The organism is Stenotrophomonas sp. 2YAF26 (genome assembly GCF_052114625.1).
GTDB lineage: Bacteria > Pseudomonadota > Gammaproteobacteria > Xanthomonadales > Xanthomonadaceae > Stenotrophomonas > Stenotrophomonas indicatrix.
Genome location: NZ_JBFRFC010000001.1, coordinates 397,975 through 512,497, shown reverse-complemented (window position 1 = coordinate 512,497; position 114,523 = coordinate 397,975). Strand labels below are relative to the sequence as shown.

General features: G+C 67.3%; 96 protein-coding genes and 2 pseudogenes (1 of these 98 cut by a window edge). 65 read left to right on the top strand and 33 right to left on the bottom strand.

The annotated features are described in order from the left end of the window. Positions 1 to 293, top strand: a pseudogene (locus AB4Y98_RS02265) (hypothetical protein); the annotation flags it as partial. On the opposite strand, the pseudogene AB4Y98_RS02260 reads toward AB4Y98_RS02265, so the two are convergent. The 5 genes and pseudogenes from AB4Y98_RS02260 to AB4Y98_RS02240 form a co-directional block, all read right to left on the bottom strand. Then, positions 284 to 1,663: pseudogene (locus AB4Y98_RS02260) on the bottom strand (flavodoxin domain-containing protein); the annotation flags it as partial. The pseudogenes AB4Y98_RS02265 and AB4Y98_RS02260 overlap by 10 nt on opposite strands. A 38-nt stretch (positions 1,664 to 1,701) precedes the next feature. Next, positions 1,702 to 2,130, bottom strand: a complete 429-nt coding sequence (locus AB4Y98_RS02255; RefSeq protein ID WP_005409905.1) for a PAS domain-containing protein — start codon at positions 2,128 to 2,130, stop codon at positions 1,702 to 1,704. 140 nt (positions 2,131 to 2,270) lie between these two features. After that, positions 2,271 to 3,098, bottom strand: coding sequence for a hypothetical protein (locus AB4Y98_RS02250; protein WP_442243687.1), 828 nt, complete (start codon positions 3,096 to 3,098; stop codon positions 2,271 to 2,273). Positions 3,099 to 3,215: 117 nt separating this feature from the next. Continuing rightward, the gene (locus AB4Y98_RS02245; protein WP_033831264.1) at positions 3,216 to 3,530 is read right to left on the bottom strand and encodes an AzlD family protein; all 315 of its coding nucleotides are present in this window, start codon (positions 3,528 to 3,530) and stop codon (positions 3,216 to 3,218) included. Beyond that, the gene (locus AB4Y98_RS02240; protein ID WP_442243686.1) at positions 3,527 to 4,261 is read right to left on the bottom strand and encodes an AzlC family ABC transporter permease; all 735 of its coding nucleotides are present in this window, start codon (positions 4,259 to 4,261) and stop codon (positions 3,527 to 3,529) included. Before AB4Y98_RS02240 ends, AB4Y98_RS02245 begins: the two co-directional genes overlap by 4 nt. Before the next feature lie 124 nt (positions 4,262 to 4,385). Here AB4Y98_RS02240 and AB4Y98_RS02235 point away from each other — a divergent pair, with 124 nt between their 5' ends. The 15 genes from AB4Y98_RS02235 (at position 4,386) to AB4Y98_RS02165 (ending at position 30,708) form a co-directional block, all read left to right on the top strand. Beyond that, a complete protein-coding gene (locus tag AB4Y98_RS02235; protein WP_025874361.1) occupies positions 4,386 to 4,850 on the top strand; it encodes an Lrp/AsnC family transcriptional regulator in 465 nt (154 codons plus the stop codon). 148 nt (positions 4,851 to 4,998) lie between these two features. After that, the gene (locus AB4Y98_RS02230) at positions 4,999 to 5,679 is read left to right on the top strand and encodes a TonB-dependent receptor (protein WP_442243692.1); all 681 of its coding nucleotides are present in this window, start codon (positions 4,999 to 5,001) and stop codon (positions 5,677 to 5,679) included. Between the two features lie 16 nt (positions 5,680 to 5,695). Next, complete coding sequence (locus tag AB4Y98_RS02225; RefSeq protein ID WP_025874363.1) at positions 5,696 to 6,226, top strand: RNA polymerase sigma factor; 531 nt, start codon at positions 5,696 to 5,698, stop codon at positions 6,224 to 6,226. Between the two features lie 69 nt (positions 6,227 to 6,295). Continuing rightward, a complete protein-coding gene (locus AB4Y98_RS02220; RefSeq protein ID WP_442243685.1) occupies positions 6,296 to 7,276 on the top strand; it encodes a FecR family protein in 981 nt (326 codons plus the stop codon). A gap of 53 nt (positions 7,277 to 7,329) precedes the next feature. Next, on the top strand, positions 7,330 to 7,881 hold the full coding sequence (locus AB4Y98_RS02215) for a hypothetical protein (protein ID WP_336028892.1): 552 nt from the start codon (positions 7,330 to 7,332) through the stop codon (positions 7,879 to 7,881). Between the two features lie 119 nt (positions 7,882 to 8,000). Then, complete coding sequence (locus AB4Y98_RS02210; protein ID WP_363733486.1) at positions 8,001 to 8,585, top strand: hypothetical protein; 585 nt, start codon at positions 8,001 to 8,003, stop codon at positions 8,583 to 8,585. A gap of 57 nt (positions 8,586 to 8,642) precedes the next feature. Next, positions 8,643 to 9,080 carry a type II secretion system major pseudopilin GspG gene (gspG, locus tag AB4Y98_RS02205; RefSeq protein ID WP_313248187.1) on the top strand — a complete coding sequence of 146 codons (438 nt, stop codon included), beginning with the start codon at positions 8,643 to 8,645 and terminating at the stop codon, positions 9,078 to 9,080. A 9-nt stretch (positions 9,081 to 9,089) separates the two neighbouring features. Continuing rightward, entirely contained in the window at positions 9,090 to 9,995 is a 906-nt protein-coding gene (gene gspK, locus AB4Y98_RS02200; RefSeq protein WP_428704722.1) for a type II secretion system minor pseudopilin GspK, read from the top strand. Continuing rightward, positions 9,992 to 11,158, top strand: a complete 1,167-nt coding sequence (gene gspL, locus AB4Y98_RS02195; protein WP_442243684.1) for a type II secretion system protein GspL — start codon at positions 9,992 to 9,994, stop codon at positions 11,156 to 11,158. The genes gspK and gspL overlap by 4 nt, the downstream gene beginning before the upstream one ends. Then, on the top strand, positions 11,155 to 11,682 hold the full coding sequence (gene gspM / locus AB4Y98_RS02190; RefSeq protein ID WP_442243683.1) for a type II secretion system protein GspM: 528 nt from the start codon (positions 11,155 to 11,157) through the stop codon (positions 11,680 to 11,682). Before gspL ends, gspM begins: the two co-directional genes overlap by 4 nt. Further along, positions 11,679 to 14,054, top strand: coding sequence for a type II secretion system secretin GspD (gene gspD / locus AB4Y98_RS02185; RefSeq protein ID WP_442243682.1), 2,376 nt, complete (start codon positions 11,679 to 11,681; stop codon positions 14,052 to 14,054). The genes gspM and gspD overlap by 4 nt, the downstream gene beginning before the upstream one ends. After that, positions 14,051 to 15,493, top strand: a complete 1,443-nt coding sequence (gspE, locus tag AB4Y98_RS02180) for a type II secretion system ATPase GspE (RefSeq protein ID WP_442243681.1) — start codon at positions 14,051 to 14,053, stop codon at positions 15,491 to 15,493. Before gspD ends, gspE begins: the two co-directional genes overlap by 4 nt. A 7-nt stretch (positions 15,494 to 15,500) precedes the next feature. After that, positions 15,501 to 16,700, top strand: coding sequence for a type II secretion system inner membrane protein GspF (gene gspF / locus AB4Y98_RS02175; RefSeq protein ID WP_442243680.1), 1,200 nt, complete (start codon positions 15,501 to 15,503; stop codon positions 16,698 to 16,700). 227 nt (positions 16,701 to 16,927) lie between these two features. Next, positions 16,928 to 18,118 carry a substrate-binding domain-containing protein gene (locus tag AB4Y98_RS02170; RefSeq protein WP_442243679.1) on the top strand — a complete coding sequence of 397 codons (1,191 nt, stop codon included), beginning with the start codon at positions 16,928 to 16,930 and terminating at the stop codon, positions 18,116 to 18,118. A 200-nt stretch (positions 18,119 to 18,318) separates the two neighbouring features. Next, complete coding sequence (locus AB4Y98_RS02165; RefSeq protein ID WP_442243678.1) at positions 18,319 to 30,708, top strand: filamentous haemagglutinin family protein; 12,390 nt, start codon at positions 18,319 to 18,321, stop codon at positions 30,706 to 30,708. Between the two features lie 422 nt (positions 30,709 to 31,130). On the opposite strand, the gene AB4Y98_RS02160 is transcribed toward AB4Y98_RS02165, so the two are convergent. Genes AB4Y98_RS02160 through gspH form a run of 3 tightly spaced genes read right to left on the bottom strand, consistent with a single transcriptional unit; the run spans position 31,131 to position 32,547 of the window. Further along, positions 31,131 to 31,745 carry a PulJ/GspJ family protein gene (locus AB4Y98_RS02160; protein WP_442243677.1) on the bottom strand — a complete coding sequence of 205 codons (615 nt, stop codon included), beginning with the start codon at positions 31,743 to 31,745 and terminating at the stop codon, positions 31,131 to 31,133. After that, the gene (gspI, locus tag AB4Y98_RS02155; RefSeq protein WP_313248210.1) at positions 31,742 to 32,104 is read right to left on the bottom strand and encodes a type II secretion system minor pseudopilin GspI; all 363 of its coding nucleotides are present in this window, start codon (positions 32,102 to 32,104) and stop codon (positions 31,742 to 31,744) included. Before gspI ends, AB4Y98_RS02160 begins: the two co-directional genes overlap by 4 nt. Then, complete coding sequence (gspH, locus tag AB4Y98_RS02150; protein ID WP_313248213.1) at positions 32,101 to 32,547, bottom strand: type II secretion system minor pseudopilin GspH; 447 nt, start codon at positions 32,545 to 32,547, stop codon at positions 32,101 to 32,103. The genes gspI and gspH overlap by 4 nt, the downstream gene beginning before the upstream one ends. A gap of 116 nt (positions 32,548 to 32,663) precedes the next feature. Between gspH and AB4Y98_RS02145 the strand changes: the two genes are divergently transcribed. After that, on the top strand, positions 32,664 to 33,122 hold the full coding sequence (locus AB4Y98_RS02145) for a hypothetical protein (RefSeq protein WP_442243676.1): 459 nt from the start codon (positions 32,664 to 32,666) through the stop codon (positions 33,120 to 33,122). 7 nt (positions 33,123 to 33,129) lie between these two features. Here AB4Y98_RS02145 and AB4Y98_RS02140 read toward each other — a convergent pair whose 3' ends face one another. Continuing rightward, positions 33,130 to 33,471: a hypothetical protein gene (locus AB4Y98_RS02140; RefSeq protein ID WP_313248537.1), complete on the bottom strand. Its 342-nt coding sequence runs from the start codon at positions 33,469 to 33,471 to the stop codon at positions 33,130 to 33,132. A 201-nt stretch (positions 33,472 to 33,672) separates the two neighbouring features. Here AB4Y98_RS02140 and AB4Y98_RS02135 point away from each other — a divergent pair, with 201 nt between their 5' ends. The 6 genes from AB4Y98_RS02135 (at position 33,673) to AB4Y98_RS02110 (ending at position 40,455) form a co-directional block, all read left to right on the top strand. Further along, entirely contained in the window at positions 33,673 to 35,295 is a 1,623-nt protein-coding gene (locus AB4Y98_RS02135) for a ShlB/FhaC/HecB family hemolysin secretion/activation protein (RefSeq protein WP_218787606.1), read from the top strand. A 37-nt stretch (positions 35,296 to 35,332) separates the two neighbouring features. Then, a complete protein-coding gene (locus tag AB4Y98_RS02130; RefSeq protein ID WP_442243675.1) occupies positions 35,333 to 37,117 on the top strand; it encodes a DUF2341 domain-containing protein in 1,785 nt (594 codons plus the stop codon). Positions 37,118 to 37,127: 10 nt separating this feature from the next. Continuing rightward, complete coding sequence (locus AB4Y98_RS02125) at positions 37,128 to 37,541, top strand: ExbD/TolR family protein (protein ID WP_442243674.1); 414 nt, start codon at positions 37,128 to 37,130, stop codon at positions 37,539 to 37,541. Between the two features lie 3 nt (positions 37,542 to 37,544). Next, complete coding sequence (locus AB4Y98_RS02120) at positions 37,545 to 38,246, top strand: cell envelope integrity protein TolA (RefSeq protein WP_051501606.1); 702 nt, start codon at positions 37,545 to 37,547, stop codon at positions 38,244 to 38,246. Between the two features lie 42 nt (positions 38,247 to 38,288). After that, on the top strand, positions 38,289 to 40,028 hold the full coding sequence (locus tag AB4Y98_RS02115) for a putative porin (protein WP_442243673.1): 1,740 nt from the start codon (positions 38,289 to 38,291) through the stop codon (positions 40,026 to 40,028). A gap of 97 nt (positions 40,029 to 40,125) precedes the next feature. Further along, entirely contained in the window at positions 40,126 to 40,455 is a 330-nt protein-coding gene (locus AB4Y98_RS02110; RefSeq protein WP_442243672.1) for a hypothetical protein, read from the top strand. A 78-nt stretch (positions 40,456 to 40,533) separates the two neighbouring features. Here AB4Y98_RS02110 and AB4Y98_RS02105 read toward each other — a convergent pair whose 3' ends face one another. The 4 genes from AB4Y98_RS02105 to AB4Y98_RS02090 form a co-directional block, all read right to left on the bottom strand. Continuing rightward, on the bottom strand, positions 40,534 to 40,932 hold the full coding sequence (locus tag AB4Y98_RS02105) for an OsmC family protein (RefSeq protein ID WP_025874386.1): 399 nt from the start codon (positions 40,930 to 40,932) through the stop codon (positions 40,534 to 40,536). A gap of 80 nt (positions 40,933 to 41,012) precedes the next feature. Further along, positions 41,013 to 41,654 carry a hydrolase gene (locus tag AB4Y98_RS02100; protein WP_442243671.1) on the bottom strand — a complete coding sequence of 214 codons (642 nt, stop codon included), beginning with the start codon at positions 41,652 to 41,654 and terminating at the stop codon, positions 41,013 to 41,015. Positions 41,655 to 41,734: 80 nt separating this feature from the next. Continuing rightward, the gene (locus AB4Y98_RS02095; protein ID WP_394195546.1) at positions 41,735 to 42,415 is read right to left on the bottom strand and encodes a hydrolase; all 681 of its coding nucleotides are present in this window, start codon (positions 42,413 to 42,415) and stop codon (positions 41,735 to 41,737) included. A gap of 68 nt (positions 42,416 to 42,483) precedes the next feature. Then, on the bottom strand, positions 42,484 to 43,350 hold the full coding sequence (locus AB4Y98_RS02090) for a pirin family protein (protein ID WP_134832649.1): 867 nt from the start codon (positions 43,348 to 43,350) through the stop codon (positions 42,484 to 42,486). Positions 43,351 to 43,500: 150 nt separating this feature from the next. Here AB4Y98_RS02090 and AB4Y98_RS02085 point away from each other — a divergent pair, with 150 nt between their 5' ends. From AB4Y98_RS02085 to AB4Y98_RS02040, 10 genes are all read left to right on the top strand, one after another. Next, a complete protein-coding gene (locus AB4Y98_RS02085) occupies positions 43,501 to 44,427 on the top strand; it encodes a LysR family transcriptional regulator (RefSeq protein ID WP_442243670.1) in 927 nt (308 codons plus the stop codon). Between the two features lie 128 nt (positions 44,428 to 44,555). Beyond that, entirely contained in the window at positions 44,556 to 45,059 is a 504-nt protein-coding gene (locus AB4Y98_RS02080) for an RNA polymerase sigma factor (protein WP_394195549.1), read from the top strand. Between the two features lie 82 nt (positions 45,060 to 45,141). After that, positions 45,142 to 46,095, top strand: a complete 954-nt coding sequence (locus tag AB4Y98_RS02075; RefSeq protein ID WP_442243669.1) for a FecR family protein — start codon at positions 45,142 to 45,144, stop codon at positions 46,093 to 46,095. 233 nt (positions 46,096 to 46,328) lie between these two features. Further along, positions 46,329 to 49,439 carry a TonB-dependent receptor gene (locus AB4Y98_RS02070; protein ID WP_363733457.1) on the top strand — a complete coding sequence of 1,037 codons (3,111 nt, stop codon included), beginning with the start codon at positions 46,329 to 46,331 and terminating at the stop codon, positions 49,437 to 49,439. Between the two features lie 56 nt (positions 49,440 to 49,495). Further along, a complete protein-coding gene (locus AB4Y98_RS02065; protein WP_442243668.1) occupies positions 49,496 to 50,260 on the top strand; it encodes a Slam-dependent surface lipoprotein in 765 nt (254 codons plus the stop codon). Positions 50,261 to 50,350: 90 nt separating this feature from the next. Further along, entirely contained in the window at positions 50,351 to 51,817 is a 1,467-nt protein-coding gene (locus tag AB4Y98_RS02060; RefSeq protein WP_442243667.1) for a surface lipoprotein assembly modifier, read from the top strand. Positions 51,818 to 51,912: 95 nt separating this feature from the next. Further along, entirely contained in the window at positions 51,913 to 52,254 is a 342-nt protein-coding gene (locus AB4Y98_RS02055) for a type II toxin-antitoxin system prevent-host-death family antitoxin (RefSeq protein WP_180167226.1), read from the top strand. A gap of 3 nt (positions 52,255 to 52,257) precedes the next feature. Further along, positions 52,258 to 52,911 carry a hypothetical protein gene (locus AB4Y98_RS02050; protein ID WP_312107896.1) on the top strand — a complete coding sequence of 218 codons (654 nt, stop codon included), beginning with the start codon at positions 52,258 to 52,260 and terminating at the stop codon, positions 52,909 to 52,911. A gap of 35 nt (positions 52,912 to 52,946) precedes the next feature. Further along, the gene (locus AB4Y98_RS02045) at positions 52,947 to 53,567 is read left to right on the top strand and encodes a hypothetical protein (protein WP_442243666.1); all 621 of its coding nucleotides are present in this window, start codon (positions 52,947 to 52,949) and stop codon (positions 53,565 to 53,567) included. A 67-nt stretch (positions 53,568 to 53,634) separates the two neighbouring features. Beyond that, positions 53,635 to 54,234, top strand: a complete 600-nt coding sequence (locus AB4Y98_RS02040; RefSeq protein WP_312107894.1) for a hypothetical protein — start codon at positions 53,635 to 53,637, stop codon at positions 54,232 to 54,234. A gap of 49 nt (positions 54,235 to 54,283) precedes the next feature. On the opposite strand, the gene proP is transcribed toward AB4Y98_RS02040, so the two are convergent. After that, positions 54,284 to 55,771: a glycine betaine/L-proline transporter ProP gene (proP, locus tag AB4Y98_RS02035; RefSeq protein WP_033831231.1), complete on the bottom strand. Its 1,488-nt coding sequence runs from the start codon at positions 55,769 to 55,771 to the stop codon at positions 54,284 to 54,286. A 587-nt stretch (positions 55,772 to 56,358) separates the two neighbouring features. On the opposite strand from proP, the gene AB4Y98_RS02030 reads away from it, so the two are divergent. Next, positions 56,359 to 56,775: a baeRF12 domain-containing protein gene (locus AB4Y98_RS02030; RefSeq protein ID WP_025874400.1), complete on the top strand. Its 417-nt coding sequence runs from the start codon at positions 56,359 to 56,361 to the stop codon at positions 56,773 to 56,775. 5 nt (positions 56,776 to 56,780) lie between these two features. Then, a complete protein-coding gene (locus tag AB4Y98_RS02025) occupies positions 56,781 to 57,104 on the top strand; it encodes a thioredoxin family protein (protein ID WP_025874401.1) in 324 nt (107 codons plus the stop codon). A gap of 98 nt (positions 57,105 to 57,202) precedes the next feature. Here AB4Y98_RS02025 and AB4Y98_RS02020 read toward each other — a convergent pair whose 3' ends face one another. Further along, positions 57,203 to 57,418: a hypothetical protein gene (locus AB4Y98_RS02020; protein WP_442243665.1), complete on the bottom strand. Its 216-nt coding sequence runs from the start codon at positions 57,416 to 57,418 to the stop codon at positions 57,203 to 57,205. A 494-nt stretch (positions 57,419 to 57,912) separates the two neighbouring features. Between AB4Y98_RS02020 and AB4Y98_RS02015 the strand changes: the two genes are divergently transcribed. After that, a complete protein-coding gene (locus tag AB4Y98_RS02015; protein WP_442243664.1) occupies positions 57,913 to 60,264 on the top strand; it encodes a GH92 family glycosyl hydrolase in 2,352 nt (783 codons plus the stop codon). Between the two features lie 198 nt (positions 60,265 to 60,462). Here the strand turns inward: AB4Y98_RS02015 and AB4Y98_RS02010 are convergent, their stop codons facing one another. After that, entirely contained in the window at positions 60,463 to 61,206 is a 744-nt protein-coding gene (locus AB4Y98_RS02010) for an SDR family oxidoreductase (protein WP_105164167.1), read from the bottom strand. Positions 61,207 to 61,312: 106 nt separating this feature from the next. Between AB4Y98_RS02010 and AB4Y98_RS02005 the strand changes: the two genes are divergently transcribed. Next, positions 61,313 to 62,248, top strand: a complete 936-nt coding sequence (locus tag AB4Y98_RS02005; RefSeq protein WP_442243663.1) for a LysR family transcriptional regulator — start codon at positions 61,313 to 61,315, stop codon at positions 62,246 to 62,248. Here AB4Y98_RS02005 and AB4Y98_RS02000 read toward each other — a convergent pair. Continuing rightward, entirely contained in the window at positions 62,237 to 63,022 is a 786-nt protein-coding gene (locus AB4Y98_RS02000; protein WP_230109264.1) for a helix-turn-helix transcriptional regulator, read from the bottom strand. The two genes, AB4Y98_RS02005 and AB4Y98_RS02000, sit on opposite strands and share 12 nt — an antisense overlap. A gap of 180 nt (positions 63,023 to 63,202) precedes the next feature. Here AB4Y98_RS02000 and AB4Y98_RS01995 point away from each other — a divergent pair, with 180 nt between their 5' ends. Further along, a complete protein-coding gene (locus AB4Y98_RS01995) occupies positions 63,203 to 65,392 on the top strand; it encodes a TonB-dependent receptor (protein ID WP_442243662.1) in 2,190 nt (729 codons plus the stop codon). 7 nt (positions 65,393 to 65,399) lie between these two features. On the opposite strand, the gene AB4Y98_RS01990 is transcribed toward AB4Y98_RS01995, so the two are convergent. Further along, positions 65,400 to 65,876: a MerC domain-containing protein gene (locus AB4Y98_RS01990; protein ID WP_312107888.1), complete on the bottom strand. Its 477-nt coding sequence runs from the start codon at positions 65,874 to 65,876 to the stop codon at positions 65,400 to 65,402. A gap of 32 nt (positions 65,877 to 65,908) precedes the next feature. Between AB4Y98_RS01990 and AB4Y98_RS01985 the strand changes: the two genes are divergently transcribed. The 8 genes from AB4Y98_RS01985 (at position 65,909) to AB4Y98_RS01950 (ending at position 72,539) form a co-directional block, all read left to right on the top strand. After that, positions 65,909 to 66,442 (top strand): ZrgA family zinc uptake protein, encoded by a 534-nt coding sequence (locus AB4Y98_RS01985; RefSeq protein ID WP_442243661.1) that lies wholly within the window; start codon positions 65,909 to 65,911, stop codon positions 66,440 to 66,442. Next, positions 66,439 to 67,134 carry an ATP-binding cassette domain-containing protein gene (locus AB4Y98_RS01980; RefSeq protein ID WP_442243660.1) on the top strand — a complete coding sequence of 232 codons (696 nt, stop codon included), beginning with the start codon at positions 66,439 to 66,441 and terminating at the stop codon, positions 67,132 to 67,134. The genes AB4Y98_RS01985 and AB4Y98_RS01980 overlap by 4 nt, the downstream gene beginning before the upstream one ends. Beyond that, positions 67,127 to 68,380, top strand: coding sequence for an ABC transporter permease (locus tag AB4Y98_RS01975; RefSeq protein WP_442243659.1), 1,254 nt, complete (start codon positions 67,127 to 67,129; stop codon positions 68,378 to 68,380). Before AB4Y98_RS01980 ends, AB4Y98_RS01975 begins: the two co-directional genes overlap by 8 nt. A gap of 8 nt (positions 68,381 to 68,388) precedes the next feature. Next, positions 68,389 to 68,931, top strand: coding sequence for a DUF3299 domain-containing protein (locus tag AB4Y98_RS01970; RefSeq protein ID WP_088100342.1), 543 nt, complete (start codon positions 68,389 to 68,391; stop codon positions 68,929 to 68,931). After that, positions 68,921 to 69,550 carry a DUF3299 domain-containing protein gene (locus tag AB4Y98_RS01965; RefSeq protein WP_442243658.1) on the top strand — a complete coding sequence of 210 codons (630 nt, stop codon included), beginning with the start codon at positions 68,921 to 68,923 and terminating at the stop codon, positions 69,548 to 69,550. The genes AB4Y98_RS01970 and AB4Y98_RS01965 overlap by 11 nt, the downstream gene beginning before the upstream one ends. Positions 69,551 to 69,560: 10 nt before the next feature. Continuing rightward, positions 69,561 to 70,316, top strand: coding sequence for a hypothetical protein (locus AB4Y98_RS01960; protein ID WP_442243657.1), 756 nt, complete (start codon positions 69,561 to 69,563; stop codon positions 70,314 to 70,316). Positions 70,317 to 70,441: 125 nt separating this feature from the next. Beyond that, positions 70,442 to 71,974, top strand: a complete 1,533-nt coding sequence (locus tag AB4Y98_RS01955) for an MFS transporter (protein WP_442243656.1) — start codon at positions 70,442 to 70,444, stop codon at positions 71,972 to 71,974. 4 nt (positions 71,975 to 71,978) lie between these two features. Continuing rightward, positions 71,979 to 72,539, top strand: coding sequence for a TetR/AcrR family transcriptional regulator (locus AB4Y98_RS01950; RefSeq protein WP_394195566.1), 561 nt, complete (start codon positions 71,979 to 71,981; stop codon positions 72,537 to 72,539). Positions 72,540 to 72,567: 28 nt separating this feature from the next. Here AB4Y98_RS01950 and fdhD read toward each other — a convergent pair whose 3' ends face one another. Then, complete coding sequence (fdhD, locus tag AB4Y98_RS01945; RefSeq protein WP_442243655.1) at positions 72,568 to 73,425, bottom strand: formate dehydrogenase accessory sulfurtransferase FdhD; 858 nt, start codon at positions 73,423 to 73,425, stop codon at positions 72,568 to 72,570. A 212-nt stretch (positions 73,426 to 73,637) separates the two neighbouring features. On the opposite strand from fdhD, the gene AB4Y98_RS01940 reads away from it, so the two are divergent. Next, entirely contained in the window at positions 73,638 to 75,923 is a 2,286-nt protein-coding gene (locus AB4Y98_RS01940) for an FdhF/YdeP family oxidoreductase (RefSeq protein ID WP_442243654.1), read from the top strand. Positions 75,924 to 75,933: 10 nt separating this feature from the next. Here AB4Y98_RS01940 and AB4Y98_RS01935 read toward each other — a convergent pair whose 3' ends face one another. Next, positions 75,934 to 76,368, bottom strand: a complete 435-nt coding sequence (locus tag AB4Y98_RS01935) for a hypothetical protein (RefSeq protein ID WP_442243653.1) — start codon at positions 76,366 to 76,368, stop codon at positions 75,934 to 75,936. A 53-nt stretch (positions 76,369 to 76,421) separates the two neighbouring features. Between AB4Y98_RS01935 and AB4Y98_RS01930 the strand changes: the two genes are divergently transcribed. After that, positions 76,422 to 76,802: a CopL family metal-binding regulatory protein gene (locus AB4Y98_RS01930; RefSeq protein WP_442243652.1), complete on the top strand. Its 381-nt coding sequence runs from the start codon at positions 76,422 to 76,424 to the stop codon at positions 76,800 to 76,802. Between the two features lie 120 nt (positions 76,803 to 76,922). Then, a complete protein-coding gene (locus AB4Y98_RS01925; RefSeq protein WP_442243651.1) occupies positions 76,923 to 77,489 on the top strand; it encodes a DUF411 domain-containing protein in 567 nt (188 codons plus the stop codon). A 116-nt stretch (positions 77,490 to 77,605) separates the two neighbouring features. Here AB4Y98_RS01925 and blaL1 read toward each other — a convergent pair whose 3' ends face one another. Further along, positions 77,606 to 78,475: a L1 family subclass B3 metallo-beta-lactamase gene (gene blaL1 / locus AB4Y98_RS01920; RefSeq protein WP_312785579.1), complete on the bottom strand. Its 870-nt coding sequence runs from the start codon at positions 78,473 to 78,475 to the stop codon at positions 77,606 to 77,608. Positions 78,476 to 78,724: 249 nt separating this feature from the next. On the opposite strand from blaL1, the gene AB4Y98_RS01915 reads away from it, so the two are divergent. The 4 genes from AB4Y98_RS01915 (at position 78,725) to AB4Y98_RS01900 (ending at position 86,404) form a co-directional block, all read left to right on the top strand. Then, positions 78,725 to 78,991 carry a hypothetical protein gene (locus tag AB4Y98_RS01915; RefSeq protein ID WP_312785578.1) on the top strand — a complete coding sequence of 89 codons (267 nt, stop codon included), beginning with the start codon at positions 78,725 to 78,727 and terminating at the stop codon, positions 78,989 to 78,991. Positions 78,992 to 79,005: 14 nt separating this feature from the next. Then, positions 79,006 to 80,181, top strand: coding sequence for a low temperature requirement protein A (locus AB4Y98_RS01910; RefSeq protein ID WP_442243650.1), 1,176 nt, complete (start codon positions 79,006 to 79,008; stop codon positions 80,179 to 80,181). Between the two features lie 159 nt (positions 80,182 to 80,340). Next, the gene (locus AB4Y98_RS01905; protein ID WP_442243649.1) at positions 80,341 to 83,004 is read left to right on the top strand and encodes an ATP-binding protein; all 2,664 of its coding nucleotides are present in this window, start codon (positions 80,341 to 80,343) and stop codon (positions 83,002 to 83,004) included. Positions 83,005 to 83,050: 46 nt separating this feature from the next. Further along, on the top strand, positions 83,051 to 86,404 hold the full coding sequence (locus AB4Y98_RS01900; protein ID WP_442243648.1) for an ATP-binding protein: 3,354 nt from the start codon (positions 83,051 to 83,053) through the stop codon (positions 86,402 to 86,404). 11 nt (positions 86,405 to 86,415) lie between these two features. Here AB4Y98_RS01900 and AB4Y98_RS01895 read toward each other — a convergent pair whose 3' ends face one another. Next, entirely contained in the window at positions 86,416 to 87,075 is a 660-nt protein-coding gene (locus tag AB4Y98_RS01895; RefSeq protein ID WP_230109314.1) for a response regulator, read from the bottom strand. A 116-nt stretch (positions 87,076 to 87,191) separates the two neighbouring features. On the opposite strand from AB4Y98_RS01895, the gene AB4Y98_RS01890 reads away from it, so the two are divergent. The 11 genes from AB4Y98_RS01890 (at position 87,192) to AB4Y98_RS01840 (ending at position 101,904) form a co-directional block, all read left to right on the top strand. Beyond that, positions 87,192 to 87,881 (top strand): response regulator, encoded by a 690-nt coding sequence (locus AB4Y98_RS01890; RefSeq protein WP_442243647.1) that lies wholly within the window; start codon positions 87,192 to 87,194, stop codon positions 87,879 to 87,881. A 98-nt stretch (positions 87,882 to 87,979) separates the two neighbouring features. Beyond that, the gene (locus tag AB4Y98_RS01885; protein ID WP_230109316.1) at positions 87,980 to 88,144 is read left to right on the top strand and encodes a hypothetical protein; all 165 of its coding nucleotides are present in this window, start codon (positions 87,980 to 87,982) and stop codon (positions 88,142 to 88,144) included. Between the two features lie 229 nt (positions 88,145 to 88,373). Continuing rightward, positions 88,374 to 88,937 carry a fimbrial protein gene (locus AB4Y98_RS01880; protein ID WP_230109317.1) on the top strand — a complete coding sequence of 188 codons (564 nt, stop codon included), beginning with the start codon at positions 88,374 to 88,376 and terminating at the stop codon, positions 88,935 to 88,937. A gap of 64 nt (positions 88,938 to 89,001) precedes the next feature. Beyond that, on the top strand, positions 89,002 to 89,742 hold the full coding sequence (locus tag AB4Y98_RS01875) for a fimbrial biogenesis chaperone (protein ID WP_442243646.1): 741 nt from the start codon (positions 89,002 to 89,004) through the stop codon (positions 89,740 to 89,742). 52 nt (positions 89,743 to 89,794) lie between these two features. Next, positions 89,795 to 92,473 carry a fimbria/pilus outer membrane usher protein gene (locus AB4Y98_RS01870; RefSeq protein WP_442243645.1) on the top strand — a complete coding sequence of 893 codons (2,679 nt, stop codon included), beginning with the start codon at positions 89,795 to 89,797 and terminating at the stop codon, positions 92,471 to 92,473. After that, positions 92,470 to 93,537: a fimbrial protein gene (locus tag AB4Y98_RS01865; RefSeq protein WP_442243644.1), complete on the top strand. Its 1,068-nt coding sequence runs from the start codon at positions 92,470 to 92,472 to the stop codon at positions 93,535 to 93,537. The genes AB4Y98_RS01870 and AB4Y98_RS01865 overlap by 4 nt, the downstream gene beginning before the upstream one ends. A 1-nt stretch (position 93,538) precedes the next feature. Further along, positions 93,539 to 94,033: a fimbrial protein gene (locus AB4Y98_RS01860; protein WP_363733414.1), complete on the top strand. Its 495-nt coding sequence runs from the start codon at positions 93,539 to 93,541 to the stop codon at positions 94,031 to 94,033. Between the two features lie 7 nt (positions 94,034 to 94,040). After that, complete coding sequence (locus AB4Y98_RS01855; RefSeq protein ID WP_442243643.1) at positions 94,041 to 94,520, top strand: fimbrial protein; 480 nt, start codon at positions 94,041 to 94,043, stop codon at positions 94,518 to 94,520. 8 nt (positions 94,521 to 94,528) lie between these two features. Continuing rightward, on the top strand, positions 94,529 to 95,017 hold the full coding sequence (locus AB4Y98_RS01850; protein ID WP_442243642.1) for a fimbrial protein: 489 nt from the start codon (positions 94,529 to 94,531) through the stop codon (positions 95,015 to 95,017). 167 nt (positions 95,018 to 95,184) lie between these two features. Continuing rightward, positions 95,185 to 98,478, top strand: coding sequence for an ESPR-type extended signal peptide-containing protein (locus AB4Y98_RS01845; protein ID WP_442243641.1), 3,294 nt, complete (start codon positions 95,185 to 95,187; stop codon positions 98,476 to 98,478). A 195-nt stretch (positions 98,479 to 98,673) separates the two neighbouring features. Further along, the gene (locus AB4Y98_RS01840; RefSeq protein ID WP_442243640.1) at positions 98,674 to 101,904 is read left to right on the top strand and encodes a YadA-like family protein; all 3,231 of its coding nucleotides are present in this window, start codon (positions 98,674 to 98,676) and stop codon (positions 101,902 to 101,904) included. Positions 101,905 to 101,945: 41 nt separating this feature from the next. Here AB4Y98_RS01840 and AB4Y98_RS01835 read toward each other — a convergent pair whose 3' ends face one another. The 7 genes from AB4Y98_RS01835 to pip form a co-directional block, all read right to left on the bottom strand. Further along, positions 101,946 to 102,461 (bottom strand): DUF1697 domain-containing protein, encoded by a 516-nt coding sequence (locus AB4Y98_RS01835; protein ID WP_442243639.1) that lies wholly within the window; start codon positions 102,459 to 102,461, stop codon positions 101,946 to 101,948. After that, the gene (locus AB4Y98_RS01830; RefSeq protein WP_033831197.1) at positions 102,458 to 103,099 is read right to left on the bottom strand and encodes a response regulator transcription factor; all 642 of its coding nucleotides are present in this window, start codon (positions 103,097 to 103,099) and stop codon (positions 102,458 to 102,460) included. The genes AB4Y98_RS01835 and AB4Y98_RS01830 overlap by 4 nt, the downstream gene beginning before the upstream one ends. Then, positions 103,092 to 104,150, bottom strand: coding sequence for a sensor histidine kinase (locus AB4Y98_RS01825; protein ID WP_442243638.1), 1,059 nt, complete (start codon positions 104,148 to 104,150; stop codon positions 103,092 to 103,094). The genes AB4Y98_RS01830 and AB4Y98_RS01825 overlap by 8 nt, the downstream gene beginning before the upstream one ends. Positions 104,151 to 104,456: 306 nt before the next feature. Further along, the gene (locus AB4Y98_RS01820) at positions 104,457 to 105,194 is read right to left on the bottom strand and encodes an MgtC/SapB family protein (protein WP_442243637.1); all 738 of its coding nucleotides are present in this window, start codon (positions 105,192 to 105,194) and stop codon (positions 104,457 to 104,459) included. 26 nt (positions 105,195 to 105,220) lie between these two features. Further along, a complete protein-coding gene (gene mgtA, locus AB4Y98_RS01815) occupies positions 105,221 to 107,980 on the bottom strand; it encodes a magnesium-translocating P-type ATPase (RefSeq protein WP_442243636.1) in 2,760 nt (919 codons plus the stop codon). Positions 107,981 to 108,041: 61 nt separating this feature from the next. After that, the gene (locus tag AB4Y98_RS01810; RefSeq protein WP_032974628.1) at positions 108,042 to 108,341 is read right to left on the bottom strand and encodes a hypothetical protein; all 300 of its coding nucleotides are present in this window, start codon (positions 108,339 to 108,341) and stop codon (positions 108,042 to 108,044) included. 265 nt (positions 108,342 to 108,606) lie between these two features. Next, complete coding sequence (gene pip / locus AB4Y98_RS01805) at positions 108,607 to 109,554, bottom strand: prolyl aminopeptidase (protein WP_442243635.1); 948 nt, start codon at positions 109,552 to 109,554, stop codon at positions 108,607 to 108,609. 148 nt (positions 109,555 to 109,702) lie between these two features. On the opposite strand from pip, the gene AB4Y98_RS01800 reads away from it, so the two are divergent. Next, a complete protein-coding gene (locus tag AB4Y98_RS01800) occupies positions 109,703 to 110,374 on the top strand; it encodes a TraX family protein (RefSeq protein WP_312785570.1) in 672 nt (223 codons plus the stop codon). Positions 110,375 to 110,384: 10 nt separating this feature from the next. On the opposite strand, the gene AB4Y98_RS01795 is transcribed toward AB4Y98_RS01800, so the two are convergent. The 4 genes from AB4Y98_RS01795 to AB4Y98_RS01780 all read right to left on the bottom strand — a co-directional run. Continuing rightward, positions 110,385 to 111,740, bottom strand: coding sequence for an AMP-binding protein (locus AB4Y98_RS01795; protein WP_442243634.1), 1,356 nt, complete (start codon positions 111,738 to 111,740; stop codon positions 110,385 to 110,387). Further along, the gene (locus AB4Y98_RS01790) at positions 111,737 to 112,318 is read right to left on the bottom strand and encodes a hypothetical protein (RefSeq protein WP_394195580.1); all 582 of its coding nucleotides are present in this window, start codon (positions 112,316 to 112,318) and stop codon (positions 111,737 to 111,739) included. Before AB4Y98_RS01790 ends, AB4Y98_RS01795 begins: the two co-directional genes overlap by 4 nt. Positions 112,319 to 112,396: 78 nt before the next feature. Continuing rightward, entirely contained in the window at positions 112,397 to 114,196 is a 1,800-nt protein-coding gene (locus tag AB4Y98_RS01785; RefSeq protein WP_442243633.1) for a hypothetical protein, read from the bottom strand. Beyond that, positions 114,193 to 114,523, bottom strand: partial view of a hypothetical protein gene (locus AB4Y98_RS01780; RefSeq protein ID WP_363733400.1) — the 3' end only. 647 nt of this gene lie beyond the right edge of the window; 331 of the gene's 978 nt are visible here — the last part of the coding sequence; its start codon lies off the right edge, out of view — the gene reads right to left on this strand; it ends in the stop codon at positions 114,193 to 114,195. Before AB4Y98_RS01780 ends, AB4Y98_RS01785 begins: the two co-directional genes overlap by 4 nt.

The window sequence follows — 114,523 nt, the reverse complement described above, 5'->3', positions numbered from 1 at the left end:
ACCACGACCTGCGCCAGCACCTTCGCCAGGAGCTGGAAGCCGTGCTGGATGAAACCGGTATTCCACTGCTGCTGATCAGCCACGACCCGCAGGTAGTGCCGGCCGCTGGCCGGCAGCGTCGTAGCGCCAACAGCAGCCGGCCAGCGGCCGGCTCTACCCGAGGGACGGTTCAATACAGCTCGCAGTGGGTGCGACCCTCACTGCGCAGGGCATCCCAATGGCCTTCGCCGCCGATCGCGTCGATGGCTTCGCGCATCGCACCTTCCAGGTGGCTCTTGTTGCCACACAGGTAGATGTGGCCGCCACGGGCCAGCACATCCCGCATCTGCGTGGCCTGCTGCTTCAGCACATGCTGCACATAGACCTTCTGCGCAGCATCGCGCGAGAACGCTGTGTGCAGGCTGGCCAGTACGCCACGCGCCTGCCAGTCCTGCAGCTGCTCGCGGTACAGGAAGTCGTGCTCGCGATGCTTCTCGCCGAACACCAGATGGACCTGCCGTGCGTCGCCGGTGGCCTGCAGTTCCTGCATCAGGCCCATCAGCGGCGCGATGCCGGTACCGGTGCCCACCAGCAGCAGGGGCGCGTCGCCGCCTTCGGGCAGGTGGAAGCCCGGATTGGAGCGGCAGTACACACGCGCCGTGTCGCCGCCGTGCAGCAGGCTGCCAGTGGCGGTGCCGAAGCGTTCGCGGCCACGCAGGGTGTAGCGCACTTCGCGCACGCACAGGCTCAGCTGGTCGTCGCGCGGATGCGAGGCAATCGAGTAGGCGCGCGGCAGGCAGGGTGAGAGCAGCTCGCGCAGCCGCGCCAGCGGAACCGACTGCGGGGTGGCGTGGTCCTGCAGCACGTCCAGCAGGTCCAGGCCATGCAGGTAGGCGTCCAGTTCGCGTTTCTGGCTGATCTTCAGCAGGCTTTTCAGTACGTCGCTACCCCCCAGCCTGGCCAGTTCGCGCAGTACGCCCTTGCTGAGCAGGCGCAGTTCGCGGTCGCGCAGCGCGTCGACGGCGCTGGAATCGCCATACCAGCTGGCCAGGGCCTGCAGCAGCGCAGGATCGTTTTCCGGAACCAGATGCAGGGTGTCGCCGGCCCGGTAGGCCATGCCGCTGCCCGCGATGTCCAGCTGCAGGTGCCAGGCGGCGGGGGTGCTGTGATTCAGTCGGCGCCGTTCGACAATGCCGGCGGCGAACGCGTTGTCTTCGCCGTAGGCCGTCACTTGTAGGCGCAGGTCCTGGCCGGCGGTCGCATCACCGTCCAGTACCTGGCCCAGCACCGGCCGCCACTGCTGGAAGAACTGTTCGTAGCCGAGGTCGGCGTCGACACGGTGCAGCAGTGGCTGCGCCTGACGATCACTCAACGCTGCATCCAGCGCCTTGGTGAAACCGCAGAAGCTGGGGTAGCCGGTATCCCCCAGGCCGAACACCGCGTAGCGCAGTCCGGGCAGGGCGGGCGCCTGTCGCAGCGACTCGAAGAAGCGCTCGCCATTGGCCGGTGGCTCGCCGTCGCCGAACGAGCTGGAGATGGCCAGCAGCACATCGCCGTGGCCGAGGCTGGCCACATCGATGTCATTGAACGGCAGGACCTGCGGTCCATGCGGCTGCAGGTCCGGATCCGCACCCAGGCGCTGGGCCAGGGCGCGGGCGTTGCCCGACTCGGAGGCGAAACCCACCAGCAGCCGGCTGATGGGCCTGCGTGTGGGGATGGCGTTCACGCAGCCTCGTAGAAGTCGTCGAACTTTTCCTTGCTGAACTCGACCAGGTCGTAGTTCTGCATCAGGTCGTTCACCACGCGGCGGATGCTGATGTAAGAGGTGATGTTGCCGTCGGCGTCGAACAGCGGCTGCACGGTGGTGTCGACCACGTAGAGCACGCCGCCCTTGCCAAGGTTGGGCACGATGCCGGTCCAGGTCTTGCCGGCCTTGATGGTGTCCCACATGTCCTTGTAGACGGCCTTGGGTACGTCCGGATGGCGGACGATGCTGTGCGGCTGTCCGATCAGTTCCTCGCGCGCGAACCCGGTGAGCGTGCAGAACAGGTCGTTGGCATAGGTGATGTTGCCCTGCAGGTCGGTGGTGGAGATCACCATCACGTTCTGCATGGCGTTGAGCAGCTGGGCGTTGTCGGGGGTGTAGCTCATCGCAGGTCCTTTGGATGCCGGTGACGCCGGCGTATTGGGTTCCTGCATAGAGATACGCGCCCGTGGCGTGGGGCGGATTGATATAGGTCAAGCGTGTGCCCGGAGGGGGCTGCGACCGGCTGTCGCAGGGAGGGGCGGCGTTAGTGGGCGATGGCGGGGAATCCGATGGTGTGGTGGCAGTGTCGTAGCAGTGCGCGCCCTTCTTCGTCATCGCGTTGGATACGATCCCCGCTGAAGAATGCCTGCAACAACTGGCCCATCGCGTTGCCGGCATTTCCAGACCGCCGTGCTGCCGCCGGCAGCAGGCTGTCAGCGCGGGGATCATGGCGGCCGGGTAGCTGCTCGCGCCGAAGCTCACCTTCAATCGCCAGCAGCGCGCATGCCCCGGCGAGGTATGCCTCCGGTTCCCGGTGCGCTCCCCATCGGCGCTGGCCTGCCATCGCGGTGGCGATATGGTGGAACTCGTGTGCGGTGGTGGAGATTACGCGCGCACGCAGTGCAGCAGCGTCGTCGCCGGCGGGAAACCAGAGCGCCACCACCAGTTCTGGTCGGACTGGCCTGGCAGGTTGTTGCCAGATGCCGCCGCCGTCGCTGACGATCGTGACCTGGTAGCGGACCGGTGTATCGTTCAGGCCTGCGGCTTGGAGTGGCTGTCTCGCCGCGTGCGCGGCTGCAGTGCATAGATTCACTGCCTGGTCAGTGGACAGGCTGGGTTCGACCCAGCGCACCATCACTTCGGTTGATTCCCGTTGGCAAGTGTGCGAGCGCGTCGTCTGCTCCGAACTCTCCTGGCCGGGCAGTACCGATGCGGTGCCAACGCTCAGCTGCGAGGGCGCTCCGCGCAGGCTCGTGGCAAACGCTCCGTCCGCGCCGACACTATCGCGCGGGGGAATGTCGAGGGTATTGCACGCACTGGCGCAGAGCAGCAGCGCTGCTGTGCCCGTGGCGTGCCGCAACCAGGATTCCATCTGCAGGAGATCACCCTTCCAAGGCCGTGGATGCATCCTTGCAGGCGCCCCGGCGCACGCACAATCAGACGTGTTGCATATGGAAGCCGACGGTCGGCGCCGGTTGTCCTCTGGCGCTCACCCCATCACATACCGCAGCACACCCGCCGATACCACACCGATCAGCACCGTCGGCAGCATCGACAGCCGTGTGGCCGCAAGCAACGTGATCGCCAGTGCGGCCAGATCGGCCGGCTTGTCGGCCACGAAATCCGGAGCGATCACCGAGATCAGCACGCAGCCCGGGGCGGCTTCCATCACCGTCACCGCGCGCTTGCTCAGGGTGCGGTTGCGCAGCGCGAGAAAACCGATGATGCGGGTGAGATAGGTGGCGGCGGCCATCAGGATGATGGTCAGCACCGAGGTCCAGTGGATCAGGCCGTTGAAGATCATGCGGCGTCCTCGGCCAGCAGCCACGCAGCGGCCAGACCGGCCAGCGCGCCGCTGGCGACGTACCAGGCGCCGGGCACCAGCAGGTATGTGCCCGCAGCCACCACCAGGCTGACCAGCCATGGCCGGGCGGCGCGCATGCCTTGCCACATGCCGCGCAGCAGCACCAGGAACACGGCGGGGAAGGCCATGTCGAAGCCATAGGCGTGGATGTCACCGAGCAGTGGGCCGACGATCGCGCCCAGCGCGGTGCACAGCACCCACACGGTGTACAGGCCGGCCGACACGCCTAGGTAGTAGGACAGGCTGAAGCCCAGTGCGCGACGGCGCGCATCGGCCACGCCCAGTGCCCAGCTTTCATCGCACATGAAGAACAGCGCCGGCAGCACGCGACGGCGCGGCAGGTGCTGCAGCAACGGCGCCAGGCTGGCGCCCATCAGCAGGTGGCGGCTGTTGACCAGTGCGGTGATCGCTACGATCAGCGCGATGTGTGGCGGCGAAGTCCACAGTTCGACCGCGGCGAATTCAGACCCACCGGCAAAGTTGAGGCCGGTCATCAGTGGCACTTCCAGCGCCGACAGGCCCTTCTGGGCGGCCTGGGCACCGAGCACCAGGGCGAAAGGAATGAAGCCGATCATCACCGGCACGGCGGCGCGCAGGCCGCGCAGGAATTCGGCGCGCGGTGCGGTGTCGCACACGGGATCAGACAGGGGCAGGGTGGTTCGGGCGTCCATGGATCAACAACGGGTGGGGGTGGCCCATGCTAACGGTCCGATCACGAAATCGGGTTGCGTTGATGCCATTGAGCCGACGGAATGTGGAATATCATGCGGCCATCAGCCTGATGGGTGAAATTTCATGCAGTACCAGCTCGACAACCTGGATCGCCGCATCCTCGACGCCCTGCAGCGCGATGGTCGCCTGCAGAACCTGGAGCTTTCGCGACAGGTGGGGCTGTCGCCGTCCGCCTGCCTGCGCCGGGTCCGCCTGCTGGAAGAGGGCGGCTACATCGATCGCTACGTGGCCCTGCTCAACGCGGCGAGGATCGGGCGTGGGTTCACGGTGTTCGTCCGCGTGTGGCTGCGTGGCCAGGACGAAGACACCACCAACCACTTCATCAACAGCATCAAGTCCTTCCCGGAAGTGCTTGAATGCCATCTGATGGCGGGCGACTGCGACTTCCTGCTGCGGGTGGCCGTGGCCGACCTTGATGCGTACCGGCAGTTCCAGATACAGCACCTCAACCGGATCGCCGGGGTGCAGAACACCAAGACCGAAATCCCCATGCAGCGGATCAAGCAGACCACTGAACTGCCTGTCTGAACGGCCCGGCGCGTCCCCTGCGCGCCGCCGTCATCGCAATGACACGTGACGCCGCTACGGTTTGACCCGCTTGCCGGCCGTGCGCAGGTCGACCCGCCTGGTCGCACCGCGCTTCGCCGCTGCAGCTGATGTCGCTGCCGAGGGTCATGTGTTCTACGTCAGGGGGCTGAATGGACAGCATGCGATCAGACGTTGGAGGGTGGCGGCCGCCGCCGGGTTGCTGTTCGCCTTCGCTGCCGCCGCACAGGACGACATCCGCGCCTATGACATTCCCGCGCAGCCGCTGGAACAGGCGGTCGAGCGCTTCAGTGTCGTCAGCGGGTGGTCGGTGATGTATCCCGGCGACCTCGGCACGGGCCGCAGCAGCCATCCGCTGCAGGCCAGCCTGCCGCCACTGCAGGCGCTGCAGGTGGTGCTGCAGGATACGGGTGTCGAGGCCGAGCTGATCGGTGCGCAGCGCGTGGTACTGCGCCGCGGCGCACACGCGGGCACCGATGCCTCCCCGACCGATGTGACCACCGACCTCGGGCAGCGTCGCCGCTTCGGCGACCTGCAGCAGCGGCTGCGCACTGCATTCTGTGGCGACCCTGACCTTGCACCGGGCGCCTATGCGGCGACGCTGCGCTTCCGCATTGCCAACGACGGCCAGGTGCAGGAACCCGAACTGCTTGCCGGCAGCGGCAGCCCCCGCCGCGATGCGCGTCTTCTGCAGGCGATGCAGGTGCTGCGGCTGGACGCCGATGCTGCCGCGCTGCCGCAGCCGGTGACCCTGCAGATCCGTCCTTCCAGCGCGGGCCACGACTGTGGCCGGCGCCCGCCCCAACCATGACGTCAAGGAATCGAACATGAGCAACAGCACGGCTGGGGCGGTAGACCTGATGGACCATCTGCTGGGCGCGTACGACGAACTGAAGCGCCGCCTGGTGCGCAAGCTGGGCTCGGAAGAGCTGGCCGGCGACGCGCTGCAGGACACCTGGATGCGCCTGAGCACGCGTCGCGATCGCCTGGACCCGGTACAGAACCCAGCGGCGTACCTGCTGCGCATGGCGATGAACACCGTGATCGACCGCCAGCGCGCCGACCATCGCCTGCTGAGCCTGGAAGAAGTGGATACGTTGATGGACATGGCCGATCCCGGCCCGGGGCCGGCACAGGCGGCCGAGCAGGAGATGGCGCTGGAAGACATGGTCGGCCTGCTGCAGCGGATGCCCGAGCGCCGCCGCCGGATACTGCTGGCGATCCGCGTGGACGGCCTGCAGCAGCGCGATGTGGCCGAGCACCTGGGCGTGTCGTTGCGGCTGGTGCAGCGTGAGCTGAAAGCCGCACAGGATTACCTGGCCGAACGCAGCGGGCAGGGACGGCAGGTGCGGTTCTGAGGCACGGCATCCGTCTACACTTTGACGCCGAGCAGAACCCCGCAGCGTGCGGGGACGGCAAGAGCCCTCATGGACGCTGACGATCAACCGCACCGCCCGCTCGACGCCGTGGAGCGCCAGGCCCACGCGTGGGTGGTACGGTTGACCTCGGGCGAAGCCACTGCGGCCGATGCCAGGAAATTCCGCCAATGGTGCGAGGCCGATCCCGGCCATCGGCACGCCTTTGCGCGCGCGAAACGGCAATGGGAACAGGTACGCCTGGCCGGTGAGCAGCTGTCTGCCGCTGCGCGCCAGCCGCAGCCTGCAACCCCGGCACAACGCTGGAGCCGGCGCGCATTCCTGGGTGCGGCCGTGGCGGCACCTGCGAGCCTGGCCGTGGTGGCTGCGCTGCACCCGCCACTGGGCCTGTGGCCTTCGGTGACGGCGATGACCGCCGATTTCCATACCGGTACCGGCGAGCGGCTGCAGATTGCGCCGACGCCGCACCTAAAGATCGAACTGGATACGCAGAGCAGCCTGCGCCGGCGCAGTGATGCCCAGGGTGAAGGCTTCGAGCTGGTGCAGGGACAGGCGGCGATCGAGGCCGCTGCGGGAGCGCGCCTGGCGCTGTTCGCCGGGCCGGGTTGCCTGGTGGCCGACGAGGGCGCAGCACGCCTGGATGTGCGCAATACCGATGGCCAGGTGCGCGTGACCTGCCTGCGCGGCAGCGTGCGCATCGAGCATCCGCAAGGTCGCCTGCAGCTGCAGGCCGGCCAGCAGACGGTGTATGACGAGCGCCTCAGTGGTGTGGTGGCCGAAGCCGTGGCGGCCGAAGTCAGCGCCTGGACCGAAGGCATGCTGGTGTTCCGCCGCGCGCCACTGCGTGAGGTGGTGGCCGAGATCAACCGCTACCGGCGCGGCAAGGTGCTGCTGGGCGAATCCGCATTGGCGCGGGCGCCGGTCAGTGGTCGCTTCCGCATTGATGATCCGGATGCCGCACTGGAGCAGCTCGGGCAGACGCTGTCACTCGGCCTGCGTCGCTTTCCCGGTGGAATTGCCGTCTTGGGGTAAGACCCTGGCTGCGCGCGACGCGCACGCCCGCTGCATGCATGGAGAGGCCAAGGATGCGCAACGAGACCATCGGTGTGTTGGATCTGCGCCGCAATCTGTCGGCGCTGCTGGAAACCACCCAGCGGCGGCCGCTGATGGTGCACCGCTATGGCGCGCCGTGGGTATGCGTGGTGTCCGACCCGCAGTGGCGGCAGCAGGCGGTGCTGCTGGAGTTCGAGCCACAGGACCATCCGTTGGCGATGCTGCTGCGGTTGCAGCGGCAGGCGCTGCCACTTTCGGAATCGGGAACGCTGCCTGCCGCTGCACTGGCACGTGCCTTGTTGCTGATGGCCATGCACGGCATCGAGGGTCTGGCGGCACTTCACGATCACGTGCGCTACCACCGGTTGTGGCACTGGTTCGTGGCCGCCAGCGATGCACAGATGGAGGGATGGCAGCTGCCACTGCTGCAGGCGACGACGGCGGCGCTGCTGGATGACGCGGACGCGATGCACGCGTTGGCGGCATTCGCGCAGCGCAGCGACGTTGCCGTGCTGGCCCGGCGGTGTGGCGGAGAGGCGCCGCGCCTGGACCTGCAAGCCTGCAGGCGGATGACGTTGCGGTGACATTCCCGCGATGCTGCCACGCACTGCTCAACATCGCATTCGTGCTGTCGCTTCGGTTGCCTTGCTGACGTCTTCTGCAGAGTACGACGCTCCCGCGTCGCGGAGCGCAGGCGACGCCGATGAACGACAGTCGCAGGATCAGCATGCTGGAGCTGGACCGCCACCTGAGCCAGTCGCTGGAGCAGGCACGGCATGCGCCAGTGAATGTGCAGCGCTATGGGCAGCCGTGGGTGTGGATGATGTCCAGCGATGCCTGGGCCGATGCGGCAAGGTGGTCAGCGCTGGATGTCAGCGGCCATCCATTGATGCTGCTGCGGCAGGCGCTGGACGCATGCCTGCAGCCGTGGCCTGAAGCGGCCTTGGCCACGCTTGCGCAGGAGAGCGCGGAGGTGCGCATGGTGCAGCGTGCGGTACTGCTGATCGCGCTGTGCGCCCCTGGCAGCGTGCAGCGCCTGCACGACGATCTGCGCTATCACCAGGTGTACCGGCAATTCATCGGCTTCGACCATGGCATGGCCTGGTCGCCCCCGCAGTGCATGCGCCTCCTGCAGGCGTGTGCCGCGCCACTGCTGCAGCACTGCGTGGAGGAAACGCTGGCGCGCGTTCCGTCTTCGCTGCTGGACGCTGCCTCCGTAGCGAACGCGCGCCGTGTGGGTGATCGGCTGCAGGAACGGCCGATTTCCGCAGGATGTTTATCGTACTGACACATGCGCCGCTGACCATGGGGCGGCGGTCTCTTCCAGGATGATGAGGGCGGAACAATGGCAACGCAGATGGGTGGTCGCAGGGCTCGGCAGCAAGGCTTCAGCCTGATCGAGATCATGGTGGTGGTGGTCATCATCGGCATTCTGGCTGCACTGATCGTGCCGCGGCTGATGGATCGCCCCGACCAGGCCCGCGTGGTGGCGGCACGCCAGGACATCGCCGCGCTGATGCAGGCCATGAAGCTGTACCGGTTGGACAATGGCCGTTATCCCAGCGCCGAGCAGGGCTTGCAGGGGTTGGTGAAGCCGCCGCAGGGCAGCGGCGCGATGCCGGTCACACCATACCTCGACCGCCTGCCGGATGACCCGTGGGGGCATCCCTACCAGTACCAGAACCCCGGCACGCACGGTGATATCGACGTGTTCTCGCTGGGGGCCGACAGCAAGCCCGGCGGTGAGGCTGGCAATGCGGACATCGGCTCCTGGCAGTTGTGAGGCCGAACAATGGCACGCCGGAAAAATCCAGGTACGTTTGCCCGCCAGCAGGGCATGGCGGTGATCGTGGCGATGCTGGTGGTGGCACTGGTGGCGGTGATCGCCACTGCACTGCTGACCCGTCAGGCAGCACAGTTGCGTGCGGTACGCAGCGATCAGCTGCGCATGCAGGTGCGCATGGCGGTAGATGCAACGCTGGAGCGCGCGGCGCAGCAGTTGCGTGACGACGCACGCGAGCAGTTGACCACCGTCGGCAACGGGCGCTGGGCACGGCCACTGCAGCTGCAGGCGCCACTGCCGGTGCACCTGCAGCTGGTGGACGCGCAGTCGAGGTTCAACCTGCGCACGCTGCTGGCTGACGGCCAACCTGCCGCAGAGGCACTGCGTGCGTTCACTTCGCTGTGTGTGGGGCAGGGGCTGCCCCGCGCGGCCTGTGCCAGCGCCGCAACGCAGGTCCAGTCGCGCCTGCGCGATGGCGATCGGCAGGCGCGTGCACCGTTGCCGCGTGAGTCGCTGATCGAGCAGGTGCTGGCAGGCGCCGATCCGGTGGCGATACAGGCACTGGCGCGGCGTACGGTGGTGCTGCCAGCGCAGACCCTGGTCAACGCCAATACAGGTGACATCGCCGTACTGCAGGCGGTTGCACCGGGGGTGGATGCCGGGCGCCTGCAGGCGCTGCTGGGCGAGCGCGATCGTGGCCACTGGCTGCTCAACCGCGGTGACATCGCCAACCGGCTGCAGCTGAGCAACGAACAGATGGCGCTGATGCCGCTGGGTATCCACAGCGAGTGGTTCCTGGCGGTAGGGCAGGTACAGGCAGACGGCGCATCCGTGGATTTCCGCGCATTGATCTGGCGCGAGTACCGTGACGACAGCGTGCGTGTGCAACGGGTATGGACAAGGATCGGTGCATGAGCCTGCAGCTGAGAGTGCGCCTGCCGGCGCTGGAACGATTGGATGGGGACAGCGCGGTTGAGTGGGCGCAGCTGCACAAGGACCGCGTGCTGGCCGCGGGCAGCGACCCTCTGTCGACGCTGGGCCAGCGCTTTCCGCAGGCGAGGGTGCATGCGAGCCTTGATCCGCAGGACCTGATCCTGCTTGAGCTGCAGCTGCCGCCGCTGCCCGGGCGACGCCTGCAGGCGGCCCTGCAGGGTGAAGTGGAAGCGATGCTGCTGGATGATCTGCAGGAGGTGGCGCTGAGCCATGGCACCCAGGCGGCCGATGGCACGGTGGCGGTGGCGTGGCTTGGCCTGCAGGCGATTGCGCGCGTACAGCAGCAGTTGCAGGAGTGCGGGCTGCAGTTGCAGGCGTTGCACCCGACGCCCTTGCTGCTGCCGTGGGCGGTCGGGCAGGCCACCCTGCAGCTGTGTGGTGAGCAGGTGCTGGTCCGCTGTGGCCGTGATCGTGGCTTCGTGCAGTGGTGCGGTGGGCGTGACCTGGCCTCGGTGATGCAGGTGCTGGCCGTGCGCTTGCAGCAGGCCGGGGTGCAGGCAGTGCAGTGGATCGATGCCGTGCCGCCCGCTTGGGCCGAGCGTCTGCCGGCGAGCGTGCTGACGCAGGCGGTGCAGTGCAGCGGTCCGCTGCCTGGCTGGTCACTGCCGTTGCCGGCCTCGCGTGCGGGTGCGCCACGCGTGGCCATCGGTCTTGCGCTGGCGGCGGCAGTGCTGGCTGCGCTGGGCCTGCAACTGCAGGTGTCGCGCTGGCACAGCGAGGGTGAAGCCCTGCAGCATGACATGGCGCGGCAGTTCAGCACGCACTTCCCCGAGATCGACGATGTGGTCGATCCGGTGGTGCAGGCGCGGCGGGCACTGGCGGTGCCGGCAGTGCCACGGGCACTTCCCGCCGTGCAGCAGCAGGTTGCCAGCGTGCTGCAGGCCATCCCCGAGTTGGCTGGCCAGGTCCGCAGCCTGCGTTATCAGCCGGGCCAGCTGGAGATGGAGCTTGATGCCGACGCGCAGGCCTTGGCCGAGGACGCGCAACGGCTGGAGCGCTGGCAGCAGGCGATGCAGGCACAGGGGTTGCAGCTTGCGCACGAAGCCGGTGGCCGCTTGCGGATCAGCAGCGGGACTGCTCCGTGACCACAGCGGAACTACGGCCGGCGGGCTTCGTGCGCGGACTGTCGCAGCGTTGGCAGCGGCTGGCGGCGCGCGAGCGCGCGATGCTGCTGTTGATGTCTGCAGCGATAGCGGCGGCCGCACTGTGGCTGGGCTGGCTGCAGCCGCTGCTGAAACAGCGCAGCCATTGGCAGGCTGAGCTTCCACGGCTGCAGGCGCAGGCGGCAGCACTTGCACCGCTGCTGCGCGCCCGTGAACAACAGCAGCAGGCGCAAGGCCGGCGGCCGACACTTGCAGGCCTGCGCCAACAGATCACCGCTGCCGGCCTGGCGGGCGGCCTGCATATCGAAACGCGCGACGGGCGCTGGCACCTGCAGGTACGCAGTGTGCCCGCCGATGCGCTCTGGAACTGGCTGCTGCCTCTGCTGGCCGACCCGGCCATCGAACTGCAGCAACTGCAACTGCAACGGACAGGGGACGCGAACATGCCGGCGGCACGGATTTCCGGAAACATCGTGATGGCCGCCCAGGGCGGTGGCCATCCATGAAGGCGATGCGCAGCCTGGGCTGCAGCGCGGCATTGGCACTGGTGGTGGGCCTGGCCCATCTTCCGGCGCCGGCGCAGGCGCAGGACGCCAATGGCGAACCGGTGCAGCTGAACCTGGTGGACACCGATATCGGTGGGGTGCTGCGCATGGCGGCACGCTTCACCGGCCGCCAGTTCCTGGTCGACCCCCGGGTGAGCGGCAAGATGACCGTGGTCTCCGATGGGCCGGTCAGCCGCGTGCAGGCTTACCAGCTGCTGCTGGGTGCATTGCGCATGCGCGGTTTTGCCGTGGTTGAAAGCGGGGGCGTCAGCCGGGTGGTGCCGCAGGCCGATGCCAAGCTGCTGGGCGGCCGCGTTGGTGCCGGTGGCGCGGGCGGCGAAATAGCCACGCGCACGTTTTCCCTGCGCTACGAGAGTGCCGCGGCGCTGGTGGCGGTGCTGCGGCCGATGATCACCGCGGACAATCCGATCACCGCGAACCCCGGCAACAACACGCTGGTCATCACCGACTACGCCGACAACCTGGAGCGCATCGCGCGGGTCATCGCCAGCGTGGATACACCGGCCGGCATGGACACCGACGTGGTGAAGCTGCAGCAGGGCATTGCCGTGGACGTGGCGGCGATGGTGGCACCGCTGCTGGATGCGCAGGGCGCGGAGCCGGCGCAGAAGGTGGTGGTGATGGCCGACCCGCGCAGCAACAGCGTGCTGCTGCGTTCCAGCAGCCCGGGCCGCACGCGCCTGGCGCGGCAGCTGGTGGAGAAGCTGGACAAGGCCCAGGATGAGTCCGGCAACCTGCATGTGGTGTACCTGCGCAATGCGCAGGCCACTCAGCTGGCCGGGGTGCTGCGTGGCGTGGTGGCAGGGCAGAGCGATGCGCCGGCAATGGGCAGCAGCGCCGGCATCACTGCATTGCCGGGCGAGACCAGCCGCAATGCCAGCCCGCCGGCGCAGCCTGCACAGGGCAAGAACAAAGGGAATGCGCTGGAATCGCCGCGGCTTGATCCCGGCCGTCGCGAACCGACCGATGCCGGCAGCACCGGCTTCAGCCAGAACGGCATTTCGGTGCAGGCCGACATCGCCACCAACACCTTGCTGATCTCTGCCCCGGAGCCGGTGTACCGCAACCTGCGGCGGGTGATCGACCAGCTGGACCAGCGTCGGGCGCAGGTGCTGGTGGAGAGCCTGATCGTGGAGGTCAACCAGACCGACGCCGCCGAGCTGGGCGTGCAATGGATGCTGGGCAACGGCCGCACCTTCGGTGGCACCCATTTCGGCGGCACCACCGGTGGTAGTGGGCTGAACACCACCGCGCGCACCACGCTCGACGTGCTGCCGAAGGACGGGCTGAACATCGGCGTGATCGACGGCACGATCAACCTGCCGGGCGTGGGCCAGATCCTCAACATGAAGGCACTGGCCAACGCACTGCAGAGCAAAGGCGGCGCCAACATCCTCTCCACGCCGAACCTGATGACGCTGGACAACGAGGCGGCCAGCATCATGGTCGGGCAGACCGTGCCCTTCGTCAGTGGCCGCTATGTGACCGATGGTGGTGGTGGCAGCAACAACCCGTTCCAGACCATCGAACGCGAGGACGTGGGCCTGAAGCTGCGGGTGCGCCCGCAGATTTCCGAGGGCGGCACGGTGAAGCTGGACATCTACCAGGAAGTCAGCAGCATCGATGCGCAGAGCACGGGCAGCGCCGGCATCATCACCAACAAGCGGGCGCTGGACACCAGCGTGCTGCTTGATGACGGCCAGATCATGGTGCTGGGCGGCCTGCTGGAAGACAGCGTCAGCCATGGCCGCGATGCCGTGCCGGGGCTGGGGAAGATCCCGGTGCTGGGCGCGCTGTTCCGCAGCGATACGCGCAAGCGGGCCAAGACCAACCTGATGGTGTTCCTGCGCCCGCACGTGGTGCGTGACCCGGCTGCCGGCCAGCGCCTGACCCGCGACCGCTACGACTACATGCGCAATGCACAGGCAGGCGCGCAGCCGGTGCAGAGCTGGGCATTGCCGGCGCTGTCGGCGCCGCAGCTGCCACCGCAGGACCTGTCGGTGCTGGGCCAGGGCAATGCACGCGATGGCCAGGGCCAGCCGCCGCAGAACGGCAGCCTTGCGGCGTTGTATCCGGCCAGCGAGGGCACTGTGCAGGTGGTGCAGTTCGCGCAGGGGCTGGATGCAGCGCGTGCCACGCAGGCCGTGGCACAGGTGCGCGCGCTTGGCCTGCAGGCCTATGCCGAAACCACGCCGGGCGAAACCGGACAGCGACTGCGGGTGCGGGTGGCACGCGACCCGGCCACGCTCGACCCGGCGCTGCAGCAGCTGCGCGGGCTGGGCTACACCCCGGAACTGGTCATCGGCCCATGAGCATGGCCACGCCGCCGCCAGCGCTGCCGTATGCCTGGGTGCGCAGCCACGGCGTGATGCTGGCCGAAGCAGGCGGCGCGCCGGTCCTGCTGGGAACTGCCGAGACCGCCGCCTGGGCGGTGGCCGAGCTGCGCCGCCGGCACGGGCCGCTGCCGTTCCACGTGCTGGATGCGGCGGCCTGGCAGCAGCGGTTGGGCGAGCAGTATCGTGACGGTGGCGATGCCGCTGCGGTGGTGGGCGCGGCCGAAAGTGAAGTCGATCTTGACCGGCTGATGCAGGACATGCCCGAGGTGACCGATCTGCTGGATGCACAGGACGACGCGCCGGTGATCCGCATGATCAACGCCCTGCTGGCACAGGCCGCGCGTGACGGTGCAAGCGATCTGCACATCGAACCTTTCGAAACCCATTCGGTGGTGCGCTACCGCGTCGATGGCACCCTGCGTGACATGGTGCAGCCACGACGTGCGTTGCACGCGGCGCTGGTCTCGCGCATCAAGATCATGGCCCACCTGGATATCGCCGAGAAGCGCCTGCCGCAGGATGGGCGCATTGCGATCCGCGTGGGGGGCCGGCCGCTGGATATCCGCGTCTCCACCGTGCCCACCGGGCACGGCGAACGGGCGGTGCTGCGCCTGCTGGAAAAGGATGCCGGGCGGTTGCAGCTGCAACGCCTCGGCATGGCCGACGATACGCTGGCCACCTTCACCGGATTGATCCGCCAGCCGCATGGCATCGTGCTGGTGACCGGGCCGACCGGCAGCGGCAAGACCACATCGCTGTATGCGGCACTGGGGCAGCTCGACAGCAGCACCAGCAACATCCTCACGGTGGAAGACCCGGTGGAGTACGACTTCGCCGGCATCGGCCAGATCCAGGTCAACGCGCGCATCGGCATGAGTTTCGGCACGGCGTTGCGCGCGATCCTGCGCCAGGATCCGGACACCATCATGATCGGTGAGATCCGTGACCTGGAAACGGCGCAGATCGCGGTGCAGTCGTCGCTGACCGGCCACGGCGTGCTGGCATCGCTGCATACCAATGATGCGATTTCGGCGGTGACCCGACTGGCGGACATGGGCGTGGAACCTTTCCTGCTGGCCTCATCGTTGCGTGGCGTGCTGGCGCAGCGGCTGGTGCGCAGGCTGTGCCTGCAGTGCCGGTGTGCCGAAGTGGATGCCGAGGGCCGCACCGTGTGGCGGGCCGTAGGCTGCCCCGCCTGTGCGAACAGCGGCTACCGCGGGCGCACCGGTATCCACGAACTGTTCGTGGTGGATGAGCGCGTGCGGGCACTGATCCATGAAGGGCAGGGCGAACCCGCGCTGCGCGAGGCCGCGCGGCGCGCCGGCATGCGCACCCTGCGCCAGGACGGGCAGCGCTGGGTCGACAGCGGGGTGACCACGCTGGAGGAGATCCTGCGCGTGACCGGCGACGATTGAGGCGCGCATGGCACTGTTCGACTACCAGGCCGCCAACGCACAGGGGCGCATCGAGAAGGGGCAGCTGGACGCGGACAGCGCGCGCGGCGTGCGCCAGCAACTGCGCGGGCGTGGGCTGACACCGGTACAGGTATCAGCCGCACGCAATGCCGGCAGTGGCTGGGGCACGCGCAGGCTGTCGGCCAGCGAACTGGCCTGGGCCACACGGCAACTGGCCAGTCTGCTGGCCGCCAGCCTGCCGCTGGAAAGCGCGCTGAGCGCGGTGATCGAGCAGGCCGAACGCCCGCACGTTGCGCAGGCGCTCACCGCAGTGCGTGCCGACGTGCGCGCCGGTCAGCGGCTGACCGTGGCGCTGTCGGCGCGGCCGCGCGATTTCCCTGGGATCTATCGTGCCCTGGTGGGCGCCGGTGAGGATTCCGGCGATCTGGCACGGGTGATGGAGCGCCTGGCCGACTACATCGAAGAGCGCAACGCGCTGCAGGCGAAGGTGCTGACGGCGTTCATCTACCCGGCAGCGATCAGCCTGGTATCAGTGGCGATCGTGATCTTCCTGCTCAGCTACGTGGTGCCCCAGGTGGTGACTGCATTCGTGCAGGCGCGGCAGACGCTGCCGATGCTGACCCAGGTGATGCTGGCGGCCAGTGCTTTCGTACGCGCGTGGGGCGTATGGACGGGGATAGGCGTCGGCGCACTCGTGGTGGGCTGGCGGCTGGCCCTGCGGCGGCCGAATCTTCGCCTGCGCTGGGACACCCTGCTGCTGCGCGTACCGATGGTGGGTCGCTTCGTGCTGGGCGTGAACAGCGCACGCTTCGCATCGACACTGGCGATCCTGCTTGATGCCGGTGTGCCCTTGCTGCGCGCACTGGACGCCGCACGGCAGACACTGGGCAATGCGCTGCTGGCGCGCTGTGCCGCTGATGTGGCCGCACGCGTGCGCGAAGGTACTTCGCTTGGCGCTGCGCTGAAGGTGCAGAAAGTGTATCCGCCGATCCTGGTGCATCTGGTGGCCAGTGGCGAGAAGACCGGTTCATTGGCGCCGTTGCTCGACCGCGCTGCACAGACCATCTCGCGCGAGATCGAACGCCGCGCGATGGCACTCACTGCATTGCTGGAGCCCACGATGATCCTGGTGATGGGGGGCGTGGTGCTGACCATCGTGCTGGCCGTGCTGATGCCGATCATGGAAATGAACCAGCTGGTGCAGTGACGTGCATCCACGCATGGCGTGGATCTACTGAAACCCGGTTTCTCCACACAATCCTCCACACCTTTTTCCGATCTTCCACAGGTTTCTTAAGCGGCCTGTCATCGGCGACGACCAGCATGTCCCTGTCGCCGCAGAGTGGGCTGGGAGGCCCTCGGCGGCAGCAGGCGTGTAGTGACCGTTCCTCCCTTGGTGTTTCACCTTCGCAGTAAACCCTTCAGGAGAAGATCATGAACAAGTACAAGACCCTGGCCGCGCTGGTTGCTACCGCGCTGCTCGCCACTGCCGGTGCCGCGTCGGCGCAGACCGTTACCGGTGGCGGCGCTTCGTTGCCGGCCGACCTCTACAAGGGTCAGGCCGACAGCATCCTGCCGAGCAACTTCAGCTACGCCGTGACCGGTTCGGGCACCGGCAAGAAGGCCTTCCTGCAGAATGATTCGCAGCTGTTCTCGACCACCGGCACCGTGCACTTTGCCGGCAGCGACTCGGTGTTGAGCTCGACCGAACTGAGCACCTACACCACCACCTACAACCAGGCCAGCAATGCCAACCGCTATGGCAACCTGATCCAGGTGCCGTCGGTGGCTACCTCGGTGACCATTCCGTTCAACAAGGCCGGTTCGGCGGTTGACCTGAGCGTGGCACAGATCTGTGGCGTGTTCTCCGGTGCGATCACTGACTGGTCGACCATCGATGCCAACCGCAGTGGCCCGATCCAGGTGGTCTACCGTCCGGAAAGCAGCGGCACCAGCGAAATGTTCACCCGCTTCCTGACCGCCGCCTGTGCGCCGGAAGTGGCTGCCACTTCGAACCTGGTCGATGGCAAGTTCGCCATCAAGTCGACCTTTGCCGATCTGTACAAGCGTGATGCCAACAACAACCTGCCGGCTTTCCTTGTGGCCGCGCCGGCCACCGGTGGCACCTCGCTGTACAACGCCGTGTACGCGCAGGCCGGTCGCATCGGCTATGTGGGTCCGGACGTGATCCCGAGCCTGACCGATGCCACCAAGGTTGCAAAGGTCAAGGGCTTCTCGCCGGACCAGGTGAGCGTGCAGGCCACCCTGGAAACCGTCGCGCCGCCGACCGGCACCGCTGCCGAGAACCCGGCCAACTGGGTGCCGGTGTTCGGCAATCCGTCGGCTGGCTATCCGATCGCCGGCTACACCAACCTGGTCATCGGCCAGTGCTACAAGGATTCGACCGTCGCCAACAGCCTGCGTGGCTTCCTGATGCGCCACTACGCCACTGACTACACCGCCACCCCGGCGCTGGTGGCCCATGCCAAGGCGATCACTGACCACGGTTTCATCCCGCTGACCAAGGCTTGGCGCGATGCGATCCGCAACCGCTTCGTGCTCGCCGGCAACGCCGCTGGCCTGAACAACCCGAGCACCTGCGCTGGCATCGGCCGTCCGCTGTAATCGCGCCCGTTGGTTGCAATCTGTGTTGACCGACGCCGGCCCCTTGGGCCGGCGTCTCCTTTTCGGCGACGGTGCGGGCCGGTGCAGCGCATTGCTGTCGGCTTCATGTCACGTGAACCGTCTATCAGTGGCAGGGCATGCGTTGCGCGTGCCTCCCGATCGCTGCCGCAGCTGCGGCCCACCAGGTTGATGAGGTTCCGATGTCGCTCCCGCACACGTCCGCTGTTCATTCGGCCGCGCCGATGCGCCGCAACCACCCGATGGCCTGGGCCATCGCGGTGGCATTGGGAACCCTGGCTGCCCCCGCCAGCCATGCGCAACAGGCATTCAGCCCGGGCTGGTTCGCCGACCGCGGCGCGGCGCAGGGTGCGGCCGCACAGAGCGGGCGCATGCCCAATGGCGTGCCCATCCAGTTCCAGTTGCCCGCGCAGCAGCAGGACGCCGCGCGGCAGAAGCTGCAGCAGTCGATCGACAACCTGGGCACCGCGGCGCAGGCGATCGCCCTGCAGCAACGCATGCAGGAACAGGCCCGGCAGGCGCGTCGCGAGGCCGGCTTCGTGGTGGCCGATGGATTGGGCAAGGATGGACTGAAGGTCGATGAGAACCCCCTGACGCGCGGCTGGGTGAATGCGCGCGAGGCGATCCAGTCGCAGGGCAGCGATGGCCGCGTACAGGTCAGCATCGAGCAGACTGCGGACCAGGCGATCCTGAACTGGGAAACCTTCAACATCGGTGGCAACACCACCCTGAACTTCCTGCAGAACCCCGACTGGGCGGTGTTGAACCGGGTCAACGACCCCAACGCGCGGCCCAGCCAGATCCTGGGCCAGCTGAAGGCCAACGGCACGGTGTTCGTTGCCAACCGCAACGGCGTGGTGTTCGGCAACAACAGCCAGGTCAACGTCCGCAACCTGGTTGCTGCTGCTGCACGCATCAGCGACGCGCAGTTCCGTGACAACGGCCTGTACAGCGCCGACACGAGCACCTCGGCCCTCACCGATGCAGTGGGCAAGGTCATGGTTGAACGTGGCGCGCGCATCACCACGCATGAACCAACCAGCGCAACGCGTGGCGGCGGCTATGTGTTGCTGGCCGGCCACAGTGTGGAGAACGCTGGCCAGATCGAGACGCGCAAGGGCCAGGTCCAGCTGGCGGCCGGCGACAGCTTCGTGATCCGCCGTGGCGTGGGTACTGCGGCCAATACCGCTTCGACCACACGCGGCAACGAAATCGCGCCGCGCCTGGTCAACGACAGTAGCGCCGGCAGCGTCCGCAATACTGGCCTGCTGCTGGCCCGCGAGGGCGACATCACCCTGGCCGGACGCAGCGTCGAGCAGGCAGGTGTGGCCGTGGCCAGCACCACGCTGGGCCAACGCGGCACCGTGCACCTGCTGGCCTCGGCCAGTGACACCCGGGCCAAGGTCACCTTGGCCGAAGGCTCGACCACAGCGGTGCTGATCGAAGACGATGGCAAGGCCAGCGCACTGGATACCCAGCGCGATGCACTGCTGAAGGAGTCGGCCGAACAGGATGCGCTTCGTGCAGCGTCGCGGACGACGACCTTCGACAATCTGTCCCTGCACAGCGATCGGCGCGACCAGTCGCGGGTGGAGATCGTTTCCGGGGGCGACATCCATTTCCAGGGCAACTCGCTGACGGTGGCTACCGGCGGCCAGGTGATCGCCGATGCCGGTCGCCGCAGCCAGCTGGACAACGGCGCGCGTGTGGATGTCTCCGGCGCGGTAGGTGTGCATGTGGCTATGGAAAGCAACAACGTACAGGTCAAGGTGCAGGGCAATGAACTGCGCGATTCGCCCGACAACCGCGACAGCGGCAAGCTGACCAGCAGCGAAGTATGGATCGACCGCCGGCAGCTGATCCACGTGCCGGCGGGCACCGGCGGCCACGAAGGCGATCGCTGGTATGCCGCCGGGGGCCTGCTGGAGGTGGGCGGCTATCTGGACAACCAGGGCCACTCCATCAGCGAATGGGCTGCGCAGGGCGGCACCGTGTTGCTGGGCGGCAGCGAGGTGGTCGCGGCCGCGGGCTCGCGGATCAATCTGGCAGGCGGCAGTCTGGATGTGCAGAGCGGGGCGATACAGCAGAGCTGGTTGCGCGGCATCGATGGGCAGGTATACCGGCTGGACGACGCGCCGGCGGAGATGCTGTTCGATGGTCTGTACAAGGGCTACGAGGTGAAGCAGGAGCGCTGGGGTGTCACCGAGGCGTTCCGCAATCCCATCGTTTTCGCTGCGCAGCGGACTGACAACGGCTACACCGTCGGCCGCGATGCCGGGCGCCTTGTAGTGTCCGCGCCGACTGCGGTGCTGGACGGCCAGGTGGAGACCACCACCTTCCAGGGCGCGCAGCAGGGGCGACGGCCGGATGCTGCGCTGGAAGGCTATGCGCAGGCGCAGACGGCGGTGGCTCGCAACGCGGGGCTGTATCTGGGGCGCTATGACGCCCAGGGTCGCAACGGCGTGTTCGATTCGGACGTGCATGTGCGCGGCGCGACGACAGGGACAGCGACAGCGGGTGTGTCGCTGCAGTCGCCGATCGTCAGTGAGCGGCGCAATACGGTCTGGCTGGATGCCGGACTGGTCAACGCGCAGCAGTGGGGCTCCATGGACCTCGCCAGCGCAGGCAGCGTCGCGGTCGATGCACCGCTGGCGCTGCAGGCGGGCGGCGCACTCAACCTGATCGGCAGCACGGTGAACGTGGCCGGTGACATCCGTATTGTCGGTGGCCAGCTGCAGGCGGGCAATCTGCTGGACGTGCTGGGGCGGCCGACAGCGCTGCTGCGCGATGGCCGCGCCAGCGTCGCCATCGCCGACGGTACCCGCATCGATCTTGCCGGTGGCTGGAGCAATGCGTCGTTCGGTGCCGGGCAGGACAGTGGCCGTGCATGGATCGACGGTGGCAGCCTGCGCCTGCAGAGCAGCCATGACGTCACTGTGGGCAGCCGGGTGGCCGTCGATGTCGACGCCGGTGCTGCGCTGGACATGCAGGGCAAGGGCCGCATCGGCAAGGGCGGAGGCGTGAGCCTGCAGGCCAACACCGCCGAGGTGGCTACCGACGGCAGTGGTCGCGTGCGATTGGGTGAAGGCAGCTATTTCAGCGGCCGTGGCGAGGGCGGCGGCACGTTCGCGTTGGGTACCGGAGGCAAGGCGGTCGTCGGCGCAGCGGAGCAGGACGTGACGGTGGTGCAGCTTGACACCGCGTTGTTCGGCAGTGGTTTCGCGCAGTACGACATCAACGCGCACCAGGGCCTGGACGTCGCCGACGGTACCCAGCTGGTCGCGCGCATGCCGGGTCTGCGCCTGGCTGAAGACGCACGCACGGCGCGGGATCGTGCCTCCGCGCTGCAGCCGTGGTCGGCACCGTTGTATGCCGCCGATCCGCAGAGTGGGCGCATCCGGCAGCGCAGCGGGGCCAGCATCACCCTGCGCTCGGACCGCAACAGCGTGGGCGGCGACCTTCGGGTGGGCCGCGATGCGCGGGTCGCCGTCGATCCGGGCCAGGCGATCACCCTGCTCGGTGCGGGCAACATCGACGTGGAGGGGACGCTGCAGGCACGAGGCGGCCGCATCAGCATCGACGATGTGCGCCCGGATACGGCGCTGTACGCCGGCCAGCGCAGCGAGCGCACCTGGCGGATCGATGACGGTGCGGTACTGGACGCCAGCGCCGATTCGGTGTCGATGGTCGATGCTGCTGGCCGCCTGCGCGGCCAGGTGCGGACGGGTGGGCGCATCGAGATCGGTGGCGCGCTCGACTGGGAGACGTCGGCTTTCGTCGACAACCGGCCGCCGGAAGCCTTCATCGTGGTCGAGCGGGGCGCGCGCCTGGACGCACGCGGCGCTTCGGCCGAGCTGGACATCGACGGCCAGGGCCGTACCCGGGTCGACAGCGACGGGGGCCAGATAGTGCTGCGTTCGGCCAATGCGCTGTACCTGCAAGGGGCGATGGATGCGGCGGCCGGTGGCAGTGGGGCGCGTGGTGGCACGCTGGGCCTCGCCTTCGGCGGCAGCGTGCATGCACGCGGAGCAACCGAGGAGGTGCTGCGCGAACGGGTGATCACGCTCAGCCAGCAGACTGCGGCCGAGACGTCGCTGCCAGCGCGGCTGGACTATGGGCACGCCGCACTGTCGGTGCAGCAGATCCAGGCCGGCGGATTCGACAACCTGTCGGTCTTCGGCGACATCCGCACGCTCGGCAATGTCGACCTGCGCATGGCCGAGTCCCTGCGCATCCATGGGCAGGGGCAGTCCAGCCTGGGCGTGGCGGCAGGCGCGAGCACCCCCAGCGCGATATCGCTGTCGGCGCCGTATGTGCGCCTTGCGCAGGCGCGCTGGAAGCAGCTGTCGGGCGAGAGCCTGCAGTTCACCCAGGGTGCGGTGTCAGCTACTGCGGGCGATCATGCGCTGGCGGTCAACGGCGATCTCATCGATCTTCGCGATGTCACCTGGCTGCCCAGTTTCGACCATCTCTCGTTGAACAGCCGCAGCGATGTGCGTCTTCTTTCCAGCATCGCCAGCAACGCGGCGGTCAGTTCGCTGCTGGCACCGGGCTCGATCGACCTGACCGCGGCGCGCCTGTATCCGACGTTCGGGGCCGTGGGCCGGGTGGTGGCGGGTGCATCGGCGCAGACCGTGGACACCGTCGACTACTGGGCGAACCCGGATGCGGTGCTGCGCATCCAGGGCAACGGCACGGCATCGGGTGTCCCTGCATCGGCGTTCGGTTCGCTTCGACTGGTGGCCGCTACCGTGCAGCAGGGCGGTGCGGTGTGGGCGCCGATGGGAACACTGCAACTGGGTGGTCTGGCCGTGGGCGGTACTGCCGGCGGACGGGTGGAACTGCTGCCCGGCAGCATCACCTCCACCAGCGGTGCCGGCCTGGCGCTGCCCTATGGCGGTACCGCCGATGGCGTCAACTGGCGGATCGGCAGCCGAAGCGTGGATTCCTTGACCGCTGGTGGCATCAGCTCGATGGGCGTCACCCTGAAAGCCAACCAAGTGAACGTGAGCCCGGACGCGCTGCTGGACATGTCCGGTGGCGGCGACCTGACCGGTGCAGCATTCATCTCCGGGCGGGGCGGTTCGGTGGACGTACTGCGCACCGCGTTGGCCGATGCCAATCCCCGCTATGCGTTCAGTGCCTCGGGCAACCCGGTGTATGCCATCGTGCCCGGCTATACGGGCGCGTTCGCGCCCACCAGCACCGACGGCTTCGCCGCGCCCGGCATCGGTCAGCAGATCACCGTGCCGGCGGGTGTTCCCGGATTGCCAGCGGGCACCTACACCCTGCTGCCGGCCAACTTCGCCCTGCAGCCCGGTGCGTTCCGTGTCGAGCTTGGCGCGACCGGTGCGTCCGGCATCTCCCGGCCGCTGCAGACCGGCACCGGCACCTGGCGTGTGTCCGGCCACCAGCGTGGCGATCTGGGCGGCGTGGAATCGCCACTTCTGACCGACCTGCTGTTGACACCGGCGGCGGTGGTGCGGCGGCATTCGGGTTACAACGAAACCAGCTACAACGCCTTCGTGCAGGCAACGGCCGACCGCCGCGGCGAATCGCGCGGCTGGCAGACCATCGATGCGCTGGGCCTGACCCTGGCGCTGGGCGAGGGCGCCGGACGCCAGGGCGCGGCGGCGATCGACTTCGCCGGTACCGCGCGGTTTGCCGCCGCCAACGACAAGGGACGGGGCGGCACCCTGGTTGCTTCGATGGCCAACCCGGCCATCGGCACGCTGGAGGTCATCGGTGCGGACGGCGTGGCGCAGGCGCGCGATCGCGGCGTGACCTTCACCGACCAGGCACTCAATGCGTTCCAGCCCGCGCGCATGGTGATCGGTGGTCAGATCAACCAGGCGGCGTCGCAGGTGGCAGTGACCGGCCAGGCCCGCAGCGTGGCGATCCGTTCCGGGGCCACGCTGCAGGCGCCGGAAGTCCTGGTGGCAGCAGCCTCCGGTGGCAGTGGCATCCTGGTCGAAGCCGGGGCGACCGTGGACACATTGCCCTACGCACGCGCTGGTGGCGACGCCGTCGACACGCTGCCCTACCAGGTCACGGGCGGCCTGCTGGCGGTGTCCAACCAGCGCCTGAACCTGATCACCGGCTCCACAGGCGTTGCCGCCGGCCCGGTGGCGATCGATATCGGCGGCTGCCAGGACGCGTGCGAGGGACAAGCGCGCCTGGTGTCCGACGGCAGCATCGCCGTCGCCACCGACGGCACCCTGCAACTGCGCGATTCGGCCAGCTACGGCACGCGCCAGCTGGGCGTCAGCATGGCTGCATTGAACCTGGGCAGCGCCGAAGCCATCGCACAGGCGGCAGCAGCGGGTGCACTGCCCGCCGGCATGACCATGAACCAGATGGTGCTGCAGCAACTGTTGCGTGGCAACGTGGCTACCGGCGCACCTGCGCTGGACACGCTGAGCCTGGTGGCGCGCGATTCGGTGAATGTGTTCGGCAGCGTCGACCTGGATGCGCGCGACAGCGCCACCGGCGTTGGCAGCCTGCGCACGCTGGTGCTGGGTGCGCAGGCGATCCACGGCTATGGGAACGCCAGCGACCGTGCGCGCATCCTGGTGGATACGCTGGTGTGGGATGGTGCGCTGGCGGCCACCCAGGCCACGGGCAGCAACGTGGCCGTGCCGCCGTCAGAGCCGATGGTGAATCGCTTGGGCGAGGGCCAGCTGGATATCGTCACGCGCACCCTGACGCTGGGGCGTGCGCCGTACAGCAGGCCCAGCTCCGAGGTCGCGGCCAACCGTCAGGTACTTGGCTTCAGCGCGTTGAACCTCGGGGCTTCGGAACAGATGGTGTTCTCGGCGAAGGGAACACTGGATGTGTACCAGCAGCGCGGCGAGTACCTGGCAGACAAGGGCTGGCAGTACAGCGGCGGCAGCGTGGCCATCAGCACGCCCCTGCTGACCGCCGACCCCGGCGCGCAGCTGGCCCTGCGCACCGGCGGCAGCTTCGCCCTGCATGGAGGCAACGGCAAGGCCGGTGGTGATGCGCTGGGCAGCGAACTCAGCATCGACGCCGATCGCATCCTGCTGGACAGCACAATTGCGCTGGCCTCCGGCCGCCTGTCGGCCAGTGCACGCCAGGGCATCGGCGTGGGTGCGCATGCGGCGCTGGATCTGGCGGGTCGTAAGGTCAGCCTGTTCGACGTGGACAAATACAGCTGGGGCGGCGATGTGCTGCTGTCCAGCGACAGTGGCGAGGTGACCACCGATGCCGCCTCGCGCATCGATGTGTCGGCGCGCAACAACCGCGGTGGACGATTGACGGTCAATGCCCTGGCCGGTCGCGCGGATCTGGCCGGACGTGTGGACGGCGCGGCCAGCGGCCGCTACGACGCTGGTGGCACCGTGGTGCCCTACGACGCGGGCGAACTGGTGGTGCGTGCACGCCAGCTGCTGGATTTCGCAGGGTTGAACCAGCGGCTGAACAGCGGCGGCGTGACCGGCGCGCGCACCTTCCAGATCGGCGAGGGTGACCTGCAGATCGGCGACGAGGTGAAGGCGCGCCGGGTCGACATCAGCGTGGACAAGGGTAGCCTGACCGTGGCCGGGCGCATCGACGCCAGCGGCGAGCAGGTCGGCAGCATCCGCCTGTACGCCCGTGATGCGCTGCAGGTGAACGGCACGCTCGACGCGCATGGCAGCGGCCTGCGCGTGGACAGCTACGGCAAGATCATCGACAGCGCCAACCGGGCGACGGTCGAACTGGGCAGCGCGGCGGGCCAGGTCAGCATCGGCGCTGGCGCCGCGATCGACCTGCGTGCCGGCAGCGGGGTCGCCGTGGGCAGCCAGCGTGGGCAGAACGATGGCGTTGCGCGCGGTACGCTGAAAATCGATGTGCCACGGATCGGCACCGATGACGCGGCCATTGCCGTTGCCGACGGTGTGCGCATCACCGGTGCGGCCGACATCCAGGTCAACGGCGTGCGCCGCTATGACGATGCACCGCTGGCCTCCAGCGTGGATGTGCACGGCAACCGGGCGCAGGTCGTGACCCAGCAGTGGCTGGACCAGATCGTCGATCCGGATAACCGCACGTGGATGGACGGGGCGCTGGCCAATGCCGATCTGCAGCAGCGCACCACAGCGCTTGGCAGCCACCGGCTACGTCCGGGCGTGCAGGTGGTTGCGCGCCGTAGTGCGGACAACCCCGGTGGCGACCTGACGGTTTCCGGTGACATCGACCTGTCCGGCTACCGCTACGGTCCCGATGCCGACCGTCTCGACCCGGCGCGGCGCGGGTTTGGCGAATCGGCCTCGCTGGTGCTTCGGGCCGAAGGCAACCTCAACATCCATGGCAGCATCAACGATGGCTTCGCGCCACCGCCCGCCAACCCGGATGAAGCCGGCTGGGAACTGATCGAGGGTCGCAGCAGTGGTGCCGCCAACACACCGTTCGGTGGCGGCCTGGTGGTGCCGGTGGACGGCGTACAGCTGCAGCCGGGTACCGAATTCCCGGCGGGCGCCACGCTGAACTATGCGGTACCGGTGGAATCGGCTGTGCTGCCGGCCGGTACCGTGCTGCCCGCAGCGATGACACTCGCCGACAGCTTGCGACTGCCTGCCGGCACCGTGCTCGGTGCGGCGGTGACCACCCGTGATGGGCAGACCTTCGCCGCCGGCACCCTGCTTGACCAGCCGTTGCAGCTGGAGGCAGGCGCGCGCCTGGGTGGCGGCTTCCGTCTGCGCAGCAGCGTGCAGATGGCTGCACAGGATTGGCCCGCCGGTGCTGTGCTGCCGATCGCGTTGCGTCTGGCACGGGCGGTGGACCTGAAAGTGGGCGCATACATTCCCTCCATGACCAAGGTGGAGCTGACCGCCGATGCGCCGGTGAAGCTGCGACCTGCCGATGCCAATGGCAACCAGGGCCGCAACTGGGCGCTGGCGCCGATGCTGGCGGAAGGCACGACGTCGTGGGACCTGACCGCTGTGGCCGGCGCGGACAGCGACGCTGCCGATCCGCGCACGCGTCGCTGGGGCAGTGACGGCAGCGTGGTGCTGGCCGATACCCATCAGGGATCGGTGGGCACGGTGAAGACCGAGATCATTTTCGTGGGCGACCGCGTGCTGACCGAGCAGGCCTCGCTGGACTGGATGGGGGACACCTCCTATGCCGGCCGCCCGATCGCCGAACTGGCCGATATCTTCGGTTACACCGAAGAGGAGTTCTGTGCGCTGGCAGACGGTTACTGCGGCCCCGCGCCGCGGCAGGTGGCCGCACAGGGCTCGCTGGATTTCTGGGGCGATGAATCCTACGTCGGCACGTCGGCCAAGGACTTCGCGGCGATCTTCGGCATGACCGAAGACGAGTTCTGCGGATCGGCACCCACCTATTGCTTCGGCGGAGGCACGCAGACCGAGGTGACCACCTACGGCAAGCGCCCCGGCACACCCGCGTGGAGCGTGCTGCGCACCGGCAAGGGAGATCTGGAACTGCTGGCGGCCGGCGACGTGGTGATGAAATCAGGATTCGGCGTCTACACCGCAGGGACACCCACCTCGCTCGGCAACGGTCGTGATGCGGACTTCAATTCGCCGCGTGCGCCGGCGCCCTGGAACAGCGCTCTGCTCGGCAAGGGCGTGGTGCCAGGCAGCTACGACGCTGCACTGGCGAGCTACCAGGCGTGGTATCCGGACCATGGTGGCAACCTGCGCGTGGAGGCCGGGCGAGACATCGTCGGCGACGTGTGGACCGCGCGCGCCGAGTCGGGCAGCACCGACCGGGACATGGCCCTGCATGGCAGTGCCGCAGTGGGCAACTGGCTCTGGCGGCAAGGCACCGGCAGCACCACCGGGGTGACGCCGGTACCGACCAGCTGGTGGGTGAACTTCGGCACCTACGCCAACGTCTCGGCCACCGCAGGCAGCACGCCGCGGATGGTGGGTTTCACCGGCTTCGGTACGCTCGGTGGCGGCAATCTCACGCTTGACGCCGGCCGCAACGCCGGTGTGCGCGAGGCGATGGGCGATGCTCTGGGGTTCATGACCGCACCGCACTCGGGTGCGATCGTTGCCGCGGTCGGTTCCACCGGACGGGTCAGTGATGGCCAGCTGTACCTGACCGGCGGTGGCGATCTGCGCTTGCGCACCGGGGGTGTGCTGAATCCGGAGCTGACGGCCACGTTCTCCAGCCTCAACACCGCCAGGGCAGCGCAGGACCTCGATCTCAACGGCACCTTCACCAACCTGCGGGGCAGCCTGCTGCTGGAGGCCGGTCGCATCGGTGGCATGGGCGTGACGCTGGAGAACTACGGCACACTCGGTCGCCAGCGTGCGGCCGATCTGTTCGCCGCCGACAGTGCACGTGCGATGGGCGGTCCGGTGCTGGTGCTGGGCGATGCCACGGCATCGCTGCAGGCGCGCGGTGACGTAGTGCTGGGTGGTGTTGGCGATGCTGGCCGGGTAGCGGTGGCGAACTACAGCGGTGTGACCCAAGACAACGGCAGCCGCGCCGCCGGCACCACGTGGTTCTCGCTGTGGACCGCATCCACCGCCGTGGACCTTTTCAGCGCTGGAGGCGATCTTTCGCCGGGCGTGGTCGGACCCCTGAATCTCAACGGCAGCAACCTCGGCGCCGAGCAGGTGCAGCTGCAAGCCGGCGGGCGCGATCTACTGCAGTACTGGCTCTATCCTTCGCGGTTCAGCGCGGTTGCCGCACAGGGCAACATCACCTTCGACCGCCTGAGCATGCAGGATAACACCCAGGACGTACTGCTGCTGGCACCCTCGGCCAGTGGTCGCCTGGATGTACTGGCCGGCGGCGGCATCTTCGCCCAGCCGGGCGCCACCCAGATGGCGCGTTCGGCCGCGGATACACGTATGCCGGGGCCGTTCGATCCAGCCTTCATGGCCCAGGTGGGCGATGGCAACGGCAACCTCACCCGGCCGCACCACAATCTGTCGGTGGATGGCCATTCGGCGACGCCGGAGGCGGCATTGCCGCTGTTCGCGTTCGGTCCCAATACACCGTTGTCGAATCTGCCGGGTGCACTATCGCCCAGCCGCTTCTATGCCGTGGGCGGCGACATCATCGGCCTGCAATCGGGTGCGCAGCGTACCTTGGATCGCTCCGGCAGCCAGCACACGCAGTTTGCTCTGTTCGAGGCGGCCGGTGCGGTGCAGATGCGCGCCGGGCGCGACATCCTGGGTGTTTCGCTGACCGCCCTGAACAGCACAGCCACCGATGTTTCGGTGGTGGACGCAGGGCGCGACGTCGTACACCTGGATGCCGTGGTGGCCGGTCCCGGCAATCTGGAGGTCAGTGCGGGTCGTCAGCTGCGGCAGGAGGACGTGGGCAGCATCGTGACGCTGGGCGGTATCGTGCAGGGCGATGCCCGCTCGGGGGCGAGTGTCGGCCTGACCGCCGGCAACCAGCAGATCGACTTCGCCGCACTGCGCGCGCGCTATCTCGACCCGGCCAACCTCGCCGATCCAGCGCAGTCGCTGGCGGCGCAGCCGGGCAAGGCGGTGAAGATCTATGACAAGGAACTGAAGCAGTGGCTGCAGCAGCGCTTCGGTACCTCCAGCGAAGGCTCGGATGCACTGGCCGCGTTCGACGCGTTGCCGAAGGAACAGCAGCGCATCTTCCTGCGCCAGGTCTACTACGCCGAGCTGCGCGAAGGTGGTCGTGAGTACACCCATGCGGAAGGGCCGCGTTTCGGTTCCTACCTGCGCGGTCGCGAAGCGATCTCCACGCTGATGCCGGACAAGGATGCGAATGGCGCAACCATCAACCGCGCTGGCGATATCGTGATGTACGGCGGTTCCGGTGTGCGCACCGAGGCCGGCGGCAACATCGAGTTGATGGCCCCGGGCGGGCAGATCGTGGTGGGCGTGCAGGGCGTGGTGCCTCCCGCAAGTGCGGGCCTGGTCACCCAGGGTCAGGGTGACATCCGTCTGTTCAGCCAGGACAGCGTGCTGCTGGGCCTGTCGCGGGTGATGACCACCTTTGGCGGCGACATCCTGGCATGGTCCGAGCAGGGCGACATCAATGCCGGACGTGGTTCGCAGACCACGCTGCTGTACACCCCGCCGCGTCGCGTCTATGACACCTGGGGCAACGTGATCCTGTCGCCGCAGGCACCGGCCAGCGGCGCCGGCATTGCAACGCTGAACCCGATCGCCGAAGTGGCACCCGGCGATATCGACCTGATCGCACCGTTGGGCACCATCGATGCAGGCGAGGCCGGTATCCGCGTGTCGGGCAACATCAACCTGGCGGCATTGCAGGTGCTCAACGCCGCCAACATCCAGGTGCAGGGCGACAGCAAGGGCCTGCCGGTGCTGGCCTCGGTGAACGTCAACGCGCTGGCTTCGGCAAGCGCTGCGGCCAACAGCGCCAGCCAGGCCGCACAGGACGTGATGCGCAAGAGCCAGGACGATGCGCGGCGCAACCAGCCGTCGGTGATCAGCGTGCAGATTCTCGGCTTCGGCAGTGCCAGCAGCAGCATCGACCCGCCAGCACGCGGAAACACGGCCGCCGCCAGCGGCTACGACGTCGACAGCGCCTTTCAGTTCCCGCAGGCGCGGGCAGACGCGGGCAAGCAGCAGGTGCAGTAGATCCATGCCATGCGTGGATGGAGGAACGGTGCGGACCAAGGACCGCACCCACCACGCGCAGAACAGAGGATCGGGCCAGCTGCCAGGGAACGGTGGCGGCCCCAGCCAGGACGGCACCGAGGGCAGGGAACAGCCATCAGCGGTGAGGACCACCGACACGGCGCCGCCGGGCGCGGGACAGCGCCCGGCGGCAGGAGGGCGGTAGATCCACGCCACGCGTGGACGCCTCTCCGTAGATCCACGCCACGCGTGGATGCCTCTCAGTAGATCCACGCCGCGCGTGGACGCCTCTCAGTAGATCCACGCCATGCGTGGATGGCTGGGTCAGCTTCAGTGCCGACCAACGGTCGGCACCCACCAGAGCAGGCTTGGCAGCAGAGGCAGGCCTGGCAGTAGATCCACGCCATGCGTGGATGCTCCTCTCAGAGCGCCAACACCCGCCGGTAGCTCAGCGGCCCGCGTGCATCGCGCAACCCCAACCGCAACTCCAGACCGGTCGCCGGCAGAATCTCCCCCTGGCTGGGCAGCATCGCCCAACCCACCCCTGGCTGCCACGCCCGCACCTCGAAGCGCTGCACATCACGGGCCACCAGCAACCCGCGCGTCGGCTCGGGCGCCGGCAGCGGATAGTGATCGGACGGCGTACCGCTGGCGCGCCACAACGTGCTGCCTTGCCGCCACCAGCGAACGCGCTGCCACTGCAGTCCATCACTACCGACGCTGCGGGTGATCTCCAGCGTAAAGCCGCCATCGGGGTGGCGCTCGCTGGCCAACGATGGGGGCAGCAGCCGTGACGGCTGATCGGCGGGGCGCACTGCGCCGTTCATCAGCGCATCATCGGCCCGCATCTCGATATCGCGCTGGAATTGCTGCAGCACCCGTATCGCGGTGCTGGTCTCGGCATCCGCCTGGCGCAGGCGCTGGTCCGTATTGGCAACGCTGTCCAGTGCGCGCCAGCAGATCACCGCAAGCACGCCCATGATGGTGATGGCGATCATCACCTCGATCAGGGTGAAACCGCCCGCCGCGCGTTTCATGGCGCCGCCGTCCACGGCAACTGCAGGCGCGTCAGCGATTGCTTCGGCGCATCTTCGGCCACCACGCTCAACTCCAGCTGCGGTTGCCCGTCCATACCACTGCCCAGGTGCTGCTGCACCAGGAAGCGGGTGCGCCCCTGCAGGCACAGCAGGCGCGCATCGCTGGGTGGCTGTGCGGACAGACGCAGCTCCTGCCAGCGGTCCTGCGCGCACAGCAGGGCCAGCCGGCGGTCCCGCAGGCGCGACTGGTCATCGGTCGCCACCGCCACCGAGCGCATCACCGCTGCCAGCGCGATGGCCACGATGGCCAACGCGATCAGCACCTCGATCAACGTGAATCCGTGTTGCTGCCGCTTCACTGCATGACCTGCAATTGTCCACTGCCATCATCACGAAGACGCAGTCGACGACCGTCCAGCGACAACGCCAGCTCCCACGGCACACCAATCCATTCGGGGCTCAGCTCGATGGCGGCCGTGGGTTGCACGGTGATGCCACGGGTCTGCCACTGCTGGGGGCGCAGCAGGTCATCGCGCCGCAGCTCGACCCAGCCCTGGCTGTCGCGGCGGCTGAAGCGGTAGCCCTCCGCAGTGGCCTGCCAGCGGATCGGCCGACCATCGATGCGAGCTTCGTCGCGAGCGACCTGCAGGCGCTGCGCCAGCCGCTCGGATTCCTGGCGCAGCTGCCGCGCGGGGTCGAGCAGGCTGCCCAGGCCGAGGCCGATACCCGCCGTGCAGATGCCGATGATGACCAGCACCACCATCAGTTCGATCAAGGTGAAACCGCGTGGCCTGCGTTGCATCGCACATCGCCTCCCGTCCTTGCCGATACCTGCCAGCGTAGGCGCGGATGATGAAACAAAAGCGTCAGCGTCAGCTGCTAGCGTGGCCGCACAGGAACCTGGCGAAGGTGCGGAACATGGACGGCAGGCGTTGGGATCGCAATCGCACGTTGACCCTGCTGGCGGCCATGCTGCTGCTGACCGTGGCGGGATACTGGGGCATGGCCCTGTTCATGGCGCCGGTTCGCATTGGCGCCGCCACAGTGCGGGTCGCCGTACCCGCTGCCCCGGCCTTCGACGACGCAGCGAGCGCGCCGCTGGTACGGCTGCTTTCGCCAGGTGCAGTACAGACCGAGGTGACCGTGCTGGGGGTGATGGCAGGGCGGCAGGCGCCACTGGCATTGCTGTCGGTGGATGGGGCACCTGCCCAGGCCTATGCGCCGGGCCAGCGGCTGGGTCCATCCACCGTACTGGCCTCAATCAGCGCCAACGTGGTGGAACTGCAGCAGGCAGGGCAGGCGCGTTCGCTGCCCGTGCCCGGACTGCCGCCGCTGCCCACCGATGGCATCGTTCCCGCCGCCGTGGGGCGGCACTGAACACGGCTCAGCGCGCTGGACGCTGCGGCACCACCGAACGCCCGAATGCATCACCCATGCGCTGCCGCGTGCCCTCCAGGTTGTACTGCAGCAACTGGTTGCCAGGCTTGCGCATCAGGCGTTCGGCTTCGGGAAGGTTGGGGCGGGCGGCCGTGCCTGCTGCCGGTGCCAGCTTGCGTTGCAGGCAGTCCCAGGCGGGGATGCGCTCGCCGTTGACCTGTACTTCGATGCATGGCGCTGCTTCTGCCTGTTTGGCAGCCTGCTCAGCCCGCGCCCAGGGCGCAGCCAGAGCCAGAACCAACGCCACACAGAGGGCAGGGCGGTTTGGTGTAGCCAGGGTGGCGTGCATCTTGAATCTCCCGAGGCAGCAGGCGCTTTGCAATGAAGACGTGTGCCAGGCGAAGTGTCCGCCTGCGCCTGTTTCAGCATCGTCAGCAGATGACAGTGCTGTCACAAAACTGTTGGCGGTTTTGACGCGGCCTGCACGTCCTGTTGATAGACCCACGCGCCGCTCCCTGGCGATTCCCTTCGATACGACGCGATGCCTTCGATGACTCCCGTTCCGTGCCGTGCCGTTCGCCTTCCGCTGCGCCTGCATCCCTTGCTGCTGGCCCTGGCGTCGCTGCCGTCTCCGGCGTTCGCGCAGGACGCCGCGCCAGCGCCCACGGTGAACATCAACGAGTACATCGTGCGCGGCAACACCGTGCTCGATGCGCGCCAGATCGAACGCGCGGTCGAACCGTTCCTCGGCCCCGGCAAAACGCTCGCCGATGTCGAGAAGGCGCGCGATGCAGTCAACGCGCTGTACCAGCAGGCCGGCTACCAATCGGTCTATGTGGAGCTGCCCGAGCAGCAGGTCAATGCGGGCGTGGTGCTGCTGAAGGTGCAGCAGACGCCCATTGGCCAGCTGCGCGTGGTCGGTGCCCGCCATGACTCACCCGAGCGCATCCGTGAGCGGGTGCCGTCGTTGGCTGAAGGGCGCGTGCCCGATTTCGACCAGGCACAGAAGGAACTGACGGCGCTGAACGAAGGGGGCCGCCGTCAGGTGATGCCATTGGTGCGCGAAGGCCAGGTGCCGGGCACCATGGATGTGGACCTGCAGGTGGAAGAAAAGTCACCCTGGCGTGCCAGTGCGGCGCTCAACAACGACCATAGCGCCGATACCGAGAAGCTGCGCCTGAGTGCATCGCTGGCCCACGACAACCTGTGGCGGCGCGGCCACAGTGCGAGCATCGGCGTGTTCATCGCGCCGGAAGACACCCACCAGGCAAAGGTGTTCTCCGCCTCCTACACCGTTCCCTTCGAGGGCACGCCGTGGAGTCTTGAGGCATCGGGCTACACGTCCGACAGCCGCGTACTCAATGCCGGCGGACAGGGCGGCGCAGGCACGGGCACCGGCACCAACGTGATCGGCAACGGTCATTCCATTGGTCTCAAGCTCAACTACCGCCTGCCGGGCAGCAGCGCTTGGTGGCGCCAGCTCAGCCTCGGCGTGGACTTCAAGGACACCGAAGAAGACACGCAGATGGGCAAGGACAGCCTGAAAACGCCGTTGAAGTACGCACCGGTCACGCTGGCCTTCGTCGGCGTGCGCCAGGGCGAGCACGATCAGCTGAGCATCAACACGCAGCTGGTGGCGGGAACCCGGCGTCTGTTCGGTTACGGCAGCAACGCCACCGATTTCGGTCAGAAGCGCTACTGGGCCGATCCGAGTTTCGTGGCGTTCAAGGCCGATGTCTCCAACACGCACACCTTCGGCAACGACTGGCAGTGGTATGCGCGCGGCTCGCTGCAGGCGACCGATGCACCGCTGGTCTCGGCCGAACAGTTCGCCGCCGGCGGCATGTACACCGTGCGCGGCTACCTGTCGGCCGAAGCGATCGGCGACTACGGTGGCCTGGCCAACCTGGAATGGCGCACCCCGGCGTGGTCGCTGTGGAGCGGTACCGACCTGCGGCTGTACAGCTTCGCCGACGCGGCCTACCTGCGCCTGCGTCAGCCGCTGCCGGAACAGCGCGACAAGTACAACCTGGCGTCGGTCGGGCTGGGCGCGCAGCTGCGCCTGGGCGAACACCTGCAGCTGCGCCTGGACTACGCCTGGCCCTACGCCGATGGCCCGGTCACGCGCAAGGACGACCCGCGCCTGCATTTCAACATCAGCACCAGCTACTGACCCTTCCCTTGAGATGCGTTCTCCGGAGACCTTTTGCATGGACCGTCTGCTTTCCCGAATGTTGCTGCTGTTGGCTGCGCTGATCGCGCTGCCCGCCGCCGCGGCCGATGCCAAATGGTGGCAGGCCGAATGGAAGTACCGCAAGCCGATCACCGTCGACGCAGGCCCACAGGGCGCGGGGTTGGCCGGCAACCCCGGGCGTACGCCGCTGCTGCTGCGCCTGCATACCGGCAACTTCGGTTTTGATGGCACCCAGGAGGGTGGCAACGACCTGCGTTTCGTTTCTGCCGACGGGCGTACGGTGCTGGCCCATCAGATCGAGCAGTTCGACCCTAACCTGGGCCTGGCCCTGGTCTGGGTGGACGTTCCGGTACTGACTGCCAGCGCGCCGCAGACGATCTGGATGTACTACGGCAACGCGAAGGCGCCGGCCAGCGGCAATGGCCAGCAGGTGTTCGATCCGGACTACACGCTGGTCTACCACTTTGCCGAAGCCAATGCGCCGGCGCGTGATACCACGGCCTACGGCAACACGGCCGGCGCGGCGGTGCCTGCGGCGGAAAGCACGGTGATCGGGCGTGGCGTGCAGCTGGGCGCCAGCCCGCTGGCGCTGCCGGCCAGCGCGTCGCTGGCACAGGAAGCGGGTGCGCCGCTTACCGTTTCTGCCTGGATCAAACCGGGCGCGCTGACCACCGCGCAGGCGATCTATGCGCGCCGCGACGGCAGCGCCGAGCTGGTGGTGGGTATCGACAACCGGGTGCCGTTCGTGCAGCTCAACGGTCAACGCAGCACGCCGGCGCAGCCGATTCCGGAAGGGCAGTGGGCGCATGTTGCGGTTACCGCCGAGAAGGGGTCGCTGCAGCTGTATCTGAACGGTCGCGTGGTGGCCCAGCTCAGTGGTGAGCTGCCGGCACTGACCACCGCAGCGGTGGTGGGTGCCGATGCGCCGGGCGCGGCGCAACCGCTGGCCAACTTCGATGGCGCGCTGGATGAACTGCGCATCTCACGCGTAGCACGCCCGGCGGCGCTGCTGCTGGCCGATGCCACCGCGCAGGGCGCCGATTCGCGCTTGATCAGCTACGGCGCCGACGAGCAGTCGGCCGGGCAGAGCCACTTCGCCTTCATCCTCAAGGCGATGCCGTTCGATGCCTGGGTGGTGGTCGCCATCCTCGGCCTGATGATGCTGTTGTCCTGGGCGATCATGATCGCCAAGAGCCGTCATTTCGGCCGCACCAGCAAGGCCAATGCGGTGTTCACCGAGAGCTTCAGCAAGCTCTCCGGCGTGCCGCTGCGCACGTTGTCCGAGATGGACCGGCAGGGCAAGGTACCGACGGCGATGCACGACGGCTCGCTGTGGCGCATCTACCAGGTGGCCATCGATGAGATGCAGCAGCGTCATCAGCGCGATGGCAACTCCGGCTACCTGAGCGCGGCCACCATCGCCGCAATCCGCGCGTCGATGGATGCGGTGATGGTGCGCGAACAGGAAGCGATGGCGAGGCGCATGAACTGGCTGTCGACCACCATCGAGGGCGCACCGTATGTCGGTCTGTTCGGCACCGTGATCGGCATCATGCTGGTGTTCGTGGTGGCGGCGATGGCCGGTGCGGTGGACATCAACTCGGTGGCCCCAGGCATGGCGGCAGCGCTGCTGTGTACCGCCGCCGGCCTGGGCGTCGCGATTCCTGCGCTGTTCGGCTACAACTGGCTGGGCGCACGCGCCGAAGCGATCGGCGCCGACATGGCGGTGTTCATCGACGAGTTCGCCGCCCGCCTGGCCGAAGAGCAGGACGGGCGCGGCCCGGCCGTGGTTCAGGGCTGAGGGGCCGGCCATGGCCTACAAGGCGAAGTTTGGCGTCAAAAAGCGCGAGAAGGGCATCAACGTGACGCCCTTCGTCGACGTGCTGCTGGTGGTGCTGGTGATCTTCATCCTGACCAGCAACGCCTCCATTCCCGGCATCGAGGTCAACCTGCCGAAGGCCAGCAACAGCGCGGCACTGGAGAAGCCCAAGACCAAGGCGATCACCATCGACCCCAGCGGCCAGGTGTTCCTGGATGCGTACCCGGTGACGATGGCCGAGCTCGAGGACCGCCTGCGTACCGAACGGGCAACCTCGCCGGATTTCCCGGTGATCGTGCGCGGCGATGCGCAGGTGCAGTACGCGCGCGTGGTCGAGGTGCTGGATCTGCTGCGCCGGCTGGAGCTGGCCCAGGTCGGCCTGGTCACCGGCAAGGCGCAGGGTTGAGGCATGGCCGGCCATCGACCACCCCTGCAGGAGCCCGGTACGCGCGGACGCCAGTTGCTGGTGACGATCGCGCTGGTGCTGGCGGCGCTGCTGGTACTGGGTGTTGCCGTGTGGTGGCTGCTGTTCAAGGACACCGCCAGCACCCGCCGGCCAGTGGTGCAGCCGCCGATGCTGGCGTTGCCACCACCGCCGCCGCCTCCACCACCACCACCGGAAAAGCCGCCTGAGCCGGAGACGCCGCCGGAAGAGACTGTGCCCGAGCCGGAGCCGCTGGAGCAGCCAACGCCGGCCGAAGAACCGACGCCGACGCCGGACAATGCCGACCCGGTGACCATGGACGCAGATGCGCAGGCCGGCGGTGACAACTTCGGCATCCAGTCGGGCAGCGGCGGTGGCTCGTCCGGCGTTGGCCGTGGCGGTGCCGGCAACGCCAGCTATGGCCGCTACCTGGGCTATCTGATGCAGCAGGCGATTTCGCGCGATGCGCGGGTCAAGCGCCTGGCGTTCCAGCTGCAGGTGAATGTCTGGCTGGCGCCCGATGGCCGGCTGGAGAAGGTCGAGCTGGTGCGTGGCAGCGGCAACGAAGAGGCCGACGTGGCCGTGCTTGAAGCACTGCGACAGATCGGCAAGGTCGACCAGATGCCACCGGCGTCGCTGGATTTCCCCGCGCGCGTGCTGATCCAGGGGCGCCGTCCCGGCGCGTGACCGATGAATTCCGTGATTTCCCTTCTTTCGATGAGAACCGTGATGAACGACCACGACCGCGCTCGAACCGCATCCCGCCGCCCACGGCCGGCCCGACGGGCGCTGCTGTGCTGCGCCGTACTGCTCAGCCTGACCGTTCCGGCCAGTGCGATGGCGGCCGAAACCACCATGGTCAAGTTGATCAAGGGGCTGATCGCCAGTGGCGCGCTCAAGCCCGAAGACGGCCAGGCCCTGCTGGTGCAGGCCGAAGCAGAAGCGGCGGCTGCGCAACGCGGCACCGCCGGCAGCACAGCCAGCAGCGGCGGGGTGGCGCTGGAGGCCGGTGATGTGCGCGTGCCGTACGTGCCGCAGAGCGTGCGCGATGGCATCCGTGATGAGGTACGCCAGGACGTGATGGCGCAGGCCAAAGCCGAGGGCTGGGCCGCGCCGAACGAGGTGGCCGAGTGGACCAAGCGCATCAAGGTCAGCGGTGACATGCGCGTGCGCAGCGAATCGCGCTTCTACTCCGAGCGCAACAGCGACATCGAGACCAACTGGGCCTCGGTGAACGCCGGCAACGGCTTCGATACCAACAACAACACCAACCTGCAGCTGCCGCCGCTGCTCAACACCCGCCAGGACCGCCGCAATCTGTGGCGCATCCGCGCACGGCTGGGCATCGAAGCGACGATCGGCCAGCACACCACCGCAGGCGTGCGCCTGGCCAGCGGCAGCAGCAACGGGCCGGTGTCCACCACCGAACAGCTTGGCGGTGGCCTGGGCAAGAAGGACGTGTGGCTGGACCAGGCATGGCTGGCCTACAGCCCGGCCGACTGGGTGACGGTGCGCGGCGGACGCTTCGGCAATCCGTTCTGGACCAGCGACACGCTGTTCTCCAACGATCTGAACTTCGACGGCCTGGCGGCCAATCTCAGCTACGACCTCGCCGAGGACGTCGGCCTGTTCGGCAACCTGGCGGTGGTGCCGTTGGAGTACACCTCCGACAGCGCGCCCAGCCAGAGCCGGGTGAAGACGCCCAACGAGAACAAGTGGCTGTCCGGTGCGCAGGTGGGGGTGAACTGGCGCTTCAACGATGACAACAGCCTGCGTGCGGCGCTGGGCTACTACGATTTCAAGAACATCAGTGGTCGCCTGTCGTCTCCCTGCGCGCTGTACGCCGGCGCGGTCGGTTGCGATACCGACTGGTCGCGGCCGGCGTTCATGCAGAAGGGCAACACCCTGATGCTGATCCGCGACATCGCCCGCAACCCGTTGGATCCGGCCAACACGCCCACGCCGCAGTACGTGGGCCTGGCTTCTGCCTTCCGCCTTGCGACCTTCAACCTGCGCTGGGATACACAGCTTGCGCAGGACATCGGCATGCGCCTGGATGCGGACTACATCCGCAACCTGGCCTATGACAAGCAGGCCATGTTCGCGCGGGCCAACAACGGCATCGTCAACAACTACGGTGCCGGTGGCAGTGCCAGCATCGACACCTTCCGCAGCGGCGACACCGCCTGGATGCTGCAGGCCACCTTCGGCGCAACCGAGCTGAAGGAGAAGGGCCAGTGGCAGGCCCTGCTGGGCTACAAGCGGATCGAGGCCGACGCACTGCCCGATGCCTACAACGATCCGAACTTCCACCTGGGCGGCACCAATGCGCGCGGCTACTACGTGGGCGGCGCCTATGCGCTGGACGCGCGCAGCTGGATCAGCGGCAAGTGGATGGCGGCCAAGGAAGTGTCGGGCCCGCCGTTGTCGATCGACGTGTTCCAGTTGGAGTTCAATACCGGTTTCTGATCGGACAGCGTGATCGCAGTCACGACACGTGTGGCGGGGGCGCGGCGACGCGCCCGTCTAAGGAAGGAAGACCACGCGTTGCACAAAGGAGGAGTGGATGAGCCGTCGCAAGCTGTTCGAGAGTTCCGAGCCCACCGCACAGGCATTGGGCATCGGGCCGGCCTATGTCTCGGTGGAGGGGTTGCGCCAGCACCTGGCCGAATTCCTGCTGTATGCAGGGCGCCCGGTCGTCATCATGCGCGGGCGCAGCGAGGTCGGCTATTTCCTGCCGGCGCGCTGCTGGCGCCAGCGCGAGGATGATCCGCTGGCTGCCGCCGCGGCCGATCAGCTGCTCGATGCCGCCGGCTTCCAGGTCGAAGACATCCAGCAGGTCGAACAGGAGTTCAACGCCATGCGCCAGCGAACCGTGCTGCATTCGCGGCGTTGAAACCAGGGCCGCCGGGCATGGCCCGGCGTTACCTGATGGCGCCAGGCTCCTCCGGTAGCGCCGGGCCATGCCCGGCGATCAGGCAGCAGCCCCGCGCTCGCTGGTGATCCGTGCACCCTCGCGCATCACCAGCGTCACCGGGGTCTTCTCCACCACCTCCAGCAGGCGCTGCCACTGCGCATCACTCAGCTCGGCGGTGGCATGCAGCACGCGGTGCACATGGAAGCGTCCATCCGCATCACGTTCGGAACGCAGCTCGGCGTGGAACTCGCCCAGCTCCCAGCCCTTGCGCTGGGCGTACATGCGCAGGGTGATGGCGGTACACGCGGCCAGCGAGGCCAGGTACAGGTCGAACGGGGCGAAGCCCTTGCCCTGGCCGCCGAGTGAAGCGGGTTCATCGGCAGCGACATCGAAATGGCCGTTGCTGATGTGGTGCAGGTAGTTGTCGGCGGTCGAAACAATGCGTGCGTAGGCCATGGGAATCCCCGGTTGTAGGGCCGAGCCATGCTCGGTTGCAGGAAAAGGCGGCGCCAGCCGGAGCCGGAGCCGCCAAGGAATCACTCGCTACGATCGTACGAGAACTGGATGCCGGCCGTGCCACCGGTTTCGATGAAGAGATTCATGAAGGCCGGCACGGTCTCCGCCCGCATCCAGTCGCGCTGCAGTTCGCAGAACAGCTGCGTCACGCTGATCAACTGGCCGCCGGCCTGTTCGATGCGGCGCAGCGCGGCATCATGCGCGGCCAGCGACGTGCCGCCCACCGCATCGACCACCACGTAGACCTCATAGCCTTCCTTCAGTGCATCCAGCGCGGGGAAGGTCAGGCAGGCTTCGGTCCACAGCGCGGTCATGATCAGTTTCCTGCGGCCGGTGGCCTTCACCGCCTTGCGGAACTCGACATCTTCCCAGGAGTTGATGGTGGTGCGGTCGTAGGTCGGGTAGTCGCCCAGCACCTTGCGCAGCTGCGCGATCGGCGGCTTGTTCAGGCCGGTCTGCACGTTCACGGTCGAATGCACGATCGGCAGGCCGTAGGCGACCGCCGCCTTGGCACTGCCGACGATGTTGTTGACCAGCAGCTGGCGGTCCATCGAGGCAATGGAGTTCACCTGTACCGGCTGGTAGTCGATGATGATGAAGGCGGAATTCTGCGGGGTCAGCAGGTGGTCGCTGACGGGGTCACGGATCGGTTCACTGGCCATGGGGATGTCCTGGTCTGGGTTGGCTTGCGGTGGAGCCGGCGGCGTGCCGGCAGGCGGAAATCGTCGTGGATGCAGCGGGCTCAGCTACGCTGCGAATCCAGCTGCTCGTGGTTCTTCTGCACGTCCTGCGCTTTCTGGTAGCTCTCGATCAGCAGCTGGTAGTTGGGGAAGATCTGCGTGTAGATCGCGGCCCACTGCTGGGCGTCCTCGCGGTTCCAGGTGCGCTGGATTTCCGAGGCGACCGCAGCGGTATCCATCGGCACCACACCGGCCTGCACCACGCGCGCCAGGGTGATTTCCTCGGCCATCTTCGAATAGGTGCCGGAGGCGTCGACCACCGCGAACACCTGGTAGCCGTCGGCGACGGCGGCAATCGAGGGGAAGGCCATGCAGACGCTGGTGATGGTGCCGGCGATGATCAGCTGCCTGCGGCCGGTGGCCTTCACCGCGGCGACGAACTCGGCGTTGTCCCACGCGTTGATCTCGCCGCGGCGCGCCACGTACTGCGCATGTGGTGCGGCGTCATGGATCTCCGGGATCAGCGGGCCGTTCGGCCCCTGCGGCACCGACGCGGTGGTGATCACCGGCATCTTCGCCAACGTGGCCATCTTCGCCAGGGCGGTGGCGTGCGCGCGTACCGAAGTGAACGGCATGTCGCCGATGGTCTGGAACAGGCCACTCTGGTGGTCGATCAGCAACATCGCGGCGTTGTCCGGGTCGATCACCGGGCGGGCGCCGTTGAAGTTGGCGGGGGTACTCATGGTCAGTCTCCTGGGGAGGGGCGAAGGCCCGGAAAGCGGCGGGCGGTTGCCCGCCGCAATGCAGTGGATCAGTGCGCAATCTGGCCGAAGCGGCCGCCGTTGAAATCGTTGACGGCCTGGCTGATCTCGGCCTGGGTGTTCATCACGAACGGGCCATAGCCCACCACCGGCTCATCGATCGGTTCGCCGCTGAGCAGCAGCACGGTGGCGTCGCTGTCGGCGTCGATGAACACGTCTTCGCCACTGCGGTCGAAGGTCACCAGCTGTGCTTCGCCGACTGCCTGGCCACCGTTGATCCGCACCGTGCCCTTCAACACCACCAGCGCCAGGGTGCGGCCGTCGGCCACCGGCAGCTCGGCGTGCTGGCCCTGCAGCAGGCGGATGTCCCACACGTCCATCGGGGTATGCGTGCGGGCCGGGCCGGCATGGCCATCGAATGTCCCGGCGATGACGCGTACGCGGCCGGCACCGTCGGGCAAGGCCACTGAAGGAATCTGCGCATCGAGCAGGGTCTGGTAGCCCGGTGCGCCCATCTTGTCCTTGGCCGGCAGGTTCACCCACAGCTGCACCATGTCCAGGGTGCCGCCGCGCTTGCTGAATTCCGGCGTGTGGAATTCCTCATGGAGGATGCCGGACGCAGCGGTCATCCACTGCACGTCACCCGGGCCGATGGTGCCGCCGGCACCAGTCGAGTCGCGATGGGCGACTTCGCCTTCGTAGACGATGGTGACCGTCTCGAAGCCGCGATGCGGATGCTGGCCGACCCCCCGCGGGGTTTCGCTGGGCGGGAAGCTGTACGGCCCGGCGTAGTCCAGCAGCAGGAACGGGCTCAGGTGCTGGCCATGGGTGTTGTAGGAGAACATCGAACGGGCGGGGAAGCCGTCGCCCACCCAGTGCGGGCGGGGGGCGCTGTAGGTACCGGTGACACGCTTCATGGCGATCTCCTGACCGGGGCAACCGGTCGCTGTTTTTCGTTGCGGAGACGATATCGACGTGACAATGGGCCCGGTAGTCGGCAGAATTTGCCGTCATAGTCCTATTTCGTGAACGATGGAGGCCCAGCAAGGGCCGCAGGAGATCGTCCCGTGTTCATCGCCGACATCCGCCGCTGCGATCTGAACGACCTGTTCTACTTCGCCATGGTGGTCGAGCATGGCGGCTTCTCGCAGGCAGGGCGCGCACTGGCCATGCCCAAGTCCAAGCTCAGCCGCCGCATCGCCCTGCTGGAGGAACGGCTGGGTGTCCGCCTGATCCAACGTTCCACCCGCCGCTTCTCGGTCACCGAGATCGGCCAGGACTACTACCGGCACTGCAAGGCGATGCTGGTGGAGGCCGAAGCGGCCGAGGAGGCCATCGCCCTGTCACGCGCAGAGCCACGCGGCACCCTGCGGCTGGCCTGTCCGATCGCACTGCTGCACGCGCGCATTGGCGACATGCTGGCCGACTTCCTGGCCCTGCATCCGCAGGTGACCCTGCAGCTGGATGCCACCAACCGTCGCGTGGACGTGGTGGGCGAGGGCGTGGACGTGGCCATCCGTGTGCGCCCGCCACCCTTGGAAGACAGTGATCTGGTGGTGCGCGTGCTGGCCCGTCGCGTCTGGTGCACCGCTGCCAGTCCGACCCTGCTCAAGCGCCTGGGTACGCCGAAGGTGCCGGCCGATCTGGCGATGATGCCGACCGTGGACCTGGCATCGCCAGCACAGGTGCATGCCTGGGAATACGCCGGGCCAGAGGAGGTGACGGCCAGCGTGCACCACCGCCCGCGGCTGGTCAGCGATGACATGATCGCCCTGCGCAGTGCGGCAGTGGCCGGTGTCGGCGTGCTGATGCTGCCGCGGATGATGATCACCGACGAACTGGCCAGCGGCGCGCTGGTGCCGATCCTGCCGCAGTGGCAGCCCAGGCATGGCATCGTGCATGCCGTGTTCCCCTCGCGGCGCGGCCTGCTGCCGGCGGTGCGCGCGTTGATCGATTACCTGGCCGAGCGTTTCGATGCGCTGCAGGAACCGTAGGCAACACATCCACGCAATGCATGGATGAGGTTCGGGGATTCGCTTGCCGCGCATCGCCGCGCGGCCCACAATCCACGTCCGGACCGTCGCCATCACGCCCATCATTCCCCGGTCCGGCCTTGGCACTTATGTCTCCCAATGCCCTGGCGCTGATCGAGCTGTTGATCCGCGAGCGCCGTGCGTTGTCCCGCTTCATTGCCCGCTACCTCGACCCGGCCAGTACCGAGGACACGCTGCAGAACCTTTATCTGAAGGCCAGCAGCGTGCCCGGCGACCCGCCGATCCTGGAACCGCGTGGCTATCTGTACCGCATGGCCTACCACCACGCGCTCAACCGCAGCCAGGCCGACGCGCGCGAACGGCGGGCGATGGCGGAGTACGCCAGCAACCTGGCAGATGCCAGCACTGATGGCCAGGCGCAGGCGCTGGACCAGGCCCAGCTGCGCGAGATCAGCCAGACCATCCTGGCGCTGCCGCCGCAGGTGCGCGAGTGCTTCGTGCTCAACCGCTACCTGGGGCTGAGCGAACGCGAGATCGCCGAGCGCCTGGGTATTTCCAAGAGCGTGGTGGGCAAGTACGTGCTGCGCGCGGCCCTGCTCATCCAGCAGCACCAGCGGGGAAGCCGGGCATGACCGGCATGTGCTGTGGGCAGATGCCGCTCGCCGTTGTCTCAACTGTAAGGCGCACCCGTTGGTGGTGCCGCGGGCCACAATCATGACTACGTCCATACCCTCGCCGCGTCAGGCCAGGCAGGCGTTGCGCTGGGTGATACGGTGCAATGCGGGCCGGTTGCCGGAGCGCCAGCAACGCGCCCTGCAACGCTGGCTGCAGGCCGATCCCCGGCATGCCGATGCCTGGCGCCAGCAGCAGGCCTTCTGGCAGGGCCTGGATGCCGCCGGCCCGGATGTCCTGGCTGCGCTTCCGGAGCTGACCGCCGAACCCGCGCTGCGGCCGCTGCAGCCGCGGCGTCGACTGCCTTGGCTGCTGGCCAGTGCGGCGGTGCTGCTGCTTTCGGTGACGGTGGCGCCGCACGCATGGCTGCTGGTCCGCAGCGATGTGCGCAGCGACAACGCGCCGCGCACGGTGCAGCTGCAGGATGGCAGTACTGCCATATTGGATGCAGGAAGTGCGCTGGCGCTTGATTTCAGCGCCGGCCAGCGCCGCCTGCAGCTGCTGCGTGGCAGGGCCTGGTTCCAGGTGGCGCACGAAGCACGACCGTTCCGGGTGGAGGCCGGCGGTGGCGAGATCCGTGACATCGGCACGGCGTTCAGCGTTGCACTGCAGGATGCCGTGGTGACCACCGAGGTCAGCCAGGGCGAAGTGGAGATCAGGCCGGGTCATGTCGCCGCGCAGCGACTGCAGGCCGGGCAGGCACGCGCGTTCCGCGATGGCCGCTGGCTGCAGCCGCTGCAGCTGGCCGATGTGGAGGCCATCGCACCGTGGCGACGCGGCGAGGTCGTCATTGGTGATCTGCCTGCGCAACAGGCGATCGAGCGCCTTGCCCGCTATCGACGTGCGCCGGTCTGGGTTCTGCGCGGTCAGGGCGCGCAGGTGGCGGTGAGCGGGTTGTTCCACCTGCAGCAGCCGGATGCAGCCATCGCCGCGGTGGCCCAGCAGGCCGGTCTGCGCAGCCAGCGCTTGCCTGGCGGCGCGTTGTTGGTGTGGTGATGCCACGGGAGTAGCGGGTGGGTTCATCCACGCATGGCGTGGATCTACTGGGGCGCATGGTAGATCCACGCCATGCGTGGATGATCTGACGATCAACAAAAAACCGTGGGCAGTTCCGGCTCCACGTTGTCTCTAATGGTATAGCCAGAGCGAAACCGCGTTTCTTCTCAAGCCAACCGAACCGCGTGCACCCGACGTGCGCACGGTCCCGCCACCTTGAGGAGTCACCGTTCATGCCGTTCCCGGCATCCGCCCGTCATCGCCGCGCCACCGTCCTCGCCCTGGCCATCGCCACGGCACTGGTTCCCTTCGCTTGGGCGCCGACCGCCCGCGCCCAGGCCGCTACTGCGTCCGTGCGCGCGTATGCCATTCCCGAACAAGCCTTGGCCGACGCAGTGCGCAGCTTCGGTCGCCAGTCGCAGGTGCAGGTGGTGTTCCGCAGCGATCTGGTGGAAGGGCGGCGCTCGCGCGCAGTGCAGGGCCAATACAGCCCCACCGAGGCACTGGATCAGTTGCTGCAGGGCAGTGGCCTGCGCGCGCAGCAGGAGCCGGGCGGCACCTGGACCCTGCAGGCCGCCGCCGATGACGGCGGGGTGGTGGTCACCGACACGCTGAAGGTGGGCGGGCGCCTGCAGGCCGACGGCGGCGAAACACGTGATCGTTGGGGATACGACGACGTGTTCGCGCTCGACCTGAGCACGGCCTATTCCGGTCGCGACCGGGTGGAGCGCTATCGCGGCGCCAACCCGGCCGATGTGGTCAAGGATCTGGTCGGTGTGTTCAGCGGCGATGCCCGCAACAGCGGCGCGCTGGACCTCAACATCCGCGGCATCCAGGGGCCGGGACGGGTGCCGGTCAGCATCGACGGCGGCGAGCAGGCGCTGACCGTCTGGCGGGGCTACAACGGCGTCAGCAACCGCAACTACATCGATCCCAACCTGATTGGTGGCATCCAGGTCATCAAGGGGCCAGCGTTGGTGCGCGATGTACACAGCGGTATCGGCGGAGCGATGGTCATCAAGACCCTTGACGTCGACGACATCGTGCCGACCGGCGAGCGCTTCGGCGGGGAGCTGAAGATCGAAGGCAGCAGCAATGCGGTCTCACCGCGCCTGCCACGGCTGCACACCGGCGAGGATTACCGCACGGTGGAGGGGTTCCCGCAGTCGTCGCCGGCCTCGCCCTATGCTGACCGCACCCTGGTGGTGCCAGTGAAATCGCGCAGTGGTGACAACCCGTTCGATGGCGATGACCAGGCCTGGCGCCTGGCGCTGGGCTGGCGCGGTGAGCGGGTGGACGTGATGGCGGCCTACGCGTGGCGCAAGCGCGGCAACTATTTCTCCGGCAGCAAGGGCAGTGCGTACTACGACCAGGACCCGCGCGAGCAGTACGAATACCAGGGCATCGACTACATCACTACGCTGGCGCGCTACTTCAAGCCGGGTGATGAAGTCCCCAATACGTCCAGCGAACAGGAGTCGTGGCTGCTGAAGGCCACCTGGCAGATCACCGACGACCAGCAGCTCAAGGCCACCTGGCGGCACACGCTTTCGCACTATGGCGAGATCATGCCCTCGCGCATCCTGTCCGCACCGGATTACGGGCGCATCCAGTGGCCGCTCAGCCGGGTCGATTCCGATGCCTGGAACCTGGAATACCGCTGGCAGCCGGCCGGCAGTCGTTGGCTCGACCTGCGCGCCAACCTGTGGCGAACGGAAACCAACAGCGGTACCTACACCGCCGGTGGCTTCCCCAACTTCGCCTCGGGCAACCCCGATTGGGATCCCAGCCGCAGCCCGATCCTGCGCAACACCGCGCTGGCCAATGCCCGTAACGACCGTACCGGCCTGACCCTGAGCAACCGCTTCGGCCTGCACTCCACGCTTGACCTGACCGTAGGTGGCAACTGGCAGTACGAAACGCTGCGTTCGGGCGATCCGTACTTCGGCGTTACCGACGGCTGGCGCATGTACCCGCGCGCCGGCCGGCGCCAGGAAGGCGAAGGCTACCTGAGCCTGGAATGGCGGCCGGTCGAGTTCCTTACCCTCAACGCCGGTGTGCGCTACAGCCGCTACTGGGCGTTCGACGATTTCCTGCAGGCGCATCCGGAGCTGCTGACCCGCAGTGTCGGCAGCAAGGAGGCGCGATACCGGGTCAATGAGCTGCCGCCTCGCCCTGCGAGCCTGCAGGGAGAGATCGATGCGATCGAATCGGAGCGTGAGTTCTGGGAAAGCATCGGCATGGGCTCGCTGGTCGACGACCTGCTGAAGAACCTGCTGAGCAAGTACGAAACGCCGGTGCCGGTGGAGCACAGCATCGCCTGGGCAGCGGATGCCGATGGCAATTACACGCGAGCCAGCAACCCCTGCCTCAACGGCCAGGTGGCCGCCATCCCCGGGCTGCTGCCGATGGTGCTCGGTACCGACCAGACCTGCCGCGTGCAGAACGCCGTGCAGGGGCAGGCGGTGCAGGCGCACAACAGCCGCCGCCGCGACCATGCCTGGCTGCCCACGTTCTCGGCCACCGTGCATTTCTCACCTACTGCGCGCCTGTATGCCCGCTACACCGAGGCCAAGCGCTTCCCCAGCATGTTCGAAAGCACCATCGCGTTTTCCAGCAGCCTCAATCCGCTGTATCCGCTCAAGCCCGAACACGCTTACAACTACGAGCTGGGTTATGTGCACAACCTCTCTGCGCTGTTCGGCGGCACCGCCGATGCGGACGTAAAGCTCAGCTACTACGTGCAGAAAACCCGCGATGTGATCGAGCGCGATGCGTATTTCCTGTTCGACAACATCGACAAGCAGACCCTGCGCGGCATTGAGCTGCAGGCGCGCTTCGACAACCGACGTTTCTTCAGCGACCTGGGCATCGCCCGCACCCTTGAAAACGAAGTGTGCGACGAAAGCACCGCAGTACAGCTGGATGCCAACCGCGGCCTGGTGCCCAACTGCGTGCAGGACGGTTTCGTCGGTGGCTATCTGCTGACCCAGGCCGTGCCGAAGCTGTCGGTGAACCTGTCGCTGGGCACCCGCCTGTTCGACGAGCGGCTGGAACTGGGCAGCCGCATCGTGCACTACCGGCGTCACCACAACCCGGACCTGCAGGCTTACCGCGACCGCTTGCTGGCCGGCGGCAGCAGCCTGCTGTGGCAGAACGTGCCGTTCACCTGGGGAAACATCACCACGGTGGATGCCTATGCGCGCTGGCGCTTCAACGACCACGCCAGCGTCGAACTGGTCGGCAGCAATCTCGGCAACCGCTATTACGTCGACCCGGCCACGCGCTCCACGCTGCCGGCGCCCGGTCGCACCCTCAAGCTCGCAGTCACCGCGCGCTTCTGACGCCTCACCGATTCAAGCGTTGTACCTGTAGTTCCCTCAATCCAAGGAGTTTTTCCATGAAAATGTTCTCCCGCTCCCTGCTCACCGTGGCCGCCAGCCTGGCCCTGGCCGGTGCCGCCCACGCTGCCGATATCGTCGGCGCCGCCAGCGCCGTCACCGATCCGCAGTTGAACGTCAACGTCGGCGAATCGCAGGTCAATGGTGGCCCGCACGTCGCTGGCAAGGCCGGCATCGGCGTCGGCACCGTATCCGGTGGCACCCGCGTGGACTTCCAGGGCCTGAGCGCCTATTCGGCACCCACCACCGTCAACGGCACCACCGTGCGCACCCTGGCCATGCCGATCACCGGCACCCCGGGCAACCACGCCGGCATGGGTCACTTCAACTTCGTCAAGGTGGGCAGCGGCGATGTCTGGTTTGGTGAATGGTCCAAGGATGGCGCCGCCGGTGGCTTCAACAACCGCCAGGTCTATTTCGCTGGTGACCGTGCGGGCACCACGTTGCCGGCAGGCGTGGCCACCTACAGCGTGGCGGGCCTGAACAAGTTCAACGGCAGCAACCTGCTGACCGGTGCGTTCCGCGCCGACTTCGGTGCCGGCACCCTGCGCGGCCAGATCGCCGGTGGCGGCCTGACCGTGGGCGTCAACGCTGCCATCAGCAGCGCCAATGCGTCCTTCGCAGGCACGGCCGTGGCCAACGGCTCGGTGTCGGGCAGCACCCAGGGCCAGTTCTTCGGTGCCAACGCCGCCGCCCTGGCCGGCATCGCCACCTTCGCCGGCAACAGCCAGTACGACACCGCCTTCGGCGGCAGCAAGAACTGATCGCCACGCCCCTGACGGGGCAGGGCAGGGACAAGCCGCGATCCGCCAGTCCCTGCTTCGGCCCGCGATAGTGCTTCAACCGGATCGAACATGCGCCACCTTCTCTTTCTTGTTCTTGTCGTCCTGCTGCTGGCATGGTCGCTCAACGTGGCCCACGCCCAGCAGGATGACCTGCGCCGTGTGCTCGAACAGGGCAGCGAGCTGCGTCATCAGCAGCAGGACCAGCAGCGCCTGCGCCAGGCCGAACACGAGCGACCGACCATCACCCTCGACGGCCAGCAGTACCGCGTGGAGCGCACTGTCGACGATCTCGGCCAGGCGCTCTATCTCGCGCTGCAGCACCAGCAATGGCAGGCCGCGGCCGCCTTCCTTGCCGAGTACATCGAACTGCCTGGCCACGATCCGCTGCTGCGCCACTACGCGCAGGGTGCGCTGGCGCGCGTGGGTGGCCAGCACGGCAAGGCCGCGGCCGAATACGAGGCCGTGCTCACCGCGCAGCCGGACTTCCTGCCGGCGCGGCTGGAACTGGCGCGTGTGTATGCAGAGGACCAGCGCGACCGCGATGCCATCACCCTGTTCGAGGCGATCGCAGCCGGCATCGATGGCGGCGACCCTGCAACGGCGGGCGTGCGTACGCGGGTGGACGGCTACCTGCAGGCCCTGCATGCACGCCAGCGCTGGAAGGGTGGCATCGCCGCCGGCCCCGCCTGGAGCGACAACGTCAACCGCAGTTCGGCCAGCCGCACCTGCCTGTTTGGTGACGGCACCACCTGCTTCATCGAACGCCGGTTGCCCGATGCACAGGCAGCGTTCGGCCTGGACTACGACGCCAGTCTGGAACGGCGCCTGCCGTTGGCCGGCCACCATGGGCTGTACCTGCGCGGGCTGGCGTTCGGCCAGGCGTGGCGTGGGCACAGCGACTACAACGAGCTCAATGCCACCGTGCAGGCCGGCTACAGCTGGCGCAGCGCACGGCATACCTTGCTGCTGGCGCCCAGCTACGATTACCAGGGGCTCGGCAACCACGCGCTGCAGGGCGGTGCCGGCATGCATGGCGAATGGCAGTTCGCCGCAGATGCGCGCAGCCTGCTGAAACTGGAAGCCGACTGGAAACGCCAGCGCTATCGACAGCAGGGCGTGGCCAGCAACTACGACGGTGAACTGGCGGCGATCTATGCCACCTGGTTCCGCGCGCTCAACCCGCGCTGGACGGTGTTTGCCGGGGCCGATCTGAGTGACAGCAGCGCCGCCGATCCCGCCAATGGCTACCGGCAACGCGGCCTGCGCCTGGGCGCAGCGCGCCAGTGGAGCGGCACCACGGCCACGGTGTTCGTGTCGCTGCGTGAGCGTGAATACGATGCCTGGAGCCCGTTGCTGGAGGCGCGTCGGCAGGACAGCGAGCAGAACCTGATCGCCATCGTGCGCAGCGAGCGCCTGGCCGTAGCTGGGCTGGTCCCCAGCCTGAGCCTGCGTTACGCACGCATCGACAGCAACGTAGACTGGCTGTACAGCCACGACCGCAGTCTGCTGAGCCTGAAATGGGAACGGGCGTTCTGAGCCGTTGGGCGAGGCAGGAGGGGGGGCAGTCCATTAATCCCCAATTTGGCCAAATTGGGTATAGTGGCCGCATATCCTTCCGCTGGAGCCGTGCCATGACCCTCCCGCTCGACCTGCCCGGCCTCGACAAGGCCCCGGCATCCTCGGTCAAGACCCGTGGCTGGCCCAGCCTGATGCGTACCGTGCGCGAGAAGCAGGCGCTGGTCATCACCAACCACAATCACCCCGAGGCGGTGATCGTGGACATCAAGACCTACCAGGAGCTGTTGGCCAGGGCCAGCGGCAGTGACAGCGAGGAGCGCAGCGACGTGCTCTCGCGCCTGCGTACCGAGTTCGACCAGGCGCTGGCCGGGCTGCAGCAGGGTGAGGGGCTGGGCAAGGTGATGGGCAAGCCGATCCGCCGCGGCCACAAGGTCGCGCTCGGCCGTCCGCTCTGAATCATGGGGCGGATCCTGGCGTTGGCCGGCGTCAACGGCGCCGGCAAGAGTTCGTTGCTGGGCACCTGGCTGGAGGCCGACGGCCTGGGCTGGTACAACCCGGACAGCTTCACCCGACGGCTGGTGGCGGCGGGCTGGCCGTTGGCCGAAGCCAACGCTGAAGCGTGGCAGGAGGGCGCAAGACGGCTGCGCCAGGCGATCGCCGACGGCAGCGACTTCGCCTTTGAAACCACCCTGGGCGGCAACACCATTCCGCGCCTGTTGCGCGAGGCCTGCAGCCAGCACGACGTGGCGATCTGGTTCTGCGGGTTGGCCACCGTCGAACTGCATGTTGCCCGCGTGGCGGCCCGCGTTGCCGCCGGTGGCCATGATATCCCGCAGGACAAGATCCGCGCGCGCTTCGATTCCGCACGCGAGAACCTGTTGGCATTGATGCCGCACCTGGCCGAACTGCACGTGTATGACAACAGCGCGCCGGCCGATCGCTACGGACGTGTTGCCCCCTTGCCGGTGCTGGCGCTGGATCGCCAGGGCCTGCAGTATCCGGTGTCGGTGGTGGAGCTGCTGCACACCCCGGACTGGGCCAAGCCCATCGTCATGCGCGCGATGGAACTGCATGCTGACAGTACGCCGCTTGCCGGCCCGCCTGTGCGATGATCCGAGCCCGCAGATTCATTGATCGAGGAACACGGATGTACGAGCGGAAGCACTGGCAGGCCACTGGCCTGCGCGCGCTGGTGGCGGCCATGGCATTGACGGTGGCGGCGCCGCTGTTGGCACAGGATGCAACGCCGGCCGACGCCAAGGCCGAGGCGCCGAACGAGCCGATGAGCTACGACAAGGCACGCCGCACCGCCGAGGCATCGCTGCGCCTGCACCCGGGCACCGACAGCCAGTACGACTACCGCCCGCTGTGGGCCGGCAATGCCGACCTCGATGGCGACGGCCGCCCGGAGATCATCTATCTCTACACCGCGACCCAGACCKGCAGCGCGATGCAGCTCAACGAGCTGGTGGTGATGACCCCGCTGGCCGAAGGCGATGCACGAGGCCAGGCCACGTCACCCGGCAAATCCGCCTATGACGATGAAACCTACGCGTTGATCCGCGCTTCCGGCTACGCCGATGACGCTGTTGTGCACATTCCCGGCGAAATGGAAACGATCACCATGGACGGTGACCGCATCCGCGTGACCTTCAACAGCACCCGCAGTTCGAAGCTGTGCGTGCGTGGCAAGGTGGCCTGCCCACCGGAAGGTCAGCATGCCTGGGTGTATCGCTGGAGCCCGGGGAAGTTGACCCGCGCCGACTAGTCCGCATCAACGGCAGCGCCAGGCCATGCCAGGTGTATGCACGCAACGAATCACCAAGGAGAACACCATGCACGGACCTGCATTTTTTCATCCCGTCCTGCTGCCTTCCGCATTGGCGCTTTGCGCGCTGGTGGGCGGTGGCCCGGCATCTGCCGCATCGCAGGCATCGCCACCGAGCCTGGTACAGGCGTTCCACGCAGCCGAAGCTTCGCTGCGGCGTATCCCAGGCGATGACATCGAGAGTGATTTCCGTCCCGTGTGGACCGCCGTTGCCGATCTGGACGGTGATGGCCGCGCAGAGGTCATCTATCTCTACACATCGACCTATACCGGTGGCTCGTTCGCGCAGAGCAATGTGGTGGCGGTGATGACCGCGTTGAGCAGGAACGACCCGCGTGGCCAGGAGAACCCGAAGAGTCTGTCGCCGGTGGAGGCAGAGGATTTCGCCGCCATCCGCGCTTCAGGCTACGGCGATGACGCGGGTGAGCAGATTCCTGGTGCGGTGCACTCCATCAGGATCGAAGGTGACCGCATCATCGTCGCGTTCAAGGTCGCTGCCGGTGCACGCACGTGCGATGTCGTGGATTACAAGCATGTCTGCCCGCCTGATGGCGACTATGTCTGGACCCTGCGCTGGACCCCGGGCAAGCTGACCCGCGCCGACTAGCCCTGCGCTGACGGCAGCGCCAGGCAATGCCTGGCGCCACCGCAGCCACTCAGGCTGGGGTCACCTGTTCCGGTTCGGCCACGTCCGGCAACGGCGGCAGGGCGCGGTCCACCGTGACCGGTGCATCGCTCTTCAACAGCGCGGCCGCCTCCTTGTCGCAGCCCACGGCCGGCGGCGAACCACGCAGCGGCAGGCCGGCGGTTTCCTTCACGAAGATCATCGTGATCAGGCCGATCACCGCCGCGCCCATCAGGTAGTAGGCCGGTACCAGCGGATCGCCCGTGCGTTCCACCAGCCAGGCGGTTACCAGCGGCGTTGTGCCACCGAACAGCGACACAGAGACGTTGAAGGCGATCGACAGAGCGCTGTAGCGCACCGGCGTATAGAACAGCGCCGGCAGTGTGGACGGCATGGAACTGGTGAAGCACACCAGCGCCAGGCCCAGCAGCATCAGGCCAAGGAAGATCAGCCAGTCGTTGCCGCTGCCCACCAGCAGCAGGCTCGGCACCGCCAGCACCAGCAGCGCGATGCAGGCGCCGATGATCATCGGGCGCCGGCCCAGCTTGTCGCTGAAAAGGCCACCCACGATGTTCAACGGCATCATCACCAGCATCACGATGATGATCAGCAGCAGGCCCTTGCTCTCCGCATATCCCATGGTCACGCTCAGGTAGCTGGGCATGTAGGTCAGCAGCATGTAGTCGGTCACGTTGAACACCAGCACCAGGCCCATGCAGACGATCAGCTGGCGCCCGTGCACGCGGAACAGGTCGACCAGGCCGGGGCGCTCATGGTCGCGCTTCTCGGCCTCTTCGGCGAACGCGCGGAACGCTGGCGTTTCCTCCAGCCGCATGCGCATGTACAGACCCAGCAGGCCGAGTGGGCCGGCCACCAGGAACGGAATGCGCCAGCCCCAGTCCAGCATCTGTTCGCTGCTCAGCAGCATGTGCAGTGCGGTCACCGTACCGGCACCGGCGATATAGCCGCCCAGCGTGCCGAACTCCAGCCAGCTGCCCATCAGGCCGCGGTTGCGGTCGGTGGAGTACTCGGCGATGAAGGTCGCCGCACCGCCGTACTCGCCGCCGGTGGAAAAGCCCTGCACCACGCGTGCGAGCAGCAACAGCACCGGCGCCCAGATGCCGATGCGCTCATAGGAGGGAATCAGGCCGATGGCGAACGTGCCCAGTGCCATCATGATCATGGTGAAGGCCAGTACCTTCTGGCGCCCGTAGCGGTCGCCCAGGGGCCCGAAGACCATGCCGCCCAGCGGACGTACCAGGAAGGCCACAGTAAACGTGGCGAACGCGGCGATCACCTGTGCGGTGGGGTTGCTGGACGGGAAGAACACCTGGCCGATGGTGACGGCAAGATAGCCATAGACACCGAAGTCGAACCATTCCATCGCATTGCCCAGTGCAGCGGCGCCTACGGCGCGCTTAAGCATGGGTTTGTCGACAACGGTGATCTCGTCGACCTTCAGATGGCGGCGGCGTTTGAACCAGCCGAAATGGGCATGGGCATCGGAGTTGTCCTGCATGGGGACTCCCTTGGAAGAATGGAAATGGCGTTGGAATGGGCGGTACGAATGTCCCGGAATTCGGAAACGGCGATGCTGGCGCAGCAGGCGCAGGGGCATCGGATGGAAGACCCGGAAGGGGGCGAAAGGCGTGTGCGATGAAACGCCGCGCACGCAACACGCATTGCCCGCTGCCAGAACGCAGAGCGACATGCAGGACGAACGGATGGGTCCGATTACGTGTCAGCGCACGCGCGGGTGGGGCAGGCGCAGGGAACAGGCGGGGCAGGGCCCGCAGGCGTCATCCGCCGGGATCCAGCGCGAGGCGATGGAAAGGCGAGGGAGAGGCAATGATGGAAAGCGAAGCGCCGGTCGGCAGTGCTTCCCGCAGGCCAGCAACAGATGCTGACGTGCAGTGGGTCGTGTCGATCATGCGTTCATGATAACGGTTACAGTGTGAGCGTGCCGAGAATCGCGTCAGTACAAACGCAGCGTTCCATGTTGCCTGTTCATGCACATGACCCACGCACATCGAATGAACATGTTGTGCTCGCTTCGCTCACGCCATGGCTTTTACGGTGGTCACGAACCAACGCAAGGAGTAACGCATGACCCGTCGCATTCCCGAAGGCACCTTGGTTATCGTCGCCGATGGTGGCTCGGCCCGCGTGTTCACCAACGTCGGCAACGAGCACAAGCTCACCCTGAAACAGGAAGGCGAGCTGCGCCTGCAGGACATCAGCGAACAGGGTGTGTCCGGTCAGGGGCCATCCGGTGCGGTGCCCAAGGACATGTCGATCTCGCAGCTCAACGAGGCGACCTTCGCCAAGCAGGTGGCCGAGCAGCTCAATGAAGACGCGCTCAACAACCGTTATGCGCATCTGGTGCTGATTGCCGATCCCACCACGTTGGGCCGCATCCGTCCGTTGCTGCATAAGGAGACGCAGGCGCGCTTGCTGGCCGACATCGCCAAGGATCTCACCAACGCGCCGCTGGAAGACATCCAGCGCACGCTGCAGGCGTAACCGGCATGCCCTTCATGCGTGACCATGTGGCAGCCGAGCCGGCCCGCGCGGAGGTGGATGCGCAGGCCGGTTGGCTGTTGCTGGAATTCGGTGCACCGTGGTGCGGCCATTGCCAGGCTGCACAACCGGCACTGCAGGCTTTCGTCGAGGCACATGATCTGCCGCACTGGAAAATCGAAGACGGCAAGGGCAAGCCGCTGGGCCGCTCGTTCCAGGTGAAGCTGTGGCCGACCGTGATCCTGCTGCGTGATGGCACGGAAGTTGCGCGCGTGGTGCGGCCGGTGGATGCGGCAGATCTCGCCACACTGCAGAGCGCGCTGCCGGATTGACCGGCTCCTGTAGAGCCGAGCCCATGCTCGGCTTGCTCCGTCACCAACCGTAGTGCTCGATCACACCAGAGTCGAGCATGGGCTCGGCTCTACACGCTTCAATGCAGCGTCACCCGCACATGCTGCTCGCGAAGTTCATGCAGCAACCGCCGGCCATGCTGGCTCAGCGCCATCATCGCAACACTGATCTTCTGCGCGCTGTAACCCGGGCGCAGATGTGCCTGTGGGTCGGCCGGTTCGTTCTCGCCGATCATCATCGCCATGCCCTCGGCGGTGTTCAGAGCGTGCTCGATGCGGAAGAACAGGGATTCCATTTCGGGGTAAGGATGGGCGGTTCATGCGACATGCGATGGCTCCTTGAGGGGACGTGGCCACCGCAAGGGTGGCGGGCGGTGCGGGGTTGGAACTTCGGCTGAGCTCTGGGAAAAGCCGGAGGGCCATGCGGCCGCCGCGCACCGCCCGCCGTAGTCACGGCAAGCAGCTCCCGTAGCTCATTCCGGGGTTCCAAGCCCGGCAGCGGTGTTCGCGCTGCGCGGATACCCTGCGCACGCATTGGCGGTCTGTTCCACCCGGCATTGCATCTGGACGTCTCCATTTACGGGCTGAGTTGTCTCAGTAGTGCCCATTCCGACAACCGCTTGCGCATTCGCATCGAAATGGGTCTGCCAGCCCTGGCAGCATCCCTTCAATTCCAGTGTCGATCCATCCAATCGGTTGCGGATGCACGCGTTGAAGGCGGCATCCGCACTGCAGCATGCGACACCGCCACCCCGGTGCTAGGATCTGACCACCACCTGAATCGATCCAAATGCCGATGCCCACGCTGGACCGTCGTCTCCTGATCGCTGTCGCCGCCACGGCGATGTTCGCCTCCGGCCTGGCTGCGGCCGCCCCGGCCAAGACCTCCGCCGACAAGGCCTATGCCTCGGTCGATCCCTTCATTGGTACCGGCGGTGAGGGGCACACCTATCCCGGCGCAACGGTGCCGTTCGGCATGGTCCAGCTCAGCCCGGACACCCGCATCCAGCCGCGCGAGAAGGCCTACGGCTGGGCGGCGGGCTATCGTTACGACGACAGCAGCATCGTCGGTTTCTCGCACACGCACTTTTCCGGCACCGGTCATTCCGATTTGGGCGACATCCTGCTGATGCCGTTCACCGGCAACCCTGGCCTGGAACGCGGCGACCCTGAAAAGCCACGTAGTGGTTACGCCTCGCGTTTCCGCCACGATGACGAGAAGGCCGAACCGGGCTATTACGCGGTCACCCTGGACGACTACAAGGTGCGCGCCGAGCTGACCACCAGCGCCCGCGTGGGCGTGCATCGCTATGCGTTCCCGAAGGGCAGCGAAGGCAAGGTGCTGCTGGACATGCGTACCAGCATGTATGACTACCCGGGCAAGATCCTGTGGTCGCGGGTACGCGTGCGTGGCGATGGCACCATCACCGGCTTCCGCGAGACGCGTGGCTGGGCCGCCGGCCGCCAGCTTTATTTCGCGATGCGCTTCTCGCGGCCGCTGGCCAGCCACGCGCTGCACAACACCGAACAGGACATCGTCTACAAGGGCTTCGCGCCCCCGGGCGAGAAGGACCCGGCGCAGCGCGCGCAGATCGAGGGGCGGCAGCTGGTGGGCACCTTCGACTTCGGCAAGCTGGATGCACCGCTGGTGGTGAAGGTGGCCATTTCGCCGGTCAGCGAGGCGGGCGCCATCGCCAACCTCGATGCGGAAGTGGCCGACTTCGATTTCGACCGTGTGCGCGCGCAGGCGAAGCAGGAGTGGACGCAGGCGTTGTCGGTGCTGGATATCGATGCACCCGAACACGCGCGTCGCAGCGCGTACACCGCGCTGTACCACACGCTGCTGGGGCCGACGCTGTTCATGGATGCCGACGGCCAGTACCGCGGCGCTGACAACGCCGTGCACCAGGCCAAGGGCTACACGAACTATTCGACGTTCTCGCTGTGGGATACCTACCGGGCGCTGCACCCGCTGCTGACCCTGGTGCAGCCGGAAAAGCGCAACAGCGATTTCGTCAACTCGATGCTCGCCCATCATGAGCACAGCCCCTACGGCATGCTGCCGGTGTGGTCGTTCCACGGCCTGGAAGACTGGTGCATGATCGGCTACCACGCGGTGCCGGTGATCGCCGATGCCTACGTGAAGGGTATTCGCGGCTTCGACGCGGACAAGGCGCTGAAGGCGATGGTGCAGACCGCCAACTACGGCCCTTACGATGGCATCGCGCAGTACCGTGAGCTGGGCTACGTGCCGATCGACGAGGAGGGCGAAGCAGCCAGCAAGACGCTGGAATACGCGTTCGATGACTGGACCATCGCGCGCATGGCGCAGGCGATGGGCAAGACCGATGTGGCCGCAACCTTCGACAAGCGCGCGGGCAACTGGCGCAACGCCTTCGACAAGGACACCGGCTTCATGCGTGCGCGCAAGCGCGATGGCAGCTTCCGTACGCCGTTCGACCCCAGCGCCAGTGGCTACGGCACCGACTACACCGAAGGCAATGCCTGGCAGTACTCATGGTACGTGCCGCAGGATGTGGCCGGCCTTGCCGCAGCGCATGGTGGCAGCGACAAACTGCTGGCGCGCCTGGATGAAGTGTTCAACGCGAAGGTCGATCCGGCCATCTTCGAGCACATGGAAGACATCACCGGCCTGATCGGCTGGTATGCGCATGGCAATGAGCCCAGCCACCACGTGGCCTACCTGTACTCGCATGCCGGCCAGCCGTGGCGCACGCAGGCACGCCTGAAGCAGATCATGGACACGCAGTATGCCGATCGTCCCGATGGCCTGGCCGGCAACGATGACGTGGGCCAGATGTCGGCGTGGTACGTGTTCACCGCGCTGGGTTTCTACCCGGTAGCGCCTGGCTCGGGCGAGTACATCCTCGGCCGCCCGTTCCTGCCGAAGACCGCAATGCGGCTGCCCAACGGCAAGACCTTCACCATCGTGGCCGAAGGGCTGGACGACAAGCACACCTATGTCGGCAGCGTGACCCTCAACGGCAAGCCATTGCAGCGCACCTTCCTGCGCCACGATGAGATCCTGGCCGGTGGCGAGCTGCATTTCACCATGCAGGCCGAACCGAACAAGGACTGGCCGGGGCAGGGCGCGCAGGCACCGTATTCGATGAGCCGGTAACACCCACGGTAGCGCCGGGCCATGCCCGGCGGTTGAGGGGCGGCGCCAACCAAGGTTGGCGTCTACCGGAACCGCGCACACCGCATTGAGGCGCCCTTGGTAGATGCCAACCTTGGTTGGCATGCCGCGCGCCCACCAAGGTGGGCGACTACCGATGTGGCGTGATCTGGTAGATGCCAACCTTGGTTGGCATGCGACCTACACCATCCCACCATTGGCGCGCAGCACCTGGCCATTGATCCAGCCGCCATCGGCACCGGCCAGGAACGCCACCGCGCCGGCGATGTCTTCCGGCGTACCCAGCCGCTCCAACGGATTCATCTTCGCCAGCCGATCGATCAGTTCCGGCGACTTCCCGTCCAGGAACAGATCGGTGGCGGTCGGCCCGGGCGCCACCGCGTTCACGGTGATGCCGCGTCCACGCAGTTCCTTGCTGAGAATCGCGCCCATGGTCTCCACCGCGGCCTTGCTGGCGGCATACACGCTGTAGTTTTCCAGCTTGATGCCAACCACGCTGGTGGACAGGGTGACGATGCGGCCACCATCGCGCACGCGTCGCGCGGCCTCGCGCAGCACATTGAATGCACCCTTGAGGTTGATGCCGATCACGCGGTCGAACAGGGCATCATCGCTGTCGGCCAGTGCGGCCAACTGCAGCACGCCGGCACTGTTGACCACCACATCGATGCCACCGAAGCGTGCCTCGATGGCGTCGAACAGCGCGTGCACGGCCTGCGGGTCGGCGACATCGGCCTGCAGGGCGATGGCGTGCCCTCCGCTGGCGGTCAATTCGGCAGCTAGTGTTTCGGCCTCATCACGGCGCCCGGCATAGTTGATCACCACGGCATGGCCGTCGGCGGCCAGACGGCGCGAGATGGCCGCGCCGATGCCACGGGAGCCCCCGGTGACCAGGGCGACAGAGCGGGAAGCAGAGGAGGTCATGGCAGATTCCAGAAGTGCGCGCCGGCATGGCGCACGGCCATCTTGGTCTCTCCGCCGTCGCGGATAATCATGGATAATCCGGAAACATCATCCGGCCGCCCGAACAATGGACAGATTCACCGCCCTGCGTGCGTTTGTGCGGATCGTCGAGCGCCGCAGCTTCAGCCGTGCCGCCGAAGACCTGGGGCTGCCGCGGGCCACGGTGACCGACGCGATCAAAGCACTGGAGCAGCGTCTGGGTGTGCGCCTGCTGCACCGGACCACGCGCGTGGTGGTGCCGACGCTGGAAGGCGAGGCCTTCTACGGCCGCTGTCTGCGCCTGATCGCGGACATGGACGATGCCGAAGCCGCGTTCCGTGACGTGCCGCCACGCGGGCCGCTGCGCATCGAGGTGCACGGTACGCTGGGGCGCCACCTGTTGTTTCCGCATCTGCCGGATTTCCTGCAGCGGTACCCGGACATCGAACTGGAGGTCAGCGAGGGCGACCGCTATGTCGACCTGCTGCGCGAGGGGGTGGATGGGGCCATCCGCGTGGGCACCCTGGCCGACAGCGATCTGGCCGCACGGCGCCTGGCGTTGCTGCGCGAGGTCACGGTGGCGTCGCCCGCCTACGTGAAGTCACACGGGCGGCCGGAAAACATCGCGTCGCTGGCGGCGGGACACCAGATGGTCGGCTACCGTTCCAGCGCCACCGGTCAGCTGATTCCGCTGGAGTTCCAGCAGGGCGGCCAGGTGCGCCATATGCCGTTGCCGGCACGCGTGCGGGTGTCCGGTGCCGACGCCTTCCTCGGTGCTGCGCTGGCTGGGCTGGGCATCATCCAGGCACCGCGTTACCGGATGGCCCCGTACATCGCGCGCGGGCAATTGCTGGAGCTGTTGCCCGGGATGCCACCCACACCTAGCCCGGTCAGCCTGGTCTATCCGCGCAACCGCACGCCATCGCCGCGGCTGCGGGTGTTCATTGATTGGGTGGCGGGTGTGTTCGAGCAGGAGCGCGCGTGCGGCGGCTCATCCACGCATGGCGTGGATCTACTGGCGTGACCAGGCTGACGGGGAGACGCCGACAACACGCCGGAAGGCCGCGGCGAACTTGCTGGGATTGGCGTAGCCGCAGGCAAGCGCAACCTCGGTGACACGCTGCCCTGCGGACAACGCACACTGCGCCCACTGCATGCGGTGCTGGGTCAGGTAGGCATACGGCGGCATGCCGGTGGCGGCGCGCAGGGCGCGGCTGAAAGTGGTCGGTTCCATGCCGAGTACGCCGGCCAGCGCTGCGACATCCAGCGGTTGGGAACGGTGTTCATCAATGAAGTCCTGCAGCTGGCGCAGCTGCCGCGATGACAACGGCGCGGCCATCGGCGGCCGGGCGCGTGGTTGGCCGGCAAGCTGCGCCAATCGCCGCACCACGACTTCTGCGCCGTACTGCAGGAAGCCGGGCACGCTGGCGTCAGCCTGCGCGCTGGACCATAGCGCGTGCAGTACGGAAGCGATGACCGGGTCGCGATGCAGCCGCAGGGAAAGGGCGTGGATGTCTGGGAAGCCGCCAGGCGCATCACGCCACTGCGCGGTATCGACGGCCATTCCCAGCAGCTCCACCGCAGGGCTGGCGTAGTGTCCACGATCGCCGGGCAGTACCACGTTGAACTGGCCTCGATGCCACGGCGCCTGTAGGACCCCGCCAGTGGTGCGTTGGTAAAGGTTGCCGCCACCGGCCAGCAGCAGGCCCAGGCGCAGCTGGTGCGGGTGCCCCATGGGGCCTTCGCTGGCCTGGAAGCCATGGCGCAGCAGAACGACCGAGCCATCCTCGCTGGTCACGGTTCCCTCCATGGGCTGGGCGGCTTCCCGGTGCAACTGGTCGGCGAGGGCGGGCATGGTCGGTCCAGGAATGGAGCAGCGCTGACTGCAATGGAGTGGCGGCGAACACGGAATGTTACAGGATAACAGTTTGCGCCAGCCGGCCCGCCAGGCGCGTTTCCGTTCCCCATGAGGTTGCCCTTGAAAGCCCCCGTTTCCTCCGTTGCCCTCGTTGCAGCGTCATTGCTCGTTCCTGTTCTTCCCGCCCACGCGCAGTCCGCCGATGCCACCACCCTCGATGGCGTGGTGGTCACCGGCTCCAAGCGCGATACGCCCTACCTGAAGAGTGACCTGTCGGTGACCGTGCTTGACCGGCAGGCGCTGAAAGAAGCCGGTGTCACCGAGTTCCGTGACCTGGACAAGCTTGCCCCAAACGTGAAGTTCAACGTGATGGGCCAGTTGAGCAACATGTTCATTTCCATCCGCGGCATCGAATCCAATCCCTTCCTGGTCAACCGCGCGTCGGTGTACATCGATGGCATTCCGTTCCGTGAGCTGAGCAACGCGGTACTCAACCAGGTGGAATCGGTCGAGGTGCTGCGGGGGCCGCAGGGAACCCTGTACGGCGCCAACAGCGAATCGGGGCTGGTGCTGGTGCGCACGCGCGGCCCGTCCGATACCCGCGAGGGTGAGGTGAACGTACGCAGCACCTGGTTCGGCAATGGCAACGGTACGGCCGTGGATGGCTTCCTGGCAGGCCCGCTGAGCAAGGACGGCACGCTGTCGGGCTCGGTGGCGTTCATGGGGTCCGATGAGGATGCCCACCTGAAGAACCTGACCCCGTACGGCGCGCGCGGCGAAGTGAAAGAGGGCTACCTGCAGGGCAAGCTGCGCTGGCGCCCCAGCGATTACGTGACCGTCAACGCCCTGGCCTATCACCTGCGCACGCGCGCACCGGGCATGTTCGAGTACGAGTACCTGCCGCTGGATACCGGCCTGTACAACCGCACCTATGGAGACCGCCTCAATGGTGGCCGTCATGCAGGTGACTTCACCTACATCAACGATGCGCCAAAGCGCACCGAAAAGGACGAGACCGTCGCAGGCCTGAGCGCGCAATGGCAACTGCAGGCCGGCACCCTGGATGTGGCCGCGTCGTACCGCAGCGAGGAAGCGAGCTCAGCCGGCTACGACTTCGACATGACCGCCAGCTCCGCGCTGGCCGGGTACATATATGACAAGAAGAATGCCTGGAATGCCGAGGCGCGCTTCAGCTCGCCCAGCGACCAGGCGTTGACCTGGATGGCCGGTGTATCGACCTACCTCATCGACAAGGATTCGATCCAGGGCACCTTCGTCGGCCCGGCGCTGCGCGGGCTGGACAGTTACAACCTGGCGCCGCGGCAGACCTCCAAGGGTGAGGACTACAGTGTGTTCGCCACCGCCAGCTATACGCTGCCGGCATTGCCGAAGCTGACCGCCAGCCTCGGCATCCGCCACGAGCAGGCCCGCCGTTCCACCGAGCAGCGCGCCGGATTCCTCGACCTGGGTGCGGGGGGCCTGGTCCGCTACCGCGACGCAGCCCTGGCGCATACGTTCTCGGCCACGTTGCCGCGCGTCTCGCTGCGCTATGACGCCAGCGATGATCTGTCGTTCTATGCGGCCTCGGCCAAGGGCTACATCCCCGGTGGCTTCAACCTGGCCGCCGCGCAGAGCGATGTGATCAACGACAAGGTGCTGCGCTACGAATCCGAACGCATGTGGAGCCATGAAGTGGGCTTCAAGATGAACCTGGCGGGCGGCCGCGGCCATATCGGCGGCGCCCTGTTCCATATCAGCTCGGACAACTGGCAGGAAATCCAGGTGGCCACCGATGCCAACGGCCGGCCGATCTCCTCCGACTACGTGGGCTCGGATGCCTCGATACGCTCGCGTGGCGCAGAGCTGGAAGGGGTGTTTGAAGTCGCGCCCGGGTTCACGGTGATGGCCAATGTCGGCTACGTCGATGCGACGTACACCAAGCTGTGGGTCAGCCCGCAGGAGAACCTGCACGGCAAGCGGGTCAAGCTGACGCCGCACTACACCGGCTACCTGGCCGCGCGGTATCAGTTCGACTCCGGCATCTATGCCCGGGTGGAATCGCAGTTCACCGGTTCCAGCGCGCTGGACGAGCGCAACCGCGCGTTCCAGCCGGCCGTGGCCGTGCTCGGCGTGCAACTGGGCTATGAGCGCGGGCCGTGGAGCACGCGCGTGTTCGTGCAGAACCTGACCGACAAGCGCCGCATCAATGGCCTGATCTTCGACAACCTGGCCTTCGGCCGCGACGGCAACTACTACGGGCCGGTGGACAGCCCGCGCATTGTCGGCGCCGAGGTCGGCTACCGGTTCTGAGCGGGCGTCAGCCGGCGGGCCGCAGGGCCCGCCGGTTGCGCAGATGTGCGATCGCCAGCATCACCCCACCACAGGCGGTGGCAGCGCCGTGCCAGAGCAGCGATTCCTTCAACGGCAGGTACAGCGAGGCGGACAGCAACAGGATCGCGCCTGCCAGGGCCACGCACAGCGGCAGGGCGCGTCGATGGCGGCGCTGGCCGGCGGCGGTGCTGAGCAGGGCGATCAACGAGGCCAGCAGCGCGAACAGCCATTCCCAGCGCGACATCACCAGCAGTGCGGTCATCGCGCCATGGCCAGGGTGCTGGAACGAGCGCAGCGCCATCATCGCCGCCGGCGTGAAGGCCAGCAGCAGGGGCAGGGCCACGCAATGCGCGGCACAGGCCAGCGACAGCCAGGCACCAGCCAGATCGAAACGGGGATGCCAGCGTGCCGAAGCTGGCGGTTGGGTGCGGGCCCTTGCGGGCGAGATCGGGATGTGGTCCATAATGTTACATAGTAACAATACGGAGCCGCCCGATGAAACGTTCTACCGCCCTTCTGCTGCTGCTTGCTGCCCATTCTGCGAACGCCCACGACGTGCGCCATCACGGTGCTCATGTCCATGGCCAGGCCGATGTCGATCTGGCCGTGGACCAGGGAACGCTGGAACTGGCACTGCGTGCGCCCGGCATCGGCATCCTCGATTTCGAACGACCGCCGGCGGACAGCCGCGAACAAGCCGCATTGGCGCGGGCGCGATCGATCCTGCAGAGCGGCAGCTGGGTCACGCTGCCGACCGCTGCGCAGTGCCGGTTGGACCATGCCGAGGCGACTGCGGAGGGCTTTGCGCCAGTGGCTGTGGCAGCACAGCCAGGCCAGCATACGCACGCTGGATTCACCGCCGCACTGCGCTACCACTGCGCCAACCCGGCAGCACTGCGCGGGCTGGCATTGCCGCTGCCTACGCTGTTTCCGGGGCTGCACGAGGTGATCGTCAACACCGCAACATCGACCGGGCAAGGCCGCAGCGTGGTTACTGCTGGCAGCCTGCGGGTGCCGCTGGCGCCATGAACGACGATGCCATCATCGACCTGCAGGGCGTGCAGTTCGGCTACGCGGGCCGTGCGGTGCTGGACATCGCACAGCTGCAGGTGCGCGCAGGCAGCAGCGTGCTGCTGCGCGGGACCAGCGGCTCGGGCAAGAGCACGCTGCTGGGCCTGCTGGCGGGCATTCTGCTGCCGGCCAGCGGCAGCATCCGGGTTGCCGGCCATCGGGTGAACACGCTCGGTGCCGCCGCGCGCGATCATTTCCGTGCCGAGCAGCTGGGCGTGATCTTCCAGCAGTTCAACCTGCTGCCGTTCCTGAGCGTGCGCAACAACATCGCCCTGGGCGTGCGCTTTTCGCCATTGCGCAACGCGCGCATTGAAGGTGGGCTGGACGCGGAAATCGCGCGTCTGCTGCGTGCGCTGCAGCTCGATCCGGCACTGATGCCGCGCGCGGCAGGCACGCTCAGCGTCGGCCAGCAGCAGCGCGTTGCCGCTGCCCGTGCCCTGATCGGTCGCCCGGCGGTACTGCTGGCCGACGAACCGACCTCGGCGCTGGATCCCGAAGCGGCCACGGCGTTCGTGCAGCTGATGTCCGCGCAGTGCCGCGCCGCTGGCACCACCGCGCTGGTGGTCAGCCACGATGACCGCCTGCAGCCGTTGTTCGACCAGGTGTTGTCGCTGGGTGATCTGAACCGGGCAGGGGGTGCACATGTTTGAGTTGGCTTGGGCCAGCCTGCGCAGCCGCGCCTTGAGCGTGAGCCTGACCGTGCTGGTCATCACCCTGAGCGTGGTCCTGCTGCTGGGCGTGGAACGCATCCGCACGCAGGCCCACGAAGGCTTTGCCAGCACCGTCTCGGGTACGGACCTGATCGTCGGCGCACGCTCGGGGCCGGTGAACCTGCTGCTGTACTCGGTCTTCCACATCGGCGACCCGACCAACAACGTGTCCTGGCAGTCCTACCAGGAACTGTCCACGCTGCCGCAGGTGAAATGGGCGGTGCCGCTGTCGCTGGGCGATTCCTGGCGTGGCTATCGGGTGATCGGCACCACCGCCGGCTATTTCGAACATTACCGGCATGGCGCAGGGCATGCGCTGGCATTCGCGCAGGGCCAGCCGTTCGACGACCTGTATGACGCGGTGGTCGGCGCTGAAGTCGCGCAGGCCGCGCACATCGGCCTGGGCTCTGAGATCGTGCTGGCCCATGGCACTGGTGCGGTAACGCTGGCCACGCATGCCGACAAGCCGTTCCGCGTGGTCGGCATCCTGCAGCGTACCGGCACGCCGGTGGATTCGTCCGTGCTGGTGTCATTGCCGGCGATCGAAGCGATCCATGTCGATTGGCGCTCCGGCGTGCAGTTGCGCAGCCAGCATGTCAGCGCAGAACAGGCACGGCAGCTTGACCTGACCCCGACCAGCATCACCGCCTTCATGCTCGGGCTGAACTCGCGCATCGCCACCTTCGGCGTGCAGCGCAGCATCAATGAGTATCCAGACGAAGCGCTGCAGGCGATCCTGCCCGGCGTGACGTTGCAGCAGCTGTGGCAGTCGCTGGGCACTGCCGAGCGCGCGCTGCAGCTGATCAGTGCGATGGTGGTGCTGCTGGGCATGGTGTCACTGATGGCGCTGCTGGTATCGACGCTGCAGGAACGCCGCCGAGAAATGGCGGTGCTGCGCGCCACCGGTGCGCGCCCGGCCTATGTGGCCTGCCTGCTGGTCGTTGAGGCCGTGGCCACTGCAGCAATGGCCTGCGCGTTGGCGCTGGCGGTGCTGACCTGTGCCAGCGCGGCCGGGCGCAGCTGGGCGCTGGCCAATTTCGGTCTGTCGATCACCCACGTCTGGCCGGACGCGCGTGAACTGGCCTGGGTGGGCGGCGTGCTGCTGATCAGCGGGGTTGCCGGCCTGCTGCCTGCGCTGCTGGCCTACCGGCGCACCCTGGCCGATGGCCTGGCGCCTGCCCCATGAGCGCGGGCGTGCGCTGGTTGCTGCTGGCTGCGGCAATGCTGCCGGTTGCCTGCACGCGGCCGACCGATACCGGTGTGCAGGCACTGCCGCCGCCGCCGGTACAGAGCAATGCTGGCACGCAAAGCGAGCAGGAACTGGACTGGCTGCAGATGCTGCCCAGCGACGAACTGGCAGCACTCGAGCGCGGTGAGGGGCCGGAGGTGCAGCACAACGGCAACCGGCGCATGGCCCAGTTCGGTACGTTCCGTACGGTGGACGCGGTACTGGATCGCGCAGTGCGGTTGCCGGGCTACGTGGTGCCTTTGGCCAACGCGGCAGATGGCCGACTGGTCGAATTCCTGTTCGTGCCGTACTACGGCGCGTGCATCCACGTGCCACCGCCGCCACCGAACCAGATCGTGCATGTGGTGCTGCCGCGGCCGATCGCCATGCCCGACATGTACTCGCCGTTCTTCCTGGCAGGCGTGCTGCGCGCCGAGCGGGTGGACGATGATCTTGCCGGCTCCGCCTACAGCATGGCCGACGCCGAACTGAGGCCTTATGAACCGTAGCGCGAAGCTGCTTGGCGGTGTGCTTGCCGCTGTACTGCTGGCCAGTTGTGGCAGGCCCGCCGTGGACGCCCCACCGCCACAGGCCAGCAATGGCGCTGCGTCGCCGGCGGCGGCGTCTGCAGTGATCGATCGCTGGGACGCGCTGATGCCCGAAGAGGACAGCTTCCAGCGTCCACCGCCGCAGATCGGGCTGTCGCGTGGCAATGGCATGGACGGGGTGGGGGGCTTGATCGACGATACGGGTTCGGGCTCGCTGCCTGGGCAGGCCATCGATCACTCCAGCCCGCTACGCGCGCAGCAGTTCGGCTCGTCGGCGGTGGTCGATGGCGTGGATGGACGGGCGCTGGACCTGGATGGCTATGTGGTGCCGCTGGCGATGAACGACGCCGGGCAGGTGGACGAACTGCTGTTCGTGCCGTTCTATGGCGCGTGCATCCACGTGCCGCCGCCACCGCCGAACCAGATCATCCATGTGACCCTGGCCACCCCCATCACGATGGGCGCGCTGTGGGATCCCTACCGGCTGTCCGGGCGCCTGCAGGTGAAGCACTTCGAGGCGGATATCGCCAGCGCGTCCTATGACGCTGCCGCAGCGACGCTTTCCGCGATCAGCCAATGACGAGCACCCGATGACGAGGCTCCGCGCACGCACCGTCGCGCTGCTGATTGTGGTGCTGCTGGCCGGGAGCGGGGTAGCGCTGCTGTGGAACGCAACGCACGCGCCCTCGCCACCGGTCGTTGCATTTCCCGCACCGGTGGCGGAGGCGCAGGCACGCATCGAACATCACCTGGCTGCCGACAAGGCCTTTCGTGATGACCTGCTGTTCCTGCTGGTGGCGACGCTGCGCGACCGCTGCGAACCAGAGCAGGCGGGAGTGCTGGCGCGCATGGCCAACCGCGCGTCGCTGCCGGTGCTGGCGGCGGTCAGCGCCGTTACCGCGCAGGATGCGAGCCTGGACCGACCGATCTACCAGTACATCCAACACCGCGCCGACGCCACCGGCTGCGGTCAGCCACTGCGCGTGCCGGCGGGCGAAGGCGGCACTATCGAGGTGGACATCGAACAGTACGCGCGCACCTTCCCGGACAGCTATTTCGATCCGCAGCGCAGCAGCGTGCCGCGTGACTTCAGTGGGCGTCCGCTGGCGGAACGCGCCGGCAACGCCTGCAACAGCGTGGTCTATTCAGTGCTGCCGCTGGCAGGGGTCGATTGGCGCTGCAGCACGCTGCGCAGCAACGCCCGCGCCCGGGTGCGTGCGCTGTGCGAAGAGGAGATGCAGCGGCAGCACGGCCATCTGCGTGGCGAGCTGGATGCCGCGGTGGGACACGCCATGCAGGACCCGATAGTGCAGGCGGTCGCTGCATTGCCTGCGGAGTGCAGGTAGGCCCAGGGTCATGAGGCAGGGAGCATTGCGCCTCTCGGCAGCTGAATGGCGTTCGCTGGGACATTCATAACTATACAGGACATCCTGTATAGTTATGGGCGTACTCCTTCCCCATCCAGGTTCCCATGGCTCTCTCCCAGCCCTTGGACGGTGCTCCGTCCCTGTCGCGCGCCCGACGCTGGTCGCTGCTGTTCACCGTCGCCGCCGGCCTGCTGCTGGTCACGCTGGACAACTCGGTGCTGTATACCGCGCTGCCGACCCTGATCGAGGAGCTGTCGGCCAGTGCCGGGCAGGCGCTGTGGATCATCAACGCCTACCCGCTGGTGATGGCCGGCCTGCTGCTGGGGGCGGGCACCCTGGGCGACCGCATCGGCCATCGCCGGATGTTCCTGGTCGGACTGGTGGTGTTCGGCATCGCCTCGTTGGCAGCGGCGTTCTCTGCAACCGCAGGGCAGCTGATCGCAGCGCGCGCCTTCCTCGCCGTGGGTGCGGCGGCGATGATGCCGGCCACGCTGGCCTTGATCGGGCTCAGCTTCCATGAAGAACGCGAGCGCAACATCGCCATCGCGATCTGGGGTTCGGTGGCCATCGTCGGTGCGGCGCTGGGGCCGATCATCGGTGGCTTGCTGCTGCAGCACTTCTGGTGGGGCTCGGTGTTCCTCATCAACGTGCCGGTGGTGGTGGTCGCCTTCATCGCGACCCTGTTGCTGGCACCGGAAGGGCAGCGCGACAGCACCCGCCCATGGGACCTGCTGTCCTCGCTGCTGGCACTGGCAGCGCTGTCGGGCCTGGTACTGGCGATCAAGTCACTGATCGCCACGCCGCCCTCGTACAGCGTGGGAGCGGTCTCGCTGCTGCTGGCGGTCATCTCCGGCATCGCCTTCAGCCGCCGCCAGCAGCAGTTGCCGTATCCGCTGCTGGATTTCGCCATCTTCCGTAATCCGGCCTTCCTTGCCGGCACCCTGTCGGCGGTGTTCACCCTGTTTGCGATGGCCGGGCTGCAGCTGCTCACCACCCAGCGTTTCCAGCTGGTGGCCGGCCTCAGCCCGTTGCAGGCCGGCCTGCTGGTATCGGTGGCGGCGCTGGGCAGCCTGCCCAGCGCGTTGCTGGGCGGCAGCGTGCTGCATCGCGTCGGCCTGCGGCCACTGATCTGCGGTGGCCTTGCGGCCGGTGCGGTAGGTGTGGGCGTGGTGGCGCTGGGCTTCCCACATGGGCTGGGCTGGGTGGTGGCCGGCATGGCGATCACCGGCTTCGGCATGGGTGCTGCCATCTCGGTGGCGTCCACCGCCATCCTCAACAACGTGCCGCCGCATCGTGCGGGCATGGCCTCGTCGGTGGAGGAAGTGTCCTACGAGTTCGGCGGCCTGCTGGCCGTCGCGCTGCTGGGCAGCCTGAGCGCTGCGATGTACGGCGCTTTCCTGCCGGAGTCGGCGGGTATTCCCGCCGCGGCGCGCGAGGGCTTCACCCAGGCGCTGCACGTGGCGCGTGAGGTGGGGCAGGGCGAGTGGTTCGCGCTGGCCACCGCGGCCTACGATCGCGGTTACCAGATCGTGCTGCTGGTGATCAGTGCGGTGCTGGCGGCCGGCGCGGTGATCATCGCGCGCCTGCTGCGTGGACGCGCCGGTGGCCGCGACGGCGCCGCCGATCGCGTAAAATAACGGCATGAGAACCAGCAAGCGCGAGCGCATCCTCGACGCCGCCGTCAGCGTGATCAACCGCGACGGCGTGCGTGCGGTCACCTTTGAATCGGTGGCGGCCGAGGCGCAGTTGACCCGTGGCGGCCTGCTGTACCACTTTCCTTCGCGCGAAGCGTTGCTGCGCGGCATCGACGAGCACCTGGTGCAGAGCTGGGAAGCATCGATGGAGGTGCTGCTGGGCAAGTCGGCCGGCGAGGCCACTGCGCTGGAGCGCTACCAGACCTTCGTGCGTGTGTCGGCGCAGAGTGCCACCCGTGCCGAGCTGATGTTCATGCTGGACTCGGTGGACCCCGAATTCCCCAGCGAGCGGCCGTGGGCACCGGTGGTGCAGCGCTGGGCGCCTTCGCCACCGGCCGCCGGCAGCGACGATCCGGCGGCGCTGGATAATTTCGTGGCGCGGCTGGCCGCCGATGGCCTGTGGATCTACGAGGCCATGTACGAAGGCCAGCTGGACGAGAACGTGCGCGCGCAGGTGACCGAACGGATCGGCGGGCTGCTCTCTCCCGAGCGGTCCCGCAAGGCGTAGCAGCCAGTCCGTCCGCTGAGGGCGCCCGTCAGGCAGGCGGATGCCCGTGCAGGCCATCCCCCTGCAGCCGCTCCGGGTGGGTATACACGTTGAAGCCTTCTTCGCGGGCGAAGCCCACCAGGCACAGGCCGGCACTGCGGGCCAGATCGATGGCCAGCGCAGTGGGGGCCGAGACGGCGGCCAGTACGCTGGCACCGGCGCGCGCGGCCTTGCTGACCATTTCGTAGCTGGCACGGCTGGATACCACCAGCAGGCCGCCATCGATGCTGTGTTCGTTGTGGTGCAGTGCACCGATCAGCTTGTCCAGCGCATTGTGGCGGCCGACGTCTTCGCGCACCCAGCCGATGCGGCCACTGGCATCGGCCCAGGCCGCTGCATGGGTCGAACCACTGGCAGCATTCATCGGCTGGCGTAGGGCCAGCCCAGCCAATGCCCGCTGCAGTGCAGCCGTCTGATACGTGCGGCGGTCCTTTACCGGAGGCAGCGGACGCAGCACGTCCTCCAGCTGGCGTGCACCGCACAACCCACAGCCGCCGCGACCCGGCAGCAGGCGCCCGTTGTCAGGATCCAGTGCGGCGCCGGGGGCGTCGGCGGACACGCTCATATTCAGCTCGATGCCCTCCAGTTGTGGCTGCACCTGGATGGACAGCAACTGGTGAGGACGCTCGATCAACCCTTCGCTGAGCGAGAAGCCCAGCGCGAAATCCTCCAGGTCGCATGGCGTGGCCATCATCACCGCGAAGGCGGCACCGTTGTAGCGCATCACCACCGGCACTTCTTCGGCGATCACGTCCACCTGTTGCTCCTGCCCCGCGCTACGCCAGCGCTGCAACGTGCGCAGTGCCGTGCCGGCGGGCGGAGGGGAGGGCGGCGTCGATCCTGGCATGCGGCACATCCTGGGCAAAGCAGAAGGGCAGGCTACGCCCGCAGAATAACGCAGCCATCCAGTGAAGACGCGGCGGTAACCGTTGCCATGGCAGCCTGCGTTACCACAGTCGGGCTATGGCGCCGCGGTTGCCGGCGTGCTTGACTGGCCACGGCAGCCGGGCGCGGGCCCGGCACTGCAGGCAGGCACTCCACCAACGCAGGTTCCCGACCATGTCCGAACAGAAGCCGCCGCGTTACAAGCCCTACAACCAACCGGCAGGCGGCTGGGGGGCCGYCGGTGCGACCGCCAAGGTGCTGCTGCAGCAGAGCGTGATCGGCAAAGGATCGAAGGCACTGCTGGCGATGAACCAGCCGGGTGGCTTCAAGTGCCCCAGCTGCGCGTTCCCCGATGCCGACCACCGCAAGAAGCTGGAATTCTGCGAGAACGGCGCCAAGGCCTTGGCCTGGGAAGCGACCCAGCACCGGGTGACCCGCGAGCTGTTCGCCCAGCACACCGTCACCGAGCTGATGGCGCAGACCGACTATTGGCTGGAGCTGCAGGGCCGGTTGACCGAGCCGATGCGCTACGACGCCGCCACCGATCACTATGTTCCCTGCGAATGGGACGAGGCGTTCGCGCTGATCGGCCGGCATCTGCAGGCTTTGGATAACCCTGACCAAGCCGAGTTCTACACCTCCGGCCGCACGCCCAACGAAGCAGCGTTCCTGTATTCGATCTTCGTGCGCGAGTTCGGCACCAACAACTTCCCGGACTGCTCGAACATGTGCCACGAGCCGACCAGCCGGGGCTTGCCGCCGGTGATCGGCGTGGGCAAGGGCACCATCGTGTTGGACGACTTCGAACACGCCGAGGCGATCTTCGTGATGGGCCAGAACACCGGCACCAACTCGCCGCGGATGATGAGCAACCTGGTGGAAGCACGCAAACGCGGCGTGCCGATCGTGGCGGTCAACCCGATGCCGGAGCGTGCCCTGATCCGCTTCACCGAACCGCAGGACGTGGTGCAGATGGCCACCTTCGGTTCCACCGAGATCACCAGCGAGTTCGTGCACGTCCGCATCGGCGGCGACCTGGCGCTGATCAAGGGCATGATGAAGGTGATGTTCGAGCGCGAGGCCCAGGGTGAGCAGGTGCTGGATCATGCCTTCCTGGCCGAACACACCGTTGGCCTGGAGGCGCTGCGCGAGGACGTGCTGGCGCAGGACTGGGATGAGATCGTGCGGGTGTCGGGCATCGCGCAGGAACAGATCCGGCGCTGCGCGGAGATCTACATCCGTTCGCAGGCGACGGTCATCTGCTATGGCATGGGCCTGACCCAGCACCAGCAGGGGTCGCGGCTGCTGCAGCAGGTGGCCAACCTGTTGTTGCTGCGCGGTAATTTCGGCAAGCCGGGCGCGGGTATCGGTCCGATCCGTGGCCATTCCAACGTGCAGGGCGACCGCACCGTCGGCATCGACGAGAAGCCCACGGCGCGCTACCTGGATCGCGTGCAGCAGGTGTTTGGTTTCGATCCGCCGCGCGAGCACGGCCACCATGTGGTCGAGTCGATCGCGGCGATGCTCGATGGCAGTGCCAAGGTGTTCATCGGCATGGGCGGTAACTTCATCCATGCCGTGCCCGATACCGAGCGCGCCTACCAGGCCATGCGCAAACTGGAACTGACCGTGGGCATCGCCACCAAGCTCAACCGGGGGCATCTTGTGCACGGTCGCGACGCGCTGATCCTGCCGGTGGTGGCGCGCTCGGAGTGGATCCGCACGCCGAAGGGCGAGCAGTTCGTCACCATCGAAGATGCGATGTCCAACGTGACGGCGTCGCGCGGCGTGCTGGAGCCGGCCAGCGACCACGTGCTGCCGGAGGTGGAGATCGTCTGCCGGATGGCGATGGCAACGTTGCCGGGCAGCAAGGTGGACTGGGCCGCTTACATGCACGATTACGGCCCGATCCGCGACTTGATCGCCGCCGTCTACCCGGACATCTACGCAGGCTTCAACGAGCGCATCCAGGCACTGCACGGCTTCCACCTGGATATTCCACCGCGCCGGCGCGTGTGGCCGACGCCGAACGGCAAGGCCAACATCCTGGTCATGCCGGGCCTGGAAGTGAACACGGTGGTCGATGACCCGGAGATGCTGCGGCTGGCCACGGTGCGTTCGCACGACCAGTACAACACCACCATCTACAGCTACAACGATCGCTACCGCGGTGTGTACAACGACCGCATGGTGGTGTTCATGAACATCGAAGACCGTTTGGCGCGCGGGCTCGGCAAGGAAGCCCTGGTGAGCCTGGAAACGATCAGCGACGATGGTGTGACGCGGCGCATCGAAGGCCTGACCGTGCTTGACTATCCGATGCCGCGCGGTGCGCTGGCCGGCTACTACCCGGAGCTGAACCCGCTGCTGCCGCTGGACTACTACGACCGCATCAGCGGCACGCCGGCGGCGAAGTCCATTCCGGTGCGGATGCGTGCGCAGGTCGAGGTGCCCGCGTAAGGCCCCGCCCTTACGATTTCTCGTTGTCGCTCAGCACGATGCTGCCATCCAGCAGCACAGGAACCATCTGGGTCCAGCCCTTGGCGTTGTAGTCGAGGCTGACCAGGTACACCCAGCCGCGCGCTGCGTCTTCGGCAGGCGGCGCCGCGCCGGCGGTGAAGCGCTGCAGGCTGACCTCGGAGACCACGAAGTCATCGCTGGGATAACGCTGGCGTGCGTGGGCCAGCGCTGCCGCCGTCGCCTGGTGCACTGACAGCGGCGGCTCGGCGCGTGCCGGGTCGAAGATGGGCAGTGTATGCAACCGCGTCGCGCTCACCTGCCAGCGCTCATGGGTGTCGTCAGCATCGCCGCTGGACAGCACGGTCCATTGGCGTCCGCCTGCCATGGCCGGAAGGCTCAGCAACGAAGACAGCAGGAGGGCAGCAGAGGCGCAGCGGGCAGGCATGGAAAAGCTCCAATGAACGTCCTCCATGATGACATCCGGCAGCGGCGACGGGCATGTCGTGCGTCGGCTATCATCAGCCCGTGGATATATCCGGCCTGCTGCTGCGACTGATGCTGCTTCTGACCCTGGTGCTGAATGCACCGGCGTTGGCGCTTGCCTCGGGCGGGGTCAACGGTCAGGCCGGCGATGGTCATTGCGGTGCGCCCCACGAGAGCGCCAACACTGCGATCTCTGCCGCGCCCGCCTGCTGCGATGACCAGGACGCAGGTGCGTGCAGCAGCGAGGTTTGTGAGTGTGTGCAGCCCAGTGTGGCCATGCTGCCGCCGGCGCGAAGCCTTGCTGCATGGCCGCTGCGTGCAGTGCCCGGCGAGGCGCTGCGACCCGGTCATCCGGCGCCTGCGCTGCCTCACCTGATCCGTCCGCCGATCGCCTGATCGCGCGCAGGCATTGCATGCCTGTCGTCCTGCAGTATCCCCCTCATCAACTGACCCACGCGCATCCGTCGTGTGGGTGGCAGGCGCTCGCGCCTGCGATTGCAAAGGACAACCTGACACATGAACCGCACGCTTTCCCTGAGCCTGTTGCTTACCACCGTTCTGCTGGGCAGCGCCTGCGCGCGCGCCTCCGAAGAAGCCGTGTCCTCGCCCGCAGCCGCCACCGAAACTGCCTCGGCGGTCGCGGTCGCGGTCGCGGTCGCGGTCGCGGTCGCGGCTGGGCCGACGATCGATCCCGAACTGCCGCTGGCCATCGTTCACAAGACGGCCAGTTGTGGTTGCTGTGGCGTGTGGGCCGACCACCTGAAGGCTGCCGGCTTCCCGGTTGAGATACGCGACACCGATGACATGCATCCGGTCAAGCAGCGCCTCGGCGTACCGGCCGGCAAGGCGTCCTGTCATACGGCTGAGATCGATGGCTACGTGGTGGAAGGCCATATTCCGGCCAGCGACATCAAGCGCCTGCTGACGGAACGGCCGACGGTGCGTGGCCTGGTGCTGCCCGGCATGCCGGCCGGCTCGCCGGGCATGGAAATGCCGGATGGCTACGTGCAACCGTACACCGTCGAGCTGGTGCGCACCGACGGCAGCACCGAGCCCTTCGCCCAGCACGGCCAGGGAGGCTGACAGTCAGTGGCGGTGCCGGTCGGTCTGACCGGCACCCTTCCACGCGGCCTGTGTAGAGCCGAGCCCACGCTCGGCTGCTTTCTGCCTGCAAGCGGAACATCGGCTCGGCTACAGGATCAGCGGGCCCCGGCCGCTTCCTTGGCCAGCTGCGCGTCGAACTTCTTCTCGGCCTCATCCGCATAGGCCTTGCAGGTCAGGGCCTTGGCACCGGCCTTGGCACCAGCGCTGTAGTTCCAGTTGCTGGCACCAGGATGCGGGGTCAGCAATTCGTCGCAGGGCAGCGCCCGCACCGTCGCGAAGCTGCGCTTGTAGTCCTCGATCAGGCGCGGATAGCGAGGGTTGTCCCTCAACTGGTAACCCGGTGCGCTCAGGCTGTCAGCGTAGGCGATGCGCACCGGCGTGCCATCGCGGGTGTCGGTCCAGGTCCAGGCGGTACTGCCCGGCGTATGGCCCGGCATGAAGTGCGCGGTGAAGTCGATGCCGCCCACCGTGACCACTTCGCCATCCATGATGATGCGGTCGGCGTTGGCCGGCGGATAGGTGATGCCGTCGCCGAAGTGCAGGTCGTTGCTGCCCCCGCGCGCCAGCAGCACCGCCGATTCTGCATTGGCCACGATCTGCGCACCGGTGCCGCGCTTGAGCGCAGCAACCGGGCCGGCGTGGTCGGCGTGGGCATGGCTGAGCAGGATCAGGCGCAGGTCCTGCGGCGCAACACCGCGCACTTTCATGTTGCGCAGCAGGTGGTCGGCCATCTGCGGCATGCCGCCATCGAGCAGCACCGCGCCCTGCGGCGTCTGCACCAGCAGCGCGGTCAGGTCTTCGGTGCCGATCTGCCAGGTGTGGTCGGCAATCTGCAGCGGCGCCATCGGCTGCAGCCAGGAGGCATCCACGGTGTAGGCACGCAGCTGCGGCAGCGGCGGTTCGGCGGCAGAAGCCGCAACGGGAAGCAGGGCAGCGAGCGTGATGGCGAGGGTCTGCAGGCGCATGGGAGGACACCGATGAAGGAGGCCCAGAAACTAGCATGGGCCTCCTTCGTCGCGTCACGCATAGATTTCATGGCACCCATAAGGGCGCCATGGGCCCGTGCGGCAACGCCAGTGCAGCGTCATCTACTGTGGCCCTGGTGACGGACAACGGGATTGTTCGCCGCTTCCGGAAAGTGAATCCACGATCACCCTCTGCCGCGCACACTCGGCCGCAGATAGGCTGCAGGGCAGCCATCGGGGAGAGTGACCATGCACGTGCTTCTGGTGATCTTCGGCGGGTTCCTGCTGCTGGGCGTCTTCGCCCTGTTCGGCAGGCTCTGGAGCACCGGCAGCTCGCAGCTGCCCACGGCGCTGTTGGCCTTCATCGGCACCTGGCTGCTGGTGTCGGTGGCCAATCTGTGGGTGGGGATCAGCCGGGCGGGCTATACAGTGCGCGAGGAGTTGCCGATCCTGCTGCTGGTGTTTGCCGTTCCGGCGCTGGTGGCCGGTGTCATTTTCTGGCGGCTGGGCCGCTGAAGCGAGGATCCGCGATGCCGGCATCACCCCGTCTTCCTGCCCTGCGTCGCCGCGACGGCCATCATGCGCGGGTGACCTACGAAGAACTGTTCTTCGATCTGGTCTACGTGTTCGCCGTCACCCAGCTCAGCCACCACCTGCTGCACCACCTGGGCCTGCTGGGCGTGCTGCAGACGCTGGTGCTGTGGTTTGCGGTCTGGCTCGGCTGGCAGTACGCGTGCTGGGTCAGCAACTGGTTCGACCCGGAGGCGCCTCGCATCCGCGGCCTGATGTTCGTGACGATGCTGCTGGCGTTGCTGATGTCTTCGTCCATCCCCGAAGCCTTTGCCGGACGCGCGTGGATATTCGCCGGCGCCTACGCCACGATGCAGGTGGGGCGGACGCTGTTCGTCCTGCTGGAAGTAGGGCGCGCACACCCGCTGGCCGCCAATTTCAGGCGCATGCTGGCCTGGGTCAGCGTGTCGGCCTGCTTCTGGCTGGCCGGCGCAGCGGTCGAAGGCAATGCGCGGCTGGCGCTGTGGGCGCTGGCCGTCGCCTGCGAATACATCTCGCCGATGTTCGGCTTCGCGTTTCCCGGCCTCGGTCGCTCGCGTACCCGCGAGTGGACCATCGAAGGTGGGCATCTGGCCGAGCGCTGCCAGCTGTTCGTGATCGTCGCACTGGGTGAGACGCTGCTGGCAACCGGCGGCGTGCTGAGCGAGGTGGAGCAATGGAGTGGCGCGGTGGTGTCGGCAGTGCTGGCGACCTTCGCCGGTACGATCGCGATGTGGTGGCTGTATTTCGGCATCTCCAGCCGGGACGCTACCGACACCATCACCCGTTCCGACGACCCCGGTCGCATCGGCGCCTATTTCCACTACGTGCACGCGCTGCTGATCGCCGGCATCATCGCCACCGCCGTCGGCAATGATCTGGTGATGGACGAGCCGGAGGCGGCAGTGACCCTGCCGTATGCCGCGATGCTGGCGGCGGGACCGTTGATCTACCTGCTGGGCAGCGCACTGTACAAGCGGGCGGTCTACGGCCGCGTGCCGCGTTCGCACCTGGCGGGGGCGGCGGCGCTGGTGGTGCTCGGTTTCGTGCTGCCATGGATGCACCTGCTGGCCGCAGGGTGGCTGACAAGCATCGTACTGCTGGCGGTGGGGCTGGCCGATACACGGCTGAAGCACCGGCATCTGCTGCGGGACTGACCGCCTGTCAGGACGGTGCCTGACAGGTCGCGACGGATCGAACTCAGCCCCGTCCTATGGGGAGGGGGGCAGGGCGTCGATAGCCTCGTGATCCCATCACCGGCCCTTCCACGAGAGCGCCGCCCCGACGCTGTGCGCCGGGCCGCCTCCTGCTCCCCCATGCACTGGTTTCCCTCCCTTCCACCGCTGTTACGCGGCCGCAGCTCCTTCGACGGCGAAGACTGCGACGTCAGTGCGCTGCGCCGCTACCAGCATCGCGTGCTGCTGTGGGGCGGCTGCCTGCTCAGCCTTGCCATCGTGGCCGGGGTGGTCGCGCTGGTGCTGCTGCACGCCAGCGGCTTCCAGACACGTCGTCTGGAAGGGCTGCAGCGCACCCATGCCGCAGTCGAGGCGCATCTGGTGGCGGCGGACGCGGCACACCAGCGCATGTTGAACATGGCCGAGTATGCCTGGCGACATCGTCCGGACAGCGACGTCGCCACCCGGCTGGCAGAGCGGCAGCGCTACCTGGCCGGTGGTCAGCGGATGATCGTCAGTGCCGGGCCCGAAAGCGCTCCGCAGATGGTGCTGGGGGTCGGGACCGACACCTGGCCCCTTGCCCGCTTGGACCGCTATCTCACATTGGCCCATTCGCTGTCGGTGATCCGCAGGCTGAGCACGCCACAGGGAGAACCGGATACGGCTGCCAGCGGCTTCTTCTTCGATCCCAGCCACCAGTTCCTGGTGCTGGGGGACGGCTTGACCGAACAGCGCCTGCTGGCTGCCACCGGGGCCGGCCATCGTGCGGGATTGTTCCGGTACCTGCAGCTGCTGTCGACGCCCTCCGCAGCTGCTGTGCCTGGCACGGCCAGCGACATGCAGATCACCTTGGTGCGCCATCCTGTGAGCGCCGCACCTTCGATTGCGGTGCGGCTTTCGGCGCACGACAAGGGCGGTGCGATCGGTACATTCGTGACCCTGGAACCGACAGATCGACTCGCACGGGTGATGGCGGTTGCAGATCGCGGCACGTCATTCGTGTTGACCGCTGATGGCCGTGTGGTTGCCGGCACCGCGGATGCCACCGGATTGCCGCTGGGCAGCGCAATGCGTGCGCTGCGTGCTGGCAGGCAGGGCGACGAGTCCGTGGTTGCATTCCGGCAGGGGCCGCGCTTCTACCAGGCGTTGCGTGTTGCCGGCACCGACTGGCTGCTGGTGAATACCTATTGCGTGGGTGACATCGCCCAGGATGGCAGGCGCCTGTACGCTGTGGCCGCCGTGCTGGGGGGCGGACTGCTGCTGGGCCTGTGGACGTTGCTTGCCTGGCTGCACTGGCGCGTGTTCGGCCCCGCGCTGGCGCGCGCAGCACGCGTCTACCAGGGCGAGCAGCTCAGCCGGTCCCTCATCCAGTTGTCGCCGGTGGGCCTGTGCCTGATCGACCGCGGCGAGGCCCGCCCTGTCCTGCAGAACGAGCTGATGCGCCACTATGCCGCGGCGGCCGAGCGCAGTGGCGTACCGCTGTACCTGCAACTGGTGCAGCTGGCGTCCGAACACGAGTCCGGGACCGGCGTGTTCCAGGCGCCGGTGGAGTTCGAGCTGCCTGTTCCTGCCAATGACAAATCGCCCGGCCGGCAACTGCTGGTCGGTGCCGTGGGCGCCACCTACCAGGGGCGCAGCGTACTGCTGTGCGCGCTGCGCGATCTCAGCGCGCGCGTGGAGCTGGAGCAGCAGCAGGCGCAGGCACGCCAGGCCGCCGAAGCGGCAAGCCGCGCAAAGGGCATCTTCCTGGCGACGATGAGCCACGAAATCCGCACGCCGCTGCACGGCATCCTTGGGCACCTCGAACTGCTTGGCCGTTCCTCGCTCGATGAGGATCAGCAGGCCCGACTGCGCCGCATCAACCAATCGGCCGACTCGCTGCTGCAGATCATCAACGACGTGCTGGATTTCTCCCGTGCCGAAGCCGGCCAGCTGGAGCTGCAGGCCGAAACGTTCGAGCCGATCGTCCTGCTGGAGCGGGTTGCCGTGCTGTTCTCGCCGCTGGCCGAGGCCAAGGGGCTGGTGATGGACCTGTCGGTGGATGCGGCAGTGCCTGCCCAGGTGGAAGGCCCGCAGGCGCGGATCGAGCAGGTACTGCGCAACCTGGTCAGCAACGCGGTGAAGTTCACCCTTTCCGGCCGCATCGCGCTGCGGGTGCGGGTGGATGTACAGGGCGAGACCCTGATGCTGCAGATGGAGGTGGCTGACTCCGGCATCGGCCTGAGCCCGTCGCAGCTGGAGCGTCTGTTCCAGCCTTATGTGCAGGCCGATGCCAGCATCATCAGCCGCTTCGGCGGATCCGGGTTGGGGCTGTCGCTGTGCCGGGAACTGTGCCTGCGGATGGGCGGGGAGATCCATGCGCGCAGTACGCCCGCCGTGGGCAGTGTGTTTACCTTTGGCGTGCCGGTGGAACGCGTGGCTGGCGCGTCGCCTCGGCCGCTTGCAGGACGCAGCGTGCTACTCGCCTCGGCCGCCGCCGGTTGGAGTGATGAACTGAGCCGGCGCCTGCAGGCATGGGGCGCCCATGTGCAGGTGATTGAGGATCCCGCTCTGCTGGCCCAGCACCATGTCGATGCGGCCACGCCGCTGGTGCTGTTCGAGCGGGGGCCGGGGCGGGAACTGCCGGTTCTGGGCGAGGACGGGCGGTGCGTGGTGCGGGTGAGTGCTGATGGCCCCCTGCGCGCGCAACGGCGGGGAGTCACCTGGCGGGTATCCTGCTATTCCGGCGAGTCACTGCTGCAGGCGCTGCTGGCACCAGCCTTGCCGGAGCAGCGGCTGCTGGCGGTCGGGCAGGGCTTGGACTAGATTCATCGCGGGCGCCACCGCACGACATCATTCAAGGGGAATCACCATGCATCCGGCCGCGCCTGCAGCGCCCATCAACCAGATAGATGCCCTGCGCAGGCTGCAGCGACGCCTGCTGTTCGGTGGTGGCGGACTGATCAGCATCCTGATCGTGCTGACGGCCGTCGCCAGCCTCGTCGGTGGTATCGGCGAGTTCCATTCGCGCGAGCGCCAGACCTTCCAGGAGGCACAGTCGGCACTGGACTACTTCCTGTCCCAGCGCGATCGCGCCTATGCCAACAGCATCAATGCCAACGACGCGTTGTGGACCGACCAGCACGACGAGCTGCGACGATTGGGCTCTCCCTTGCTGACACCTTTCCTCGCGCAGGGACAACAGCTGGTGGTGCGTGCCGAAGGACGAGCGTCGGTGCCTTGGCTGGTACTTGGCAATCCCGCGCAGCCGATGCCGACGGGCGAGCTCGAAGCCTACCTGGGCATGCTGCATGAGTATTCGGCTTACACGGCTGCGACCATCACCGCCCTGCAGACGCAGGGGCCGATCATCATGTACGCGTATGAGCCCAAGGGACGGCTGTTGGCCGTAGCCGGTGTGATCGACGAGGCCCAGCTGCTGCAGACGCTGCGGGTGCCGACCCGTGCGCAGGCGTTCGAGAAGCTGATGCAGATGGAAGCCGCAGTGGGCGATCGGATTCCTGCCCCCGGTCCGGTGGCGGGGGCGGCGCAGGGGCGCCGCCTGGTGTCTTTCCTTGGTGACAATCCACTCAACGGTCAACCTGCGCTGATCGGTGTGATGACCATGGCGCGTGCGGACGTACCGTACTTCCGGCGCGTGGTGTTCGAATCCATCGACAACCTCAAGGGACGGCTGCAAGCAACCGATCCCGGCAGCTACCTGGTGACCACCGGTGACGGGCGTGTGGTGCTGGCGGGCGGGGCGCTCGCGCAATCACCCGCCACGTTGGCTTCGGCGCTGGCGGATGCGCGATCGGCCGCAGGGCAGCGCCAGTACCACGACGGCCGGTTCCTGGTCAGCGGCGCGCTGCGCGGGGTGGATTGGCGCCTTACCCACCTGTACGGCTGGGCAGACCTGTGGCGGGAGCAGCATGCGGCGATCCTGCTGCGCGTGTTCACTGCACTGCTGATCCTGGCGGCACTGTGGATGCTGCTGTGGCGGATGGACCGTCGCGTCTTCGCACCGGCGCTGGCCGATGCGTCGCGGGTGTATGAGAGCGAGGCGCTGAGCCAGGCCATCATCGGTACCGCACCCGTCGGCCTGGCGCTGCTGCGCCGGCGCGATGGTGCCGCACTGCTGCAGAACCAGGTGGCGCGCGAACTGGTCGGTCAATCCGGTCAGGACGAAGCGGTGCCGGAACTCTATGCCCAATTGATCGCGCATGCGCGTGGCCTGCCAGCCCGTGGCGGTGAATTCAACTGGGCGCTCGACGCCGGCACCGACGATGCCCGCCAGCTGCAGGTCGCCCTGGCGGTAGCCAACTACCACGACCAGCCGGTCTGGGTGTGCGCGATGCGCGATGCCACCGCGCAGGTCGAGCTCCAGCACACGCTGCAGCAGGCGCGGCAGGATTCGGAGCGTGCGCGCGAGGCGGCCGAGGCAGCCAGCCGTGCCAAGACCGCGTTCGTGGCGACGATGAGCCATGAAATCCGCACGCCGCTCAATGGCGTGCTGGGGCATCTTGAACTACTCGCACGCTCGCCGTTGCAGCCGGACCAGCATGAGCGGCTGCAGCGGATTCGACTGTCGGCCGATTCGCTGATGGCGATCATCAGCGACGTGCTGGACTTTTCCAAGATCGAAGCGGGGCAGCTGGATATCGATCCGCTGCCGTTCGCGCTGCGCCCGCTGATCGAACAGGCTGCGCTGCTGTACGCACCGGAAGCGCAGCGCAAGGACGTGAAGCTGTATTTCGCAATCGATCCATCGCTGGATGAGGCGTTCATCGGCGATGTCCACCGTATCCGCCAGATCCTCAACAACCTGCTGAGCAACGCGGTGAAGTTCACTGCCTCCGGTCGCATCACCCTGCGCGCCGAGGATGGTGGTGGAACAGGCGAGGAACGGCAGTTGCGCCTGCAGGTGGTCGACTCGGGCATTGGCCTTTCCGAGGAACAGGTTGCCACGCTGTTCCGCCCCTTCCAGCAGGGCGATGCCAGCGTCTCCCGGCGCTACGGCGGCAGCGGGCTTGGCCTGGCGTTGTGCCAGCAGCTGGCGCAGCTGCTGGGTGGCCGCATCCAGGTGCAGAGCACGCTGGGCGTGGGCAGCGTGTTCACCCTGGACGTCCCCGTTCAGCGTACAGCGGTTGCGACAGCGTCGGACCAGCCGCTGTCCGGTCGCCGCATTTCCCTGTTGTCGTCGGCGCAGGAGTGGCGGCAGGAGATCGGCCAGTTGCTGCACCGCTGGGGCGCCGATGTGACGGTGATCGAACGGCCTGCAGATGGTGCTCTGGGAACCGCGCTGCTGATCTTCGGCGAGCGCCGTGCCTGGACCGATGACGAAGAGCTGGCGGTGCTGCCCAGCTATGCCAGAGTGGTGCGGGCCTATCCCAGGGGACCGCTGTCGCCTGAGCAGCGCGATGATGCGGTGCACGTCTCCTGCTATGCCAGCCCGGCACTGCTGCAGGCGCTGCGCGGTGAGTCGATGCCCTTGCCGTGGACGCATGACGCTGCGCCGCGGACCGGTGTACGGTGCACGCGGGGGCGCGTTCTGCTGGTGGAGGACAATCCGGTCAATCGCGAATTGATCCAGCAGCAGCTGGAGGAGCTCGACTGCCAGGTTGATGCGATGGAGAACGGGCAGGTGGCGTTGACCGGCTGGCAATCGGGGGCGTGGGATATCGTGATGACCGACATCAACATGCCGGTCCTCGATGGCTACCAGCTTGCACGGGCGCTGCGAGGTCGCGGCGAGACGCTGCCGATCCTGGCCGTGACCGCTACCGCGCTGGCCAGTGAACGAGAACGCTGCCGCGCGGCGGGTATCGACGACCTGCTGCTGAAGCCGCTGGACCTGGCCCGGCTGCTGGCGATGCTGGACCGCTACCTGCAGGTGCTGCCGTCGCCGCCACGGCCGCTTTCGCCTGCAGGAAAGGACAAGCCACACAAGCTGCGTGCGTTGTTCGTGGAAAGCAGTACCCGCGATCTGGACAGGATGCAGGCCGCGGGCGAAAGCAGCGACGATGCGGCGTTGCTGGAACAGCTGCATGCGCTGAAGGGCGTACTGCTGATGATGGGTGAAAAGCCGCTTGGCGCGCGCTTCGGCGATGCCGAGCGGTTGCTGCGCGATGGACAGTCGCTGCCGGAGCACGAGCGCGTTGCACTGTTGTCCGATCTGCGCGATCTGATCGAAGCCTATCGCGATGGCCTGCGGGATGGCGCGTGAGCAGGCTGCCGCTACTCCGTATCCGGCCTGGCTGTACGCAGCCCCAGTTCGCTGGCGAACTTGAACAGATCGGCGTCCTTGTCGATGCCGAGCTTGGCCATTCCTGCGGTCTTCTGGGTACTGATCGTCTGCTTGCGGCGGTCCAGTCGGGTTGCGATTTCATTGACGCTCAACCCCGAGACGAACAACGCCAGCACCTCGTGCTCGCGGGGCGACAGCGCCGCGATGGCGCGCGGTGCCCCGCGTGCGGGGAGCAACTGGGTGATCGACGGCGACAGGTAGCGACGGTTGGCCCATGCCGCCGCAATCGCCGCCGGCACGTGGCTGGTGTCATCGGCCTTGCTCAGGATGTGGTCGATGCCACTGGCGTGAAGCGCCTGGATCATCACCGGCTGGTCGAGCCCGGTCATCACGATCAGGCGCAGGTCCGGAAAGTGGGTGCGCAGATGGTCAAGCAGCTGCAGCCCGTCACCAAAGGCACCGCCGGGCATTGCGTAGTCGGTCACCACCACGTCGCAGGCGGTCTGCTCCAGCAAAGCGACCAGCGCAGAGGAATCCCCCACCGCACCGATGCAGGAGAGGGTGGGGATTTCGTCGATGGCGGCTTCGATGCCCATGCGGATGACCGGATGATCGTCGGCGATGGCAACGCGGATGACGGGATGGGACATGGAGGGTCTCTGTTGATTAAACCGACAGAAATTGCCGTAATTTGCGCGGACCACTATAAGGCAGCCGACCGCCCTCGGGCAGGTCGTGCGATGAACCATCACGGGAGGAGGCGAGCATGCCGTTGAACATCGTTGTGGCCGATGACCATCCGGTCCTGTTGGCCGGCATGGAACACCTGCTTCAGGCCGTGCCGGACCTCGCCATTGCCGGACTGGTACGCGACTCCACCGAACTGGTCGATCTGCTCAGTCGCACACCGGTTGACGTGGCGGTCTGCGATTTCTCGATGCCCAACGGTCGCTACGGGGATGGCGTTACGCTGCTGCGATTCCTGCAGCGCCGCTTTCCGGCCCTTCACCTGGTGGTGCTGACCGGAATGGAAAGCCCCCTGGTCCTGCGCTCGATACAGCGGGCCGGGATATCCTGCATCGTCAGCAAGAGCGACCCCCTGGAACAGCTGATTCCAGCGGTACACGCCGCCAGCCGCAGGCAGGCCTTCATATCGGCGGAGATCGCGCGGTTGATCGCCGAGGATGGCACGCCCGGTAACGTGCAGGAGGCCGAGGCCCTGTCGAAGCGGGAATCGGAGGTGCTGCGGATGTTCGCCGAAGGGCTGAGCGTGATGCAGATCGCCGAGCGCGTTGGACGCAGCCGCAAGACCATCAGCACGCAGAAGATCGCAGCGATGCGCAAGCTCGGATTGCAGCGCGATGCGGAGATCTTCGAGTACGCGCTGACGCACGGCCTTGTGCAGGCGTCACAGAACGCACGCGCGGGCGCAGGCGGGGAAGGATCCTCCGACTGATTGAGGACGGGTCCGATGGATCCGGCGTCGCCCATGCCTAGGCTCGGAGACGTACCCCTTGCTGCGGTGATGATGTGCCCGTTCGAGACGACCCCCGTTTGACTGCCCTGCTGTTGCACTTCACCCGGCTGCCCGCAGCCGCGCAGGCGCACTTTCTCGAACTGTTGAACCACTACCTCTTCGCCTCGCCGAGGCGCCGCAGCCAGCTGCGCCGTCATTGGCACCTGCACGCGCCCGCCGACGACGAGGGCGATGACGTGTGATCCCCCGGCAAGCCGCGCTCAGCGGTCGCGGCCGAAATCTCGGCCGGGTCCGATGGAGGTCATCGGCTTTGATTCATAGCATTCCTCCCGTAGGCCAATGAACCGGCCTGCCGGGAAGGACGCTTATTCCCCAGGTGTCCCGCCCGCTCCCGGCCCCGCCGCTCTCCCCGGCGGCGGGGCCTTTCCTCCGCCTCGCGCGGATCACACCTGTGAAGAAGAATCCAACACCATGAAGCTCCTCCCGATTGCTTCCGCTGCAACCCTGCTGCTGGCCGCTGCGGCCGCCAATGCCCAGTCCTACGGCTCGGGCGTCATCGAATTCACCGGCGAAGTGACTGACCTGACCTGCACGATCTCGGGCGGTGCAGGCGCCATCGGCACCACCAACATCACCGTGCCGATGGACCCGGTCCAGGCCAACCAGCTGGCAGCTGCCGGTGATATCGCGGGCCTGCATCCGTTCCAGCTGGTCATCGGCGGCCCGGGCCAGGGTACCTGCCAGAACGGCAAGATCGCCGAGCTGTACTTCGACCCGACCGCGGGCCAGGTGGACGCGGGCAACGGCAACCTGCGCAACCAGGAAGCCAATGCGCCGGCCGTCAACACGCAGATCCAGGTGCTGTACAAGAACGCCGTGGTCGACCTGCGCGATCCGTCCTTCAAGACCGATCCGGTAACCATCGCCAACAACACCGCCGTGATCGACATGGCCAGCCAGTACGTCGCCGTCAATGGCGCTGCTGCGCCCGGCTTCGTGCAGTCGTACGTCAACTACAAGGTTGTCTACAACTGATGCCGCGCGGGGCCGTCGGCGCACGCCGGCGGCCCTGTGGCCGGCCTCATCCATGAGGTGATCCATGCTTTCCTTCAACCGCATGCTCTGTGCTGGCGTCCTCGCCATCGGCACATTGTTCGCCCAGGCTGCCGACGCATCGGTGGTGATTGGTGGCACCCGCGTGGTCTATCCCGCGCAGGACAAGGAAGTCACGCTCAAATTCATGAACGAAGGCGAGCGCGCCACGCTGGTCCAGGTATGGCTGGATGATGGTGACGAACAGTCCACGCCGGACAGCGCCAAAGCGCCGTTCGCGGTCGCGCCACCGGTGTTCCGCCTGGACCCGAATAAGCAGCAGACTGCTCGCATCCTGTTCACCGGCGCCACGCTGCCAGCCGATCGTGAAACGCTGTACTGGTTGAACATGCTCGAGATCCCACCGAAGACGGGCGGCAGCACGGCCAACATCCTTCAGTTCGCCTTCCGTACCCGCATCAAGGTCTTCTACCGCCCGCCAAACCTGGCTGGCGAGCCGGTGCTGGCGCACCAGAAGGTCCGTTGGTCGCTGCACTCCGCGTCCGGTGGACTGGTGCTGCGGGCGGACAACCCGACGCCCTACCACGTCAATTTCGCCAGCGTCGGCCTGTGGGCCAATGGCAAGGAAGAAGGCATGCAGGGCGGTGGCATGGTCGCACCGTTCGCACAGGCCGAGTTCGCGCTGGAGGATCTCTCAGTTCGTCCGCAGGGCGAGGTGAAGGGCGCGATCACCGTCATCAACGATTTCGGCGCCCTGGTGCCGACCCAGGTTGCCTTGCAGCCCTGATTACAGCGCGCACCAGTTGCGCGCCTTTCCCTGTCCCCGCGGAGACACCCTGATGAACGCCCCGATCCGGGCGCCGGGCAACGGCGCCTGTCGCCTGCGGCATGCCCGACTGCCGATGCTGGTGGCCACCATCCTGTTCACCCACACCGCATGGGCGACCGAACCCGGTGCCGATGACGCAGTGACGTTCGATGCAGCGTTCCTGCCGGCCGGTGCGTCAGCCCGCCTGGATCTTGAACGCTTCGCGCAGGCCGACTATGTCGCGCCGGGGACCTACCGTGGCGACGTCCGTCTCAACGGACAGTGGCAGGCGCGTACCGACATCCTCTACCGCGATGTGGAGGGCAGTTCCCGCCTGTGCCTGGATCCGGCCAACCWGCAGGCGTACGGCATCGCTCCGGCACGACTGCAGGCCGACGCGCAGCAGCTGCCCGTGTTGCCATGGCCGCAGGAGGTGTTCTGCGGAAGCCTGGGCGATCTGGTGCCCGGTGCCTCGGCAACGTTCGATGCGGGCAGCCAGACGCTGGACCTGCAGGTGCCACAGCTCTACCTGCGCAACGAAGCGCGCGGCTACGTCGATCCCAGCCAGTGGGATGCCGGCGTGCCCGCGTTCGCCTTGAGCTACAACGCCAACGCGTACCGCTACAACAACGGCAGTACGGCCCGCTATTCGGGCTTCCTGGGTGTGAACGCCACGGGCCGTGTCGCCGGATGGCAGCTGGTGCACCAGGGCGCGATGACGCTGGGGGGCAACCAGCCCCAGCGGTACCGCTCCACGGCCGCCTACCTGCAGCACGATATCGTGCGGTGGAAGGCGCAGCTGATGCTGGGCGACACCTCCACCCCGGGCGACCTGTTCGAAGGCGTACGCCTGCGTGGCATTCGCCTGGGCAGCGACGATCGCATGCTGCCGCAGTCACAGCGTGGGTTCGCACCGGTGATCCGTGGCGTAGCCGAGACAAACGCGCGGGTGATCGTGCGCCAGCGCGGCAGCGTGCTGCACGAGGCCAGCGTCGCGCCGGGGCCGTTCGAACTGGACGATCTGTATCCAACCGGCTATGCCGGTGACCTGGAGGTCGAGGTGCGCGAGGCGGATGGCCGCTCGCGCCGCTTCACCGTGCCGTACTCGGCGGTACCGCAGCTGCTGCGCCCAGGCCAGTCGCGCTGGAACGTGTCCGCCGGACGCGTTGACGAAAGCACGCTGCGTGCGGCGCCGGAGCTGCTGCAATTGCAGTACCAGCGCGGCCTCACCAACACGCTCAGCACCTACAGTGGCATGGTCGTGGGCGAGGACTACCGTGCCGGCCTTGCTGGGGCGGCGATCAACACGTCCTTCGGTGCGGTTGCTGCGGATGTGTCGCTGGCGCGGACGGCCGTGCAGGGGCTGCCGCCGATGTCCGGCAGCAGCTTCCGGCTGGCCTACAACCGCAACGTCGTGCGCACTGGAACGTCTTTCGCCGTGGCGGCCTACCGTTATGCCACCCGTGACTACGTGAGCCTGCGCGACTGGGCATCGTTGCGCGATGCGCGTGCCCGCGACCTGGACATCGACACGGTGGCCCGCCAGCGCAACCGCATGGATCTGAGCATGAACCAACAGCTGGGCGAGCGCGGCGGGCAGCTGTTCGTGATCGGCACACGCCGCGATTTCTGGAACGCACCGGGACGCCAGCTCGACCTGAGCATCGGTTACAGCAACCAGTGGAAAGCCCTGAGCTACAGCGTGAACTTCCAGCGTACCCGCGATTCGATCGACTTCGGTCGAGGCGCCTTGCAGGACAGCATTCCCGGCGTGGAGATGCCGGCAGCGAGGGCCCAGCAGGCGCGGGTCGACAACCGGCTGATGCTGATGGTGTCGTTGCCACTGGGCAGGTCACCGCGTGCGCCACTGGGCAACCTGATGCATACCCGAAGCCGTAATGGCGAGCCGGCCACGCAGCTGTCGACCAACGGCATCTCATCGCTGGACGATCGCTTCAGCTACGGGGCCACCCTGTCGCGCATCGCGGGCAGCAACAGTGTTGATCTCAATACCGGTTACCGGGGTGCGCGCGGCCAATGGACGGCCAGCGTCAGCAACGGCAGCGACTACACCCAGCTGGGCATGGGCGCGGCTGGCGGCATGGTGCTGCATGGCGACGGGCTGACCTTGTCCCCGCCGCTGGGCGAAACGGCAGCGCTGGTGCATGCCGCTGGCGCGGCCGGCGCGCGCATCGAGAACGGGGGCGGTGCACGCCTGGACAAGCGCGGCTATGCCGTGGTCCCGTTCCTGACGCCTTACCAGTTGAACACCATCTCGATTGATCCGAAGGGCACCGGCTTTGACGTGGAGCTGCAGGAGACCGCACGCAGCGTCGCGCCGCGTGCTGGATCCCTGGTGCGGCTGGCTTTCAGCACGCGCGCAAGCCACGGCCTGATGGTGGACGCACGTACCGATGACGGCCGGCCATTGCCGTTCGGCGCCGAGGCAACTGACGGCCAGGGCACCAATGTTGGTGTGGTGGGGCAGGGCAGCCGCCTGCTGCTCACCGGCCTGCAGGCATCCGGCCCGGTGCAGGTGCAGTGGGGTCCCGGCAGCGACGAGCAGTGCGTGATGCAGGTGCAGGTGCCGATGTCGCGTTCCAGCGACGGTTACACCGTAGTGGAAGCACGCTGCCAGACCGGCGCCGCCGCACAGCAGTCCGAGCCCGGCCCCCGTCCTCATGTGGCCACTCTGGAGAAAGCGCCATGAATCCGATTCTGTTGGTGGCCCGCGTCGTGCTCGCCATGTTGCTGCTGGCCAGTGCCTCTGCCTGGGCGCAGAACTGCCGGCTTGTCGATGGTGACGGGCCGTTGGTCAACATCGCCAATCTCAATGGCTCGATCACTGTCGGGCCGGACGTGCCGGTGGGTACCGAGATCTTCCGTGCGACTTACTATGCCGGCCCTACCAACCAGATTAGATGCTCGCCGGGTCGGATCGATCGCATCCGCCAATACACCTCGCTGCCGTATCGCGCGTCAAGCTATGTGCACCCGAACTACGGCACTGTCTATGAAACCAATGTGCCCGGCGTGGGTGTGGCCGTCTGGTTCAGCGGGGCTGGATTTCCGATCGCATCCGAAGGTGAAACCAACCTGCCGCCACCTACGGCCTTCCTGCTCTCGCCGCTCCAGTCCTACGACGTGAGCCTGATCAAGATCGGCCCCATCAACGCAGGCAGCGTGACCGGTATCAGCCTGCCGCAGTTCGAGTACCGGATGACCGGGGCCAACCGCGACGTGCTGTTGTGGAGCGGTCGCGTACAGGGCAGCCTGAACATCGTCTCGCGCACCTGCAGCGCCAGCGACGTGCCGGTGGACCTGGGCGTGCACCAGATGAGCGAGATCCCTGCGGTCGGCTCCACCACGGGCTGGGTGAATGTGCCCGTGGAGCTGCGCAACTGCCCTGCGTTCTTCGGACGCTACCGCGGCCACCTGACCACCGGTACGGTGCAGACCGCGAACGGGCGGGTGGACAACCGAATCCGCTATCGTGTCGATCCGGTCACTGCTGTGGCCGACCGCACGCGATCGGTCATGGCGCTGCAGGATGACGGCGTCAACATGACCGCCACCGGCATCGGCATCCAGATTGGAACACAGGCGCAGGACTCGGTCGGCTTCAACACCATGCGCGATTCCGGCGTGGCCCTGACCGAGGTCAACAACGCGCAGTACACGATCATGCTGCGCGCACGCTACTACCGGCTTGCAGCTGCCGCATCCTCGGGGCAGGCCAATGGCGCGGCCACCATCACGCTGGAGTACAACTGACATGCGCGCCGTGCTGTTGCTGACCACGCTTGCTGCGCTGCTGCCAGTGCCATCGCATGCGGCCGACCTGACCCTGCGTTTCAGCGGCCGTTTCCAGCCGGGAACCTGCCAGTTCAGCGTCGCCGATGTCGACGTGGGTACCTTCGACGCGACGTACTTCACGGCGAATACGCAGTCTCCCATGGTCAGCTTCACGCTCAACCGCAGCAGCTGCGCCAGTGACCTGCGGGTGCTGCACGTGCGCATGGCGGGCACCGCCGACAGCAGCGACGCACGTTACTTCGCCATACCCACCACAGGCGGTGTGCGCGGCCTGGCGGTGTGGTTGTACACGCCCACCCAGCAGACCCTGGCGCCCAACCAGGCCGGCTTCGATTGGATTACCAATGGAACGCCGGCGGCCGGACACCTGCTCTACGCACGCCTGGTCCGCACCGGCACGGTGTCAGCAGGCACCATCAACACCCCCGTGACCGTACAGGTCACCTATAACTGAGGCGCATATGCATCGCACAGCTCTTTTCCTGGTGCTGGCCATGTTGGCGGCCAACGTGCGGGCGCAGGACACCCAGCCATTCACCGTGTCCGGCGAGATCCTGCCCGGCGCATGCCGGATCTCCTTCCCGGACGTGGACCTGGGCTCGCACCAGGCCAACGTCTTCACTGGCAGCCATGGCACCGCCTACGTTGATTTCAGCGGCACCGTCAGTGACTGCGATCCCTTGATCCTGCGCGTGGCCATGACCTTCGATGGCACCGCCGACAGTCACAACAGCGCGTTGTTCGAGGGTGTGCCCGGCGTGGGCATACAACTGGTACGCGTGGTGTCGTCGTTGAACATACCCCTTCCACCGGGTGGCAGCACCCAATACGTGACGGCGGACGGCGTCTACCCGTTCCGTGCGCGCCTGCTGCAATCGGCGATGCCGGTCTCCGTTGGACGCATCCAGCGGCCCATCACCGTTTCCCTGACCTACAACTGAGAGCTTCCATGCATCTTCCGATTCCAGGCCTGCTGCTCGCCGCCGTGCTGACGCTGTCCGGTGCAGCATCGGCGCAGACCGCCACCACCACCAATTTCAACGTCACCGGCACCATCCTGCCGGGCGTATGCCGCATTGCCGTGGCCGATGTCGACCTGGGAACCTATCAGGCCACCCAGTTCAGCGGTGCGTTCAGCACGCCGTTCCAGGCCGTCAACGTGGTGGTCAGCCAGTGCGATCCTCTGGTCGCGCGGGTGGGCCTGCACTTCAATGGCGTGGCCGACAGCAATGACGCAACGCTGTTCCAGGGCGTTGCCGGCATCGGCATCGAGCTGCAACGTACCAGCAGTGGGGCACGCATGCGGCCCGGCGGGTGGACCCAGATGGCGACGGCCGCCGGCACCCACGCCTTCCGCGCGCGCTTCGTGCAGAGCGCGGCGACGGTTTCTGCAGGCGCGGTGAGCCGCCCGATCACGGTCACGATGACCTACAACTGATTGCCCGGCGGACTGAACGGCAGGTCGTTCAGCCAGCGCCGCAGGCGCCATTTAGGCCCCGTCCGATTCGAGACGAGGCCGCTGCTTTCTAGCATTTCCCCGTAGACGCGGCATCGGCCGCCATTCAACCGCCCGACCAAGCAGGCGCATTGCCTACGGAGAACATCATGAACAGCATCTACCGGATTGTGTGGAACGCGGCCATCGGAAAGTGGGTGGTTGCTTCAGAGCTGGCCACCGGCCGCAGGAAGAAGGGTGGCAAGATTGCCGCACGCGGGCTGGCTGCGGCCAGCCTGCTGATGCTGGCCCTGCCGTCGTGGGCGGCCGAAGACAACAGCACTACGTGTGCCTTGGCGCAGGGCCAAGGGGGTGTGATCGATGTTGAGGGCCGCTGTGTGGCCACTGATGCCGATGCGAACGCAGATGCGGCAGCGCAGGCCCGCACCATTGGTGTACAGGCCGCGGTGGATGACCTGTATGTGAAGGTCAATGGCTCGGGTACGGCTGCCACGGCCGCAGGAGTGGGCGCGATCGCCATCGGCAACAACGCACGCGCCTTGGCCGATGCGGACGGCAACGCGAACAACGCCATTGCGATGGGCGCCAACGCCAGCACCCAGGGCAACAACGCAGTCGCCATCGGTATGGGTGCAAGTGCCAACAGCCAGAACGCGCAGGGCGCGGCAGGTTCGCTGGCCGTGGGTGCCAATGCCAGCGCCGGCGGCTGGAACAGCGTGGCCGTGGGCTACAACACCAATGCTGGCGGCTCGGCAGCAGTGGCTGTGGGGCGCGGCGCGCGCGGCAGCGCCACCGAAGCTGTGGCGATGGGTGACAACGCCTCGGTCAGCGGTTCCGGCGGCGTTGCCCTCGGCGGTTCGTCGCAGGTTACGGCTGCCGGTGCGGTGGCGATCGGCCGTGCATCGGTCGCCAACCGTGAAGACACGGTGTCGGTCGGCAGCACCACGTTGCGCCGCCAGGTCGTCAATGTTGCAGCGGGTACGCAGGCCAACGACGCGGCCATCGTGCAACAGCTGCGTGCCGGTGTGCAGGCGCTGGGTGGCGGCGCCGATGTTGCTGCCGACGGCAGCATCACCGCGCCCAGCTACGTGCTGGGCCATGGCGGCACCCACACCACCGTCGGCAGCGCGCTTGAGGCGCTGGACGACGGCCTGACCACCACTACGACCACCCTGAACCAGCTGAGCACTTCGCTCCAGAACGGCACCGTGGGCCTGGTGCAGCAGGCGGCGCCGGGTGCCGACCTGACCGTGGGCGCCAGCACCGACGGTGCGGCGGTGGACTTCAACGGCACTGCCGGGGCGCGTCGCCTCCGTGGCGTGGCCGATGCGACGGCGGCCGACGAAGCCGTGACGCTGGGTCAGCTGCAGGCATCCTCGGCGTCGGTGGCCGATGCGATCGGCGGTGGCAGCGCTGTCGATGCGCAGGGGCGCATCGGTGCACCGACCTACACCGTGGGCGGCAGCAACTACGGCAACGTGGGTGATGCATTGACTGCGCTGGACGGTCGTGTCGGCAGTACCGGCCAGGATCTGGTTGACCTGCGCGACGCGCTGAATGCAGGGAGCCGCTATTTCAAGGCGGACGGTTCGGGCGTGGCCGATGAGGCGGCTGCAACGGGTTCGGGCAGCATCGCCGCGGGTGCCAGCGCCGCCGCGAGTGCGGCACAGGGTGTGGCCATCGGCTGGGGCGCACATGCAAGCAATGGCGACGGCGCTATCGCACTGGGTGCGAATGCGCGTGCCACGGGTGAGAATTCGGTGGCTCTGGGTGCTGAGGCGGTAGCAGACCGCGACAACGTGGTGTCGGTTGGCTGGGGCATGGGTGGTAACGGCACCCGCCAGGTCATCAACGTGGCCAACGGTACCGAGGCCGCAGATGCGGTGAACGTGCAGCAGCTGCATCCGGTCATCGAGGGCCTGGGCGGCGGTGCGGCGCACAACGCGTCGACCGGCACCGTGACCGGCCCGCGATACAGTGTGCAGGGCCAGACCTTCGACAACGTCGGCGATGCGCTGTCCTCGGTTGATGGTGGCCTGACCGTGATCGACGGACGTGTGACCCGCAACGAAGGCGATATCACCCAGCTGCGTCAGCAGCTGGTGGAACTGGGCAATGGCGAAGCCGGCCTGGTGCAGCAGTCCGCTGCGGACGCTGCAGTGACGATCGGCGCAGGTACCGGTGGCACCGTGGTGGATCTGCGCGGTACCGACGGCGAACGCCAGCTCAAGGGTGTGGCTGCCGGCACCGATGCCGGTGATGCGGTGAACCTGGGCCAGCTGAACTCGGCCGTCGATGACCTTCGCGCCACCGGCAACCGCTATGTGCGGGTCGATGGTGCGGGCGATGGCAGTGATGACGCGCAGGCCAACGGGCAGGGTGCGATGGGGGTTGGAGCATCGGCCCAGGCCAATGGTGCGGGCAGCGTGGCGTTGGGCCAGGGGGCGGTGGCGCAGGCTGACAACAGCGTGGCGCTGGGCGCGGGTGCCGTTGCCGATCGCGCCAACAGCGTGTCGGTCGGTGCGGCCGGTGCCGAACGCCAGATCACCCATGTGGCCGATGGCAGCGAGGATACCGATGCGGTGAACCTGCGCCAGCTGAAGGCGGCCGGGCTGGTCGGCGATGGCGGGCAGATGCTGGACGCGGTGACCTACGATGCCGGCAGCCAGCGTGCACAGGTCACTTTCGGCGGCGCCAATGGCACCGTATTGTCCAACGTGGCCGATGGTCGTGTGGGTGCAGGCAGCCGCGAGGCCGTGAACGGTGGCCAGCTGGCCGCCCTGCGTGACCAGCTGCAGGGCCGTATCGGCGATCTGGATGGCCGCGTCGGCGCACTGGAAGTGGGCGATGCCAGTGGCGGCAATCCGCCGTACTACGGTGCGAATCCGCAGCCCGGCGATCAGGCCGGTGACAACCCCGCCCAGGCCATCGGCCAGGGCAGCGTGGCGGCGGGTGCGGGTGCGGAAGCCCGGGCCGACAACAGTGTTGCGCTGGGTGCCGGTTCGGTGGCCGACCGCGAGAACAGCGTGTCGATCGGCCGCGAAGGCGGCGAGCGCCAGATCACCAACGTGGCGGCCGGCGTGCAGGCCACCGATGCGGTGAACGTGGGCCAGCTGCAACAGGGTGTACACGACGCCAAGGCGTATGCCGACGAGCGCGTGCAGGATGCCTGGAGCGGCCTGGAGCAGCGTCTGGACCAGGTCAACCGCCAGGCCAACCGGGGAATCGCCGCAGCCGCTGCGCTGGCGCCGATGACGCCGTACCTGCCGGGCAAGACCACCATCAACGCGAACCTGGCCAATTACCGTAGCGAAACGGCGATGGGCGTGGGCGTGTCGCGCTGGAGCGACAACGGGCGCGTCAATGTCAACGGTGGCGCGTCCATGGCGCGCGGCGACAAGCCGATCTTCCGCATGGGCGTCGGCGTGGTGCTGGGCGACTGAACCCGGAGCGGGGTGCGCCGGCTCACGTCGCACCCCGCCGCAACCCGCTGAATCACAAACCATTCCACGGGTGTATCCGGGCGCGCTTTAGGCCGCGTCCGATACGCCATCGGGGGGCGCTTGCCTAGTATCTGGCCATGGCTGGAACGGCCTGCTGCCACCCCCAATGGGCGCTTGCGCCCTCGGAGAACGACCATGAACTGCATCTATCGCATCGTCTGGAACGCGGCCATCGGCAAGTGGGTGGTCGCCTCGGAACTGGCCCGGGGCCGTCGCCGTCGCGCGGGTGCGGGCGTCGCCGCCTTGCTCCTCGCGATGGTCGCGCCAAACGTGCTTGCCAGCGACATCCAGCAGGTACTGTGCAGCGCACCGTACGAACCGCAGGAAGGCGCCTGCCTGGACCCCGCCACGCCGCGTGGCGCCCTGCCGTTGGCTGCAACCGATGACAGCCTGCTGTTGGTGAACACCGGCAGCAATGCCACTGCCGCCAGCGTCAACGGCATCAACATGATCGCTATCGGTAGCAACGCCGTTGCGCGACCGGCCAGCAATGGCGCCAACAACGGTGCCATCGCACTGGGCAGCAACACGGTGGCCGCCGGCAGCAACGCTGTGTCGATCGGCTTCGGTGCCGCCGCAGACAGTCAGAACGGCTCGGGCGCCAGTGGCGCGACCTCGCTGGGCGCCAGCACGCGAACCACCTGGAACGCGACCGCGATTGGCTTCCAGGCCAACGGTGCCGGTACCGTGGTGACCGCATTGGGGTCGGCGGCAGTAGCCACCGGCGAGCGAGGCATTGCCCTGGGGCGCGCTGCTACCGCCACCGGGCAATACTCCTCCGCGATCGGCGCAGGCGCCCGCGCCACGCACGCCAACAGTGTTGCCATCGGCGCCGGTTCGGTCAGCCGCGGCAACGCCACGGTTGCGCTGGGTTCAACCACCGCACGCCGTGGCATCGAGAGCATGGCCGATGGCACCCAGGACAATGACGCGGTCAGTGTGCAGCAGCTGCAGGGACTTCTGCAGGCGACCGGTGGTGCGTTGTCGGCCGATGGCACTGTCATCGCGCCCGACTTCGATCTCGCCCACGGCGGAACCCATACCACCATCGGCAGCGCGCTCACCGCGCTGGACGGCGGCCTCTCCAGCGTTGACGTATCGGTGAACGATCTGCATACGCGGATCAGCCAGGGCACCATCGGCATGGTCCAGCAGGCCGCGCCGGGCAGCGACCTGACGGTCGGTGTGGATCGTGATGGCGCCGCCATTGGTATGGCTGGAACTGCAGGCGCCCGCCGTCTGGGCGGTGTGGCCGATGCCGTTGCTGGCGACGAGGCCATCAACAAGGCGCAGTCCGATGCCGCCGTGGCCAGTGTGGCAGCGGCGCTTGGCGCAGGCGCGGGCGTGGCCGCCGATGGCACCCTGCGGGCGCCGGACTTCGATGTGGTGGGTACCACCGTGCACAGCGCCGGTGATGCGTTGCATGCACTGGATGCGGAAGACCGCGCGCAGCGTGCCGCACTGGTCGATCTGGGCGGCGATCTGGTGGTTGCCCAGCGCTACTTCCAGGCCGCAGCCGGTGATGTCGATGCGCCCGCGACCACCGGCGCGACCGGCAGCACGGCGCTGGGCAGTGCGGCCGCAGCGGGCGGCCAACATTCACTGGCCGTGGGTGCCGACGCGCGTGCTGCCGGGCAGGACAGCGTCGCCATCGGTGCCGGCGCGCGCGCCAACGGCGAGAATGCGGTGGCGCTGGGCGCCGGCTCGGTTGCGGATCGCGACCAGGTGCTGTCCCTTGGTGGCGGCTCTATCGGTACGCGCCAGTTGATCAACGTGGCCAACGGCACCGAAGCGACCGATGTGGTCAACCTTCAGCAGCTGCGGAGCGTGGTTGCCGCCCTCGGCGGCGGCGCGCACGTCGACGCGACGACCGGCAACGTGACAGGCCCGACCTACATCGTGCAGGGCAGCCGTTTCCACGATGCGGGCTCCGCGCTGGGTGCAGTGGACGGGCAGCTGCAGCTGTTGGACCAGCGGGTCACCCATACCGAAGACGACGTGCTGGACACGCAGCGCCAGATCGATGCGTGGAACGACGGCGACGCAGGCCTGGTACGCCAGGATGCCGCCAGCGGCGACATTGCCGTGGCGGCCGGCCGCGCCGGTAGCGTGGTCGACCTGACGGGGTCGGCGGGTGCGCGGCAGTTGAAGGGCCTGGCCGCTGCCGATGACGCAACCGATGCAGTGACCCTGGCACAGATGCAGGACGGCCTGTCGGCGGCGCAGCCAGAGGACAGCCGCTATCTGAAAGTTGACGGTCGTGCTGATGGCAGCGACGACGCCTCGATCAGCGGTGTGGGTGCGCTGGCCATCGGCGCGTCGGCGCAGGCCGACGGTGCTGCGGCCATCGCGCTGGGGCAGGGGGCGAAGGCGTCTGCGGACGGTGCCGTTGCACTGGGCGCAGGGTCGGTGGCCGACCGTGCCAACGCCGTATCGATCGGGCGTGATGGTGCCGAGCGCCAGATCACCCACGTGGCCGATGCCAGCGAGGACACCGACGCCATCAATCTGCGCCAGCTGAAGCAGGCCGGGCTGGTTGGCGACAATGGTGATGTCCAGGAGACGGTCGGCTATGTGGCGGGCAGCGATCGCAGCCAGGTGATGTTCGGTGGGGCCGCAGGCACCGTGCTGGCCAACGTCGCCGACGGTCGCGTGCAGCTGGGCAGCCGCGAGGCGGTCAATGGCGGCCAGTTGTCGGCCATCGGCGAAGGCATCGGCCGGCAGCTGGATGGACTACAGGATCGTGTCGGCGCGCTGGAAGGCCAAGCGGGCGGTGGTGCCGGGTCGGATCTACCCTACTACGGCGCTACCGGCAACGAGGCGCTGGTGGCCGATGGTGCGCCGGCTGAAGCCACGGGCCAGGGCGCCGTGGCAGCCGGTTCCGGCGCGCAGGCGAGTGAAGACAACAGTGTGGCGCTCGGTTCCGATGCCATCGCCGATCGCGCCGACAGCGTGTCGGTCGGGCACGTCGGAGGCGAGCGCCAGATTGCCCATGTGGCCGCTGGCAGCGCCGATACCGACGCGGTCAACGTGGCGCAGCTTCAGGAGCAGATGGCTTCGGTGAACCGCTATACCGACCAACGCGTTGAGGCGATGGAGCAGGCCATTGGCGCACAGGCCTCGCACATGTCGCGACAGATCAATCGCGGCATCGCTGCCTCGGCGGCGCTGGTACAGGTCACACCCAACCTGCCGGGCAAGGTCACGTTGAACTTCGGTACGGCCAGCTATCGCGGCGAGTCCGCATTGGCCCTGGGGTTGTCACGCTGGAGCCGCGATGGCCGCTACAACGTCAACGGCGGGGTATCGGTCGCGCGGGGTGACCAGCCGCTGCTGAGCATTGGCTTTGGTATGGCCTTTGATTGATGGTTGCCCGCTGATTGCAGAGGCATGGCTGCACAGCAGTTTCAGTCCAGCTCCGCAGCCATCGCCGCCAGACGGCTCACGGTGTTGATGTTGCGGCCGGTTCCGTTTGCTGCGAAGGGGACGCGCAGGCGCGAACCGGCCATGCCATCGCCGTAGTGGATAAACAGCTCGCGCTTGCCGAGGGCGAGCTGTTCTTCGCCGATACCGGTGACGCCCTGCAGCGGGTCCTTGGGCAGCGCCTCATCAATGAACAGGGCGATTACACGGTTGCCGGCAGCGTCCTTGAAGGGGTTGCGGGCGATCACCGCGGCCATCTCGGCAGCGGTACGCACCAGCACGCCTACCGGCTTGCCGGCATAGGCATGCAGGCATTGCGCCAAACTGTCGCGCACACCCGTCTCGTCGAGCGGACTGCTGAACACGGCATTGCCGCTGGCGATATAGGTGTGGACGTCCCGGAATCCGGCGTTCTCGCACATCCGCACCAGCTCGGTCATCGGTAGCTTGCCGGTGCCGCCGACATTGACCGCGCGCAGCAGGGCCACGTAGGCGGTCATGGCGCAGCGGCCTGCAGCCGGTCGTACATGCGCACCAGATCGACCAGCGTGCGTGCTTCCATCTTGCGCATGACCTGCGCGCGACGCACCTTCACGGTGATCTCGCTGACACCCAGGTCGGCGGCGATCTGCTTGTTCAGGCGTCCGCGCACCACGCCGGCAACCACCTCGCGCTCGCCGGCGTTCAAGGTGCTCCAGCGCAGCTGCAACGCACCCAGCGCGTCACCGTCGCGGCGCCGCTGGCGATCGATCTCGATGCCCCTGTGGATCGCGTCCAGCAGTTCCTGGTCGCGGAACGGCTTGGTCAGAAATTCGATGGCGCCGTCCTTGATCGCATTGACGCCCATGGCGATGTCGCCGTGGCCGGTGATGAACACCACCGGCAGGTGCAGATCGTGGCTGGCCATGTTGCGATGGAAATCCAGTCCGCTCTGCCCAGGCATGCGCACGTCCAGCACCAGGCAAGACGGAGCGTCGTCCCGCGGGTGGGCAAGAAATTCCCCGGTGGAGGCGAAGGCCCGCACCTGCAGGCCCATCGATGCCAGCAGGTCCTCCAGCGCGGCGCGAACCGAGGCGTCGTCGTCGATCACATAGACGATCGGTGCCGGTTCCATAGGTGCTGTGGTGGGTTTACGCATGCGCAGCCTCCGTGGCCGTGGGCAGCTCGAAGATGAAGCAGGCGCCGCCACCGGGCGGTCGTTCGGCGCGGATATGGCCGCCGTTGGCTTCGATCATCGAGCGGCTCAGGCTGAGGCCCAGGCCGAGGCCGTTCGCCTTGGTGGTCCAGAATGCATCGAACACGCGGTCAGTCTGCTCAGCGGGCAGCCCGACGCCGCGATCGCGCACGCTCAGGCTGACGTGGCCGCGACCCTCGTACGCCGTCAGCAGGGACAGCCTGCGCTCGCTTACGGGCGTGTCCGACATTGCATCGACGGCGTTGAGGATGAGGTTGCCGATCACCTGCTGCACCTGTACGCGATCGGCATGGGCAGGGGGGAGTTCATTGCCCAGCACCAGCGCCACGGTCACACCATGCTGTTCCAGTTCGCTGCGCGAGAGTGCCAGCATTTCCTCCACGGCCAGGTTGAGGTCGAAGGCCTGGCGCTCTGGCGCGGCGCCTTGGGTCAGGCCACGGATGCGGGCAATCACGTCACTGGCGCGATGGGCGTCGGCGACGATGCGGGCGATGGTCTGGCGCGCCTTGTCCAGGTTCGGCGGTTCCTGGGCCAACCAGCGCTGGCTGGCTTCGGCGCTGCTGGCGATGGCCGCCAGCGGCTGGTTCACTTCATGTGCGATGGAGGTGGTCAGCTCGCCGACGGTGGAGGCGCGCGCCACCCGCAGCAGGCGCGACTGTGCATCCTGCACCGCGGCCTTGGCCGCTTCCATCTTCAATGCGAGGTAGGTGGTGATGCCGATCACCAGCATGCCGATCGCTGAATTGACCAGGCCGATGCGGTAGGTGCCGAAGCGGGTCAGGAAGAAGCTGAGGCCGGTCAACGCGATGCAGACCGCGGCAAGCAGGATGAGGCCGCGTGCGGGCAGCCGCCGCGACGCTGCCAGGATCACTGCAGCGTAGAAGCAGGCGGCGGCAACGGCGTAGTCGGTAACCGTATCGACCAGGAAGATGGCCGCCATCACGATGATCAGGGCCAGCACGACCAGGGGGCGGCGGGGCGACAGCGATGGCATCGGGACGGCTCCCTGGCGTGGGTGGAAAGGATAGCAAAGCGCTGTTCAGTAGATGCCGACCTTGGTCGGCATGCGCCAGAGAGATGCACGGTAGTGCCGGCCGCTGGCCGGCATCTGCAGGGTGTTCCCGCAGTTCATGAGGTTGCCGGCCAGCGGCCGGCACTACCCCGGCGTTGGACGCGCTGTTCCTCCAGGCTGGCCGTCCAGCACCAGCGCTATGCACGGTAGTGCCGGCCGCTGGCCGGCACCTGCAGGATGGTCCCAGAGTTCATGAGGTTGCCGGCCAGCAGCCGGCACTATCGGGCGTCATTCCTCCAGGCTGGCGTTCCAGAATCCCTGCAGTACACCGGGCGTGGCCGCCAACGTCGCCAGCACGGCATCCAGTTCGCCGCCATCGACCGTGGTGGCGTACAGCACCGCTTCGATCTCGACATCGCGCTCGCCGAACGGGCGCTGGTCGACCGCACGCACCGGGTACTGCGCCTGCTCCAGCAACAGCAGAAGCCGGTCCAATACCTCGGCCTGCTGCTCGCGTTGGCAGACCACGTTGATGGCATAGGTGGCTTCGCTGAACGCTTCCGGTAGCGGTTGCCGCTGGATGCGGTTCACCACCGGACGCAGCAGGGTGTTGGCGGCCAGCACGAACACCGCAGCCAGCACCGCCTCGGGCAGGAGCTTGATGCCCGCACAGGCGCCGACCGCCGCCGAGCCCCACAAGGTGGCGGCGGTGTTCAGACCCGATACCTGGGCGCCATCCTTCATGATCGCGCCGGCACCGAGGAAACCGACACCGGAGATCACGTAGGCCACCACGTGCAGCGGTGAAGGCGGACCGCCGTACATGTCGTGGAAGCGCACGGCGAGGTCGACGAACACCGCGGCACCTACCGCCACCAGCGTGTTGGTGCGCAGGCCGGCAGTGCGTTGGCGGAACTGCCGCTCCAGGCCGATCAGCGCGCCCAGAACGAAGGCGACGGACAGGCTGATCAGCGAGCTGAGGGTGGCGCCCGCGTTGAACGCGGGCAGATGGGGGTTGAGGTCCATGAGGGTTCTCCCTGCGCCTGGCGCGTTTACTGCCAGCCGTAGCGGCGGATGTAGAGCTTCTTCAGCGCGGTGGTCAGCACCGCATAGCCGAACAGGATCGCCACCAGGAACGGCCAGTAGCCGGCCGGCAGTGCCTGCAGCTTGAAGTAGCCCGCCAGCGGACTCATCGGCAGGATCACACCGATCGCCATGATCGCCCCGGTCATCAGCAGCAGCGGCGGCGCGGCGATGCTCTGCAGGAACGGCACCTTCGGCGTGCGGATCATGTGCACGATCAGGGTCTGGGTCAGTAGGCCGACCACGAACCAGCCCGACTGGAACAGGCCCTGGTCGGCCGGGGTGCGTGCGTCGAACACATACCACATCAAGGCGAAGCAGCTGAGGTCGAAGATCGAGCTGATCGGCCCGAAGAACACCATGAAGCGGCCGATGTCCGCCGGGTTCCACTTCAGCGGCTTGCGCACCAGTTCCTCATCGACATTGTCGAAGGGAATGGCGATCTGCGAGATGTCATACAGCAGGTTCTGCACCAGCAGCTGCAACGGCAGCATCGGCAGGAACGGCAGGAACGCCGAGGCCACCAGCACCGAGAACACGTTGCCGAAATTGGAGCTGGCGGTCATGCGAATGTACTTCAGCATGTTACTGAAGGTCCGCCGCCCCTGGATGACGCCTTCCTCGAGCACCATCAGGTTCTTTTCCAGCAGGATGATGTCGGCGGCCTCCTTGGCGATGTCCACCGCACTGTCCACGCTGATGCCGATATCGGCGGCGCGCAGTGCGGGAGCATCGTTGATGCCATCGCCGAGAAAGCCGACCACTTTGCCCTGCGCCCGCAGCTCGCGCACCAGCCGTTCCTTGTGCAGGGGCGTGAGGCGGGCGAACACGCGATGCTCCTGCAGTGCACGCGCCACGGCAGCGTCGTCCATACGCTCGATCTGCGGGCCGGTCACGATCCTGTCGACGTCCAGGCCAACCTGGGCGCAGATCCGGGCGGTGACCAGTTCGTTGTCGCCGGTGAACACCTTCACTTCCACACCATGCGCGGCCAGCGCCTGCAGTGCGTGAGCAGCGGATTCCTTCGGCGGATCGAGGAAGGCCACATAGCCGACCAGGGTCAGATCCCGCTCGTCGGCCTGCGAGTACACAGTCTGGGTGGCGGCGGTCTCCTTCATCGCCACCGCCACCACGCGCAGGCCCTGTTCGTTCAGTTCCTCGGTGGTCTGCCGCACGCGGGCCAGGCGCTGTTCGTCCAGCGGCATGTCCTGGCCGTTCTCGCGCACGGTGCTGCACACCGCCAGCATTTCCTCCACCGCGCCTTTGCAGATCAATTCGTGATGGTCCTCACGCTCGGATACCACCACCGACATGCGGCGGCGCTCGAAGTCGAACGGGATCTCGTCGACCTTGCGGTAGTCCTGTGACAGGCGCAGTGAGCTCTGCAGCTCCACATGCTCCAGCACCGCACGATCGAGCAGGTTGATCAGGCCGGTCTGGAAGTGGCTGTTGAGGTAGGCGAAGGTCAGCACATCCTCCGAATCCTGCCCGAACACATCGGTGTGCCGCTCCAGCGCGATCTTGTCCTGGGTGAGGGTGCCGGTCTTGTCGGTACACAGCACTTCCATCGCACCGAAGTTCTGGATCGCGTCCAGGCGCTTGACGATCACCTTGCGCCGCGACAGCAGCACCGCGCCCTTGGCCAGGGTGGAGGTGACGATCATCGGCAGCATTTCCGGGGTCAGGCCGACTGCCACCGACAGCGCGAACAGGAACGCTTCTGTCCAGTCGCCCTTGGTCCAGCCATTGACCAGCAGCACGAACGGCACCATCACCAGGGCAAAGCGGATCAGCAGCCAGCTGACACTGTTGACCCCGGCCTGGAATGCCGTCGGCGCGCGATCGCTGGCACTGCTGCGCTGGGCGAGGGTGCCGAAGTAGCTGGTGTTGCCGGTGGCCAGCACCAGTGCTGTTGCCGTCCCGGACACCACATTGGTCCCCATGAACAACAGGTTGGCCTGTTCCATCAAGCCGGCGTCGGCATTGCCCGGCTGCACGAACTTTTCCACCGGCAGCGATTCGCCGGTCATCGCCGCCTGTGCGACAAACAGATCCTTGGCGGCGAGCACGCGGCAGTCGGCCGGGATCATGTCGCCGGCCGACAGCACGATATGGTCACCCGGTACCAGGTCGCGGATCGGCAGATCCAGCAGCCGTGCCGGCCGCCGGCTGTGCAGCTGTGCGCCGAAATACTGATCGGCCACTTCTGCCGCCTCGGTGCCCGCAGCGCGGCGCAGCACGCGGGCGGTGTTGCCTACCAGCGCCTTCAGCCGTTCGGCGGCGCGGTTGGAGCGCCCTTCCTGCACGAAGCGGATCAGGGTGGACAGCACCACCATCGCGCCGATCACCACCGTCGCCTTGGCGTCTTCGGTCAGCCAGGACACGGCTGCCAGCACCGTCAGCAGCAGGTTGAACGGGTTGCGATAGCACTGCCACAGATGGCGCCACCACGGCAGCGGCTTCTCGTGATCGACCTCGTTGGGGCCGAAGCGCAGCAGGCGCTCTTCGGCCTCGTGCGGGCTGAGACCATCGACATGTGACTGCAGGGTGGCCAGCGCATCGGCTTCGCTGCCCTGTGCAAGCGCGAGCAATCCAGCAGTGAGCGCGGCGGGCGCGGCCTGCGTACTGCCACGGCCATAACCGGCTTCGGGCATCGCGCGACGACCGAACAGGTTGCCCGCGCGACGGCTGCGCAGGAAGGCGTTGAACCAGGCGTTGAGCAGGCTCATGGGAAGGTCCTCTTGGAGCGGCGCCGGGCGGAGCCGGCGCGTGGAGCGGAAGGGGCGGGTATCAGGCGTGGCGCATGGCCAGCACCGATGGCGACCAGGGCTGCATGCGCAAGCGTTGGCTGCCGCCGATGCACAGCGGCTTCATCGCATCGCGCAGCGGGTAGGGCAGGTGGCGCAGCACGTTGATGCGCTCGCTGATCGGCAGCAGCGACAGTGCGTCGGCCACCACCCGTGGCGAGCCGAGGGCCAGCGAACGGGCGAACAGGACAGGGCCGTGCTGCAGCAGCAGGCTGCGCAGGCCGGAAACATCGCGCTCGCCGATCAGGCGGCGGACGGTGATGTAGAGAATCTTGTAGGACATGGGATTCCTCCGGGCAGGCGCTGCCCTGGGCTCCCATCCCTTACACGGACAGGAACCGGCCGTCAGTCGCCAGCAGTGAACAAGTAGGCAGGCAGGGGCGCGCGTTGCGCCCGGCAGGGTCGGGATCCATCTGCGTCTCCGCGTGGGGCGGCCAGTCGCTGGCCAGTGGCGCTATTGTCCGCGCTCGTATTCAGCAGGCCTAGAGGCCCGTGGGTTAGCCCGGCTATACCTTGGTATAGAAAAAGAGGCCGTTGGCGCCTTTTGTTCAGCTGCGGTCCGCGAAAGCGTCGGTGGCCCGCACCAGGGCATCGGTCGTGGCCGCTTCGTTGGCACTGTGGCCGGCGATGACCATCTCCAGCCGGGCTTCCGGCCACGCCTGCGCCAGGTCCCAGGCACTGCGCGGCGGACAGATGATGTCGTAGCGCCCCTGCACGATGACCCCCGGCAGATGGCGGATGCGATCGATGTCGCGCAGCAGCTGGCCTTGATCGAGGAAGCTGTTGTGACAGAAGTAGTGGGCCTCGATGCGTGCCTTGGCCAGTGTATCGAGCGGATCGGTAGCGGACACCGCGTCGACGTCGTGCAGCAGCGTGGCGGCATTGTCTTCCCACCCCAGCCACGCCTGTGCCGCGGCGATGCGGATGGCTTCGTCGGCGTGGTCCAGGCGCTTCCAGTACGCGTCGAGCATGTTGCCGCGCTCGCTTTCCGGAATGTGCGCCTGGTAGCGATCCCAGCGCTCCGGGAAGATCCAGCGCGCACCGCCGTTGAGCTCGGCGAACCAGCGGTTCTCTTCCTCGCGCCCCAGGAACACGCCGCGCACGATCAGCCCGGTGGCGCGGTCGGGATGCGCCTGTGCATAGGCCAGCGACAGGGTCGAACCCCAGGAGCCGCCGTACACCAGCCAGCGCTCGATGCCCAGGTGTTGGCGGACCTTCTCGATGTCGGCCACCAGATGCTGCGTGGTGTTGTCGCGCAGCTCGCCGAAGGGCGTGGAGCGGCCGCTGCCGCGCTGATCGATCAGCACGATGCGGTAGCGCCTGGGGTCGAAGAAGCGGCGGTGGGTGGGCGAGATGCCAGCGCCCGGACCGCCATGCAGGTACACCACCGGAATGCCATCGGGCGTGCCGCACTCCTCGACATGCAGGGTGTGCAGTGCATCCACGGGCAGCGTGTGTTCGCGGTACGGGGTAATCGGCGGGTACAGCGTGCGCATGGCAGTGCCTCACAAGCAGGGGGTACAAGCATAGCGGCGCATATCGACCAGCGTCATCCGCCCCATGTTCAAGTACTCTCTGCGTTCAAGGGGGAGCGCCATCGATTCCTGGCGATCTGGACCCGGCAGGACGCAGAGGATGAATGGCATGAGCGCGCAGGACGTCGCGGAACGACACCCAACGGCGGGCAGCGCCCTCAGCAGCGGCGCCCGTGAGTCGCTGAAGTGGCTCGCGCTGCTGTCGATGACCGGTGACCACGTAGCCAAGGTGGTTTTCGGTGGCTATGTGCCGGTGGTCAGCGAGTTGGGGCGCATCGCTTTCCCGCTGTTCGCGCTGGTGATGGCCTGCAACCTTGCGCAGCCGGGGGCGGATCTGGGCAAGTCGATCCGCCGGCTTGGGGTGTGGGGCCTGGTCGCGCAACCTTTGCATGTGCTGGCCTTCGGCCATTGGCTGCCGTTGAACATCCTGCTGACGTTCTGCCTGGCCGCCGTGGCCGTGCATGCGCTGGTCAACAACCGGCAATTATTGCTGCTTGTGGCGGGAGGACTGCTGCCGTTCTTCGTGGATTACCAATGGGCGGGGGTGGCATTTGTGATGCTGGGCTGGATCGCATTCCGCCACCGGAAATACTGGCTGCTGGCGTTCGGATTCGGCGGGCTGTGCTGGTTCAATGGCAATGGATGGGCATTGCTGGCCATTCCGCTGGCGCTGGCGGTCTCGCGCGTGCAGTGGCGGCTGCCACGATGGCGCTGGGCGTTCTACGTTTACTACGTGGCGCACCTGGCGGTGCTGGCCGCCTATGCGCAATGGCTGCGCTGACGCACGGCGCTCATCGCGGCGGCGAACTGCTCCCGGCTACGTCGCTGGTGTACTGCAGAACCTTGTCTTCGCGCTGCAGCGCAATGACATCCACAGGCTGTCCTCGCAACACTGCGCGCAGGCAGCGGATCGCCTCGGCAGAGTAGCCCAGCTCTGCAGGTGGCAACGACAAGGCAACGCTGCCATCGCTGTGCTGATGCACCACGTATCGTGACAACGGCAGCGCAGCCAACGCATGGGTCAGGTCGATGTTGTTGATCCACTGCTGGTCGGCAGTCAGATAGCGGACCGGACGTCGCCCCTGCAGGCCGACGATCATCGGCGTATCGCCGGCCATGGCCAGCGCGCCGCGGTCGCCGGTGCGGTAGCGCAGCAGCGGCAGGCAGAAATTGAATCCGCCGCTGAGCGTGATCTCACCGACCTCCCCGGGCGGCAACGGCGCCCCGTCGGTACCGAGAATTTCCACATACATGCGCGGCTGCAGCAGTACATGGCCGCCGGCAGCATCGTCATACACGGCCAGCGGGCCCGCCTCGTTCATTGAATACAGATCGAGCACCGCGCAGCCAAAGCGCGCGGCCAGGGCCTGGCGCAGGCCCGGAGACAGCGCCATCGATACCGACAGCAGCGCCTGCGGCCGGTGTCGTACGGGCAATTCCAGCAGCGCTGCGAAGGAAATCGGATCGCCGGCGATCACTTCCGGCTGCATCTGGTCGATGTAGCGTGCGCGGTCCTCAGGATGGCGCCAGTCATCGGGATGCAGGTTGATCTTGGCCAAGCCGGATTCGTCCATCGTCGGTGTCACCGAAACATAGGTGAAGCACCGCTGCTGCATGCCCAGCAACATCACCCCCATCTGGCCGCGGCCGTGCGCCAGGGTGATGCCGAAGCGCTGCAGGGCACGCTTGTGATGGGCCAGATAGCGTGCCGCCACCACCGGATGCGATGGCAGTACCAGTGGATGGCCGGTGGTGCCGGTGGTGCGGAAATTGATCATCCGCTCCAGCGGTACCGGGTCCGGCACGAAACGGGCGATGTCCGCTGCGAGGTCGCCGCGGTGGACCGGTGCAATGTCGGTGAAGGCAGCTGGCATCGCCTGCGCGCGGTAATACGGCACCTGCGCGAATACCTCGGTCACATGCGCCTGCAGCCACGGTGGTGGTTGATCTGGCGTCCACTCGAAGCGCGCGCAGGCGATCTCCCGTTCGTAGCCACGCAATGCCGTCACCTCATCGGCACGCAGGCGGTTGCCGCTGGCATTGCGGAAGATCGGCGCCGCCGGGTGCTCGCGCATCTGCTGCAGCATCGCCTGGCCCGCCGTGCTCAGCGTGGGATAGCGATCGGCATCGGTCGGCTCGCGGCTCACTCGCGGGTCCACTTGTCCGCAGACTCTTCCGCCGCCTTGCGCGCCAAGGCCTCGCGGATCGCACGCGCGCGCTCTTCAGTGGCGCGGCTGGCATCGAGCAGACGCTGCCGTTCCACGCCGCTGACCCGGGCCAGGCGATCGGCCGCCTGGGCCGCTGTTTCACCCTGCGGCAGCAGGCCCAGCCGGGCCACCACGGTGCGCACCAGTTCTTCGCGGCGCTCCGGATCGAACACGAACCGGTCTGCGCTGGTACTGGCCGCCAGCGCCGGCACTGCTTCGGCGAACAGGGGCATCCACGCCTCCGGGGCGATATCCAGTGCATTCCAGTACGCATCTGCCATCAGCCATGCGGTCACCGCTGAAAGCGAGAGCTGGTTTGCATCCACCCCGGCCAGATCACCCGACAGCGTTGCCCGAAGTGCAGGGGGCAGGTGCAGCGAGCGTGCGGCAAACACATCGCCCACCACCGCCGCGACGTGCAGCCGGCCGCTGCCGGCGCGGCGCGGTGGCTCGAGGAAATCGGGCGGCATGTCCAGCAGGCGCCGCAGCAGAACATCAAGGGAGGGGCCGGAGAGCATGGTCAGGTTCCAGACTTGGCAAATACCTGGGTGGAAGGGCAATCGTCACAGGTGCTGCGGGCGCAGCGCGGTCCACGATCATCGCTGCACCCGCATGCCGGCAGGGCCGTAGTGCTGCTGGCTGAAGGCGCGCGCGAACTGCAGCAGGTCGGCCATGTCACGCACCACATGGATGTTCCATCCCGCGTCGCGTGCGCGCAGCAGATCGCCGGTCCATCCCGCGTTGCCGGCATCGGCGATGCGGGACGGCAGCGGACTGTACAGGTTCAGTGCCATGGTGCCGCCACCGCCGGCCACGCGCAGCGCTTTGGCGGCCACGTCCCAGCCGCTGTTGCCACGCTCATCCTTGTCGAACATCGTGGTGATGCCGTCGTCGGAGATGTGCAGGATATGCACCGCCCGTGCATGCGGCGGACGCTCGGCGTAGGTGTCACGCAACCGGTGGATCGGAAACGCGGTGGCGCCACCGAAATAGCCGGTAAGCACCTTGAGGATGTCGTCTTCCGAACGCACGAAGCCGTCGGTGTGCAGGTGCTGCCCGGTGCCGCTCCACAGCGTGGCCTGTACGCGTGCACCCACGCGCAGCGCCGACAGCGCGATGATGGCGCCGGCCAGCGTCAGGAACGAGGTCCATGCCTGCGGGTTGGGCATCGAACCGGAACTGTCCACGTACAGATCCAGGTCCACCGGTTCGGCAGCGGCTTCACGGCCGGGTGCCAGCCCGTGCACACGCTGTACCGTCGTCAGCCCGGGAATCACATGGGGTGACTGCAGCACCGATTGCAGCCAGTCCACTGCGTCCAGTGCATCGCCGGCTTCCCAGGGCTGCAGCCCCTCCGGCAGCGGCTCCAGGGCCTGCGGCTGTGGCCGCGACGGATAGCGGATCAGGTGTGGCAGCGCGCGCTCGCGGTAGTAGCGCACGGCGATCTGATGGTCATCCAGGTCCAGGCCGGCCGCGCGCAGGATCTGCCCGTACTCGAACGGCTCGCGCATCTGTCCTGGCGGGTGCGCGGGGTCCCCGGCAACTGCTTCGGCAGGGAGATCGCTCTTCTGCTGTGCACCGCCGTCGCGCTCATCGCCGGTGATGCGTGGGTCGGATGCGGGGTGCGGCGCCGGCGCCAGCTCGTCGTCCTCCAGCTGCCCCAGGCCGACCGGTTGGCTTCCCTGGCCGGCGTGCCGGGTATCCATCAGGGCATCCACCCGCGCATCCTGCTGTGATTCCAGCAGCCAAGGCAGCAGCAGCGTGGCGAAGCGGCCAGCGCCGCTCATCCAGTCGCTGGCGTAGACGCGCACGACGCGTGCGCCGAGCCAGGCATCGCCCTGCAATGCGCTATCGTCGGTCGAGCCGCCCAGCGTGCCGCGCGGCTGCTGCCACAGTTCCTCGTAGATGCCCATGTACAGCTGCCAGACCGGCGAGCTGGCCTGCGCCGGTTGTCCGGCCAGGCTTCGATAGATCGCATCCATGCGCAGCCCGCTCTGGCGCTGCAGGCGATCGTTGATGAGCAGGTCGGTGTAAAGATTGGCGACCATCGGTGCATGCGCTTCCAGCGTCGGCAGCGCACGGCGGATGCGCGCCAGCAGTCGTGCATGGTCGCTGGCGGTGGCAGGCGCCAGCACGTGGTGGCCGATCTCGTGGGCGAGGATCTCCAGCGCGTAGGGTTGCAGCTGCAGGCGCTGTACTTCTTCCAGGTCGATGACGATGCGCTGGTCGGCGAGGCGGATGGCCGCGAAGCTGCCGGTCAGGCCCTCGGCGGCCGCCTGCATGCGCGAATGGCACAACTTCGGGTCCTGCAGCCGGGTGAAACGGCTCCATGTGGCCAGTGCCTGTGGCCAGGCCTCGCGCCAGGGCTGCAGCGGATCAGCGACCGTGGCACTCATTGGGGTGGCAACACATGCACATGGTGCGACCACGGCGAGAACAGGGCGATGCCCGACGCGCCGGAGACCGCACACAGGTTGTCCTTGGACAACGCCGGCGCCATCCACTGCACGCCCAAGCGGGCGGTCACATCCGGTGCCGGTCCGCTGCTGCTGCCCGCTGCGTACTCGGCGGCGCTGGCAGGAAGCAGGACGGCACCGAAGGCATCGGCGAGCAGCAGGAAGTACCCGCCAGCGCTTTCGACCACGAAGCCCTCGGCCGCTGCACGGACCTGTGGCGGTGCCGGAAACGCGCCGTCCAGGCCGCTGAAGCTGCCGACACGATGC

What these genes read in the sequence shown, in the direction of transcription:
- AB4Y98_RS02255 (WP_005409905.1), bottom strand. Translation starts at nt 2,130, where the DNA reads ATGAGCTACACCCCCGACAACGCCCAGCTGCTCAACGCCATGCAGAAC.
- AB4Y98_RS02250 (WP_442243687.1), bottom strand. Translation starts at nt 3,098, where the DNA reads ATGGAATCCTGGTTGCGGCACGCCACGGGCACAGCAGCGCTGCTGCTC.
- AB4Y98_RS02245 (WP_033831264.1), bottom strand. Translation starts at nt 3,530, where the DNA reads ATGATCTTCAACGGCCTGATCCACTGGACCTCGGTGCTGACCATCATC.
- AB4Y98_RS02240 (WP_442243686.1), bottom strand. Translation starts at nt 4,261, where the DNA reads ATGGACGCCCGAACCACCCTGCCCCTGTCTGATCCCGTGTGCGACACC.
- AB4Y98_RS02235 (WP_025874361.1), top strand. Translation starts at nt 4,386, where the DNA reads ATGCAGTACCAGCTCGACAACCTGGATCGCCGCATCCTCGACGCCCTG.
- AB4Y98_RS02225 (WP_025874363.1), top strand. Translation starts at nt 5,696, where the DNA reads ATGAGCAACAGCACGGCTGGGGCGGTAGACCTGATGGACCATCTGCTG.
- AB4Y98_RS02220 (WP_442243685.1), top strand. Translation starts at nt 6,296, where the DNA reads ATGGACGCTGACGATCAACCGCACCGCCCGCTCGACGCCGTGGAGCGC.
- AB4Y98_RS02215 (WP_336028892.1), top strand. Translation starts at nt 7,330, where the DNA reads ATGCGCAACGAGACCATCGGTGTGTTGGATCTGCGCCGCAATCTGTCG.
- AB4Y98_RS02210 (WP_363733486.1), top strand. Translation starts at nt 8,001, where the DNA reads ATGAACGACAGTCGCAGGATCAGCATGCTGGAGCTGGACCGCCACCTG.
- gspG (WP_313248187.1), top strand. Translation starts at nt 8,643, where the DNA reads ATGGCAACGCAGATGGGTGGTCGCAGGGCTCGGCAGCAAGGCTTCAGC.
- gspK (WP_428704722.1), top strand. Translation starts at nt 9,090, where the DNA reads ATGGCACGCCGGAAAAATCCAGGTACGTTTGCCCGCCAGCAGGGCATG.
- gspL (WP_442243684.1), top strand. Translation starts at nt 9,992, where the DNA reads ATGAGCCTGCAGCTGAGAGTGCGCCTGCCGGCGCTGGAACGATTGGAT.
- gspD (WP_442243682.1), top strand. Translation starts at nt 11,679, where the DNA reads ATGAAGGCGATGCGCAGCCTGGGCTGCAGCGCGGCATTGGCACTGGTG.
- gspE (WP_442243681.1), top strand. Translation starts at nt 14,051, where the DNA reads ATGAGCATGGCCACGCCGCCGCCAGCGCTGCCGTATGCCTGGGTGCGC.
- gspF (WP_442243680.1), top strand. Translation starts at nt 15,501, where the DNA reads ATGGCACTGTTCGACTACCAGGCCGCCAACGCACAGGGGCGCATCGAG.
- AB4Y98_RS02170 (WP_442243679.1), top strand. Translation starts at nt 16,928, where the DNA reads ATGAACAAGTACAAGACCCTGGCCGCGCTGGTTGCTACCGCGCTGCTC.
- AB4Y98_RS02165 (WP_442243678.1), top strand. Translation starts at nt 18,319, where the DNA reads ATGTCGCTCCCGCACACGTCCGCTGTTCATTCGGCCGCGCCGATGCGC.
- AB4Y98_RS02160 (WP_442243677.1), bottom strand. Translation starts at nt 31,745, where the DNA reads ATGAAACGCGCGGCGGGCGGTTTCACCCTGATCGAGGTGATGATCGCC.
- gspH (WP_313248213.1), bottom strand. Translation starts at nt 32,547, where the DNA reads ATGCAACGCAGGCCACGCGGTTTCACCTTGATCGAACTGATGGTGGTG.
- AB4Y98_RS02145 (WP_442243676.1), top strand. Translation starts at nt 32,664, where the DNA reads ATGGACGGCAGGCGTTGGGATCGCAATCGCACGTTGACCCTGCTGGCG.
- AB4Y98_RS02140 (WP_313248537.1), bottom strand. Translation starts at nt 33,471, where the DNA reads ATGCACGCCACCCTGGCTACACCAAACCGCCCTGCCCTCTGTGTGGCG.
- AB4Y98_RS02135 (WP_218787606.1), top strand. Translation starts at nt 33,673, where the DNA reads ATGACTCCCGTTCCGTGCCGTGCCGTTCGCCTTCCGCTGCGCCTGCAT.
- AB4Y98_RS02130 (WP_442243675.1), top strand. Translation starts at nt 35,333, where the DNA reads ATGGACCGTCTGCTTTCCCGAATGTTGCTGCTGTTGGCTGCGCTGATC.
- AB4Y98_RS02125 (WP_442243674.1), top strand. Translation starts at nt 37,128, where the DNA reads ATGGCCTACAAGGCGAAGTTTGGCGTCAAAAAGCGCGAGAAGGGCATC.
- AB4Y98_RS02120 (WP_051501606.1), top strand. Translation starts at nt 37,545, where the DNA reads ATGGCCGGCCATCGACCACCCCTGCAGGAGCCCGGTACGCGCGGACGC.
- AB4Y98_RS02115 (WP_442243673.1), top strand. Translation starts at nt 38,289, where the DNA reads ATGAACGACCACGACCGCGCTCGAACCGCATCCCGCCGCCCACGGCCG.
- AB4Y98_RS02110 (WP_442243672.1), top strand. Translation starts at nt 40,126, where the DNA reads ATGAGCCGTCGCAAGCTGTTCGAGAGTTCCGAGCCCACCGCACAGGCA.
- AB4Y98_RS02105 (WP_025874386.1), bottom strand. Translation starts at nt 40,932, where the DNA reads ATGGCCTACGCACGCATTGTTTCGACCGCCGACAACTACCTGCACCAC.
- AB4Y98_RS02100 (WP_442243671.1), bottom strand. Translation starts at nt 41,654, where the DNA reads ATGGCCAGTGAACCGATCCGTGACCCCGTCAGCGACCACCTGCTGACC.
- AB4Y98_RS02095 (WP_394195546.1), bottom strand. Translation starts at nt 42,415, where the DNA reads ATGAGTACCCCCGCCAACTTCAACGGCGCCCGCCCGGTGATCGACCCG.
- AB4Y98_RS02090 (WP_134832649.1), bottom strand. Translation starts at nt 43,350, where the DNA reads ATGAAGCGTGTCACCGGTACCTACAGCGCCCCCCGCCCGCACTGGGTG.
- AB4Y98_RS02080 (WP_394195549.1), top strand. Translation starts at nt 44,556, where the DNA reads ATGTCTCCCAATGCCCTGGCGCTGATCGAGCTGTTGATCCGCGAGCGC.
- AB4Y98_RS02075 (WP_442243669.1), top strand. Translation starts at nt 45,142, where the DNA reads ATGACTACGTCCATACCCTCGCCGCGTCAGGCCAGGCAGGCGTTGCGC.
- AB4Y98_RS02070 (WP_363733457.1), top strand. Translation starts at nt 46,329, where the DNA reads ATGCCGTTCCCGGCATCCGCCCGTCATCGCCGCGCCACCGTCCTCGCC.
- AB4Y98_RS02065 (WP_442243668.1), top strand. Translation starts at nt 49,496, where the DNA reads ATGAAAATGTTCTCCCGCTCCCTGCTCACCGTGGCCGCCAGCCTGGCC.
- AB4Y98_RS02060 (WP_442243667.1), top strand. Translation starts at nt 50,351, where the DNA reads ATGCGCCACCTTCTCTTTCTTGTTCTTGTCGTCCTGCTGCTGGCATGG.
- AB4Y98_RS02055 (WP_180167226.1), top strand. Translation starts at nt 51,913, where the DNA reads ATGACCCTCCCGCTCGACCTGCCCGGCCTCGACAAGGCCCCGGCATCC.
- AB4Y98_RS02050 (WP_312107896.1), top strand. Translation starts at nt 52,258, where the DNA reads ATGGGGCGGATCCTGGCGTTGGCCGGCGTCAACGGCGCCGGCAAGAGT.
- AB4Y98_RS02040 (WP_312107894.1), top strand. Translation starts at nt 53,635, where the DNA reads ATGCACGGACCTGCATTTTTTCATCCCGTCCTGCTGCCTTCCGCATTG.
- proP (WP_033831231.1), bottom strand. Translation starts at nt 55,771, where the DNA reads ATGCAGGACAACTCCGATGCCCATGCCCATTTCGGCTGGTTCAAACGC.
- AB4Y98_RS02030 (WP_025874400.1), top strand. Translation starts at nt 56,359, where the DNA reads ATGACCCGTCGCATTCCCGAAGGCACCTTGGTTATCGTCGCCGATGGT.
- AB4Y98_RS02025 (WP_025874401.1), top strand. Translation starts at nt 56,781, where the DNA reads ATGCCCTTCATGCGTGACCATGTGGCAGCCGAGCCGGCCCGCGCGGAG.
- AB4Y98_RS02020 (WP_442243665.1), bottom strand. Translation starts at nt 57,418, where the DNA reads ATGGAATCCCTGTTCTTCCGCATCGAGCACGCTCTGAACACCGCCGAG.
- AB4Y98_RS02015 (WP_442243664.1), top strand. Translation starts at nt 57,913, where the DNA reads ATGCCGATGCCCACGCTGGACCGTCGTCTCCTGATCGCTGTCGCCGCC.
- AB4Y98_RS02010 (WP_105164167.1), bottom strand. Translation starts at nt 61,206, where the DNA reads ATGACCTCCTCTGCTTCCCGCTCTGTCGCCCTGGTCACCGGGGGCTCC.
- AB4Y98_RS02005 (WP_442243663.1), top strand. Translation starts at nt 61,313, where the DNA reads ATGGACAGATTCACCGCCCTGCGTGCGTTTGTGCGGATCGTCGAGCGC.
- AB4Y98_RS01990 (WP_312107888.1), bottom strand. Translation starts at nt 65,876, where the DNA reads ATGGACCACATCCCGATCTCGCCCGCAAGGGCCCGCACCCAACCGCCA.
- AB4Y98_RS01985 (WP_442243661.1), top strand. Translation starts at nt 65,909, where the DNA reads ATGAAACGTTCTACCGCCCTTCTGCTGCTGCTTGCTGCCCATTCTGCG.
- AB4Y98_RS01980 (WP_442243660.1), top strand. Translation starts at nt 66,439, where the DNA reads ATGAACGACGATGCCATCATCGACCTGCAGGGCGTGCAGTTCGGCTAC.
- AB4Y98_RS01975 (WP_442243659.1), top strand. Translation starts at nt 67,127, where the DNA reads ATGTTTGAGTTGGCTTGGGCCAGCCTGCGCAGCCGCGCCTTGAGCGTG.
- AB4Y98_RS01965 (WP_442243658.1), top strand. Translation starts at nt 68,921, where the DNA reads ATGAACCGTAGCGCGAAGCTGCTTGGCGGTGTGCTTGCCGCTGTACTG.
- AB4Y98_RS01960 (WP_442243657.1), top strand. Translation starts at nt 69,561, where the DNA reads ATGACGAGGCTCCGCGCACGCACCGTCGCGCTGCTGATTGTGGTGCTG.
- AB4Y98_RS01955 (WP_442243656.1), top strand. Translation starts at nt 70,442, where the DNA reads ATGGCTCTCTCCCAGCCCTTGGACGGTGCTCCGTCCCTGTCGCGCGCC.
- AB4Y98_RS01950 (WP_394195566.1), top strand. Translation starts at nt 71,979, where the DNA reads ATGAGAACCAGCAAGCGCGAGCGCATCCTCGACGCCGCCGTCAGCGTG.
- fdhD (WP_442243655.1), bottom strand. Translation starts at nt 73,425, where the DNA reads ATGCCAGGATCGACGCCGCCCTCCCCTCCGCCCGCCGGCACGGCACTG.
- AB4Y98_RS01935 (WP_442243653.1), bottom strand. Translation starts at nt 76,368, where the DNA reads ATGCCTGCCCGCTGCGCCTCTGCTGCCCTCCTGCTGTCTTCGTTGCTG.
- AB4Y98_RS01930 (WP_442243652.1), top strand. Translation starts at nt 76,422, where the DNA reads ATGTCGTGCGTCGGCTATCATCAGCCCGTGGATATATCCGGCCTGCTG.
- AB4Y98_RS01925 (WP_442243651.1), top strand. Translation starts at nt 76,923, where the DNA reads ATGAACCGCACGCTTTCCCTGAGCCTGTTGCTTACCACCGTTCTGCTG.
- blaL1 (WP_312785579.1), bottom strand. Translation starts at nt 78,475, where the DNA reads ATGCGCCTGCAGACCCTCGCCATCACGCTCGCTGCCCTGCTTCCCGTT.
- AB4Y98_RS01915 (WP_312785578.1), top strand. Translation starts at nt 78,725, where the DNA reads ATGCACGTGCTTCTGGTGATCTTCGGCGGGTTCCTGCTGCTGGGCGTC.
- AB4Y98_RS01910 (WP_442243650.1), top strand. Translation starts at nt 79,006, where the DNA reads ATGCCGGCATCACCCCGTCTTCCTGCCCTGCGTCGCCGCGACGGCCAT.
- AB4Y98_RS01905 (WP_442243649.1), top strand. Translation starts at nt 80,341, where the DNA reads ATGCACTGGTTTCCCTCCCTTCCACCGCTGTTACGCGGCCGCAGCTCC.
- AB4Y98_RS01900 (WP_442243648.1), top strand. Translation starts at nt 83,051, where the DNA reads ATGCATCCGGCCGCGCCTGCAGCGCCCATCAACCAGATAGATGCCCTG.
- AB4Y98_RS01895 (WP_230109314.1), bottom strand. Translation starts at nt 87,075, where the DNA reads ATGTCCCATCCCGTCATCCGCGTTGCCATCGCCGACGATCATCCGGTC.
- AB4Y98_RS01890 (WP_442243647.1), top strand. Translation starts at nt 87,192, where the DNA reads ATGCCGTTGAACATCGTTGTGGCCGATGACCATCCGGTCCTGTTGGCC.
- AB4Y98_RS01880 (WP_230109317.1), top strand. Translation starts at nt 88,374, where the DNA reads ATGAAGCTCCTCCCGATTGCTTCCGCTGCAACCCTGCTGCTGGCCGCT.
- AB4Y98_RS01875 (WP_442243646.1), top strand. Translation starts at nt 89,002, where the DNA reads ATGCTTTCCTTCAACCGCATGCTCTGTGCTGGCGTCCTCGCCATCGGC.
- AB4Y98_RS01865 (WP_442243644.1), top strand. Translation starts at nt 92,470, where the DNA reads ATGAATCCGATTCTGTTGGTGGCCCGCGTCGTGCTCGCCATGTTGCTG.
- AB4Y98_RS01860 (WP_363733414.1), top strand. Translation starts at nt 93,539, where the DNA reads ATGCGCGCCGTGCTGTTGCTGACCACGCTTGCTGCGCTGCTGCCAGTG.
- AB4Y98_RS01855 (WP_442243643.1), top strand. Translation starts at nt 94,041, where the DNA reads ATGCATCGCACAGCTCTTTTCCTGGTGCTGGCCATGTTGGCGGCCAAC.
- AB4Y98_RS01850 (WP_442243642.1), top strand. Translation starts at nt 94,529, where the DNA reads ATGCATCTTCCGATTCCAGGCCTGCTGCTCGCCGCCGTGCTGACGCTG.
- AB4Y98_RS01845 (WP_442243641.1), top strand. Translation starts at nt 95,185, where the DNA reads ATGAACAGCATCTACCGGATTGTGTGGAACGCGGCCATCGGAAAGTGG.
- AB4Y98_RS01840 (WP_442243640.1), top strand. Translation starts at nt 98,674, where the DNA reads ATGAACTGCATCTATCGCATCGTCTGGAACGCGGCCATCGGCAAGTGG.
- AB4Y98_RS01835 (WP_442243639.1), bottom strand. Translation starts at nt 102,461, where the DNA reads ATGACCGCCTACGTGGCCCTGCTGCGCGCGGTCAATGTCGGCGGCACC.
- AB4Y98_RS01830 (WP_033831197.1), bottom strand. Translation starts at nt 103,099, where the DNA reads ATGCGTAAACCCACCACAGCACCTATGGAACCGGCACCGATCGTCTAT.
- AB4Y98_RS01825 (WP_442243638.1), bottom strand. Translation starts at nt 104,150, where the DNA reads ATGCCATCGCTGTCGCCCCGCCGCCCCCTGGTCGTGCTGGCCCTGATC.
- AB4Y98_RS01820 (WP_442243637.1), bottom strand. Translation starts at nt 105,194, where the DNA reads ATGGACCTCAACCCCCATCTGCCCGCGTTCAACGCGGGCGCCACCCTC.
- mgtA (WP_442243636.1), bottom strand. Translation starts at nt 107,980, where the DNA reads ATGAGCCTGCTCAACGCCTGGTTCAACGCCTTCCTGCGCAGCCGTCGC.
- AB4Y98_RS01810 (WP_032974628.1), bottom strand. Translation starts at nt 108,341, where the DNA reads ATGTCCTACAAGATTCTCTACATCACCGTCCGCCGCCTGATCGGCGAG.
- pip (WP_442243635.1), bottom strand. Translation starts at nt 109,554, where the DNA reads ATGCGCACGCTGTACCCGCCGATTACCCCGTACCGCGAACACACGCTG.
- AB4Y98_RS01800 (WP_312785570.1), top strand. Translation starts at nt 109,703, where the DNA reads ATGAGCGCGCAGGACGTCGCGGAACGACACCCAACGGCGGGCAGCGCC.
- AB4Y98_RS01790 (WP_394195580.1), bottom strand. Translation starts at nt 112,318, where the DNA reads ATGCTCTCCGGCCCCTCCCTTGATGTTCTGCTGCGGCGCCTGCTGGAC.
- AB4Y98_RS01785 (WP_442243633.1), bottom strand. Translation starts at nt 114,196, where the DNA reads ATGAGTGCCACGGTCGCTGATCCGCTGCAGCCCTGGCGCGAGGCCTGG.